Here is a 107,476-nt window from a genome sequence, read left to right on the forward strand (position 1 = left end):
ATCGTCAGCCTGCCGTTGCCGGCCAACGCCTTCGCCGAGTCGTTCCTGCGCATAGTACTTTCCGATCTTTCGGATGGCACTGCCTGGAATCCCTCGATATAATCCGCGACCACTGGGGCCTATAGCTCAGTTGGTTAGAGCAGAGGACTCATAATCCTTTGGTCCACGGTTCGAGTCCGTGTGGGCCCACCAGATACGACGAAGCCGCGCGAATGCGCGGCTTTTTTATGCGTATAAGAAAAGCCAGACCAATCCTACCGACCAATCAGATGCAGTAGTGTCGGGTGCATGACCTGCTCAATTCAGATGTGATCTAGAAATGAGCAAACTGAAAGCAACGAAGAGCGGCAAGGCCGGTAAACACAAAGATCAAGACATCTTTTCGACCGTGTTCCTGCGTAGTTTGCGTATGAAGGCGACTACCGACCCCAAGCGCTGCGGGAGCCCAATGGCGAGGTCTCAAACCCAATCCTCGTAGACAAGGTTATGCACACGGCCAAATTCGCGCACATTGTTTGTCACAAGGGTGCAGCCGATGGCGATTGCATGCCCCGCAATGGCGGTGTCATTAGGGCCAATAGGCGTCCCTGCGCGAGTCAAGGTCTCCATCACTTGAACGGTCGCATCGACCGCCCGCTGATCCCACGGCAGCACCGCATCCAGCCGCTTTATAAATTCGTCGACCAACATCTTGTGCTTGGGCGAGGCCTTCTTGCCGATCTGCCCATAGCGCATTTCTGCATAGGTGATGGCGGATACAACAATACGGTTTCCCCGTATGACCTCTGCAACCAGACGCTTGATCACCGCTTCCGGATGCTCGCGCATGATGAATGAGCAGATGCAGGTGTCGAGCATGTAGGTGGTCACTGGTTGAACCTGCCTTCATCACCGACCACTGAGACACGCTCTTGCAGAAAGTCCTCGTCAGCTTTCGGCAACTCGGAAAAAGAACCCCAGGATGGCCGGACAGGACGCAGTGTGATTACATCACCTTCGCGTGAAATCTCGAGCTCTCCGACGCCCTCGTAAGCCATGTCGGCAGGCAATCGAACGGCCTGGTTCTTGCCGTTTTTAAAAATAGAGACCGTGCGCATGGGTAGCACCTCCAGCATATGTTAAGCATAGGCAAAATATAGGCTTCTCTATTGATGCATTCAAGCCTCCCTCATCCCATCCTTTTTCTTTACCCTTTTCCCCACTCCGCCCATGTGATCGTACAACTCCATCAGCTATGATGACGGTTATTTTTCAACATGAATGACATAGGCATGACAGAGCAGCAGGTACAGGTGCGAGGCCGGCGCAAGCCGCGTAGCCTGGCCCAGGAACTGGTCGCGGTGCTGACCGAGCGGATTCGCAGCGGGCAATTGAAGCGCGGCGACAAGCTTCCCACCGAGTCGCAGATCATGGCCGAGGAAGGCGTGAGCCGGACGGTGGTACGAGAAGCCATCTCCCGCTTGCAGGCCTCCGGCCAGGTGGAAACCCGCCACGGCATCGGCACGTTCGTGCTCGACCAGCCCGCCGGCGGCAGCTTCCGCATCGACCCGGCCACCATCGTGACCCTGCGCGAGGTGTTGTCCGTGCTGGAGTTGCGTATCGCCCTGGAAGTGGAGTCGGCCGGCCTGGCCGCGCAACGGCGCAGTGACGAGGCCCTCACCGGCATGCGCGCGGCCCTGGACGAGCTGAATGAAGGCGTGTCCCATGCCTCCGATGCCGTGTCCGCGGATTTCCAGTTCCATCTGCAGATCGCCCAGGCCAGCGGCAATCACTACTTCGCCGACATCATCAATCACCTGGGCACCAGCATCATCCCGCGCACGCGGCTGAACTCGGCGCGCCTGGCCCATGATGACCAGCCTCACTACATGAGTCGGCTGAGCCACGAGCATGAGGCGATCTACGAGGCCATCGCCCGCCGCGACAGCGAAGGCGCGAAAATGGCCATGCGCATGCACCTGAGCAATAGCCGCGAGCGGCTGCGCCAGGCCCATGAAGACGCCGAACAGCAACAGAACCAGAGCGCCTGAAAATGAAAAGGCCCCGCAATCGCGGGGCCTTTTCATTTCAGCGGGATGATCAGGCGATCACGCCGTCATTCCACTGGCCATTGACCAGGCGACGCAGCCCCAGCGGGTTGCCATCACGCAGGGCTTCCGGCAGCAGTGACTGCGGGTAGTTCTGGTAGCACACCGGACGCAGGAAGCGGTCGATGGCCAAGGTGCCCACTGAAGTACCACGGGCATCGGAGGTCGCCGGGTACGGACCGCCGTGAACCATGGCGTCGCAGACTTCCACGCCGGTCGGGTAGCCGTTGATCAGGATGCGACCGACCTTCTCTTCCAGCAGCGGCACCAGCCAGGCGTAGGCTTCGAAATCTTCCGCCTCGCCGATCAGGGTGGCGGTCAGTTGGCCGCGCAGGCCCAGCAGCGCGCTGCGCAGTTGCTCGTTGCCGGCCACTTCAACAGCAACGGTGGTCGGACCGAAGACTTCTTCCTGCAGCAGCGGATCGGATTCCACCAGCAGGCTGGCGTCGGCCTTGAACAGCTGGGCACGCGCCTGGCTGCCTTCCTGCGGCTGGCCGGCGAGATGCTTGATGCCCGCATGCGCCTGCAGATGCTCCAGGCCGCCGACATAGCTGCGCAGGCCGCCGGCATTGAGCATGGTCTGCCCGGCCTGTTGGTCCAGGTGCCCGCCCAGTTCGCTGAGCAGTTTGCTGAATTCAGGCGATTGCAGGCCGATCACCAGGCCCGGGTTGGTGCAGAACTGACCGCAGCCCATGACCACCGAACCCGCCAGTTCACGGGCAATGGCTTCGCCACGCTTGGCCAGCGCGCCCGGCAGGATGATCACCGGGTTGATGCTCGACATCTCGGCGAACACCGGGATTGGCTGCGGACGCTCCGCCGCCATGCGGCACAGGGCGTCGCCACCTTTCAGCGAGCCGGTGAAGCCGACCGCCTGGATCGCCGGGTGCTTGACCAGCCACTCGCCGACGCCGCCACCGAAGACCATGTTGAACACGCCCTTCGGCATACCGGTGCGCTCGGCGGCACGCTGGATGGCGCAGCCAACCAGGTCGGCGGTGGCCATGTGGCCGCTGTGGGCCTTGAACACGACCGGGCAGCCGGCAGCCAGGGCCGCAGCGGTATCGCCACCGGCGGTGGAGAAGGCCAGCGGGAAGTTGCTTGCGCCGAATACTGCGACCGGACCGACGCCGATGCGCATTTGGCGGATGTCCACGCGCGGCAGCGGTTGACGCTCTGGCAGGGCCAGGTCGATGCGCGCACCGAGGAAGTCACCACGACGCAGGACCTGGGCGAACAGGCGCATCTGCCCGCTGGTACGACCGCGCTCACCCTGGATACGGGCAGCCGGCAATGCGGTTTCGCGGCAGACGATGGCGACGAAGGCGTCGTCCAGTTCATCCAGCTCGGCGGCGATGGCCTCGAGGAATTCGGCACGACGGGCCGGGGACAGTTGGCGGAATTCGGCGAAGGCGGCTGCGGCAGCCTGGGCAGCCTGGTCCACTTCGCTTTCGGTGGCCTGGGCGAAGCTGTACGGCAGGGCTTCGCCGGTGGTGGCGTCGAGGCTTTGCAGACGTTGCGAGCCGGCTGCGCTGCGCTGGCCGGCGATGAAGTTGTGGCCGAGGATCTCTGGCATTTCGGGGCTCCTGTGGACAAAGGGTGAGTCAGTGGGAGCTGTATTGCCTGGAACATGGCAATCGCTGGCAAGCCAGCTCCCACAGGGACTTGAGGTGCTCTTGAGTCAGGTGATCGGGGCTGGGTTGAACAGGGTGATGTCGTTGTGCAGCTTGTGCTGCTCGGCCCAGGTCTGCTTGCGGCCGCTGGCGACATCCAGGTAGTAGTGGAACAGCTCCCAGCCCAGCTCTTCGATGCTCGAACGGCCGGTAGCGATGCGCCCGGCGTCGATATCGATCAGGTCGGGCCAGCGCTGGGCCAGTTCGGTACGGGTGCAGACCTTGACCACCGGGGCCATGGCCAGGCCATACGGCGTGCCGCGACCGGTGGTGAACACGTGCAGGTTCATCCCGGCCGCCAGTTGCAGGGTGCCGCAGACGAAGTCGCTGGCCGGGGTGGCGCAGAAGATCAGGCCCTTGCGGTTGACCCGCTCGCCCGGCCCGACCACGCCCTGGATGGCGCCGCTGCCGGACTTGACGATGGAACCGAGGGACTTCTCGACGATGTTCGACAGCCCGCCCTTCTTGTTGCCCGGCGTGGTGTTGGCACTGCGGTCGGCTTCGCCGCTTTGCAGGTAGCGGTCGTACCAGTCCATCTCGCGCACCAGCGCGTCGGCGACTTCCGGGGTTTCGGCGCGGGAAGTGAGCATGTAGATGGCATCGCGCACCTCGGTGACTTCCGAGAACAGCACGGTGGCACCAGCCCGCACCAGCAGGTCGGCGGCATAGCCCAGGGCCGGGTTGGCGGTGATGCCGGAGAAGGCATCGCTACCGCCGCACTGCATGCCGAGGATCAGCTCGCTGGCCGGCACGGTTTCGCGCTGGCGCTGGTTCAGCTTGATCAGGCGCGCTTCGGCCAGGGCCATGATCTGCTCGATCATTTCCACGAAGCCGAGGCTGGCGTCCTGCAGGCGGTACAGCCAGGGCTCGCTGAGGTCCACCGACGGGTCGTTGTCGTGCATCACCTGACCGGCCTGAAGCTTCTCGCAGCCCAGGCTGATCACCAGTGCTTCACCGCCGAGGTTGGGGTTGCGCGCCAGGTTGCGCACGGTGCGGATCGGGATATAGGCGTCACGGGCGTTGATCGCCACGCCGCAGCCGTAGCTGTGGGTCAGGGCGACCACGTCGTCGACGTTGGGATACTTGGGCAGCAGTTCGTCGCGAATGCGCTTGACCGCGTGGTCGAGCACGCCGGTCACGCACTGCACGGTGGTGGTGATGCCGAGGATATTGCGCGTACCGACGGTGCCGTCGGCGTTGCGATAACCCTCGAAGGTGAAGCCGTCCAGCGGCGGCAGGGCCTCCGGCACCGCATCGCAGCGTGGCAGGCTGTCCAGCTCCGGCGCGGCCGGCATGGCCAGCTGGGTTTCCTTGACCCAACTGCCCTGGACCAGGTCTTCCAGGGCATAGCCGATGATCTGTCCATAGCGGCGCACGGGCTCGCCCTTGGCGATGGTCACTACCGCCACTTTGTGGCTCTGCGGTACGCCTTCGACCAGGGTCAAGCCATCGGCGAAGCGGGCACCCTCGCCCAGACCGCCGTCATTGACCACCACCACGACGTTATCGTCGTCGTGCAGGCGTACATAGCGAGGCGAGTCGGAAGTTTCGATCAACTGCATGATGGTGCCCTTCTTGTTATTTCCCAGGCTTTGTTCATCCGCGAACGCCCGGCCATAAGGCCGGGCGCTGCGTGACTTTCTTAGTTCGACGACTCGGCCAGTTTGCCCGATGGCGTCGTTGCTGCTTCATCCTTCGGGACATCGCGCAGCTCGATACGCTTGATCGGGCCGACGATCACCAGGTAGCTGAACACCGCCACCAGGGCGTTGGCGCCCACGTACACCAGGGCCCATTTGAACGAGCCGGTAGCGCTGATGATGTAGCCGATGATGATCGGCGTGGTGATCGAAGCGATGTTGCCGAAGGTGTTGAACATACCGCCCGACAGGCCGGCAATCTGCTTCGGCGAGGTGTCCGAGACCATCGCCCAGCCCAGCGCGCCGAGGCCTTTGCCGAAGAACGCCAGGGCCATGATACCGACCACCATCCACTCGGCATCCACGTAGTTGCAGATCACCATGGAGGTCGACAGCAGCAGGCCGATGACGATCGGCGCCTTGCGGGCGAAGGTCAGGGAGTTGCCGCGGCGCAGCAGATGGTCGGAGATCACCCCGCCCAGCACGCCACCGACGAAGCCGCAGATGGCCGGCAGGGAGGCGATGATGCCCGCCTTGAGGATCGACATGCCGCGCTCCTGCACCAGGTACACGGGGAACCAGGTGAGGAAGAAGTAGGTGATCGCGTTGATGCAGTACTGGCCGAGGTAGACGCCGAGCATCATGCGGCTGGACAGCAGCTGCTTGATGTAGCCCCACTTCGGACCGCTGGCGCCAGCTGCCTTGGGCTTGTCCATGTCGACCAGGCCACCGTTCTTCTCGATGTGCTCCAGTTCCTGGGCACCGATCATCGGGTGTTCCTTGGGGTTGTAGACGACCTTCAGCCAGATCCCGGCGAAGACGATACCCATGGCACCCATGACGATGAATACGTGCTCCCAGCCCCAGGCGTGGACGATCCAGCCCATCAGCGGGGCGAACAGCACGGTGGCGAAGTATTGCGCGGAGTTGAAGATCGCCGAGGCGGTACCGCGTTCGGCGGTCGGGAACCAGGCGGCGACGATGCGCGCGTTACCCGGGAACGACGGTGCTTCGGCGAAGCCCACCAGGAAGCGCAGCATGAACAGGGCGATGATCGCGTTGGCTACCGGCATGTAGCCGACGAAGCCTTGCAGCACGGTGAACAGCGACCAGGTGAAGATACTGAAGGCGTAGACCTTCTTGGAGCCGAAACGGTCGAGCAGCCAACCGCCAGGAATCTGTCCGAGCACATAGGCCCAGCCGAACGCCGAGAAGATATAACCGAGGGTGACAGCATCGATGCCGAGGTCCTTCTGCAGGCTCGAGCCGGCAATGGAGATGGTTGCACGGTCGGCGTAGTTGATCGTGGTCACCAGGAACAGCATGAACAGGATCAGGTAGCGGACGCGCGTCTTTTTAGTCGCTTGCATCGGAAGTACTCCCACTAATTATTCTTGTGCGGGCTCTTGAATTGTAAGCCGGAGAGGGGATTTCCCGCTCCGGTGTGCGGCGTTGGGCAGGCCGCGGGGTCAGGCTTATTGCGGACCCATCTTGTCCATCAGTGCAGCGAGCATCTCGACTTCTTCAGGGGTCAGGTCAGTCAGCGGGGTACGCACCGGACCTGCGTCGTAACCGGCGATCTTGGCGCCAGCCTTGACGATGCTGACGGCGTAGCCGGCCTTGCGGTTACGCAGTTCCAGATACGGCAGGAAGAAATCGTCGATCAGCTTGCCAACGGTGGCGTGGTCGTCACGGGCGATGGCGTTGTAGAAGTCCATCGCGGTCTTCGGCACGAAGTTGAACACGGCGGACGAGTAGACCGGCACGCCCAGGGCCTTGTAGGCGGCAGCATAAACCTCGGCGGTCGGCAGACCACCCAGGTAGCTGAAACGATCGCCCAGGCGGCGACGGATCGACACCATCAGCTCGATGTCGCCCAGGCCGTCCTTGTAACCGATCAGGTTCGGGCAACGCTCGGCCAGACGCTCCAGTTGCACGGCGTTCAGGCGGCAGACGTTGCGGTTGTAGACCACCACACCGATCTTCACCGATTTGCACACGGCTTCGACGTGGGCGGCAACGCCGTCCTGGCTGGCTTCGGTCAGGTAGTGCGGCAGCAGCAGCAGGCCCTTGGCGCCCAGGCGCTCGGCTTCCTGTGCGTATTCGATGGCCTGGCGGGTCGAGCCACCAACACCAGCGAGGATCGGCACGGTACGTTCGCAGGTGTCGACGGCAGTCTTGATCACCTGGCTGTATTCGCTGGCGGCCAGCGAGAAGAATTCACCGGTGCCGCCAGCAGCGAACAGGGCGGTGGCGCCGTACGGGGCGAGCCATTCCAGGCGTTTGATGTAACCGGCCTGATGGAAGTCGCCCTGGGCATTGAAGTCGGTGACAGGGAAAGACAGCAAGCCATGGGAGAGGACGGTGCGCAGTTCTTGTGGAGTCATTGTTGTAGGCATCCTGTGGCGCTTGGGTGATGAAGGTAAATGCTTCGAAGTGGATGTAGGTTATCGTACAAGTTGTACGATGACTAGCCCCTTCATAGGGGTAAATCAGCCGGTCGTCTGATCTCAATCGACCGTTTATCCCCTTTTCAGGGCAAAAAATACCCTCTCCAATCCCCGCCGCACTCAAGAAGGCCGCGGCTTTGCCGATAAACGGGCATCGTTATCGTACAACTATAAGAACTGCCCCCAAAAGGATCGCTGCCCATGAACCTGCGCCACCTGACCATCGCCCGCCGTGCCGGCCTGGGCTTCACCCTTATTTCCCTGCTGGTCGCCCTGCTTGGCGGCTTCGCCGTGGTGCAGATGCAGGCCATCCGCCAAAGCGAAGTGGCGGTCGAGACCAACTGGGTGCCGAGCCTGCGGGTGATCAGCGATACCCGCGAGATCATGCTGCGCATCCGCACCATCTCCCTGCGCATGGCCCTCGACCCGGACCCGGCCAACACCGCCACCTACCAGGGCCAGATGGACGTGCGCCTGAAGGACCTGGACAGCAAGCTGGCGGTGCTCGATGCCTTTATCGACACTCCGGAGGAAAAGGCCCTGGCCCAGGCCTTCCGCAGCAGCCTGGCGGAATACCGCAACGGCCTCGACCGCTCCTTCGAACTGGCCCGGCAGAAAGACCTCGCCGGCCTGAACAAGCTGCTGCTGGTGGACATGAAGCAGGTGGTGGAAAACTCGGGCAAGGCCCTGGCCGACTTCGGCGACCTCTATGGCAAGCAGATCGACGCCGAGGGCAAGGCCGCCGAAGCCCAGTACGACCGCTCGCTGCAGATCATCATCGTGTTCGTGGTGATCGCCGCCCTGGCCACCATCGCCCTGGCCCTGTGGCTGACCCGCGGCATCGTCCGTCCGCTGGAGCGCGCCGTGCGCACCGCCGAGCATGTCGCCGAGGGTGACCTGACCCAGCAGATCCACGTGGAGGGCAATGACGAAGTGACCCGCCTGCAGCGTGCCCTGCAACAGATGCAGGACAACCTGCGCTCGGCCATGCGCCATATCAGCGACTCCGCCACCCAGCTGGCCTCCGCCGCCACCGAACTGAACTCGGTCACCGAAGACAGCTACCGTGGCCTGCACCAACAGAATGCCGAAATCGAACAGGCCGCCACCGCCGTCAATGAGATGACCTCGGCGGTGGAAGAAGTGGCGCGCAATGCCGCCTCGACCTGCGACGCCTCCAGCCAGACCAGCGACTCCGCCCGCGCCGGGCAGACCCGGGTCATGGAAACCGTGCAATCGATCCAGACCCTGACCCACGATGTGCAAGGCACTGCCGGCCTGGTGCGCAACCTGGTGGACCAGTCCCAGGACATCGGCAAGGTCCTCGACGTGATCCGCGCCATCGCCGAGCAGACCAACCTGCTGGCCCTCAACGCCGCCATCGAGGCGGCCCGGGCCGGTGAGTCCGGGCGTGGCTTCGCCGTGGTCGCCGACGAGGTCCGCGCTCTCGCCCACCGCACCCAGCAATCCACCCTGGAAATCGATGGCATGGTCACCGCGATCCGCAGCGGTTCGTCCAAGGCCCTGGAGTCGATGCTCGGCAGTTGCGAGCGCGCCGAATCCACCCTGGAGATGGCCCGGGGTGCCGGCGACTCGCTGGTGCAGATCACCGACTCGGTCAGCCAGATCTCCGACCGCAACCTGGTCATCGCCAGCGCCGCCGAGGAGCAGGCCCAGGTGGCCCGCGAGGTGGACCGCAACATCGTCAATATCCGCGACCTGTCCAGCGAGTCGACCCAGGGCGCCAACCAGATCAGCGCGTCGAGCAACGAGCTGTCGCGGCTGGCCGAAGACCTCAACCAGGTCGTCGCGCGCTTCCGGATCTGATCAAATAGCCGTCCTCACTCCAGGGACGGCGAGCATGGACACCTTCACCCTGATGCGCTCCTTTCGGCGCATCGTCGAACTGGGCGGCCTGGGCAAGGCGGCGGAAGACCTCGATCTTTCCGCCGCCGGCCTGAGCAAGCAACTGCGCACGCTGGAAGACCACCTCGGCACCGTGCTGCTGCAACGCACCACCCGCCGCCAGAGCCTGACCGCCAGCGGTCAGGCCTATTACGAACGCTGCTGCGAGCTGCTCGACCAGCTCGACCAGCTGGAGCGCTCGGTGCACCAGGCAGCGCAGCGCATCAGCGGCAAGCTGCGGGTCAATGCGCCGCTGTCCTTCGCCTTGAGCACCCTGGCGCCGGTGCTGGCCGGGTTTCTCGAAGCACATCCCGGAGTGGAGCTGGACCTGGTGATGGAGGATCGCCTGGTCGAGGCGGTCAGCCAGGGCTTCGATGTTTCGATCCGTCTCGCACCGGGGCTGGCCGATTCTTCGCTGGTCGCCAAACGCCTGGGCTCGCTGCGCCAGGTTCTGTGCGCCGCTCCCGGCTATCTGCAACGGCACGGGCAGCCTGCCGGCCCCGACGATCTGAGCGGGCATGCGCAACTGCACTACAGCCTCAGCCAGCAAGCCGGCGCTGCGCCGGAGCAGGCCCCAAGGGTGACGGTCAACAACAGCCTGATGCTGCGCGAGCTGCTGATCGCCGGACTGGGCATCGGCTGGCTGCCCTCCTTCCTGGCCGATGCCCCATTGGCCGACGGGCGCCTGCTGCGGGTGTTCCCCGAGCAGCAGGACAGCGCCCGCCAGGTCTACGCCGTCTACCCCAGCAGCCGCCATTTGCTGCCACGGGTGCGGGCCTTCGTCGATTACCTGGCCGAGCACCTGCCCGCCGCCATGGGTAGCGATTATCAACCCTGAGCGAAATATCCCTGCACCGCCGGCACCTTAATCCGGCCGGGCATCGCCCCTAGACTGGCTGCACTTCGTCGGGCCCGACGCAGCCTCAACCCTTCCGCCCCGCCCTGTTGCCGTGGCCGCCGCTGGCGCGCCAGGGAACCGTCGCGTCGGGGCACTGGCGAAACAGGAACGACGCTCATGAACACCCCACTGCTTGCCACCCTGCTGGCCCTGGCCCTGACCAGTGCCGTCCATGCAAATGAGGCGCCGAAAGTCGGCACCAGCCCCTGGGGCCCGGACGACGAGATCGGCCGGCTCAACCTGATCACCGACAAATCCCGCACGGCGGTAATGGCGCGGGTCGACGCAACGAAAGTCTACGACCTCGCCACCGAGTACTACATCGGCATGCCCAGCTGGCAAGCCGCAGGCGATCCCCACTACCAGTTCTGGATGACCCACACCCCGCGCGGCACCGTGGTCGACGACCCGCTCGGCGTCGGTCACGAAATGAATGCCCTGCGCAGCTACACCGGCACTGCGTTCTCCATGTACGGCCACACCGGCACGCACATCGACGCGCTCAACCACTTCGGCATCGACGGCAAGATCTGGAACAACTTCAGCGCCGACGAGCACCTCGGCGACCGCGGCTGGCAAAAGACCGGCGTGGAAAAATTCCCGCCATTGGTCGCCCGTGGCGTGCTGATCGATGTCGCGGCTGCCAGGGGCGTGGACATGCTGCCGGACGATTACCGCATCACCCGCAGCGATCTGCAGGACGCCCTCAAGCGCCAGGGCACCGAGCTGCAGCGCGGCGATATCGTGCTCATCCGTACCGGCCGGATGAAGCTCTACGATCAGCCCCAGGCCTATATGCGCCAGTCACCGGGCATGGGCCTGGACGCCGCGCGCTACCTGGTGGAGGAAGGCAAGGCGATGATCCTCGGCGCCGACAATCTCAGCTTCGAGGCTTTCCCTTCGGAGGTCGCCGATGATTATGTACCGCTGCACACCTACCTGCTGGCGCAGAAAGGCGTGCCGATCATGGAACTGGTGGCGCTGGACGACCTGGCCCGGGACAAGGTCTACGAGTTCGCCTTTATCGGCGGTCCGCTGAAAATCCGGGGCGGCGACTCGGCGCCGCTGCGTCCACTGGCCATGCCACTGCGCTAGAGACGGGCGGCCCAGGCACCTGGCGTGGTGCCGTACTGACGCTGAAACAAGGCAATGAACGCCGACACCGAGTCATAGCCCAGCTCGTTGGCCACCGCGGTGACGCTGCCACCCTGCTCCAGCATCGGCAGCGCCGCCAGCAGGCGCAGGCGTTGGCGCCAGGTCTGGAAGGGCATCTGCGTCTGCGCCTGGAACAGCCGCGCCAGGGTCCGGCGCGAGGCACCGACCAGTTGCGCCCAGTCCTCGATGCTGCGGTTGTCTTCAGGGGTCATCTGCAAGGCATCGGTGATCCGCCGCAGGCGCGGGTCGCTGGGCAGCGGCAGGCTGAAGGGCGCCTCCGGCAACTCGCGGATCTCGTCCACCAGCACCTGCAGCAGCCGCGCCTGCGGGCTGTGCTCCGGATAGTCGTTGCCGAAGCTGCTGGCTTTGCCGATCAGCTCCCGCACCAACGGCGTGACCTGCACCACGCAGCACTCACGCCGGTAACCGTTGAGCACCGCATCGCTCAGGTACAGGCTGCGAAAGGCCAGGGTGCGCTCGCTGTACACCGTGTGGCGCAGGCCGGCGGGAATCCACATGCCGCATTGCGGCGGCAGGAGGAAATTGTGCTGCTCGGTCAGCACTTGCATGCTCCCGGCGCCCGCGTAGGTGAACTGCACCCAGTCATGGCTGTGCATGGCGATCCGGTACCCCGCCGGGATATCGAACATGCGCCCGTGCACCGGTCGCTCCAGTTGCTCCGGCACGGGCGGCACGAAGTCTTGTCCCGTCTGCTGCATTGATCGTCCCCTTTGCTCAAGTGAGCCACTGATGCCGATGTTAGCCTGCGCCGCGTCTGGTTGAACAACAGGAGTTTCATCAATGAGCACGCAGATCCAGCAAGGCCGCCTGAGCATCCCCGTCATCCGCCAGCGCAAGGGCGCCGGCAGCCTGGTGGCGCTGACCGCCTACAGCCTGCCGATGGCACGCTGGGTCGATGCCCATGCCGACGTGATCATCGTCGGCGACTCGGTGGGCATGGTGCTGTACGGCATGCCCAGTACCCTGGGCGTCACCCTCGAGATGATGATTGCCCACGGCCAGGCGGTGATGCGCGGCGCACAGCGCGCCTGCGTGGTGGTGGACCTGCCGTTCGGCAGCTATCAGGCCTCGCTGGAGCAGGCCTTCATGAATGCCGCGAAGGTGCTGCGCGAAACCGGCGCCCAGGGCGTCAAGCTGGAAGGCGGCGAGGAGATGGCCGGGACCGTGGCCTATCTGGTCAAGCGCGGGATTCCGGTGATGGCCCATGTCGGACTGATGCCACAGCAGGTGAATGCGCTGGGCGGGTTCAAGGCCCAGGGGCGGGACGAGCAGAGCGCGGCGCGGGTTCGCCGTGATGCCCTGGCGATGCAGGCGGCGGGGGCATTCTCTGTCGTTCTCGAAGGCATTGCCGAGCCGCTGGCCCGGGCGCTGAGCGAGGAGCTGGAGATTCCCACCATTGGTATCGGTGCTTCACCGGCTTGTGACGGCCAGGTGCTGGTGACCGAGGACTTGCTGGGGCTGTTCGGCGAATACCAGCCGCGCTTCGTCAAGCGTTACGCCGAGCTGGGCAGGGTGATCGACCAGGCGCTGGGCGAGTATGCCCGGGAGGTGCGTGGCGGGCAGTTCCCCGGGCTGGAGCACTGCTTCAAGGCGGCGGGTTGAGTACACTGGGGCGGTCTTCGCCTTGCCCTTGAGAAGCCCATGTCCGACAGCCGCACCCTCGCCCTCGACGAAATCGACCGCCAGTTGATCGCCGCCCTGCAGATCAACGCCCGCGAAAGCGTCGCTACCCTCGCCCGGCAACTGGGCATTGCCCGCACCACGGTGACCTCACGGATCGCCCGGCTGGAGAAGAGCAAGGTCATCAGTGGTTATGGCGTGCGGCTCGGGCAGCGGGTGATCGATGGCGGGTTGCAGGCCTATGTGGGTATTACCGTGCAGCCCCGGGCCGGGCGCGAGATCGTGCGGCGACTGAGTGCAATGGGGCAGGTGCAGCAGCTGTGTGCAGTGAGCGGGGAATTCGACTATGTGGCCTGGCTGAGAAGTGATTCGCCGGAGCAACTGGATCAGTTGCTGGACCAGATCGGCAGCCTGGAGGGGGTGGAGAAGACCACCACTTCCATCATTCTCAGCAGCAAGGTGGATCGGGGGCAGCCTGTTTGATCGGTGGTGCTCCCAATCGCTGGCAAGCCAGCTCCCACAGGGACCGTGTGCACCGCTGAACCTGTTGGCTGTCACTATGTAAAAAACCATGGTCATATCGACCAATAAACCCACAAAACGACAACACTCTGCATCTTAATAACGAACATCCACCTCCCTAAAATTGACCCCAGGCATTTCCTATACTCAGGCTCCCCAGCCCCCTGGCAGGTCACCTCCATGAACAAGAACAACCGCCACCCCGCCGACGGCAAGAAGCCCGTCACCATCTTCGGCCCCGACTTCCCCTTCGCCTTCGATGACTGGATCGAGCACCCCGCCGGCCTGGGCAGCATTCCCGCCGCCCGCCATGGCGAGGAAGTGGCGATCGTCGGTGCCGGGATCGCCGGCCTGGTGGCGGCCTACGAGCTGATGAAGCTGGGCCTCAAGCCGGTCGTCTACGAAGCCTCGAAGATGGGCGGCCGCCTGCGCTCGCAAGCCTTCGCCGGCACCGAGGGCATCGTCGCCGAGCTGGGCGGCATGCGCTTCCCGGTGTCCTCCACCGCCTTCTACCACTACGTCGACAAGCTCGGCCTGGAGACCAGGCCCTTCCCCAACCCGCTGACCCCGGCTTCCGGCAGCACGGTGATCGACCTCGAAGGCCAGACCCATTACGCGGAAAAACTCGCCGACCTGCCCGCCCTGTTCCAGGAAGTCGCCGATGCCTGGGCCGATGCCCTCGAGGACGGGGCACGCTTCGGTGATATCCAGCAGGCCATCCGCGACCGCGATGTACCGCGCCTGAAGGAACTGTGGAACACCCTGGTGCCGCTGTGGGACGACCGCACCTTCTACGACTTTGTCGCCACCTCGAAAGCCTTCGCCAAACTCAGCTTCCTGCACCGCGAAGTGTTCGGCCAGGTCGGCTTCGGCACCGGTGGCTGGGACTCGGACTTCCCCAACTCGATGCTGGAAATCTTCCGCGTGGTGATGACCAACTGCGACGACCACCAGCACCTGATCGTCGGCGGTGTCGAGCAAGTGCCGCTGGGCATCTGGAAACACGTACCACAGCGCTGCGCCCACTGGCCGGCCGGCACCAGCCTGGCCTCGCTGCACCGTGGCGCGCCGCGCCCCGGGGTCAAGCGCATCGCCCGCAACGAAGACGGCAGCCTGGCGGTCACCGACAACTGGGGCGACACGCGCCACTACGCCGCCGTGCTGACCACCTGCCAGAGCTGGCTGCTGACCACCCAGATCGAGTGCGAGGAATCGCTGTTCTCGCAGAAGATGTGGATGGCCCTGGACCGCACCCGCTACATGCAGTCGTCGAAGACCTTCGTCATGGTCGACCGGCCGTTCTGGAAGGACAAGGACCCGGAAACCGGCCGCGACCTGATGAGCATGACCCTCACCGACCGCCTGACCCGCGGCACCTACCTGTTCGACAACGGCGACGACAAGCCGGGGGTGATCTGCCTGTCGTACTCGTGGATGAGCGACGCCCTGAAGATGCTCCCGCACCCGGTGGAAAAGCGCGTCAAGCTGGCCCTCGACGCGCTGAAGAAGATCTACCCGAAGGTGGATATCGCCGGGCATATCATCGGCGACCCGATCACGGTGTCCTGGGAAGCCGACCCGTATTTCCTCGGCGCCTTCAAGGGCGCCCTGCCCGGCCACTACCGCTACAACCAGCGCATGTACGCGCACTTCATGCAGCAGGACATGCCCGCCGAACAGCGCGGCATGTTCATCGCCGGCGACGATGTGTCGTGGACCCCGGCCTGGGTCGAAGGCGCGGTACAGACCTCGCTGAACGCGGTTTGGGGCATCATGAACCACTTTGGCGGTCATACCCACGCCGACAACCCCGGCCCGGGCGATGTGTTCGACCAGATCGGCCCGATCGCCCTCGCCGACTGACAGGAGATTGCCCATGCGTATCGCCCTCTACCAGGGCTCGCCGCAGCCGCTGGATATCCGCGGCAACCTGGAGCGCCTGGAAGAGCAGGCGCAGTTCGCCGCCGTCCAGGGCGCCGGGCTGCTGGTCTGCCCGGAGATGTACCTTAGCGGCTACAACATTGGCCGCGAGGAAGTCCTGCGTCTGGCCGAGCCTGCGGACGGGCCGGCAGCCCGCGCCGTGGCCAGCATCGCCCGGGGCAATGGCATCGCCATCGTCTACGGCTACCCGGAGCGCGGCGAGGACGAGCGGATCTACAACAGCGTGCAGTTGATCGACGCCCGCGGTAACCGCCTCGCCAACTACCGCAAGACCCACCTGTTCGGCGAACTCGACCGGGCCATGTTCAGCCCCGGCGGCAACCACTTCCCGGTGGTGGAACTGAATGGCTGGAAGGTCGGCATGCTGATCTGCTACGACATCGAGTTCCCGGAAAACGCCCGGCGCCTGGCCTGCGACGGCGCCGAGCTGATCCTGGTGCCGACGGCGAACATGGAACCGTTCGACTTCATCTGCCAGGTCACGGTGCGCAGCCGCGCCCACGAGAACCAGTGCTACCTGGTCTATGCCAACTACTGCGGTGCCGAAGGCGAGATCGAGTATTGCGGGCACAGCAGCATCATCGGCCCGGACGGCAGCATCCTGGCCATGGGTGGACGCGACAAGGTCCTGCTCCTGGCGGATATCGACCTGCAGAAGGTCGCGAACGGTCGCGCCAGCACCCCGTATCTGCAGGACCTGCGCGCCGAGCTGCACAGCGCGCCACGGGACTGATTTATCCGCTAGCATGACGGCTTGCGCGTTTCGGAGCCGTCATGTCCAGCACTCTCCAGCACCTCGTCCTGAGCAACGGCCTGCGGGTCAGGCTGCGCCATGCGCCGCACCTGAAACGCGGCGCGGCGCTGCTGCGGGTCGAGGCCGGGAGCCATGACGCGCCGCTGGCTTATCCCGGGCTGGCGCACTTTCTTGAGCACCTGTTGTTTCTCGGCACCGAACGTTTTCCCGTGGAAGACGGATTGATGCGCTTCGTCCAGGGCCAGGGCGGGCAGATCAATGCGAGCACCCGCGAGCGGCATACCGATTTCTTTTTCGAAGTACCGCTGACGGCCATGGCCGGTGCGCTGGAGCGGCTCTGCGAGATGCTCGCGCAGCCCCTGCTGACGCTGGAACGCCAGGAAGCCGAGCGCGAAGTGATCCAGGCCGAGTGGGTGGCCTGGTCGGGCAATGCCGAGGCGCAGCGGCAGTACGCGCTGTTGCGCAGTGTGTCGGCGCACCATCCGTTGGCCGGGTTTCATGCGGGGAACCGGGCGTCGTTGCCGGTACATGACGAAGCCTTCCAGCAAGCGCTGGCAGGCTTCCATCAGGGCTTTTATCACGCCGGGCAGATGATCCTGACCCTGAGCGGACCGCAGCCGCTGGAAGTGCTGGCGCGCCAGTTCGGCGCGTTGTTCGCGGCGGGTTCGAAGGTACGGCAGGCCGCTGCGCCGCCACTGCTCGACGGGCCGCTGCAACCCCAGCAGATCGAAGGTCAGCTGGACCTGTTGCTCGCCCACGAAGATCTGCCCGACAACGCCTCTTTCGATTACCTCGCCACCTGGATCGCCGACAGCCGTCCCGGCGGTCTGGTGCATGAGCTGCGCGAGCGTGGCTGGCTGGAGGACTTCAGGTTCACGCCGCTTTATCAGTTCGCCGGGCAAGCGCTGCTGCAGGTGAACGCGAAGCTGACTGAAACGGCGGACAGGGGCGAAGCAGAACGCCTGGTCCGCGACTGGCTGGTGTTCTTCGGCAATGCCGATCACCGCGATCTGCTGCTGGAGTACGCGCGCCTGCAAGCCTGTCGCTCGCCCGGCGCGCTGGAACTGGCAAGGCGGGAAGATGGCCTGCCGCTGATCCCCGAATATCCAGGCGGCAGCCGCCACTCATGGAAACTGCCGGAAGCCGAGCCTCTGCTTGCTGCTGGGGTTCCCGATCTCGAAACGACAGCCGTGCCGACCGGCTTGATCGTCAGCCCTGTCCTTCCCGCATCGCGCAATTACGCGACGCTGTATCTGCGCTGGCCGACGGGCGATGCGCTCAAGCCCCTGATCGAACGCGCCAGCCGGGCGGGTGTGGAGCTCAGCGGGACCCATTGGCAGCTGCGCTGCGCCGGAGCCCCGGCGCCGGTGCTCGCGGTGATCGAGCAGGCCCTGGCGATCCTGGAAAACCCGCCGCCGGCCAGCCGCAGTCACGAGCCACCGTTGATCCCGATACGCCAACTGATGCAGCGACTGCCTCATGTCCTCGCCGCCGATGGCAAACCCGGTTGGAGCGCACTGGCGACAGGCTTCGACGCCCGCTCGCAGAATGCCCTGAACCACCTGCTCGGCCGTCTCCGGGACACGCCGCAAAAGCCCGTTCCTCCCCACCCCTTGCCTGCACAATGGCAACCGTTCGGCGAACCCGGCGACGAACACGCCCTGCTCCTGTTCGCCCCGGTCGCCGACGAAGCCTCGGGTCGCCTGCTCGCCCACCTGATCCAGGGCCCGTTCTACCAGCGCCTGCGCAGCGAACTGCAACTGGGCTACGCGGTGTTCAGCACCTTCCGTCAGATTCACGGCCATAGCGGCCTGATGTTCGGCGTGCAATCGCCTGGCGCCAGCCATGGGGAAATCCTCGGTCATCTGCGCGACTTCCTCGCCCGTCCCGTCCTGCTTGTCGAAGCGACCCGCGACGCCCTCGCCGCCCAGTTCCACGAGCCGGTCATGCCCAATGCGGACCTCACCGAGTGGCTCTGGCAAGCGCATCTGGCCGGCAATGACCACGCCGATCCGCAAGCACTCGCAGCGACAATCCAGCAACTCCAGCAGCCCGATATCGACCGCGTCCGGGCCGATCTGGCCAGCGAAAACCACTGGCTGATCCTCGCCAACGGTCCCGATCCGCGCTGATTCTTACCGTCCAGGTAAAACACCTTTCACGCTTAATTAACCATCCAGTACAAAATATCTTGTAGCATTGCGCCCATCCCGGTGACGTGAAACCTTCATTCCCGGGCATGGACTAAATGAGTAGCTGTCCCTCACCTGACCTATCCGGAAGGAGTAATCCCATGTGGACCAAACCTGCATACACTGACCTGCGTATCGGCTTTGAAGTGACCATGTACTTCGCGAATCGCTGAATCCTTTCGCAGTACGACGCCTCGGCCAGCCGGGGCGTTTTCATTTTCGGACGGGGCGGGAGCCAGCCATGTACATCCAGATTCTCGGATCCGCCGCCGGCGGCGGATTCCCGCAGTGGAACTGCAACTGCGCCAACTGCAAGGGCTACCGCGACGGCAGCCTGCGCGCCACGGCCCGCACCCAGTCGTCCATCGCCCTGTCCGACGACGGCGAACACTGGATCCTGTGCAACGCCTCGCCGGACATCCGCGCCCAACTGCAAGGCTTCGCCCCGATGCAACCGGCCCGGGCCCTGCGCGATACCGGCATCGACGCGATCATCCTGCTCGACAGCCAGATCGACCACACCACCGGCCTGCTCAGCCTGCGCGAAGGCTGCCCGCACCAGGTCTGGTGCACCGACATGGTCCACCAGGACCTGACCACCGGCTTCCCCCTGTTCAACATGCTCGAACACTGGAACGGCGGCCTGATCTGGAACCGCATCGAACTGGACACCAGCTTCACCATCGACGCCTGCCCCAACCTGCGCTTCAGCCCCTTCCCGCTGCGCAGCGCCGCGCCGCCCTACTCCCCGCACCGCTTCGACCCGCACCCGGGCGACAACCTCGGGCTGATGGTCGAGGACCTGCGCACCGGCGGCAAACTGTTCTACGCCCCCGGCCTGGGCAAGGTCGACGCCAGTCTGCTGCAACGCATGCACGACGCCGACGTGCTGCTGGTCGACGGCACCCTGTGGGACGACGATGAAATGCAGCGCCGCGGCGTCGGCACCCGCACCGGCACGGAGATGGGCCACCTGCCGCAGAACGGCCCCGGCGGCATGCTCGAAGTGCTCGAGGCCTTCCCCGAGCAGCGCAAGGTGCTTATCCACATCAACAACACCAACCCGATTCTCGACGAGGACTCGGCCGAACGTGCCGAGCTGGACCGCCGTGGCGTGGAAGTCGCCTTCGACGGCATGAGCCTCACCCTCTAGGAACTGCCGCCATGAGCCAACCGCTGTCCCCCGCCGAGTTCGAACAGGCGCTGCGCGCCAAGGGCGCCTACTACCACATCCACCACCCCTACCACGTGGCGATGTATGAAGGCCGCGCGACCCGCGAGCAGATCCAGGGCTGGGTCGCCAACCGGTTCTATTACCAGGTCAACATCCCGATGAAGGACGCGGCGATCCTCGCCAACTGCCCGGACCGGGAGGTGCGCCGCGAGTGGATCCAGCGCCTGCTCGACCACGACGGCGCCCCTGGCGAGGACGGCGGCATCGAGGCCTGGCTGCGCCTCGGCCAGGCGGTCGGCCTGGACCCGGACCAGTTGCGCAGCCAGGAACTGGTGCTGCCCGGCGTGCGCTTCGCCGTGGATGCCTACGTCAACTTCGCCCGCCGCGCCTGCTGGCAGGAAGCGGCCAGCAGTTCGCTGACCGAGCTGTTCGCCCCGCAGATCCACCAGTCGCGCCTGGACACCTGGCCGCAGCACTACCCATGGATCGACCCGGCCGGCTACACCTACTTCCGTACCCGCCTGAGCCAGGCGCGGCGGGATGTCGAGCACGGCCTGAGCATCACCCTGCAGCACTACACGACTGCGGAAGGCCAGCAGCGTATGCTGGAAATCCTGCAGTTCAAGCTGGACATCCTGTGGAGCATGCTCGACGCCATGAGCATGGCCTACGAACTCGATCGCCCGCCCTACCACAGCGTCACCAGCGAGCGGGTCTGGCACAAGGGGATCGCGCTATGAGCTTCGACCGTCACCTGACCCCGCGCTGGCGCCCCGGCTACCGCTTCCAGTACGAACCGGCGCAGAAGGCCCATGTCCTGCTCTACCCCGAGGGCATGATCAAGCTCAACGAGAGCGCGGCGTTGATCGGCGAACTGATCGACGGCGAGCGCGACGTGGCGGCGATCATCGCCCTGCTCGACGAAAAATTCCCTGGCGTGCCCGAGCTTCCCGAAGACATCGAGCAATTCATGGAGGTGGCCCGTGCCGAACACTGGATCATCCTTGAGTGAGCAACCCGGCCAGCCTGAAGTCGGCCTGCCGCTGTGGCTGCTGGCCGAGCTGACCTACCGCTGCCCGCTGCAATGCCCGTACTGTTCCAACCCGCTGGACTTCGCCGAGCAGGGCAAGGAACTGACGACCGAGCAGTGGTTCAAGGTGATGGCCGAAGCGCGGGAAATGGGCGCGGCGCAACTGGGCTTTTCCGGCGGCGAGCCGCTGGTGCGCCAGGACCTCGCCGAGCTGATCGGCGAAGGCCGGCGCCTGGGCTACTACACCAACCTGATCACCTCCGGCATCGGCCTCACCGAGGAAAAGATCGCCACGTTCAAAAAGGCCGGGCTGGACCATATACAGATCAGCTTCCAGGCCAGCGACGAGCAGGTGAACAACCTGCTGGCCGGCTCGAAGAAGGCCTTCGCGCAGAAGCTGGAGATGGCCAGGGCGGTGAAGGCCCACGGTTACCCGATGGTGCTCAACTTCGTCACCCACCGGCACAACATCGACCGCATCGACCGCATCATCGAGCTATGCATCGCCCTCGAAGCCGACTTCGTCGAGCTCGCCACCTGCCAGTTCTACGGCTGGGCGCACCTCAACCGCCTCGGCTTGCTGCCGACCCGGGCCCAACTGGAGCGCGCCGAGCGCATCACCAACGAATACCGCGAACGGCTCAAGGCCGAAGGCAACCCGTGCAAGCTCATCTTCGTCACCCCGGACTACTATGAAGAACGGCCCAAGGCCTGCATGAACGGCTGGGGCAGCGTGTTCCTCACGGTCACCCCGGACGGCACCGCCCTGCCCTGCCACGGCGCGCGGCAGTTGCCGGTGCAGTTCCCCAACGTGCGCGAACACAGCATGCAGCACATCTGGTACGACTCCTTCGGCTTCAACCGCTTCCGGGGGTACGACTGGATGCCCGAACCCTGCCGCTCCTGCGACGAAAAGGAGCGGGATTTCGGCGGCTGCCGCTGCCAGGCGTTCATGCTCACCGGCGATGCCAGCAAAGCCGATCCGGTCTGTGCCAAATCGGCGGACCACGGCCTCATTCTCGCCGCCAGGGAGGAGGCCGAGACCGCCACCCTGACCATCAAGGAGATGACTTTCCGCAATGAGCGCACCTCACGACTTATCGCCCGCGGCTGAGCGCTTCAGCGCCGACCAGGCCGTCGCGGCCGGCACCGACTTCGCCGAACTGAAGGCCGGCCGTCATGGCCTGTTCTGGAACGAATTCCGCCCCCGCGACGGCGCCTGCCGGATCTGGCACTGGCGCGACGGCCAGGCCCGCTGCCTGACGCCGGACGGCTTCAGTGCGCGCAGCCGGGTCTACGAATACGGCGGGCGTTCGTTCTGCCTGGGCGACGATGACGTGATCTTCGTCAACGAGGCGGACCAGCAACTCTATCGCCAGCCCCTGGACGGCGGGCAACCGGTCGCCATGACCCAGGGCGAGCGGCGCTATGGCGATCTGCTCTGGGCCGACGGTCGGGTGCTGGCCGTCGAGGAAAGCGGCACTGAACACCGGCTGGTGGCGATCGGCGACAGCGGGCGCGAGATCCTCGCCGAGGGCGCGGACTTCTATGCCTCGCCGACCCTGAGCGATGACGGCCAGCGCCTGGCCTGGATCGAATGGAGCCGGCCCGATCAGCCGTGGACTGCGACGCGCCTGTATCTGCGCGAAGGCGACGGTGAAACCCGTTGCGTCGCCGGAGACCAAGGCCCGGCGCAATCCCTGCAACAGCCGCGTTTCGACCGTGAAGGCCGGCTGTATTGCCTCTCCGACCTCAACGGTTTCTGGCAGCCCTGGGGCGAATCCGCGCAAGGCTGGCAGGCGCTGCCGAGCTGCGCCGCCGACCACGCTGCCGCGCCGTGGCAACTGGGCGCCAGCACCTGGCTGCCGCTGGACGACGGCTACCTCGCCACCTGGTTCGAACAGGGTTTCTCGCGCCTCGGTCTGCGCCAGCGCGACGGCGCGCTGACCGCGATCGACAGCGAATACAGCCGCTTGCGTTGCCTCGATCTGGATAACGACTTCATCTACGCCGTCGCTGCCTCGCCGGTGCACCCGGCAGCGGTGATCGCCATCGACCGTCGCGATCATTCAGTGCAGGTGCTGGCCGGTGGCGTGCAGCCCCTGCCGGCTGAGCGGGTCAGCAAGCCGCGCGGTTTCACCTACCCCAGTGGCGATGGCGAAGCTCATGGCTTCTTCTATCCGGCGATGAACGGCAAGAAGCCTGCGCCGCTGGTGGTGTTCGTCCATGGCGGGCCGACTTCGGCCTGTTACCCGGTGCTCGACCCGCGCATCCAGTACTGGGCCCAGCGCGGCTTTGCCGTGGCTGACCTCAACTATCGCGGCAGCAGCGGCTATGGCCGGGCCTATCGCCAGGCGCTGCACCTGCGCTGGGGCGAAGTGGATGTGGAGGATGCCTGCGCGGCGGTGTTGTACCTGGCAGGTGAAGGGCTGATCGATCCATACCAGGCGTTCATTCGTGGCGGCAGTGCCGGCGGCTATACCACGCTCTGCGCGCTGGCCTTCGAGGATGTGTTCCGTGGTGGCGCCAGCCTGTACGGCGTCAGCGACCCGCTGGCCCTGACCCGGACCACGCACAAGTTCGAAGGGGATTACCTGGACTGGCTGATCGGCGATCCGCAGCGGGATATCGAGCGTTATCGCGAGCGCACGCCGCTACTGCATGCCGGGAATATCCGCGTGCCGGTGATCTTCTTCCAGGGCGAGCTGGATGCGGTGGTGGTGCCGGAGCAGACGCGCTCGATGCTGAAGGCGTTGAAGGACAAGGGGATCGAGGCAGAAGGACATTTCTATCCGACCGAGCGGCATGGGTTCAGGACGGCGGCGAACCTGGCGCATGCGCTGGAGGAGGAATGGAAGTTCTACAGCAGGATTCTCGACCAGCCTTGAGGGCCCTATCGCTGGCAAGCCAGCTCCCACAGGTTCAGCGGTGCACGCGATCCCTGTGGGAGCTGGCTTGCCAGCGATGAGGCCCTGAAGGTCACCGCTTGGCGATGATGTACACCGCATGCACGATCCCCGGGATGTACCCCAGCAGGGTCAGCAGGATATTCAGCCAGAACGCCCCGCCAAAACCGACCTGCAGGAACACCCCCAGCGGAGGCAGGAGAATGGCGAAGATGATACGAATCAGGTCCATGGAAAGGCTCCCTAAGTGGTGTCCTCATTCTGACTCTGGCCCAAGCCCGACGGTTCCGCTTGTTTCCTCCACACAAAAAAACGCCCCGGACCAAAAACAACAGGCCCAGGGCGACGCGCAGGAACGCGAGACGGTTCTTTGAATTCGTTTACGAGCGGCGGCTGAGCTGCGCGGTATTCACCCGGGCAAAGGCGCGGGCCAGGCGCAGGAGCATTTCGTCGATATTGCCGTGGCTGACGGTCAGCGCTGGCGAGAAGCGCAGCACATTGGCTTGCGGCGCATTGAGCAACAGCCCTTCCTGGCGCGCCGCCCTGACCACTTCCGCCGCCAGCGGCTCATGCAGCTCCAGCCCCCAGAGCAGCCCCTGCCCGCGCACTTCGCCCAGGCCATAACGCCCAGCCAGCCGGCTCAGGCCATCGCGCAGATGACGCCCGGCCGCACCGACCTGATCGAGGAAACCGTGTTCCAGCACGGTTTCCAGCACCGCCAGCCCGGCAGCGCTCATCAAGGCATTGCCGTGATGGCTGCCTTCCAGCTCACCGGCCTCGGCGCAGCACGCCGTACCACGGGCCAGCAACGCCGCCACCGGCACTCCACCGCCCAGGCCCTTGCCGAGGGTGAGGATATCGGCGCGCACACCGTAGGTTTCCTCGGCCAGCAGCGCGCCGCAGCGGCCCATGCCGGTCTGCACCTCGTCGAGGATCAGCAGGATGCCCAGCTCGCGGCACAGGCGCTCGACACCCTTGAGGTAATGCCGGGTCGCCGGGATCACCCCGGCTTCGCCCTGGATCGGCTCGAGCATGATCGCCACGGTGCGCGAGTCCACCGCCGCATGCAGCGCGGCAAGGTCGTTGAACGGCACCTTGCTGAAGCCCGGCAGCCCCGGTTCACAGCGGTTGCACGGCAGCGGGTCGGACGCCGCCAGGGTGCCAAGGCTGCGCCCGTGGCTGCCCTGGCTGGCGGTGATGATGTGGTAGGCGCCATTGCGATGCAGTTGGCCCCACTTGCGCGCCAGCTTGATCGCGCCTTCGCAGGCTTCTGCGCCACTGTTGAGCAGGTAGGCCTGGTCGCTGCCGGTACTTTGGCAGAGCAGGTTGACCAGCTTCAGGTGACCGCTGTTGTGAAACCCGGCCCCGGAGTTGATCAGCGCCAAGGCTTGCCCACTCAGCGCCTGGACCAGCGCCTTCGGACTGTGCCCGAGGCTGTTGACCGCATTGCCCTGGGTGAAGTCGAGGTACGCGCGGCCGTCGCTGTCCCACAGCCAGGAACCCTGGCCCCGCACGAAGACCTGCTCGACCAGTTGCTTGCTCGGCATCAGGCACTCCCGCGACAGCGGATCGACGGCCTCGCTCGGCAGTGGCACCACCTCGACCACCGGGGCGGTCTGGCGGCGCAGATTGAACAGGTTCATGCACGCAACCCTTCCAGTGGCAGGCCGAGCAGGCGGGCGCTCCAGTCTTCGACACGACCGGTGCGCAAGCGCTTGATCGCGATATCGCGCCAGCGTGACGACAGGGCCGGACAATCCACCAGTTTCTTCAAGCCTGCATGCTCCAGGGGTTCACGGTAAAAAGCGTGCAGCGCCCAGTCGACGGTTAGCCCCGGGTAGCTGCGCTGTATCAGTTCGAAAGGCTCGTCGGCACAGACGAAGCCAGGTTTCAGGACCCGGTAGAACCAGCCGCAACGCCCGCTGTCCTGGGCTTCCTGCGGCAGGTCCGGAAGCCCCCAGCGATGGCTCAGGCGATAGCACGGCGAGCGCGGCTGGCTGATCTGCAACAGCGCGCCACCCCAGCGGAACAGGTCGCCGAGGCACACGTCGTGCTCATCGAGGCCATGGGTCGAGAGGTTTTCGCCGAACGCCGGCGCCTGCCAGGCGATCTGTGGATAACGTTTCCGCCACCAGGCGTAGTGCTCGGCCGGATAGTGGTGCAGGGCCCGCTCGGGGCCGGTGTGGAAACGTAGGTCGCCGTGTTCGTCGCTTCCCAGCCCCTGCGGCCATAACCAGAGCCGCCTTGCAACCTCTTCCTTGTCGATATCGGTCATGAGTCCATAACCGAGATTTTTAGCCTTGCCTATGTAAACGCCATCCACATGTACGCTGTTCATTGCGCCCTCTGGGCCTGTAAACCTTGTGAATACGGGCGTAGAGTAGGCTTCCGCCGGCCTTGCGGCCATTTCGTTTTTCGAGCATTTTCGATAAGTAAACCTTATGGATTTCCGCCAACTGCGATATTTCGTCGCGGTGTATGAAGAAGGCCATGTCGGCCGCGCCGCCGAACGCCTGTCGCTGTCCCAGCCGGCGCTGTCGCAGCAGATCCGCCAGCTCGAGCACAGCCTCGATGTCAGCCTGTTCGAACGGGGCAACAAGCGCCTGCTGCCGACCCTGGCCGCGCACACCCTGTACAACCACGCCCTGCCCCTGCTCGACGGCATGCAGCGCGCCCGCGACGCCCTGCGCAACTTCCGCGGCCAGGCCCTGCGCACCCTGGCCATCGGCGTGCTGCAAACGGTGCGCCCGAGCCTGGTGCCCCAGTTGCTCGACCGGGTGCGCAAGGCGCAGCCGCACCTGGTGGTGCAGATCTATGAACTGTCGGGGCTGGAGATCGAACGGCGCCTGCTCAACGGCAGCCTGGACATCGGCATCAGCTACCTGCCGCCGCGCCAGCCGGGGCTGCACGGGCTGCTGCTGTACGAGGACGAGCTGCAGGTGGTGATCCCGAAAACCCACCCGCTGCGCGAATTCAAGAAGGTCTCGCTGAAACAGGCGGCGGAATTGCCGATGATCCTCCTCGGCGAGGAATTCCAGGTGCGGCAGATCTGGCAGGGCCAGTTGGCCAACCTCGGGCGGCGCCCGCAGGTACAGGCCGAGATGAACAATATGGGCGGGATTCTCGACAGCCTGCCGCAGACCTCGCTGGCCACGGTGCTGCCGGGGCGGGCGCAGGAAGCTTCCGAAGACCAGGAGTTGCTGTGGAAGCCGCTGAGCGAGCCGCGGGTGCCGCTCAAGGTCGGCCTGGTGTTCCGCGATGCGCAGCGCCAGCAGGCGTCGGTGGAGTTGCTGCGGACCCTGCTGGAGGAAGAGATCGACCCGCGGCAGATGGGCCTTTCGCCGTTGGGGTGAGTCAGCTGCAAGCTTCAAGCTGCAAGTCATAAGAAAAAGCCGGACCGTGCGCGGCCTGCTCTTTCTTATGACTTGAAGCTTAGAGCTTAAAGCTTGGAAAAAAGAAAACCCCGCCGAAGCGAGGTTTTCCCAGACTGTTTCCCTTTGACTTCCCTTTCTTCCCACCGTCCCGGGCAGGCTTCCTTCGTTCCGTCCTTGTGATGTACTGTGCGCGTCCTGCGCTTCGTCCATGGAAAGAAGATTAACTTCGGATCCAATATGAGAGAAGACGCCAAACGTCACCACGTCATGTAAGCAAATGCTTACATGACGCAATTACCTCAGAACTGCTCGGCCTCCAGCAGGTACAGCGACTCGCTGCCAGCCTTGACCGAGGCGCACAGCGACTGCAGACGCGGCAGCAGGCGGGCGAAGTAGAAACGCGCGGTGCCCAGCTTGCTGGCGTAGAAGTCTTCCTCGCCCTGCTTGGCCAGCGCCGTGCGCGCCATCAGCGCCCACATGTAGGCGTAGGCCACATAGCCAAAGGCGTGCAGGTACTCGACCGACGCCGCGCCGATCTCGTTCGGGTTGCCCTTGGCCCGGTCCAGGACCCAGGCGGTCAGGGAATCCAGGTCGTCCAGCGCAGTATTCAGCGGTTTGACGAACTCGCCCAGCTCGCTGCCGGCGGTGGCAGTGAAATGGCGGATCTCGTCGGCGAACAGCTTGTAGAAGGCGCCGCCGCTGCCGACGATCTTGCGTCCCATCAGGTCCAGGGCCTGGATACCGTTGGTGCCTTCGTAGATCTGGGTGATGCGCACATCACGTACCAGTTGCTCCTGGCCCCACTCGCGGATGTAGCCGTGGCCGCCGAAGACCTGCTGGCCATGCACCGCCGTCTCCAGCCCGAGGTCGGTGAGAAAGGCCTTGGCCACCGGGGTCAGCAGGGCAACCAGGTCTTCCCCGCGCTTGCGGGTGGTGGCGTCTTCGCTGTACTTGGCGGTGTCCAGTTGCATGGCGACATAGGTGGAGAAGGCGCGACCGCCCTCGTTGAGGGCCTTCATGGTCAGCAGCATGCGGCGCACGTCCGGGTGGACGATGATCGGGTCGGCGACCTTGTCCTTGGCCTGCGGGCCGGTCGGGGAACGGCTCTGCAGGCGGTCACGGGCGTATTCGATGGCGTTCTGGTAGGAACGCTCGGCCGAGGCCAGGCCCTGGATGCCGACGCCCAGGCGCTCGTAGTTCATCATGGTGAACATCGCCGCCAGGCCCTTGTTCGGCTCGCCGACAATGTAGCCCACGGCTTCGTCGAAGTTCATCACGCAGGTGGCCGAGGCCTGGATGCCCATCTTGTGCTCGATCGAGCCGCAGGTGGCCGGGTTGCGTTCGCCCAGGCTGCCGTCGGCGTTGACCAGGAACTTCGGCACCAGGAACAGGGAAATGCCCTTCGGCCCGGCCGGCGCGTCCGGCAGCTTGGCCAGCACCAGGTGGATGATGTTCTCGGTGAGGTCGTGTTCGCCGCCGGTGATGAAGATCTTGGTCCCGCTGACCTTGTAGCTGCCGTCCGCCTGCGGCTCGGCGCGGGTGCGGATGATGCCCAGGTCGGTGCCGGCATGGGGCTCGGTCAGGCACATGGAGCCGGCCCAGACCCCGGCGTACATGTTCGGCAGGTACTTTTCCTTCAGCTCTTCGCTGGCGTGGGCGTTGATCGACAGGCAGGCGCCGGCGGTCAGCATCGGGTACAGGCCGAAGGCCAGGCTCGACGAGTTGACCATTTCCTCGACCTGGGCCGAGATCACCTTGGGCATGCCCATGCCGCCGTACACCGGGTCGCCACCGACGCCGACCCAGCCGCCTTCGGCGTAGGTGCGGTAGGCGTCGATGAAACCGGCCGGGGTGCGCACGTTGCCGTTGTCCCAGTGGCAGCCTTCTTCATCGGCGGCGCGGCTGAGCGGGGCGATGGTCTTGCTGGTGACCTTGCCGGCCTCTTCCAGCACGGCCAGGGCGGTGTCTTCGTCTACCGCGTCGGCCAGTCCGGGCAGGGCTGCCCACAGTTTCGAGACTTCGAACACTTCGTTGAGAACGAAGCGCATATCGCGCAGCGGCGCTTTGTAGTCAGCCATGGCAACCTCTCACACCTTGAGTCGTGGACAGTCCCGCAAGGGACCGGTACTAAGGTCTCGGAGTGTAACTGAACAACTTTTGCGACACATAGGGTCATCTAGAGACCGGCAAGTCAGTTTCGGTCACGCCACGCGCAATGCGCCTCGCCGCTCCTTCTGCCCATGGGCCATCACGCAGTTACGCCCCGCTCCCTTGGCCGCGTACAGCGCCTGGTCCGCGGCCTTGAGCACTTCCTCGGGGGTGCGGTGTTCGGGCTGGCGTTCGCAGACGCCGATACTCACGGTCACCGACACGCTTCCGCCCCCCGCCGTACCGCGACGCTGGCGACCTTGCTGGTCGTCCTGCGGGCGGTTCTCCTGGTTGCGCAGCTGGATAGCGTAGTTGGCAATCATCTCGCGCACCGCCTCGAGGTGCGGAATGCATTCTTCCAGGGTCTTGCCGGCGAACACCAGGCAGAACTCCTCGCCGCCGTAGCGGTAGGCGCGGCCGCCGCCGGTGACCTTGGACAGTTTGCTCGCCACCAGGCGCAGGACCTGGTCGCCGACGTCGTGGCCGTGGGTATCGTTGAATTTCTTGAAGTGGTCGACATCGGTCATCGCCAGCACGTAGTTGCGCCCCAGGCGCTGCATGCGCTCGTTCAGCGCGCGGCGGCCCGGCAGGCCGGTGAGTTCGTCGCGGAAGGCCATCTGGTAGGCCTCGTGGGAGACCGACGCGGCGATCATCAGCATCACCTGGCTGCACATGATGTTCAGGGTGAAGGGCAGGATGAAGGTCTGCGGCAGCATCCAGAAGATGCCGATCAAGCCGATGACCTGCGCCGCATGCAGCGGCCGCGGCTCGCGCAGGTATTGCACCACCAGCACCACGAAGGCCAGGAAGAACACCGGGTAGGACATCTGGATCAGGCTCATCCACTGGCCATGCAGCGACGGCCAGCGGATCTCCGCCAGCCAGCTCAGCAGGGCCTGCGGGTAGCTCTGCTCCAGGCCCAGGGCGACGCTGCCGACGGCGAGCAGCACGGCGAAGCGCGCAACCATGTCCTGGAACAGGTGGGTGCGTTCCTGCCAGGCACCGAACAGGGCGAACAGCATCGGCAGCAGCAGGCACACCAGGTGGAACACCACCGCCGCATCCTCGCGCACGCGGCCGTGGTCGCGGTAGAAGTCGGTCTGGGTGTCCAGCAGGTAGTAGGCGATGTACACGGTGATCATCAGGAACAGCTCGCGCTGACGCCGGTACACCGCACAGTAGGCGCCGCCCAGCAGCAGGACCAGGGTCGGCAGGACGTTGAACAGTGACGTGAAGAACACCGACAGGTCGCGGACATAGGCGGCCGCAAGCCCGGACAGCAGCAGGAAGGCCCCGGGGAGGAAATGACTCAGGCGTACAGCGGACAAACGAAACAAGAGAACTCTCCGATCCGGCAGATCGATAATGTCATTGTGCCTTCACTTTATCGGCAATGCACATGAATAGATAAATATTTGGCGTCAATTTATTTAACGGCAGCAAGGGGCTGGAGCTTGAAGCTCATTTGCTGGATCAAATTGGAGAGGTGTGTTGTCTGTAATGGCCTCATCGCTGGCAAGCCAGCTCCCACAGGGTCCGTGTGGGAGCTGGCTTGCCAGCGATGAGGCCCTGAAGGTTTTCACAAGACGAAAAAAAACGCCTGCCGGTGAAGGCAGGCGTTTTTCGTTGAAGCGGGTGAATCAGTACGACAGGCCGAAATGCTCTTCGTCCATCGCCATCAGGTTGTTCGCACCCGAGAGCATGGTCGCGACATGGGTACGGGTACGCGGCAGGATGCGCTGGAAGTAGAAGCGCGCAGTCTGCAACTTGGCGGTGTAGAAGGCTTCCTCGGTGGTGCCGGCAGCCAGCTTCTCGGCGGCCAGGCGGGCGATGTCGGCCCAGAAGTACGCCAGGCAGGCATAGCCGGAGTACATCAGGTAGTCCACCGAAGCGGCACCCACTTCCTCGCGGTCCTTCATGGCCGCCATACCGACCTTCATGGTCAGTTCGCCCCACTCCTTGTTCAGCGCAGCCAGTGGCTCGACGAATTCCTTGACGGCGTCGTTGCCTTCCTGGGCCTGGCAGAACTTGTGCACGATCTTGGTGAAGCCCTTCAGCGCCTCGCCCTGGGTCATCAGGACCTTGCGACCCAGCAGGTCGAGGGCCTGGATGCCGGTGGTGCCTTCGTACAGCATGGAGATGCGGCTATCGCGCACGTTCTGCTCCATGCCCCACTCGGCGATGAAGCCGTGGCCACCGTAGATCTGCACGCCGTGGTTGGCCGATTCGAAGCCGACTTCGGTCATGAACGCCTTGGCGATCGGGGTCATGAAGGCCAGCAGTGCGTCGGCCTTCTTCTTCTCTTCTTCGTCCTGGCTGTACTTGACGATGTCCACCTGCTTGGCGGTGAAGTAGACCATCGCGCGGTTACCCTCGGCGAAGGCCTTCATGGTCAGCAGCATGCGGCGCACGTCCGGGTGGACGATGATCGGGTCGGCTGCCTTGTCCGGTGCTTTCGGGCCGGTCAGGGAGCGCATTTGCAGACGGTCGCGGGCGTATTTCAGGCCACCCTGGAAACCGACTTCGGCGTGGGCCAGGCCTTGCAGCGCGGTCCCCAGGCGAGCGGTGTTCATGAAGGTGAACATGCAGTTCAGGCCTTTGTTGGCCGGGCCGATCAGGAAGCCGGTGGCGGCGTCGAAGTTCATCACGCAAGTGGCGTTGCCGTGGATGCCCATCTTGTGTTCCAGGGAACCACAGGTCACGGCGTTGCGCTCGCCCACGCCGCCTTCGGCGTTGGGCAGGAACTTCGGCACGATGAACAGGGAAATGCCCTTGGTACCAGCCGGTGCGTCCGGCAGGCGGGCCAGGACGATATGGACGATGTTGTCGGCCATGTCGTGTTCACCGGCCGAGATGAAGATCTTGGTGCCGGTGACTTTGTAGGAACCGTCGGCCTGAGGCTCGGCCTTGGTGCGCAGCATGCCCAGGTCGGTACCGCAGTGTGGCTCGGTCAGGCACATGGTGCCGGTCCATTCGCCGGTGACCAGCTTGCTCAGGTAGGTGTGCTGCTGCTCGGCGGTACCGTGGGCGGACAGGGTGTTCATCGCGCCATGGGACAGGCCCGGGTACATGCCCCAGGACCAGTTGGACTCGCCGACCATTTCGCTGATCGCCAGGCCCAGCGACTCAGGCAGACCCTGGCCGCCGTGCTCGACGTCATGGGCCAGGCTCGGCCAGCCGCCTTCGACGAACTGCTTGTAGGCTTCCTTGAAGCCGGTCGGGGTCTTCACGCCGGATTCGCTCCAGGTGCAGCCTTCCAGGTCACCAACGCGGTTCAGCGGGGCCAGTACCTGTTCACAGAACTTCGCGCCTTCTTCAAGAATGGCGTCGACCATGTCCGGCGTGGCGTCCTGGCAACCCGGCAGGCTTTGATAGTGCGCTTCATAGCCGAGCAGTTCATCACGGACGAAACGAATATCACGCAAGGGGGCTTTGTATTCAGGCATAGCGATGAACCTCTGCTGATGAACCTTGTTAGGAGAGAGACCACACCGACCAGCTCTAGGCGGCCTTCGGTCAAACAGTTGTTTGAAACATACGTTTACGCCTGTTGCTTGTCAACACCCCGCCCACGGCACTTTTGCCATCGTCCAGACGAACTACAAGCGTAGGAAAAGTCCTAGTAACGCGCAGCCGAACGCCCGGCACAACGGCCAAGGCGCTGATGAATAAAGGCTAGCGGGAAAAGATGAAGCCTGAGGCGTTGTGCCTCAGGCGTAGGTGTCGATCAGCGTGCCGAGCATTTCGTCCGATGCTTTGGCCACTTTGACACCGAGTTCGACCTGGTGCTTGCCCAAGGCCTGTTCGACGGTGGCGGTGGCCATGTCCATCTGCTGGCTGCGATCGACGGAACGCAGGCGCTCGGCCTGGAAGTCGCTGGATTGACTGGTGGCGGCGCGCTCTACGGTGTTGTTGGCGATCTGGCTGGCGGCCTGGTCGACCCGCTGCTGCCCGGCCTGAATGGCGCCCAGGCCGGCATAGAATGCGGAACTGCCCGAGATTTCCATTTCAAAACTCCAGTAAAGAGAGTGGCAATACAGTGGCTTATTGAAGCAGAGATGGGCAGAGATTGCCGTTGAAAAACACTAATGGGGTTGGGGGTTGCGATAGAGAGGAACTAGCAGACTGACACAAAACCCTGTGGGAGCTGGCTTGCCAGCGATGAGGCCAGCTTGAGCAATGATGCTGTCAGGCCTGGCCCAATCGCTGGCAAGCCAGCTCCCACAGGGTCCGTTGTCAATCCAGGAGATCGATCTGCAGATGCTCTGCCACCGCCTCCGCCGAAGCGATCTTCAGCTTCGGCACCCTCCCCAGGCACGGCGCCGGCAAGCGCTCGGCCAGGCTGGCCAGATTCTCCTCGAGCCGCGACGTGCGCGGATCGATGATGTTCGCTACCCACCCCGCCAGTTGCAGACCATCCCGGGCAATCGCCTCGGCACTGAGCAGCGCATGGTTGATACACCCCAAACGCACGCCCACCACCAGGATCACCGGCAGCTTCAGCGCCATCGCCAGGTCCGACAGGTTGGCCACGTGGGACAACGGTACGCGCCAGCCTCCGGCACCTTCGATCAAGGTGAAATCGGCTTGCTGCGCCAATACCTCGCGCATCGGTCCGAGCAGGCCCTGCACGCTCAACTCGACCCCGGCCTCCCGCGCCGCCAGATGCGGGGCGATGGCCGGTTCGAAGGCAAACGGATTGATCCGTTCATAAGGCAGCCTCAGCGTGCTCTGCGCCATCAGCGCCAGGGCGTCGCTGTTGCGCAGCCCCTTCGGCGTGACTTCGCACCCCGAAGCCACCGGTTTCGCGCCGAGGGTGCTCAACCCGGCGAGCTGCGCCGCCTGCAACAGGCCGGCGGCGATGGTGGTCTTGCCCACGTCGGTGTCGGTTCCGGCGATGAAGTAGGCCGCGCTCATCTCACTCCCCTTCTGTCAGCGGCTTGCGCAAGACCCCATAGACCACCTGGTAGGTGGCCGGCAGGCCCTGCGGCTGGCGAAACTGCTCGTAAGCCTGCAGCAGTCCTTGCATCCGCGCCCGTCCGGTCAGCCCGGCGGGACGCCCGGGGTTGAGGTTGTGCGCGCCCAGGGCCTTGAGCTCATGGGTCAGACTGCGCACATCAGGGTAGTGCAACACATGGGGTCGTGCATGCAGATCGAGTACTTCCAGACCGCTTTCTGCACATAACCGCTGGTAGTCCTCGAAGTGCCGGAAACGATTGACGTGCACCATGCCGTCCACCGCCTCCCAACTCGCCCGCAGTTCATGCAGGGTGCCGACGCACAGGCTGGAGAAGGCCAGCACGCCGCCGGGCTGCAGCACCCGCCGCGCTTCGGCCAGCACCGCACGGAAATTCGCGCACCACTGCACCGCGAGGCTGGAGAACATCAGGTCGGCGCACGCTGCGCGCAGCGGCAGGCGCTCGGCATCGCCGGCAACGTAATAGTCCGCGCCGCCGGCAGCGCGGGCATGGCGCAGCATGCCCTCGGCGATATCCACCGCCACGCCCAGCCCGTCCGCATACCGCCCTTGCAGTGCCCGGCTGAAATGCCCGGTGCCGCTGCCGAGATCGACCCAGCAACGCGGCGCCAGGCCCGGCGGCACCTGCTCCAGCAGATGCCCGCCCACCGCCCGCTGCAACTCGGCGACGCTGTCGTAGCTGGCGGCCGCACGGGAAAAGGACGCGGCCACCTGGCGCTTGTCGGGCAAGGCGCCGGGCAGGCCGGGTCGGGATAGATCAGTCATCGCCACTCTCATGCAGGAAGGTCTTGATATTGGCCGCCAGCTCTTGCGGGTATTCGAGGATGAACGCGTGGGAAGCGCCTTCGACCAAACCCACCTCGACATCCGGCAGCCATTCGCTCAGGGCCCGCGCCGCCTCGGCCGGAACCAGTTCATCGGCGCCGGCGAACAGGTGCAGTTGTGGCCCGGCATAACGTTGCAGGGCTGCACGGGTGTCCAGGCGCCCGAGCACTTCCAGACCTTTGACGAGCAGCACCGGGTCGGTATCCGGCACGCCGATGCCCAGTTGCCGCAACAGGCTGCGCGGCTCCTGCGCACCTTCGCTGCACAGCGACTTGAAGCGCTTGAGGGTCACCGCGGTATGACTGCGGCAGCCATCGACGAAGGTTTCGAAGGTGTCCGGCGGCATGCCGTCCGGCCAGTCGGGACGGGCGACGAAGCTGAGGTTGCTGGCGAAGGTCAGCAGCCCGCAGCAGTGATCGCCGCGGCGGGCCGCCAGTTCTGCGGCGAGCATGCCGCCTAGCGACCAGCCCCCGAGCCAGGTGTCCTTCGGCAGGCGCCGGTCCAGCTCGTCGAGCCAGGCTTGCGGGTCATCGCTGACCAGGTTGGGCAGGCTCGCCAGTTCAACCCTGAGTCCGGCGTCCTGTGCCCTGAGACTTGCCGCCAGCGGTTCCAGCGCGGCGCTGCCCAGGCCCCAGCCCGGCAGAAGGATCAGATGGTTACGCATCGACAGGCTCCAACAGCGGATAGCACTCGGCCAATGCATTCAACAATAGCTGGACCTGCGCAGCGCTGTGGGCGGCGGTCAGGGTCACCCGCAGGCGGGCGCTGCCGGCGGGCACGGTGGGCGGACGGATGGCGGTCACCAGCAGGCCGCGCTCGCGCAGCATGCGCGACAGTTGCATCGCCCGCCCGGCATCGCCGATGAGAATCGGCTGGATCGGCGTGAAGCTGTCCATCAGCTCCAGGCCGAGCGCCTCGGCGCCGCCGCGGAACTGGGCGATCAACGCGGCCAGGTGCTCGCGGCGCCAGTGTTCGTCGCGCAGCAGGCTCAGGCTCTTCAGGGTCGCGCAGGCCAGCGCCGGGGGCTGGCTGGTGGTGTAGATGTACGGGCGGGCGAACTGCACCAGGCTTTCGATCAGGTCCTCGCTGCCAGCTACAAAGGCGCCGGCGGTGCCGAAGGCCTTGCCCAGGGTACCGACCAGCACCGGCAGTTCTTCAAGGCTCAGGCCGAAGTGCTCGGCCACGCCACCGCCATGCCGGCCGAGGGTGCCGAAACCATGGGCGTCGTCGACCATCAGCCAGGCATCCTTGGCCCGGGCGCGGTTGACCAGCTCCGGCAGGTCGGCGATATCGCCGTCCATGCTGAACACGCCATCGGTGACCACCAGGGTATTGCCCTCGGCCTTGTCCAGGCGCTTGTCGAGGCTGTCGGCGTCGTTGTGCAGGTAGCGGTTGAAACGAGCGCCGCTGAGCAGGCCGGCATCCAGCAGCGAGGCATGGTTGAGGCGGTCCTGCAACACGGTATCGCCCTGCCCCACCAGCGCGGTGACCGCGCCGAGGTTGGCCATGTAGCCGGTGGTGAACAGCAGCGCCCGCGGGCGCCCGGTGAACTCGGCCAGGGCTTCTTCCAGCTCGTGATGCGGGGTGCTGTGACCCACCACAAGATGCGATGCACCACCACCCACGCCCCAGCGCTCGGCGCCGGCACGCCAGGCGGCGATCACCTCGGGATGATTGGCCAGGCCCAGGTAATCGTTGCTGCAGAAGGCCAGCAGCGGCTGCCCGTCCACCACCACCTGCGGGCCCTGCGGGCTCTGCAACAGCGGGCGCTGGCGGTGCAGGTCAGCGGCGCGCCTCTGTTCGAGACGCGCACGAAGATCGAAGCTCATGGCAACCTCAGGCGGACGCGGCGTCGTAGAACAGCTCGCTGCTCTTCTGCTCGATCAATGCCTGTTCGATGGCCGCCTGGTGCACTTCGTCGGCATGCTCTTCGCGGGCTTCCGGCTTGATGCCGAGGCGGGCGAACAGCTGCATGTCCTTGTCGGCCTGGGGGTTGGCGGTAGTCAGCAGCTTCTCGCCGTAGAAGATCGAGTTGGCCCCGGCCATGAAGGCCAGCGCCTGCATCTGCTCGTTCATCTGCTCGCGGCCGGCGGACAGACGCACGTGGGACTGCGGCATGAGGATCCGCGCTACCGCCAGCATGCGGATGAAGTCGAACGGATCGACGTCCTCGGCGTTTTCCAGCGGCGTGCCGGCGACCTTAACCAGCATGTTGATCGGCACCGATTCCGGGTGCTCGGGCAGGTTGGCCAGCTGGATCAGCAGGCCGGCGCGGTCGTCCAGCGACTCGCCCATGCCGAGGATGCCGCCGGAGCAGATCTTCATGCCCGCGTCACGCACATAGGCCAGGGTCTGCAGGCGCTCGCCGTAGGTGCGGGTGGTGATGATGCTGCCGTAGAACTCCGGCGAGGTGTCGAGGTTGTGGTTGTAGTAGTCCAGGCCCGCTTCGGCCAGGGCCTGGGTCTGCTCCTGGTCGAGGCGGCCGAGGGTCATGCAGGTTTCCAGGCCCATGGCCTTGACCCCTTTGACCATCTCCAGCACGTAGGGCATGTCCTTGGCCGACGGGTGCTTCCACGCCGCGCCCATGCAGAAACGGGTGGAGCCGATGGCCTTGGCCCGGGCGGCTTCCTCCAGGACCTTCTGCACTTCCATCAGTTTCTGCTTGTCCAGGCCGGTGTTGTAGTGACCGGACTGCGGACAATATTTGCAATCTTCCGGGCAGGCGCCGGTCTTGATCGACAGCAGGGTCGAGACCTGGACGCGGTTGGGGTCGAAATGCGCACGGTGCACAGTCTGCGCCTGGAACAGCAGGTCGTTGAACGGCTGCTGGAACAGGGCTTTGACTTCGGCCAGGGACCAGTCGTGACGAAGCGTTGCAGTTGTGCTGGCGCTCATGGGCGTTTCCTTGTTTAGGCTTGTACTGGCGCGGGGGTCGGATCGCCCGCCAGCGCATCACGGATAGCCCGCATAGTTAAGGAAGGCCAATGCGCTGTCAACCTTGCAAGAAAACACAAGTTTACATCTGCACAAATAATGATCAGAACTGTTTATTGTGCGATGAACCCGCCGAACAGGTCCATCCGATTTGCTCGTCCTGTGAAAGCGAACTGCCCTGGCTGGATGAACGTTGCCGGATCTGCGCCCTGCCCTTGCCGCTCGACGGCCTGCTCTGTGGCCAGTGCGCGCGGCAGCGCCCCGCCTTTCGTCGGGTCGAGGCGCCGTGGCACTACGGTTTTCCGCTGGACGCCCTGATCACCCGCTTCAAGCACCAGCGCCAATGGCCACTGGGCCGGCTGATGGCGCAGATGCTCGGCAACTGGCTGGCACACCGGTTCGCCGACGGGCTGCCGCGCCCGGCGCTGCTGCTGCCCGTGCCCATGGCCAGCCGGCGCTTGCGCCAGCGCGGCTACAACCAGGCGGCGATGCTCGCTGAATGGATCGCCGCGCAACTGGCGATCCCCTGCGACACCGAGCTGCTGACCCGCCCCCTCGACACCACCGCGCAACAGGAACTCGACGCCCGCGCACGCAAGCGCAACCTCAGGAATGCCTTCGCCCTCACCCGTCCCGAGGCCATCGAGGGCGTGCATGTGGCGCTGGTGGACGACGTGCTGACCACCGGCGCCACCGCCCAGGCCCTGGCCCGATTGCTGCGCGATACCGGCGCGGCGCGGGTGGATGTCTACTGCCTGGCGCGCACCCCGCGACCCGGCAGTGCTTGACTTGGCGCGGTGGGGCGGGCAATTTCCTGCCGATCATCGTCAGCTTTCGTACCGACCCCATGCCCTTGCCTACGCCCCTGTCCCAGCACATCGTCCGTCGTCCGCAACGCATCGCCCTGTTGCAGCACATTGATGAGCAAGGCTCCATCACCCGTGCCGCGAAAGCCGCGGGCATGAGCTACAAGGCCGCCTGGGATGCGATCGACGAACTCAACAACCTCGCCGCGCGGCCGCTGGTGGAACGAAGCACCGGCGGGCGTGGCGGTGGCGGCGCCCGTCTGTCGGATGAAGGCCGCCGGGTGCTGCGCCTTTACCAGCGCCTGCAGATCCTTCAGGCGCAGATCCTCGAAGAAGCCGAGGACAGCAGCGACCTCGACCTGCTCGGCCGCCTGATGCTGCGCACCAGCGCGCGCAATCAGCTGCACGGGCGGGTCAGCGCGATCCACCCGCAGGGGCGCAACGACACCATCGAACTGACCCTGGCCGGCGACCTGCGCATCGAAGCGCAGATCACCCACGACAGCACCCACCGCCTGGAACTGGAGCCCGGCACTGCCGTGGTCGCCCTGATCAAGGCCGGCTGGCTGGAGCTGGCGACCCGCGATGCCCCGGTGCCACAGGGGACCAACAGCCTGGAAGCGACGATCGATGAATGGCTGGACGATCCCCAGGGCTCCAGCGAGCTGCGCTTGAGCCTGGGCAGCGGGCAGATCCTGTGCGCCTTCGCCGAGCCGGAATGGCTGCGTAGCCATGACCTTGCCGTCGGAAGTGTCGTACAGGTTCGATTCCTTCCGACCTACGTTCTTCTCGGAACACCCGTCTGAAATCGGCCACAAAACTGTCATAGGGCCTGATTAAGGTGACTGCCACAAACCGCAGGAAGCCTGTCATGAACCTATTAGAAGAAAACCAGCCGACCGATCTCGAGCAGATTATCGGCCTGAGCCGTCGCCGTTTCATCGGTGCCGGCGCCTTGTGTGGAGCGGCGCTGTTTCTCGGTGGCAACCTGCTGAGCCGCAGCGTGCTGGCCGATAGCGTGAGTGCCGCTTCCGGCAGCCCGTTGCTCGGTTTCAGCGCAATTCCCTCGTCCACCGCCGATGGCATCAGCCTGCCGCCGGGCTACAAGGCCTCGGTGCTGATCAGCTGGGGCCAGCCCCTGCATGCCGACTCGCCGGCCTTCGACCCGTCCGGCAAGGGCACGGCCAAGGCCCAGGAAGTGCAGTTCGGCGACAACAACGACGGCATGAGCCTGTTCCCCTTCCCGGGTGACGAAAACCGCGCGCTCATGGCGATCAACAACGAATACACCAACTACCGCTACCTGTTCGACCACGGCGGCCAGCCGGCCAATGCCGAAGACGTGCACAAGGCCCAGGCCTCGGAAGGCGTGTCGGTGATCGAAGTGCAGCGCAAGAACGGCCAGTGGCAGTTCGTCCAGGGCTCCAAATACAACCGCCGCATCCACGGCAACACGCCGATCCGCCTGAGCGGCCCGGCGGCGGGTGATGCCTGGCTGCGTACCGCGGCCGACAACAGCGCGACCAAGGTCCTCGGCACCTTCCAGAACTGCGCCAACGGCAAGACCCCATGGGGCACCTACCTGACCTGCGAAGAGAACTTCACCGACTGCTTCGGCAGCAGCAATCCGCAGCAGGCCTTCGACGCCGGGCAGAAGCGCTACGGCGCCTCGGTGGCGGGCAAGGAAGTCGGCTGGCACCTGCATGACCCGCGTTTCGACCTGGCGAAGAACCCCAACGAACTGAACCGGCATGGCTGGGTAGTGGAGATCGACCCGTTCGATCCGAAGTCCACCCCGGTCAAGCGCACCGCCCTCGGCCGCTTCAAGCACGAGAACGCCGCCCTCGGCGAGACCCGTGACGGCCGCGCCGTGGTGTACATGGGCGACGACGAGCGTGGCGAGTTCATCTACAAGTTCATCAGCCGCGAGCGCATCGACCACAAGAACCCTACCGCCAACCGCAACCTGCTGGACCACGGCACCCTGTACGTGGCGCGCTTCGACGATGGCGACGGCAACCCGAACCATCCGAAAGGCAAGGGCCAGTGGCTGGAACTGACCCATGGCAAGAACGGCCTGAATGCGGCGGCCGGTTTCGCCAACCAGGCCCAGGTGCTGATCCACGCACGTCTCGCCGCGAGCCTGCTGAAGGCCACGCGCATGGACCGGCCGGAATGGATCGTGGTGAGCCCGAAGGACGGGCAGATCTATTGCACCCTGACCAACAACGTCAAGCGTGGTGAGGAAGGCCAGCCGGTGGGTGGGCCGAACCCGCGGGAGAAGAACGTCTACGGGCAGATCCTGCGCTGGCGCGAGACGGGTGATGATCATGGTTCGATGGAATTCGACTGGGACCTGTTCGTGGTCGCCGGCAATCCCGAGGTGCACCCGGGTGCAGCGAAAGGCGGCTCGGACAATGTCACCGCGCAGAACATGTTCAACAGCCCCGATGGTCTGGGCTTCGACCCGGATGGCCGGCTGTGGATCCTCACGGACGGCGACTACAGCAATGCCGGGGACTTCGCTGGCATGGGCAATAACCAGATGTTGTGCGCCGACCCGGCGACCGGGGAAATCCGCCGCTTCATGGTCGGTCCGGTGGCCTGCGAAGTGACCGGGATTGCCTTTGCTCCGGACCAGAAGACCTTGTTCGTGGGGATCCAGCACCCGGGTGAAACCGGCGGTTCGACCTTCCCTGAGCATTTGCCGAATGGCAAGCCGCGGTCGTCGGTGATGGCGATTACCCGCGAGGATGGCGGCATTATCGGCGCCTGACACACAAGGACCGGTTAACACAAAACCCTGTGGGAGCTGGCTTGCCAGCGATGAGGCCGGCATGAGCGATGAGGTTGCCCGATCTGGCCAAATCGCTGGCAAGCCAGCTCCCACAAGGTTCTGTGAAAGCCTTCAGAATTGGACCTCTCCAGGAAACACCCCCTGAGTTACCATGCCGGAATCGATGCGGCCTCTTTACGCCGCACAGCCGGAGTCGCGCATGTCCCACCCCTTCGATACCCTCACCCCCGATCTGGTCCTGGATGCCATCGAAAGCCAGGACCTGCTCAGCGATGCCCGGGTCCTGGCGCTGAACAGCTACGAGAACCGCGTCTACCAGGTCGGCATCGAAGACGCCGAACCGGTGATCGCCAAGTTCTACCGCCCCGACCGCTGGAGCGATGCCGCGATCCTCGAGGAACACGCCTTCACCGCCGAACTGGCCGACTGCGAAGTGCCGGTGGTCGCCCCGCTGCTGCACAACGGCAAGACCCTGTTCGAACACGCCGGCTTCCGCTTCGCCCTGTTCCCCCGGCGTGGCGGTCGAGCACCGGAGCCCGGCAATCTCGACCAGCTCTACCGCCTCGGCCAACTGCTCGGCCGCCTGCACGCCGTCGGCGCCAGCCGCCCGTTCGCCGAGCGCGAGAGCCTCGCTGTGGATAACTTCGGCCACGCTTCCCTGGCCACCCTGCTGGAAGGTGACTACGTCCCGAAAAGCCTGCTGCCCGCCTTCGAATCCGTGGCCCGCGACCTGCTCAAGCGCATCGAGGCGATCTACGCCCGCACTCCGCACAAGCAGATCCGCCTGCACGGCGATTGCCACCCCGGCAACCTGATGTGCCGCGACGAGGTGTTCCATATCGTCGACCTCGACGACTGCCGCATGGGCCCCGCCGTCCAGGACCTGTGGATGATGCTCGCCGGCAGCCGCGAGGAACGCCTCGGCCAGCTCGCCGAACTGATGGACGGCTACAACGAGTTCCACGATTTCGACCCGCGTGAACTGGCCCTGATCGAACCCCTGCGCGGCCTGCGCCTGCTGCACTACAGCGCCTGGCTGGCACGGCGCTGGGACGACCCGGCCTTCCCGCGCAGCTTCCCCTGGTTCGGCCAGGAGCGCTATTGGGGCGACCAGATCCTCGCACTGCGCGAACAATGCGCCGCGCTGGACGAAGAGCCTCTCAAATTGTTCTAAAAGCGGCACGACGTCTGTCTACAATAGCCGCGCATTTAGCTAGCTAAGCAAGGATCATCATGACTGCCGCCAACCCGCGCCGCGGGTACATTCTCGGCCTGACCGCCTATATCATCTGGGGCCTGTTCCCCATCTACTTCAAGCTGCTGCAAAGCGTCCCGGCGGTGGAGATCATCGTCCACCGGGTGCTCTGGTCAGCGCTGTTCGGCGCAGCGTTGCTGCTGGTGTGGAAACACCCCGGCTGGTGGCGTGAACTGCGTGACAACCCGCGGCGCCTGGCGATCCTCGCCCTGAGCGGCTCGCTGATCGCTTTCAACTGGCTGACCTACGTCTGGGCGGTGAACAACGGGCGCATGCTCGAAGCCAGCCTCGGCTACTACATCAACCCGTTGATCAACGTGCTGCTGGGCATGCTCCTGCTCGGCGAGCGCCTGCGCCGCCTGCAATGGATCGCGGTGGGGATGGCGGCACTGGGCGTGGCCCAGCAGGTCTGGCAAGTCGGCAGCCTGCCGTGGGTGTCGCTGGCCCTGGCGCTGAGCTTCGGCTTCTACGGGCTGATCCGCAAACAGGCGCCTGTAGCGGCCCTGCCCGGTCTTGTAGTGGAAACCTGGATGCTGGTGCCGATTGCCATCGGCTGGCTGCTGCTCAACCCCATGGCCAACAGCGCTCAACCCGAGTTCTACAGCACCAGCCAGGCCCTGTGGCTGATGGCGGCAGGCCCGGTGACCCTGGTGCCGCTGGTCAGCTTCAACGCCGCCGCGCGCCACCTGCCCTACACCACCCTGGGCTTCCTGCAGTACCTGGCGCCGACCCTGGTGCTGCTGCAGGCAGTGCTGCTGTTCGGCGAGCATCTGTCGAGCAGCACCCTGGTAGCGTTCATGTTCATCTGGGCCGGCCTGGCCCTGTACAGCGTCGATGCCTGGCTGACCCTGCGCAAACGCGCCTGATCATAAAATGATCAAACCGCTACAGGCCACGTAATCCGTGGCCTGTAGCAACCTCTCCCAAGGTTATCCACACCCTCATCCCCGTGCTTTGTGCACAAGACCCTGATTTCTGGCGATTTTTTGCTCAATATCCGGAGAGCCTTGATCCGCGCGGCCTGCACGGCTGAGCCCCCAGCTTATCCACAGGGCGATCCCCGTGAAACCGGGATAAGTGGATTGGGGATAACTACTCTTCAGGACGCAGTTCCAGATCGACCATCAGGTCGTCGGCCAGCTCTTCGAGACGGGCTTGCAGGTTGTCCAGCGACAGGGTCAGCGGCACCGCGAGCAAGGCATCGGCATGGAACAGCGGCTCGCTGCTCATCGGGGCCGGGCGCACATCGGTGCTCAAACGCTCGACATTGACCCCCTGCTCCGCCAATAGTCGAGTGATGTCGCGGACGATTCCCGGTCTATCATTGCCCACCAGGCTCATGGCAATCGGCTTCCACGAGCAGGACGGTTCGATCCCGCTTTCCGCGATCAGTACGCGGATGCCGCGCTCGCCCAAGGCCTGCAGGGCCTCGACCAGTTCATCATGGGACTCGGCCGGCACCGCGATACGCAGGATCCCGGCGAACTGCCCGGCCATCCGCGACATGCGGCTCTCCAGCCAGTTGCCGTTATGCTCGGCGATGGTTTGGGCGATACGCTCGACCTGGCCTGCCTTGTCGGCGGCAATGACGGTGAGGACAAGATGGTTCACGCGGACGACCCTCTGCTGGAATACCCGTGGAAACGCCCGTGGCAGCAGGACGTCGGGAAAGTATAGGCAAGGCGCGGCAACCTGCCGCAGGTCAACGGAAAAACGAATCGTGTACTGTTTTAAGATTTATCTGGAACAATCCACTCGTTTTTTGCGAACATATGCCCTCCCAGCGTGACCCTATGCGACCAAACGGTCGCAGAACGACGTATTTAGTCTGATTTTCACATGCGCAGCGCATCATGTAGTATGCCGCAGCGTGGACTACAAAACGTTCCGATCGATGTCTGCCAAGCGCCTGTGAAAATGCGCAACCGCCCACCGGCTTGTCTGGCGGGCCGCATCCAGTCGTCCGCAAGGGCCGCTTGTGGTGCCGTGTTTAGAGAAGCGCGCAAGGCATAAATAGAAAGCGATATAGCTGAGCAGAGTGAGGCAAGCAATGACTGAACACGTTCAAGTCGGTGGCCTTCAGGTCGCCAAAGTCCTGTTCGACTTCGTGAACAACGAAGCCATTCCCGGTACCGGCGTCAGCGCCGAGAAGTTCTGGGCAGGCGCGGAAAAGATCATCAACGACCTCGCTCCAAAGAACAAAGCCCTGCTGAGCAAACGCGACACCCTGCAAGCGCAGATCGATGCCTGGCACCAGGCGCGCAAAGGCCAGGCCCATGACGCCGCGGCCTACAAGACTTTCCTCCAGGAAATTGGTTACCTGCTGCCAGAAGCCGCGGATTTCCAGGTGTCCACCCAGAACGTCGATGAAGAAATCGCCGTGATGGCCGGCCCGCAACTGGTCGTTCCTGTGATGAACGCCCGCTTCGCCCTGAACGCCTCCAACGCCCGCTGGGGCTCGCTGTACGACGCGCTGTACGGCACCGATGCCATCAGCGAGGATGGCGGCGCCGAGAAGGGCAAGGGCTACAACAAGGTCCGTGGCGACCAGGTCATCGCCTTCGCCCGCGCCTTCCTCGACGAATCCGCACCACTGGCTGCCGGTTCCCACGTCGACGCCACCCGCTACAGCATCGACGGCGGCAAGCTGGTCGTCGCCCTCAAGGGCGGCAGCAACAGCGGCCTGCGTGACGACGCGCAGCTGATCGGCTTCCAGGGCCAGGCGTCCGAGCCGACCGGCATCCTGCTCAAGCACAACGACCTGCACTTCGAAATCCAGATCGACCCGACCACTCCAGTCGGCCAGACCGACGCCGCCGGCGTGAAGGACATCCTGGTCGAAGCTGCCCTGACCACCATCATGGACTGCGAAGACTCGGTCGCTGCCGTGGACGCCGACGACAAGGTCGTCGTCTACCGCAACTGGCTGGGCCTGATGAAGGGCGGCCTGGCGGAAAGCGTGAGCAAGAACGGCCAGACCTTCACCCGCACCATGAACCCGGACCGCGAGTACACCACGCCGGCCGGTGGCACCGTCACCCTGCATGGTCGTTCGTTGCTGTTCGTGCGCAACGTCGGTCACCTGATGACCATCGACGCGATCCTCGACAAGGACGGCAACGAAGTCCCCGAAGGCATCCTCGACGGCCTGGTCACCAACCTGGCGGCGATGCACAACCTCAACGGCAACACCACCCGCAAGAACACCCGCAAGGGTTCGGTGTACATCGTCAAGCCGAAGATGCACGGTCCGGAAGAAGCGGCGTTCACCAACGAGCTGTTCGGCCGTATCGAAGACATGCTCGGCCTGCCGCACAACACCCTGAAAGTCGGGATCATGGACGAGGAGCGCCGTACCACGGTCAACCTCAAGGCGTGCATCAAGGCGGCCAGCGAGCGCGTAGTGTTCATCAACACCGGCTTCCTCGACCGTACCGGCGACGAGATCCACACCTCCATGGAAGCCGGCGCGATGGTGCGCAAGGGTGCCATGAAGGCGCAGAAATGGATCGGTGCCTACGAGAACTCCAACGTCGATATCGGCCTGGCGACCGGTCTGCAAGGCCGCGCCCAGATCGGTAAAGGCATGTGGGCCATGCCGGACCTGATGGCCGATATGCTGGAACAGAAGATCGCCCATCCGCTGGCCGGTGCCAACACTGCGTGGGTCCCGTCGCCGACCGCCGCGGCCCTGCACGTGCTGCACTACCACAAGGTCAACGTGAAGGAGCGCCAGGCCGAACTGGCCAAGCGCGCCCCGGCTTCGGTGGACGACATCCTGACCATCCCGCTGGCGCCGGACACCAACTGGTCCGCCGACGAGATCCGCAACGAGCTGGACAACAATGCCCAGGGCATCCTTGGCTACGTGGTGCGCTGGATCGACCAGGGCGTGGGTTGCTCGAAGGTGCCGGACATCAACGATGTCGGCCTGATGGAAGACCGTGCCACCCTGCGTATCTCCGCCCAGCTGCTGGCCAACTGGCTGCGTCATGGCGTGGTGAGCGAGGCACAGATCCTGGAAAGCCTGAAGCGCATGGCGCCGGTGGTGGACAAGCAGAACGCCAACGACGCGCTGTATCGCCCGATGGCGCCGGACTTCGACAGCAACATCGCCTTCCAGGCGGCGGTCGAACTGGTGGTCGAAGGTGCCAAGCAACCGAACGGGTATACCGAGCCGGTGCTGCACCGTCGTCGTCGCGAGTACAAGGCGCGTAACGGCCTGTAAGTGATGGGCCGGCCAGACATCGATGGTGTCTGGTCTGGCCTCATCGCTGGAAAGCCAGCTCCCACAGGTTTAGCGGTGTTCGCGATCCCTGTGGGAGCTGGCTTGCCAGCGATAGGGCCCTCAACAGCAACACACTTCTATCAGCTGATCCCCAGCTCCCGCCGCACCAACTCCATCAATTTCCCCACCTCGATCGGCTTCAGCAGGAAATCCACCACACTCAGGTGCATGGCGGTAATCGCATCCTGCACGCCGGCATCGCCGGAAATGATGATGATCGGCAGCTCCGCCCGCTCCGACTCGCGCACCTTGCCAATCAGCTCCAGGCCATCGAACGGCCCCATCCGCAAATCCGTGATCAACAACCCGATACTCCGGTCGTGCAGGATCCTCTGCAAGGCCTCGCGCGCATCGGTCAGGGCAAAACTCTCGATCCCCTCGGCCTCGAGGTACTGCGCCAGCAGGTCGCTGGCGTCCTCATCGTCATCGACCACCAGCACTTTCTGCGGTCGCGCGGGCGGTGCGGTCAATTCCGCAAGCGCCTCGCGCTCGGCATCGCTCAATAAATCGTCGTGGTCAGGCATGGGCATCTCATTGTTTCGAGCACGCAAAGGCTCTGTAATCAAGTTCAGACCGCAATCAAAGCGCTTGCAACCTGCATTTCGTCGGCGCCCTAGACTTACGTCCAATGGGCACCTGCTGGCGGTCAGCCGACCATGGAAGCAATAACAACAATTCGGTTTCGCTACACGAGACCCCGAGACGGTGCCGCTGATGAGCAAAATGGACGCGTTCGACCAGGCCGGTAAAACCGCTGTCATGCAGAACATCCAGGGGACCATGCAGTTCCTGCAACGTTTCCCGCCGTTCAACCAGATGGAGAACGCCCACCTGGCGTACCTGGTGGAACAGTGCCAACTGCGCTTCCATGCCGCCGGCGAGAGCATCATCAAACCTGCCGACGGCCCCGTCGAGCACTTCTACATCGTCAAGCAGGGCCGCGTGGTCGGCGAGCGCACCCATGTGGTCAAGGGCGGCACCGAAACCACCTTCGAAATCACCCGCGGCGAATGCTTCCCGCTGGCCGCCCTGCTGGGCGAACGCGCCACCCGCACCGAACATATCGCCGGCGAAGACACCTTCTGCCTGCAGTTGAACAAAGCGGCATTCATCCGTCTGTTCGCCATTTCCGACGTGTTTCGAGATTTTTCCCTACGTGGGGTGAGCAGCCTGCTCGACCAGGTCAACCAGCAGGTCCAGCGCCGCGCCGTGGAGACCCTCGGCAACCAGTATTCGCTCAACACCCGCCTCGGCGAACTGGCCATGCGCCATCCGGTGGTCTGCACCCCGGCCACCAGCCTGCGCGAAGCGGTGCGGATGATGGACGAGACCCAGGTCGGCAGCATCGTGATCGTCGATGAACAGCGTTTCCCGGTGGGCATCTTCACCCTGCGCGACCTGCGCCAGGTGGTGGCCCGTGCCGAGACCGACTTCGACTCGGCAGTCTCCGGCCATATGACCGCCTCGCCCTTCTACCTCACGCCCCAGGCCAGCGCCTTCGATGCGGCCATCGCCATGACCGAGCGACATATCGCTCACGTCTGCCTGGTGGAGGACCGGCGCCTGTGTGGCGTGGTCTCCGAGCGCGACCTGTTTTCCCTGCAACGGGTCGACCTGGTCCACCTGGCCCGCACCATCCGCAGCGCACCGCGCCTGGAAAGCCTGGTGGGCCTGCGCGGCGAGATCGGCCAACTGGTGGAACGCATGCTCGCCCACGGCGCGTCCTCGACCCAGATCACCCATATCATCACCCTGCTCAACGACCACACCGTGTGCCGGGTGATCGAACTGGCCCTGGAAGAAAAGGGCGACCCGGGCGTGCCGTTTACCTGGCTGTGCTTCGGCAGCGAAGGCCGCCGCGAGCAGACCCTGCACACCGACCAGGACAACGGCATCCTCTTCGAGGCCAAGGATGCGGTGGAGGCCGCCGAGATCCGCGGCCGCCTGCTGCCCCTCGCCCAGTACATCAACCAGAACCTGGCGCAATGCGGCTTCAGCCTGTGCAAGGGCAATATCATGGCCGGCAACCCGGAGCTGTGCCTGTCGCGCAGCGAATGGGCGCGGCGCTTCTCGGCCTTTATCCGCGAGGCGACCCCGGAAAACCTGCTGGCCTCCAGCATCTACTTCGACCTGCGGGTGGTCTGGGGCGATGACCGCGGCTGCGAGCAACTGCGCCACGGCATCCTCGAACAGGTCGCCGACAACCGCCTGTTCCAGCGCATGATGGCCGACAACGCACTGCGCCAGAAACCACCGGTGGGGCGCTTCCGCGAGTTCGTCCTGACCCGCGCCGGCAACGACAAGGCCGCCACCCTCGACCTCAAGGTCCAGGGCCTGACGCCCTTCGTCGATGGCGCGCGCCTGCTGGCCCTGGCCAACGGCATCAGCGCCAACAACACCCTGGAGCGCCTGCGCCAGTTGGTGGAGAAGGAGGTGATCGACGCGCTGGACGGCGGCGCCTTCGAGGAGGCCTACCATTTCATCCAGCAGACCCGCATGCAGCAGCACCAGATCCAGACCCGGCAGAACCTGCCCTACTCCAACCGCGTCGACCCGGACGACCTCAACGACCTCGACCGGCGCATCCTGCGTGAATCCCTGCGTCAGGCCCAGCGCCTGCAAAGCAGCCTGGCCCTGCGGTATCAGTTATGAGCCTGTTTGCCTGGCTGCGTCCCAGCCAACCCACCCTCGAAGACGAGCAGCGCCAGCGCCTGGAGCGACTGGCCGCCGCCCCGGCCCTCGGCGACCTGAGTCTGCGCCAGCAGCGCTGGGTGGTGCTGGACCTGGAAACCAGTGGCCTCAACGTCAACCGCGACCAGGTGCTGTCGATCGGTGCCGTGGTGATCGAGGACGGCGCCATCGACTTTAGCCAGCAGTTCGAACGCACCCTGCACCGCCACGATCACAAGCTCGCCCCCAGTGTGCTGATCCACGGCCTGGCCCCCAGCGCCATCGCCGCTGGCTGTGATCCGGTGGAAGCGCTGCTGGACCTCATGGACTTTATCGGCGACAGCCCGCTGCTGGCCTTCCACGCCGGTTTCGACCAGCGCATGCTCGGCCGCGCGCTCAAGGACAGCCTCGGCTACAAGCTTCAGCACCCGTTCATGGACGTCGCCGAACTGGCGCTGCTGCTCAACCCCGACGTGGTGATGCGCGACGCCGGGCTCGACGACTGGGTCGCCCATTTCGGTCTGCAGGTCGAGGAGCGCCACAACGCCAGCGCCGATGCCCAGGTCACGGCCGAGATCGCCCTGATCCTGTTCAGCCAGGCCCGGCGCCAGCTACTCGACAGCCCGGCGCAGCTTGAACAACGCCTGCAAGGCTGGCGACGCAAGCGCCAGCAGCATCACGGCTTGTAATATCTTTCCCGGACTAACGACCGAGCAATCCGATGAGCGTTAATTGCACAGTGCCACAGGCTCTGACACAATCGCGAATAATTCTCGTTAGTTAACACTTTCTTTTTCCGGGGAACGCCTTGTCGTCCGTACCTAGCCCTCACAGCGAGCTGGTTGGCGCACTGTACCGCGACCATCGCAGCTGGCTGCTTGCCTGGCTGCGCCGCAACCTGGCCAGCAGCGAACGCGCCGAAGACCTGAGCCAGGACACCTTCGTGCGCCTGCTCGGCCGCGACGAGCTGCCGGCACCGCGTCAGCCGCGGGCGTTCCTCCTGGCCGTGGCCAAGGGCCTGCTGTTCGACCACTTCCGCCGCACCGCGCTGGAACAGGCCTACCTGGAAGAACTGCTGTTGATTCCGGAGGCCGAGCATCCCTCGCCGGAAGCCCTGCACCTGATCCTCGAAGACCTCAAGGCCATCGATCGCCTGCTCGGCAAGCTGTCGAGCAAGGCCCGCGCGGCCTTCCTGCACAACCGCCTGGATGGCATGAGCCACGCCGAGATCGCCGACAAGCTCGGCGTGTCGGTACCGCGGGTGCGCCAGTACCTGGCCCAGGGCCTGCGCCAGTGCTACATCGCCCTGTATGGCGAGCCGACATGACGCGGATGAACAACGCCCCCGTCTCGGCCGGGGTGCTCGATGCCGCGATCAACTGGCAATTGTGCTTCGACACGGGCAGTGGCAACGCCCAGGAACGCGCCGAGTTCGAGCGCTGGCACGCCGCGAGCGAAGAACACGCCCGTGCCTGGCGGCAACTGGGCATGCTCGACCAGCGCTTTGCCGCAGCCGCCGGGCCAGCACGCAAGGCCCTGCAGCAATCCCGCGTCAGTCTGCGCCAGCGTGTGCGCAAGCTCGGCGGCGGGCTGGCCAGCATCGTGGTGCTGGGTGGCCTGCTCAGTTGGGTCAATGTGCACCAGCCGCTGGGCTACTGGCTCGCCGACCAGCGCACCGGCACTGGGGAAACCCGCAGCCTGCGCCTGGACGACGGCACCCTGATCAGCCTCAACACCCATTCCGCAGTGGATATCCGCTTCAGTGCCAAGGAACGCCTGATCGTCCTGCATGACGGCGAGATCTCCATCGAGACCGGGCACAAGGACAACGACCAGCGACCGTTCGTGGTGGTCACCGACGACGGCCGCATGCGTGCGCTGGGCACGCGCTTCCTGGTGCGCCTGGAAGACAAGGGCACGCGCCTGAGCGTGCTGCAGTCGGCGGTGGCGGCCAAGCCGCAGGACAGCGGTGACGAGCAGGTGCTGCAGGAAGGCCAGCAGGTGTTGATGAGCCACGACCGCCTGGGCCGGATCGACAAGCTCGGGGTCGGCGCCGATGCCTGGACCCGCGGCATGCTGGTGGTGGACAACGTGCGGCTGGCGGAGCTGGTCGAGGAGTTGGGCCGCTATCGCCCAGGGTATCTGGGGGTTGCGCCGGAAGTGGCGGACCTGCGGATTACCGGGAGCTTCCCGTTGCATGACACCGACCTGGCGTTGAAGTCGCTGTTGCCGACCTTGCCGGTGCAGGTGCAGCAGCGTACCCAGTGGTGGGTGACCGTGGTGGCTCGCGCAGAGAAATAAGTATTGGCCCTACTGGCCTCATCGCTGGCAAGCCAGCTCCCACAGGGTCCTGCAGCGACTCGGACCCTGTGGGAGCTGGCTTGCCAGCGATAGGGCCCTCAAAAGCACCACCGGAATCTAAATCGAAAATATTTTCACTAACCCACTATCACTTTCGGAATCTCGTTCGGCATGGAGGCTACTTAGCACAAAAATTCCCGTCGAGGACCCGCATGACCCGCTCAATCAAAAGCCTCCTGCGCCCCAGCCTGCTGGCCGTGGCCATTGCCATCGCGACCCCGCTGGTCGCCGCCGAACAGACTTCGCGCACCTACAACCTGCCAGCAGCCCCGCTGGCCAGCACCCTGAACCAGATCGCCAGCCAGGCGGGTATCGCCCTGGCGCTGGATCCGGCGTTGGCGAGTGGCAAGACCTCGGCACCAGTGAAAGGCGAGTACAGCGGCGTGAGCGCGTTGCAGCAGGCCCTGCGTGGCACCGGCCTGCAACTGCAACAGAGCAGCGAAGGAACCTACACCCTGTCGGCGGTCGAAGAAGGCGTCCTGGCCCTGCCCAGCACCGATATCAATGCTACTGTCGCCAGCGTCGACGGCAGTGCTTCTGCCGGCTATCGCACCGAAAACGTGAAGAACGTCGGCGCGCTCGGCGGCATGAAACTGCAGGACACCCCCTACTCCATGAGCGTGGTGTCCCAGGAGTTCCTCAAGAACACCCAAACCACCAGCCTCGACGACGTCTTCAAGCGCAACCCCGCCACCCAGTTGTACGGCCCGCGTGCCGCCGGTTACGCCAGCGCCGTGGCGATCCGCGGTTTCAGCGGCTCGGGCAACATGAACATCGCCAATGACGGCCTGCGCTTCAGCAACGGCGCCGATGCCGGCAACTTCATCGAAGACACCGAGCAGCTGGAAATCATCACCGGCCTCACCGGCTTCCTCTACGGCCCGGGCACGCCGGGCGGCCTGGTCAACTACGTGCTCAAGCGCCCGACCTACGAGCGCTACAACAGCGTCACCCTGGGTAATGCCGGCGGCGAGAACTACTACCTGCACGGCGACTTCGGCGGCAAGATCGACGACGCCGGTGTCTTCGCCTATCGCCTCAACGTCCTGACCCAGGACGGCGAGACCGCGATCGACCTGCAAAAGCACCGTCGCCAGATGATCAGCGCGGCGCTGGACTGGAACGTCAACGACGACCTGCAGATCCAGTTCGATGCGTCCCACCGCAAGAACCAGGTACGCGGCCTGAGCAGCTACTGGTACGTGTTCCCGGGCGCCGAGAGGCCTGACGCCTCCTCGCTGAAGAACGACAAGCTGTACAGCCAGAAGTGGTCCTTCTCCGACAACGAGACCGACAAAGCCGGCGTTCGTGCCAACTGGCGCCTGAACGACACCTTCACCCTGCGCGCGGCCTTCGCCGCCCAGCAGTACACCGATGAATTCACCTACACCGGCCCGACCATCAACAGCACCGGCTTCTACAGCCAGCCAATCTATGCCTTCGCGCCGATCGAAAGCGAAGAGAAGTCCGGCTCGCTGTTCCTCGACTCGGTCTTCGCGACCGGCCCGCTGGGCCACAAGCTGACCCTGGGCTACCAGGGCAACACCACCCGGGTGAAGCAATATGAGGATCACATTCCTTACCCAGACTGGCAGTACCAATCTCCCGTGGGCACCCTGCCGCTGGACCAGCGGCCACAGGTCGACAAGCCTTCCTGGTCCATCGGACACGGTGACCAGCGCCTGGCCAACAGTGCGGAAACCAACAACTTCCTGATCGGCGACGTCATCACCTTCAACGAGCAGTGGTCGACCATCCTTGGCGTGACCCATACCCAGATCAAGAGCTACACCAACGAGTTCGTCTACGCCAAGGCCTTCGGCACGCCGGAGACCGAGACCAAGTACAACAAGAGCAAGACTTCGCCGAACATCTCGCTGATCTACAAGCCAGTCCCCTGGCTGACCACCTACGCCACCTATATCGAAGGCCTGCAGGCCGGCGGCGTGGCGCCGAGCGACGCGATCAACGCCGGCCAGGCACTGGCGCCGCAGATCAGCGAGCAGTACGAGATCGGTGCCAAGGCGACCGTGGGCGAGACCCTGTTCACCCTGGCGTTCTTCAATATCGACAAACCGAACAACTACAAGAACAGCGCCGGTCTCTATACCCAGGATGGCCGCCAGGAAAACAACGGCATGGAGTTCAGCGTGACCGGCAAGGTCGTGCCTGAGCTGACCGTGGTCGGCGGTATCACCCTGCTCGATCCGAAGGTCAAGAAAACCGCGATCACCGCCAACGAAGGCAATGCGCCGACCAACGTCGCCAAGCAACTGGCCAAGGTCTATGCCGAGTACGACGTGGACGCGATCCCGGGCTTTGCCCTGACCGGTGGCGCCTACTACACCGGCAAGCAGTACGCCGATGAAGCCAACCACGAAAGCCTGCCATCGTTCACCACCTTCGATGCCGGTGCGCGCTACAAGATGCATGTGTCGGACAACGACGTGACCTTCCGCGTCAACGTTGCCAACCTGGCGAACAAGGAATACTGGCTGAACAGCTTCTACCTGGGCGATCCACGGACCGTGCAGTTCTCGGCGCAGCTGGAGTTCTAAGTACACCCTCCGGGGCCGCTCTGCGGCCCTTCGCGGGCAAGCCACGCTCCTACAGAACCCCGCGATCCCCTGTAGGAGCGTGGCTTGCCCGCGAAGGCCTGCGCAGCAGGCCCAAAAAATCAAACAGGCAAAAGACCTGTCCGCGCTCATACACCGGTTAGCCAGACACCATGCAAGCCAAGACCATCCGCCGCTGGTCCACGATCCACACCTGGACCAGCCTCATCAGCACCCTGTTCCTGCTGCTGCTGGCAGTGACCGGGCTGCCCCTGATCTTCCACCACGAGATCGACCACCTGCTGGGCGATGCGCCCGAGCTGCAGGTGATGCCTGCCGACACGCCGAAGCTGGACCTCCAGCAGCTTGTCCTGAAGGCCGAGGCCCACCGCCCGGGCGAAGTCATGCAGTACTTCGGCTGGGACGAGGACGACAGCAACGGCGTGGTGGCGATCATGGCTGCCACCGCAGGCACCGAGCCGAACTCGTCGCACACCTTCATGCTCGACGCCCGTACCGGCGAGGCGGTGGAGATGCCGTCGGCCAACGGCGGCTTCATGATGCTCATGCTGCGCCTGCACGTGGACATGTTCGCCGGGTTGCCGGGCAAGCTGCTGCTGGCGTTCATGGGCGTGCTGTTCGTGGTGGCGATCATTTCCGGGGTGGTGCTCTATGCGCCGTTCATGCGCCGCCTGGACTTCGCCACGGTGCGCCACGGGAAATCCCGGCGCACGCGCTGGCTCGACCTGCACAACCTGATCGGCATCGTCACCCTGACCTGGGCGCTGGTGGTGGGGGTGACCGGGGTGATCAGCGCGCTGTCCGACCTGGTCATCGCCGCCTGGCGCAATGACAGCCTGACGGCGATGGTCGCACCGTATCGCGATGCACCGCCGCTGACCCAGCTGGCCCCGGTCAGCCGGGTGCTGGATATCGCGGCCGAGGCGGCGCCGGGGATGGAGCCGGACTTCATCGCCTTCCCTGGGACGCGCTTCTCCAGCGAGCACCACTATGCGGTGTTCATGAAGGGCAGCACGCACCTGACCTCGCACCTGCTGACGCCGGTGCTGATCGATGCCAGCAACCTGAAGGTCACTGCCGTCGGTGAGCGCCCTTGGTACATGGATGCCATGGGTCTCTCGGGACCGCTGCATTTCGGCGACTACGGTGGCCGGCCGATGCAGATCCTCTGGGCGGCGCTGGATGTGCTGACCATCGTCGTGCTGGGTAGCGGGTTGTATCTGTGGTGGGTACGCAGACGGACGGAGGCGGGCCGATGAACTGGAAAGTGTTCGGCATGCCGCTGCTGATCGGTGTGCTCGGGGCGGCGGGGCTGTTTGCCGCGCTGCTTGGGGATGGCTGGTGGGATGCGCTGTCCTGGGTCGGGCTGGGGTTGCCGGCGTGGTACGGGTTCAGGGGTTTCTTCAGGTAGATCTGTGGTGACCCCAATCGCTGGCAAGCCAGCTCCCACAGGGTCCGCGGTGCATGCGATCCCTGTGGGAGCTGGCTTGCCAGCGATGAGGCCCTAAAGAACACCAACAGTCCGCCCCCCGGGAACATTCCCCCAAAATCCCGATCCAACCCTCGTTTTCCCTGCCTTTCCCGGCTGACGAGGTCCCTCCCCATGAAACGCTTCGCCCTGGTCTCCCTCCTGGCCCTGGCCACCACCCCGGTATTCGCCTTCAACCTGAACGATGCAGCGAACGCCATCTCCACCATGCAAGGCCAGCAGAACAAGGCCCCGGTCCAGGCTCCCGAAGGCTCGGCCAACCTGCTCAACACCCTGGGCAGCGAATTGAAAATCACCCCCGAACAAGCCATCGGCGGCACCGGCGCCCTCATGGGCCTGGCGCGCAACCAGCTGAGCGGCAGCGACTACGAACAATTGACCAAGGCCGTCCCGGGCCTGGACATGCTCTCCGGCGACAACGCCCTCGGCGGGCTGGCGGGATTGGGTGATCTGCTCGGCAAGAGCGGCGAGAGCTCTGCCCTGAGCAATGCCCTGGGCGGCAATGTGAAGAACGGCACCGACCTGAACAACGCCTTCAGCGCCCTGGGCATGGATACCGGGATGATCGGCCAGTTCGCCCCGCTGATCCTTCAGTACCTCGGCCAGCAGGGCGTGGCCGGGTCGTTGTTGCAGAGCCTGTCCGGCATCTGGGGCAGCGGCACGGCAGCACCGCTGGCCCCTAAAGCGCATTCATCGGTTTAATTCGGCCCGCAGGCGCTCGATGCGCGCGTCCTTGTCGTGCCACAGCTGGTTGACCCAGGCCTGCACGGCCTGGCGCGTTGCCGGGTCGGTTTCGTAGTCACCGGCCCACAGCGCCGGGTCCAGCTCGCGCACTTCGATATCGACGATCACCCGCGGAATCGAACCACTGACCAGGTCCCAGAAACCCGGGGCCTTGTCGCCCGGGTAGACGATGGTCACGTCCAGCAGCGCATCCAGCTGTTCACCCAGCGCCGCCAGGACGAAGGCCACGCCGCCCGCCTTGGGCTTGAGCAGGTGCTGGTACGGCGACTGCTGCGCCGCGCGCTTGGCTTCGGTGAAGCGCGTGCCTTCCAGGTAGTTGACCACGGTCACCGACTGGCGCTTGAACAGCTCGCAGGCGGCCTTGGTGATTTCCAGGTCCTGGCCCTTGAGGTGCGGGTTCTTGTCGAGGAAGGCCTTGCTGTAGCGCTTCATGAACGGGTAATCCAGCGCCCACCAGGCCAGGCCCAGCAACGGCACCCAGATCAGCTCCTTCTTGAGGAAGAACTTGAAGAACGGGATCTTGCGGTTGAGCACCTGGATCAGCGCCGGGATATCCACCCAGGTCTGGTGGTTGCTGACCGCCAGATACGAGGTGTCGACACGCAGGTTGGCATTGCCGCGCACATTCCAGACCGTGGGAATGCACAGGGAGAAGATCAGCTTGTCGACCTCGGCCCAGGTCTCGGCGAACCACATGACCATCCACGAGGCGCGATCGCGGTTACGCCCGGACAAGACCAGCTTGAGCAAGGCGAAGACCATCAGCGGCCCGATGAAGAACAGGGTGTTGAGCAACAGCAACAGGGTGACGAAACTGCCGGTGAGCAGGCGACGCATAGGTCCACTCTTATTGTGGGAAAACAGTCGGCCATTTTAAGCAGCCGGCCGAGGAACACCAAACCTCACGGGCATACGGTCACAGACAAATGTTTCACATTGTGTTGTTTACTGTCTGTTGCCGAACCAGAAGCCCAACGGCAGTCTAAGCACTGTCCCGACTCCAGGAAGCTTTCCATTGAAACCACTACTTGCCCTGCTCGGCCTGCTGTCCCTGCCCGTGATGGCCGCCGAGCCCGATCTTTATGGCCGCTACGAGTACATCGGCGTCGCCGATATCGGCCAGACCTTCAAGGCCAAGATGGACACCGGCGCCCTCACTGCCTCGCTGTCGGCGAAGAACATCGAGCAGTTCACCCGTGACGGCGAGGACTGGGTGCGCTTCCGCCTGGCCACCAAGGACGCAGACAACAAGGTCTACGAGCACAAGATCGCGCGCATGAGCAAGATCAAGAACCGCGCCGACGAAGAGGACGAGGAAGGCGCCGACCTCGCCCACCGTCCGGTGATCGACCTGGAACTGTGCCTGGGCGACGTCAAGCGCACGGTCGAGGTCAACCTCACCGACCGCAGCAGCTTCAACTACCCGCTGCTGATCGGCGCCAAGGCCCTGCGCGAGTTCAATGCCGCCGTGAACCCGGCTCGCCGCTTCACTGCCGGCAAGCCCGGCTGCTGACCCGGAAGCTGCAAGCTTCAAGCGATAAGCGGCAAGCAAAGGCAGATCGCTTTACACTTGCAGCTTTCCACTTGCCGCTTGCAGCTGCCCAATGCCCCATATCCTCATCGTTGAAGACGAAGCCGCCATCGCCGACACCCTGGTCTTCGCCCTGCAAGGCGACGGTCACACCACCGAGTGGGTGAGCCTTGGCCAGCTCGCCCTGGAACGCCAGCGCCAGCAGCCGGCGGACCTGGTGATCCTGGATATCGGCCTGCCGGATATCAGCGGTTTCGAGACGTGCCGGCAGCTGCGGCGCTTCAGCGAGGTGCCGGTGATGTTCCTCAGCGCCCGCGACGGCGAGATCGACCGGGTGGTGGGCCTGGAGATCGGTGCCGACGACTACGTGGTCAAGCCGTTCAGCCCGCGTGAAGTCAGCGCCCGGGTGCGGGCCATCCTCAAGCGCATGGCGCCACAGGCCAGCGCACCGGCCCCGGCCAATACACCGTTCAATCTCGATACCCTGCGCATGCAGATCCATTACCGCGAGCAGTTGCTCAACCTGACCCGCCATGAATTCCGCCTGCTGCAATGCCTGCTGGAGCAACCGGAGCGGGTGTTCAGCCGCGAACAGTTGCTGGACGCGGTAGGCGTGGCCGCCGACGTCGGCTACGAACGGACCATCGACAGCCATATCAAGAGCCTGCGCGCCAAGCTGCGCGGGGTCGCCGCCGACGCCGAGCCGATCCAGACCCACCGTGGCCTGGGCTACAGCTACAACCCGGCACACGCCTGATGCGCCTGGGTATCCGCATCTTCCTGGTGTACTTCCTGTTCGTCGGGCTGACCGCGTATTTCGTCCTCAATACCGTGCGCGAGCAGGTCCGCCCGGCGGTGCGCCAGTCCACCGAGGAAACCCTGGTGGACACCGCCAACCTGCTGGCAGAGATCCTCCGCGACCAGGTCAAGGCCGGGACCCTCGGCCAGAGCGAGTTGCCGGAGCTGCTCAAGGCCTACGGCCAGCGCCGGCCCAATGCGGATATCTGGGGCTTGCCCAAGACCGAGGTCAATCACCGTATTTATGTCACCGACGCGAAAGGCATCGTCCTGCTCGACTCGACCGGCGAGGCGGTGGGCCAGGACTATTCGCGCTGGAACGACGTCTACCTGACCCTGCGCGGCCAATACGGCGCGCGCTCGACCCGTAGCGACCCCAACGACCCCGACTCCTCGGTGATGCACGTAGCGGCGCCGATCCGCGATGGCGAGACGCTGATCGGCGTGGTCACCGTGGCCAAGCCCAACCTGTCGCTCAAGCCCTATATCGACCGCTCGGAAAAGCGCCTGATCACCCTCGGCATCGGCCTGATCGTGCTCGGCCTGCTGGTGGGCGCGGCGCTGTCGTGGTGGCTGGCGCGCTCGCTGCGCCGCCTGACCCGCTATGCCCAGGCCGTCAGCGAGGGCGAGCGGGTCGCCCTGCCGCACTATCGCGGCGGCGAGCTGGCGATGCTCGCCGGCGCGGTGGAGCGCATGCGCACCCAACTGGAAGGCAAGGACTACGTCGAACGCTACGTCCACACCCTGACCCACGAGCTGAAAAGCCCGCTGGCGGCGATCCGTGGCGCCAGCGAGCTGTTGCAGGGGCCAATGTCGGAAGAACAACGCCAACGCTTCGCCGGCAATATCGAAAGCGAAAGCGCACGCATGCAGCAGTTGATCGAGCGCCTGCTGGGCCTGGCCCAGGTCGAGCAGCGCCAGGGCCTGGAAGACCAGCAGCAGGTCGCCATAGCGGCGATGGTCGATGAGCTGCTGATGGCCCGCGGCGCCCGTATCGAGAGCGCTGGTTTGCAGGTGCGCCAGCGTATCCCGGCCGTGGCGCGGCTCTATTGCGAGCCCTTCCTGATCCGCCAGGCCATCGGCAACCTGCTGGAAAACGCCCTCGACTTCACCCCGCCCGGGGGCCTGCTGGTGTTCGAGCTGGAGCAGGACGCGGAGCGCGTGGCCCTGAGCCTGTACAACCAGGGCGAAGCGATCCCCGACTATGCCCTGCCCCGCCTCAGCGAGCGCTTCTACTCCCTGCCGCGCCCGGCTACAGGGCGCAAGAGCACCGGCCTGGGCCTGAACTTCGTCGAGGAAGCGCTGCACCTGCATGGTGGTTCGCTGGAAATCGCCAACGTCGAGGATGGCGTGCGCGTGCGGCTGTGGCTGCCCGCCAGCCGTCTTGGCTGAATCTCTCCACACAAGCTCCATATACGCTCCCGAAAGCCTCCACACAGCACCCTCAGACTGAGCTCCTTCTCAAGCGGAGCCCTTTGCATGAACAAGTCACTGAGCCTGAAACTCGGCACCATCGCCTTGCTGGTGGTGGTGCTGCTGATCCCGCTGCTGATGATCAGCGGCCTGATCGATGAACGCCAATCCCTGCGCGACAGCGTGGTCGAGGACATCGCCCAGAGCTCCAGCCACGCCCAACAGATCAGCGGGCCGCTGCTGGTGGTGCCGTACAGCAAGTACGAGCGGGTGTGGAAGGTCCAGGACGGCAAGAGCTTCCAGGAAACCCAGATCGTCAAAAGCTACCTGGCGTTCCTGCCGGACAGCTTCGTCCTCGACGGCACCGCCAGCACCGAACTGCGCTCCCGGGGCATCTACGAGGCGCGGCTATTCCACGCCCAGAGCCGGATCAGCGGGCAGTTCAAGGTGCCGGCCAACTGGGGCATCACCAGCGACCTCGACGACTACCGCTTCGACACCCCGTTCATCGCCGTGGGCATCAGTGACATCCGCGGCATCCAGAACGGCCTGCAACTGCAGATCGACGGCCGTACCCTCGACTTCGCCGCCGGCAGCAAGCTCGACTGGCTGGGCGGTGGCGTGCATGCACTGATCGACAACCTCGACAGCAAGGCCGAGATGCGCCTGGACTATGCCTTCGACCTCAACCTGCAAGGCACCGGGCAACTGCATGTGCTGCCGGTGGGCCGCAGCAGCAGCGTGACCCTGGCCGCCAACTGGCCGCACCCGAGCTTTATCGGCAACTACCTGCCCAACAGCCGCGAGATCGATGCGACGGGCTTCAAGGCAAAATGGCAGACCTCGTTCTTCTCCACCAACCTGGAAGAGGCGCTGAACCGCTGCGTCAGCCTGCAGAACTGCAAGGGCTTCGAAAGCCGGGCATTTGGCGTGAGTTTCGTCGATCCGGTGGACCAGTACCTGAAGAGCGAGCGGGCGATCAAATATGCGCTGCTGTTCATTGCCCTGACCTTTGCCGGGTTCTTCCTCTTCGAGGTGCTGCGCAACCTCAGCGTGCACCCGATCCAGTACGCCCTGGTGGGCGCTGCCCTGGCGCTGTTCTACCTGTTGTTGCTGTCGCTGTCGGAGCACATCGGCTTTGGGTTGGCGTATCTGTTGTCGGCGGGCGGTTGCGTGCTGTTGATCGGGTTCTACCTGTGCAATGTGCTGCACAGCAGTGTGCGCGGGTTTGGTTTTGCCGGTGGTTTGGCGGTGCTGTATGCGCTGCTCTACGGGCTGTTGAGTGCCGAAGATTACGCGCTGCTGATGGGGGCACTGCTGCTGTTCGCGCTGCTCGGGGTGTTCATGATGCTGACGCGGCGGCTGGACTGGTACCGGGCCGGGCAGGTGCGGGTATGAGCGGGCTCAGGGAAGACCGGGAGTTTGGGGAGGGATTGATGAAGGGGATCAGAGTGTTGTGGAGAGCAGAGGTTTTTGTGGGGGCTTATAGTCAGTCATCGCTGGCAAGCCAGCTCCCACAGGTCCCGAGTACACCGCAGAACCCTGTGGGAGCTGGCTTGCCAGCGATAGGGCCCTCAAGTCAGGCCGGGACGGTAGCCTTCATCGAGGCCCGCTGACTGACCTCGGCATACCACCCCGCCAGCTTCGGCTGCCGCTCCCGCCAGCCGAAGTCCGGCATGCGCAGGTCGATATAGCCCAGCGCACAGGCCACACCGATCGAAGCCACATCGAACGCCGAGGCGATCTCGGCGTAGTGGTTGTCCTCCAGATCCGCCAGACCCCGGCGGATCTTCTCCGACTGTGCCTCGACCCACTGGTCCCAGCGCTTGTCTTCCGGCCGCAGGAAGGTTTCATAGCGGGTCAGCACCGCCGCATCCATGATCGCGTCAGCCAGCGACGCCAGGGTCAGCCGCCGCCAGCGCGCCGAACCCTCGCGGGGGATCAGCGGGTTGCCGACATGCTGCTGGTCGAGGAAATCGACGATGACCCGGCTGTCATGCAACACGCTGCCGTCTTCCAGGCGCAGGGCCGGGATCTTGCCCGACGGATTGCCCTGGTTGAGGTCGGCGTCCGGGCTGACCGGGGTGATATTGACCGGTTGCACCTTGACCCGATCCACCTGGCCGGTCTCGTGCAGCACCACCATCACCTTGCGCACGAACGGCGACAGCGGCGAATGGAACAGCGTCATGTTCGACATGGCAGCTCCTCAGTTGCCTTGCAGGCTCGGTGGCAGGCAGACACCGGTACCGCCGATGCCGCAATAGCCATCCGGATTCTTCGCCAGGTACTGCTGGTGATAGGCCTCGGCGAAGTACACGGTCGGCGCCTGTTCGATCTCGGTAGTGATCTCGCCGTAGCCGGCCTTGGTCAGTTCGTCCTGGTATTGCGCACGGCTGGCTTCGGCTTCTTCCAGTTGCTGCGGCGAGGTGCAGTAGATCACCGAGCGGTACTGGGTGCCGATGTCGTTGCCCTGGCGCATGCCCTGGGTCGGGTTGTGCAGTTCCCAGAACATCGACAGCAGTTCGCGGTAGCTGACCTTGTCCTTGTCGAACACCACCAGCACCACTTCGGTATGGCCGGTCAGGCCGGAGCAGACTTCTTCGTAGGTCGGGTTCGGGGTGAAGCCACCGGCATAGCCGACCACGGTGCTGACCACGCCTTCACGCTGCCAGAAGCGCCGCTCGGCGCCCCAGAAGCAGCCCAGGCCGAAGATGGCGAAGTCCACCGCGCTTTCGAAGAACGGGCCGAGCAGCGGGGTTTCAGTGAAGACGAAGTGTTTTTCCGGCAGGGCCATCGGCGTTTCACGGCCCGGCAGGGCCTGTTCCGCGGTAGGCAGGACGTTTTTATTCACGAGGATTTCCGAACGCAAGACCATGAACCCATTCCTCTTGTCAGGTAGGCGGGCAGCGCCGCAGCGCTGCCCTCACTGGGATAGACCGGTAGTGTGCCCGAGTGTTGCGCGGCTGTCAGGCCGTTGGTCCACGGGGATAACGGCGCAGCTTGTCGACCAGTTCGTCACCCGGGATCGGCTTGTCGAACAGGTAGCCCTGCCCCACGTCGCAGCGGTGCCGGCGCAGGAACGCCAGTTGCTCCGCCGTCTCGATGCCCTCGGCGACCACCTTGAGCTTGAGGTTGTGGGCCATGGCCACCACCGCCGAGGTGATCTCCATGTCGTCCTGGCTGTCGGGGATGTCGTTGATGAAGCTGCGGTCGATCTTGATGATGTCGATCGGGAATTTCTTCAGGTAGCTCAACGACGAGTAACCGGTGCCGAAGTCGTCCATGGCCAGGGTCAGGCCGAGCTGCTTGAGCTGGTCGAGCTGGCGCCGGGTGTCTTCGGTGGCTTCCAGCAGCAGGCCCTCGGTCAGTTCCAGCTCCAGCAGGTGCGGCGGCAGCGCCTCTTCCTGGAGGATATTGGCGATGGAGGCGACCAGGTCCGGGTCGGAGAACTGCTTGGGCGACAGGTTGATCGCCACCTGCAGGTTGCCCATGCCTTCGGCCGCCAGCTCCTGGCTCATGCGGCAGGCCTGGCGCGCCACCCATTTGCCGATGGGGATGATCAGGCCGGTTTCCTCGGCGACGCTGATGAACTGGTCCGGGCGGATCATGCCCTTTTCCGGATGGTTCCAGCGCAGCAGCGCTTCCAGGCCGAGCAGGCGCCCGGTGCGCAGGCACAGCTTGGGCTGGTAGAACACCTGCAGCTCGTTTTGCGCCAGGGCGCGGCGCAGGTTGTTCTCGACGAACAGCTTGTAGCTGGCCTCGGCGTTCAGCACCTCGGTGAACACCTGGACCTGATGCTTGCCGCTGGCCTTGGCCTTGTGCAGGGCGAGGCCGGCGTTCTTCATCAGGGTCTGCGGGTCGCTGCCATGCAGCGGCGCGCAGGCCAGGCCCACGGAGCCGGTGACGTTGATCAGCTGGTTGTCGACGAACATCGGTTTGTCGAGGGTGTTGAGCAACTGCTGGGCGGTCTGCTGGCCGCTTTCCATATCGGTGTTGTCCAGCAGCACGGCGAATTCGTTACTGGCGAAGCGCGCCAGGCTACCGCCCGGGCTGAGGCTGTTGCGCAGGCGCCGGGCCAGGCTGACCAGCAGCTTGTCGCCGGTCTGGTGGCCGAGGCTGTCGTTGATCCGCTTGAAGTTGTCGATATCCACCAGCAGCAGGCAGATCGGCGTATCGCTGTCGCGGGCGAAGCGCTCGTCGAGGTTGCGGATGAACGCCGTGCGATTGCCCAGGCCGGTCAGGTTGTCGGTGTAGGCCAGGCGCTCGATACGCTGCTGGGCCAGCTTGCTCTGGGTGATGTCCTCGTAGATGCCGATGTAGTGGGTCAGCTCGCGGTTGTCGCCGTACACCTTGGAAATCGACAGCTGGCCCCAGTAGGGCTCGAGGTTCTTGCGCCGGCTCTTGAATTCGCCCTGCCAGCTGTTGCCCATGGCCAGGCTGGACTCATCGAACAGCAGCTCGCTGAGGTTTTCCAGGGCCGACAGTTCCGATAGCCGATGGCCCTGGACCTCCTCCGAGCTGTACTGGGTGATCTCGGTGAAGCTCGGGTTGACGTATTCCACCACGCCGTCGCAATTGACCAGCAGGAAGGCGTTGGCGCTCTGCTCCACCGCCCGCTGGAACAGGTGCAGGGCACTGGTGGCGGCGCGGCGGTTGTGGTTGTTGATGACCTGGGCGAACTGGTCGGCCAGTTCGCCGGCAAAGGCGATCTCGTCGCTCTGCCAGGCCCGCGGGCTGCCGCCGTGTTCCAGGCAAAGTACGCCGACCACCTGGCCGTCGATACGGATACTGGCATCGAGCATGGCGATCACATCGCGCGGGCGCAGGCTCTCGGTGATGTCGCGGGTGCGCGGGTCATGGCTGGCGTTGTGCGCGTCGATGGCCCGGCTGGTGTGCAGGGCTTCAAGGTAATCCGGGAACAGGCCGGCATCGATCGGCTTGGGTGTGCGGTATTCGCGGGTTTCGCGGTAGAACGCGGAGATCGGCTCCAGGCGCTGGCCTTCCAGGTACCAGAGGCTCGCGCACTCGATCCTGTAGATATCGCAGGCGCTGCGGGTGATCAGCTCGGCGGCCTCCTGCAGGGAATTGCCGGCGCTGTAGCGATGCCGCGCCAGGTGCAGGATCAGCTCCTGCTGGGCGCGGACCCGTTCCAGGTGTTCGAGTTGTTCCTGCTGCGCCTGCTGGTTCAGCTTGAGGGCGATCTGCAGGCGGTTGTTGCGGGTCTCCAGGTCGTCGGCGCTGAGCTCGGGGCTGACGCCCTCCTGCTCGTCGAGGACCAGCAGGTAGCCGCGCAGCAACTGGCGGTTGTGCTGCTTGTAGGCTTCGCCCAGCTCCAGCAGGTACATGGGGCCGTGGCCGGTGTGCAGGGTGTAGCGGCTGACGTAATGGCTGCTATGGGCCAGTTGCGCCTGGATGCTGTCATGCAGTTTGTAGCGGGCCTCGGGCTCCATCAGGCTCGCGTAGGGCGAGCCGACCAGGGCGCAGAGTTCTACCGCCGGCAAGCCGAATTGACGTTCGCAGCCCGGATCGAGATAGAGCATGGCCCAGCTCGCTTCGTTCAGCCGCTCGAAGCGCAACATGCCGAGCCGCGAAGGCACCGGCAACTGCGTCACTACCTCGGCCGCCGGACGGCTGGCGGCATCGGTTTGGCTCTTCATGGAAAGCTCGCTCGAATAAGACTGATGGCACGGGCGTTGGCACTTTGCTATGCACGTTCGGGCAAGGTTGCATCATGCGTTGGAGGCTGACAAGCACCAAGGTTGGCGCGTGTTTGATCTATGTCGGCCTGGCGGGGGATTTCTTCAGTTCTGGAGGTGCAATACGTCCCCTGTGGGAGCTGGCTTGCCAGCGATAGCTATGGTGAATTCACTACAGCAATCGCTGGCAAGCCAGCTCCCACAGGGGACGGTGTCGGCTTTTAAAAGGCAAAAAAAAGCCCCGCCAAACGACGGGGTTGAGGTACGAGCGTGGCAGCTCGAAAAGGGTGCAAGCCTGTGTCCCCCGGCAGAGGGACACAGGCCGGACAGCAGTTACAGCAGCAAGGTGCGGATGTCGCCCAGCACGTCGCCCAGACGCTTGGTGAAGCGGGCAGCGGCGGCGCCGTTGATCACGCGGTGATCGTAGGACAGCGACAGCGGCAGCATCAGCTTCGGCTGGAAGGCTTTACCGTCCCAGACTGGCTGGATGGTGGCCTTGGAAACACCGAGGATCGCCACTTCCGGCGCGTTGACGATCGGCGTGAAGCCGGTGCCGCCAATGTGACCGAGGCTGGAGATGGTGAAGCAGGCACCCTGCATCTCGTCGGCCGAGAGCTTCTTGGTCCGGGCTTTTTCAGCCAGGGCCGCGGCTTCGGCAGCGAGTTGCAGCAGGCTCTTCTGATCGACGTTCTTGATCACCGGGACCAGCAGACCATCCGGGGTGTCCACGGCGAAACCGACGTTGACGTATTTCTTGCGGATGATCGCCTTGCCGCTCGGGGCCAGCGAACTGTTGAAGTCCGGCAGTTCCTTGAGCAGGTGGGCACAGGCTTTCAGCAGCAGTGGCAGCACGGTCAGCTTGACGCCGGCTTTCTCGGCGACGGCTTTCTGCGAGACGCGGAAGGCTTCCAGCTCGGTGATATCCGCCGAGTCGAATTGGGTCACGTGCGGCACGTTCAGCCAGCTGCGGTGCAGGTTGGCAGCACCGACCTGCATCAGGCGGGTCAGGGCTACTTCTTCCACTTCACCGAACTTGCTGAAGTCGACGGCCGGGATCGGCGGGATGCCCGCGCCACCGGTAGCGCCGCCAGCGGCAGGTGCTTCCTTGGCCTTCTGCATCATGGCCTTGACGTAGACCTGCACGTCTTCCTTCAGCACACGACCGTGCGGGCCGGTCGGCGACACGGCGCTCAGCTCGACGCCGAACTCGCGGGCCAGCTGACGCACGGCAGGGCCGGCGTGAACCTTGGCACCGCTTGGTGCAGGCGCAGCGGCCGGAGCGGCAGCAACTGGAGCCGGAGCAGCGGCGGCTGGTGCCGGGGCAGCAGCAGGTGCGGCAGCCGGCGCCGGTGCAGCAGCGGCAGGCGCTGGAGCAGCAGCAGGCGCGCTGCCTGCGACTTTCAGTTTCAGGATCAGGTCACCGGTGCCGACTTCGTCGTCCAGTTTCGCGATCACGGCTTCGACCACGCCAGCAGCAGGCGACGGGATCTCCATGGAAGCCTTGTCGGACTCCAGGGTGATCAGCGACTGGTCGGCTTCGACGGTGTCGCCGACCTTGACCAGCACTTCGATGATCTTGGCCTTGCCCGACGAACCGATATCCGGCACGTGGATGTCTTGCACGGCAGCAGCGGCCGGGGCAGCAGGTGCTGCCGCCGGAGCTGGCGCAGCGGCAGCCGGTGCGGCGGCAGGCGCGGCAGCGGCAGGAGCGGCGGCAGGTGCCTCGGGCGCCGCGGCAGCGGCACCCTCGACTTCCAGTTCCAGCAGTTCGTCGCCTTCTTTCAGGCGGTCGCCCAGCTTGACCTTCAGCGACTTGATCACGCCGGCCTTGGGAGCCGGGATCTCCATGGAGGCCTTGTCGGACTCCAGGGTCAGCAGGCTCTGGTCTGCTTCGATACGGTCACCGACCTTGACGAACAGCTCGATGATTTCACCTTCACCGCTGCCGATGTCAGGTACGCGAATGAGTTCGCTCACTTAAAAATACTCCTCAGCAGTCCAGTGGGTTGCGCTTGTCCGGGTCGATGCCGAACTTGACGATGGCGTCAGCCACCACCTTCGGTTCGATCTCGCCACGGTCAGCCAGGGCTTCCAGGGCAGCCAGCACCACGAAGTGACGGTCGACTTCGAAGAAGTGACGCAGCTTCTTGCGGCTGTCGCTGCGACCGAAGCCATCGGTACCCAGGACCTTGAACTCTTTGCTCGGTACCCACTGGCGAATCTGCTCGGCGAACAGCTTCATGTAGTCGGTGGAGGCGATGACCGGGCCCTTACGGCCAGCCAGGCACTCTTCGACGTAGGTGACCTGAGGTTTCTGACCCGGCTTCAGGCGGTTGCTGCGCTCTACGGCCAGGCCGTCGCGACGCAGTTCGTTGAAGCTGGTGACGGACCAGACGTCGGCGCCGACGTTGTACTCGTCGCGCAGGATCTTCGCCGCTTCGCGGACTTCGCGCAGGATGGTGCCCGAGCCCAGCAGTTGTACGTGATGCGCCGCGTCGCGGGTGTCTTCTTCGAGCAGGTACATGCCCTTGATGATGCCTTCCTCGGCGCCGGCCGGAATGGCTGGCTGGGTGTAGGCTTCGTTCATCACGGTGATGTAGTAGAAGACGTCCTGCTGCTCTTCGGTCATCTTCTTCATGCCGTCCTGGATGATCACCGCCAGCTCGTAGCCGTAGGTCGGATCATAGGTGCGGCAGTTCGGGATGGTCGCCGCCAGCATGTGGCTGTGACCGTCTTCGTGCTGCAGGCCTTCACCGTTCAGGGTGGTACGGCCGGCGGTACCGCCGATCAGGAAGCCGCGGGTACGGCTGTCGCCGGCCGCCCAGGCCAGGTCGCCGATACGCTGGAAGCCGAACATCGAGTAGAAGATGTAGAACGGCAGCATTGGCTGGTTGTGGTTCGAGTACGAAGTACCGGCCGCGATGAACGACGACATGGCGCCGGCTTCGTTGATGCCTTCCTCGAGGATCTGACCTTTCTTGTCCTCGCGGTAGAACATCACCTGGTCCTTGTCGACCGGCTCGTAGAGCTGGCCCACGGACGAGTAGATGCCCAGTTGGCGGAACATGCCTTCCATACCGAAGGTACGGGCTTCGTCCGGGATGATCGGCACGATGCGCTGGCCGATTTCCTTGTCCTTGACCAGTTGCGCGAGGATCCGCACGAAGGCCATGGTGGTGGAGATTTCGCGGTCGCCCGAGCCGTCCAGGATCGCCTTCAGGGTTTCCAGTGGCGGAGTCGGGATGCTGATCGACTTGACGCGACGCTGCGGTACGAAACCGCCCAGTGCGGCGCGACGCTCGGCCAGGTAACGGGCTTCGGCGCTGCCTTCTTCAGGTTTGAAGAACGGCAGGTTTTCCAGCTCTTCGTCCTTGACCGGGATGTCGAAGCGGTCACGGAAGTGACGCAGGCTGTCGACGTCGACCTTCTTGGTGTTGTGCGCGGTGTTCTTGGCTTCGCCAGCACCGGTGCCGTAGCCCTTGATGGTCTTGGCCAGGATGACGGTCGGCTGCTCTTTGTGGTTGACCGCCTGGTGGTAGGCCGCATAGACCTTGTACGGGTCGTGGCCGCCACGGTTGAGCTTCCAGATCTCGTCGTCGGACAGGTCGGCGACCATGGCCTTGAGTTCTGGAGTGTTGAAGAAGTGCTCACGGACGAACGCGCCGTCCTTGGCCTTGTAGTTCTGGTACTCGCCGTCGATGACTTCGTCCATGCGGCGCTGCAGGATACCGTCGGTGTCCTTGGCCAGCAGTGGGTCCCAGAAGCGGCCCCAGACGACCTTGTTGACGTTCCAGCCACCGCCACGGAACACGCCTTCGAGTTCCTGGATGATCTTGCCGTTGCCGCGAACCGGGCCGTCGAGGCGCTGCAGGTTGCAGTTGATGACGAAGATCAGGTTGTCCAGCTTCTCGCGGCCGGCCAGGGCGATCGCGCCCAGAGATTCCGGCTCGTCGCACTCGCCGTCGCCCATGAAGCACCAGACTTTCTGCTTGCCGGCAGGAATGTAGCCGCGGGCTTCCAGGTACTTCATGAAGCGCGCCTGGTAGATCGCCTGGATCGGGCCCAGACCCATGGAAACGGTCGGGAACTGCCAGAAATCAGGCATCAGCCATGGGTGCGGGTAGGACGACAGACCGTTGCCATCGACTTCCTGGCGGAAGTTGTTCATCTGGTCTTCGCTGATGCGGCCTTCCATGAAGGCGCGGGCGTAGACGCCTGGAGAAGCGTGGCCCTGGAAGAAGATCAGGTCGCCGCCATGCTCGTCGGTAGGCGCCTGGAAGAAGTAGTTGAAGCCGATGTCGTACAGGGTGGCGCTGGAAGCGAACGAGGAGATGTGGCCACCCAGGTCCGAATCCTTCAGGTTGGTGCGCATGACCATCGCCAGGGCGTTCCAGCGAACCAGCGAGCGAATGCGGCGTTCCATGAACAGGTCGCCAGGCATGCGTGCTTCGTGGGTTACCGGAATGGTGTTGCGGTACGGCGTGGTGATTGCGTACGGCAGCTGCGAACCACTACGGGTGGCCAGCTCGCCCATACGGGTCATCAGGTAGTGAGCGCGGTCTTCGCCTTCTTTGTCGAGGACCGACTCCAGGGCGTCCAGCCATTCCTGGGTTTCGACGGGATCGAGGTCTTGCATGGCTTGCTCCAGGGCGGAAAGGCTTCCAGAATCGGTTGCCTGAAGTTTGCGACTGGCCTTTTGGGCAGACGACATGAATTCTTGGATTACCGAGGGTGGTCTCGGCGGCGTGTAGTTTTACTACAAATCGATCCGCCTTTACACGCCTTCGACTGAAAAAAGCAGTAGTAAAACTACATCAGACCCATCGCAGCCGTGCTATCGGCTTGTGGGATAAAACGATACCGGTGATTAAAAACCGGTTGAGAAAAGGCTTGCCGTGATGTTTTCTGCCAAGAAATACGCAATTGCCGCTATTTTCAACTTTTGTACGACAGTCCAACCCGGGCCGCGCCTTGGCGCTGTAGCCACCGCCTGCTTTTTCCCGCCGATCAAGGATAGACCATGAGCCTGCCTTCGCTGGTCGCACTGCCAGATACTCTCCAACACCTGACCAGCAGCAACGAACAGTCGCTGCGCAGCGCCGTGGCCACCCATGACGGGCTGAGCCTGGACAGTTGGACCGCCGAACGCTGGGCCGGGTTCGCCCGGGTTGCCGCTGCGAGTGAATTCGTCCTCGAACAGAGCGTGCGCGATCCGGCCATGCTCCTCGGCCTGGTCGACAGCGGCGAGCTGGACCGCCGCTACGCCCCCGGCGAGCTGTGTGCGCAACTGGCCGCCGCCGCCCAGGCCGCGACCACCGAAGACGAACTGGCGCGCAACCTGCGCCGCCAGCGCACCCGCCATCAGGTACGGATCATCTGGCGCGACCTGACCCGCCAGGCCGACCTGGTGGAAACCTGCCGCGACCTTTCGGACATGGCCGACGCTGCCATCGACCAGGCCTACCAATGGCTGTACCCGCGCCATTGCCAGCAGTTCGGCACGCCGATCGGCAACCGCAGCGGCCTGCCGCAACAGATGGTGGTGCTGGGCATGGGCAAGCTTGGCGCGGTGGAGCTGAACCTTTCGTCGGATATCGACCTGATCTTCGCCTTCCCGGAAGGCGGCGAAACCGAAGGCGTGAAGCGCTCGCTGGACAACCAGGAGTTCTTCACCCGCCTCGGCCAGCGCCTGATCAAGGCCCTGGACCCGATCACGGTCGACGGCTTCGTGTTCCGCGTCGACATGCGCCTGCGCCCCTACGGCTCGTCCGGCGCCCTGACCCTGAGCTTCAACGCCCTGGAGCAGTACTACCAGGACCAGGGCCGCGACTGGGAACGCTACGCCATGATCAAGGCCCGGGTGGTCGCCGGTGACCAGGTGGCCGGCAGCCAGTTGCAGGAAATGCTCCGGCCCTTCGTCTACCGCCGCTACCTGGACTTCTCGGCGATCGAAGCGCTGCGCACCATGAAGCAGCTGATCCAGCAGGAAGTCCGGCGCAAGGGCATGTCGGAGAACATCAAGCTCGGCGCCGGCGGTATCCGCGAAGTGGAATTCATCGCCCAGGCCTTCCAGCTGATCCACGGCGGCCGCGACCTGAGCCTGCAACAGCGCCCGCTGCTCAAGGTGCTGGCGACCCTCGAAGGCCAGGGCTACCTGCCCGCTGCGGTGGTCGAGGAACTGCGCGAAGGCTATCTGTTCCTGCGCTACACCGAACACGCGATCCAGGCCATCGCCGACCGCCAGACCCAAATGCTCCCGGACGGCGACCTCGACCGTGCGCGTATCGCCTTCATGCTCGGCTTCCCCGACTGGGCGGCGTTCCACGCGCAATTGATGCACTGGCGCGGGCGGATCGACTGGCACTTCCGCCAGGTCATCTCCGACCCGGACGATGAAGACGGCGAAGGCGAAGTGGTGGTCGGCGGCGAATGGCTGCCACTCTGGGAAGAAGCCCAGGACGAGGAAGCTGCCTGTCGCCAGCTCGACGACGCCGGTTTCCGCGACGCCGCCCGGGCCCTGAAGTTGCTCGCCGGGCTGCGTTCCAGCCCCAACCTGCGTTCCATGCAACGCCTCAGCCGCGAACGCCTGGACTCCTTCATCCCGCGCCTGCTGGCCCAGGCCGTCGAGCACGACGACCCGGACCTGGTCCTGGAACGGGTGCTGCCTTTAGTAGAAGCTGTGGCCCGCCGCTCGGCCTACCTGGTGCTGCTCACGGAAAACCCTGGCGCCCTGCGCCGCCTGCTGACCCTGTGCGCCGCCAGCCCGTGGATCGCCGAGCAGATCGCCCGCTTCCCGCTGCTGCTCGACGAACTGCTCAACGAAGGCCGCCTGTTCAGCCCGCCCAAGGCGCCGGAACTGGCCGCCGAGCTGCGCGAGCGCCTGACCCGCATCCCCGAGGATGACCTCGAACAACAGATGGAGGCCCTGCGGCACTTCAAGCTGGCCCACAGCCTGCGGGTCGCCGCCTCGGAAATCGCCGGGCACCTGCCGCTGATGAAAGTCAGCGACTACCTGACCTGGCTGGCCGAAGCCATCCTCAACCAGGTACTGGCCCTGGCCTGGCGCCAGACCGTCGCCCGCCACGGCCGGCCGCAGCGCAGCGACGGCAGCCCGTGCGACCCGGGCTTCATCATCGTCGGCTACGGCAAGATGGGCGGCCTGGAGCTGGGCCACGGCTCGGACCTTGACCTGGTGTTCATCCACGACGGCGATCCCCAGGCCGAGACCGACGGCGCCAAGCCGATCGACAGCGCGCAGTTCTTCACCCGCCTGGGCCAGCGCATCATCCACCTGCTGACCACCCAGACCGCTTCCGGCCAGCTCTACGACGTGGACATGCGCCTGCGACCTTCCGGCGCATCGGGGCTGCTGGTCAGTTCGGTCGGCGCCTTCGAGCGCTACCAGCAAAACGAAGCCTGGACCTGGGAACATCAGGCCCTGGTCCGCGCCCGGGTGCTGGTGGGCTGCCCGCAGGTCGGCGCGGCCTTCGAGGACGTGCGTGCCCGGGTCCTGGGCAAGCAGCGCGACCTGGCCGGGCTGCGCACCGAAGTCAGCGAGATGCGCGCCAAGATGCGCGACAACCTCGGCACCAAATCCACCGCCGCCGGCACCGCCGCCAACGCCTACGACAGAGGCGTTCCCTTCGATATCAAGCAGGATGCCGGTGGTATCGTCGATATTGAATTTATGGTGCAATACGCCGCGCTCGCCTGGTCCCACAGCCATCCGGCGCTGCTGCGCTACACCGACAACATCCGCATCCTCGAAGGTCTCGAGGAAGCCGGGCTGGTTCCGGCCAGTGATGCGGTGCTGCTGCGCGAGGTGTACAAGGCGTTCCGCTCCGCCGCTCACCGCCAGGCCCTGCAAAAGCAGGCCGGGGTGATCGATGCCGGGCAGTTCGTCAGCGAACGCCAGGAAGTGCGGCGGATCTGGAGCGAACTGGGACTGAGCTGAAACGTGATCGGGACCCGGCGGCAGGAAGCCCGCCTACACTGAGCGTCGTGGACTGCTGTTGTCACCGAGCCTGAATATAAAGAAGGGAGGCCAGTGCTGTTGCAAGACAGGCTGCAGCCTCCCTGATCGTTTCTGGATAAAGCATGAGAATTTTGATAATCGGGCCCAGCTGGGTGGGCGACATGGTAATGGCGCAGACGCTGTTCCAGGTCCTGAAGCAGCGTCACGCCGATTGCGTGATCGACGTGCTGGCCCCCGAATGGAGCCGGCCGATCCTCGAACGCATGCCGGAGGTCCGCCAGGCCTTGAGCTTCCCGCTCGGCCACGGCGTGCTCGACCTGGCCACGCGGCGGCGCATCGGCAAATCCCTGGCCGGCCAGTACGACCAGGCGATCCTCCTGCCCAACTCGCTGAAATCGGCCCTGGTGCCGTTCTTCGCGAAAATCCCCAAGCGCACCGGCTGGCGTGGCGAATTCCGCTACGGCCTGCTCAACGACGTGCGCCGCCTGGATAAAGAGCGCTACCCGCTGATGATCGAGCGCTTCATGGCCCTCGCCTATCCCGCCGGCAGCGACCTGCCGCAGCCTTATCCACGCCCGAACCTGCAGATCGAAGCCGCCAGCCGCGAGGCCGCCCTGGCCAAGTTCGGCCTGGAGCTGGACCGCCCGGTCCTGGCCCTGTGCCCCGGCGCCGAGTTCGGCGAGGCAAAGAAATGGCCGGCCGAGCACTACGCCAAGGTCGCCGAGGCGAAGATCCGCGAAGGCTGGCAGGTCTGGCTGTTCGGCTCGAAGAACGACCACCCGGTCGGCGAACAGATCCGCGACCGCCTGATCCCGGGTTTCCGTGAAGAATCCTTCAACCTCGCCGGCGAAACCTCGCTGGCCGAGGCCATCGACCTGCTGTCCTGCGCCGATGCCGTGGTCTCCAACGACTCCGGACTGATGCATGTGGCCGCCGCCCTGAACCGTCCGCTGGTGGCGGTCTACGGCTCCACTTCGCCGGGCTTCACCCCGCCGCTGGCCGACCAGGTCGAAGTGGTGCGCCTGGGCCTGGAATGCAGCCCGTGCTTCGACCGCACCTGCCGCTACGGCCACTACAACTGCCTGCGCCAGCTCGAACCGGGCGCGGTCAACGACGCCCTGCAACGGCTGAACGGGCCGACGCTGGTCGATATCAGCCCAGAGGTCGACTAAGTGCGGGTTCTGCTGATCAAGACCACGTCCCTGGGCGACGTGATCCACGCCCTGCCGGCCCTGACCGACGCGGCCCACGCCATCCCCGGGATCAAGTTCGACTGGGTGGTGGAAGAAGGCTTCGCCGAGATTCCTACCTGGCACCCGGCGGTGGACCAGGTGATCCCGGTGGCCATCCGCCGCTGGCGCAAGAACCTCTGGCAGACCTTCAAGAACGGCGAATGGCGCCAGTTCAAGAAGCGCGTGCGCGAGCGCAAGTACGACCTGGTGATCGACGCCCAGGGCCTGGTCAAGAGCGCCTGGCTGACCCGCTACGTGAAGAAGACCCCGGTGGCCGGCCTCGACCGCTACTCGGCCCGCGAAGGCTTCTCCAGCCGTTTCTATGACCGCCGCCTGTCGGTCGCCAAGGGCCAGCACGCGGTGGAACGCATCCGCCAGCTGTTCGCCCTGGCCCTGGGCTACGACATTCCCGAGGGCATCGGCCACTACGGCCTGGACCGCAGCCGCCTTGAAGAAGTCGGCGTGGCCCCTTATGTAGTGTTCCTGCATGGCACCACCTGGGACACCAAGCACTGGCCCGAGCTGTACTGGCGCCAGCTGGCCGAACGCCTCGGCCGCGCCGGCCTGCATGTGTGCCTGCCGTGGGGCAACCCGACGGAAAAGGCCCGTGCCGAGCGCATTGCCCAGGGGCTGAAGAACGCCCGGGTGCTACCCAAACTCAACCTGGCCGGCGTGGCCAGGGTACTGGCTTCGGCCAAGGCCTGCGTCGCGGTGGATACCGGGCTCGGCCACCTGGCGGCAGCGCTGGACGTACCCACTCTCTCCCTGTTCGGCCCGACCAACCCGGGCCTGACCGGAGCCTATGGCGCGGTCCAGGTGCACATCGCCAGCGACTTTCCTTGCGCGCCCTGCCTGCGCAAGAAGTGCAATTACAAACCGAGCGTCGAGGAACTGCGCCGGTTCGATCTCAAACGTGAGTGGCCACTGTGCTTCACTCGCCTGAATCCCGAACGGGTAGCGCGCCAGTTGGGCGAGCTGCTGCGGGCCGAGGATGTTCGTTGATGCAACTGGCTTTCGTGCTCTACAAGTATTTCCCCTTCGGTGGCCTGCAGCGTGACTTCATGCGCATCGCCCTGGAGTGCCAGCGCCGCGGGCACCAGATCCGGGTCTACACGCTGATCTGGGAAGGCGACGTGCCGCCCGGCTTCGAGGTGCTGGTGGCGCCGGTCAAGGCGCTGTTCAACCATCGCCGCAATGAAAAACTCAGCGCCTGGATGGCAGCGGACCTGGCCAAGCGCCCGGTGGACCGCCTGATCGGCTTCAACAAGATGCCGGGTCTGGACGTCTACTACGCCGCCGACGGCTGCTTCGAAGACAAGGCCCAGACCCTGCGCGGCGGCCTGTACCGTCGCTGGGGCCGCTACCGGCACTTCGCCGAGTACGAGCGCGCGGTGTTCGACCGCGAGGCGAAGACCGAGATCCTGATGATCTCCGAAGTGCAGCAGCCGCTGTTCATCAAGCACTACGGCACCCAGGAAGAACGCTTCCACCTGCTGCCACCGGGCATCTCCCAGGACCGCCGCGCCCCGGCCAACGCTGCCGAGATCCGCGCCGAGTTCCGCCGCGAATTCAAGCTGGGCGACGACGACCTGCTGCTGGTACAGATCGGCTCCGGGTTCAAGACCAAGGGCACCGACCGCAGCCTCAAGGCCCTTGCCGCCCTGCCCTCGGCCCTGCGCAAGCGCACCCGGCTGATGGTCATCGGCCAGGACGATCCCAAGGTCTTCCAGTTGCAGGCCACCACCCTGGGCCTGGGTGACCAGGTGCAGTTCCTCAAGGGGCGCAGCGATATCCCGCGCTTCCTGCTGGGTGCCGACCTGCTGATCCACCCGGCCTACAACGAAAACACCGGTACCGTGCTGCTGGAGGCGCTGGTCGCTGGCCTGCCGGTACTGGTCACCGCGGTGTGCGGCTACGCCCACTACATCGCCGAGGCCGACAGCGGCCTGGTGCTGGACGAGCCCTTCGAGCAGGAACAGCTCAACCGCTACCTGCAACGCATGCTCGAAGATCCCGCCGCCCGCGCCAGCTGGGGCCAGAACGGCCTGGCCTTCGCCGAAACCGCCGATCTGTACAGCATGCCGGAGCATGCCGCCGACGTGATCCTCGGTCAGGAGCGCCCATGAAACTGATACTCAAGGAGCCGTTCAAGCGGCTCTGGGCCGGACGCGACCCCTTCGAAGGCGTCGAGGCCCTGCAGGGCGAGGTCTACCGCGAGCTGGAAGGCCGTCGCACACTGCGCACCGAAGTCGCCGGCGAAGGCTTCTTCGTCAAGATCCACCGTGGCATCGGCTGGGGCGAGATCTTCAAGAACCTGTTCAGCGCCAAGCTGCCGGTGCTCGGTGCCGGCCAGGAATGGACCGCCATCCAGCGCCTGCACGAGGTCGGCGTGCCGACCATGACCGCCGTGGCCTTCGGCGAGCGTGGCAGCAACCCGGCGACCCAGCATTCGTTCATCGTCACCGAGGAGCTGGCGCCGACCATCAGCCTGGAAGACTTCAGCCTCGACTGGGTCAAACAGCCGCCCGAACCACGCCTCAAGCGCGCGCTGATCGCCGAAGTGGCGAAGATGACCGGCGGCATGCACCGCGCCGGGGTTAACCACCGCGACTGCTATATCTGCCACTTTCTGCTGCACACCGACCGCCCGGTGACGGCGGACGATTTCCGCCTGTCGGTGATCGACCTGCACCGCGCCCAGACCCGTGACAAGATTTCCCGGCGCTGGCGCGACAAGGACCTGGCCGCCCTGTATTTCTCGGCGCTGGACATCGGCCTGACCCGGCGCGACAAGCTGCGCTTCCTGCGCGGCTACTTCCAGCAGCCACTGCGGCAGATCCTCGCCGAACACGCCAGCCTGCTGCGCTGGCTCGACGGCAAGGCGCAAAAGCTCTACGAGCGCAAGCAACGGTATGGGGACGCGCTCTGATGGCGGGTTGGACACTGGAGCCGAAATACGCGGCCCTGGCGGAGGATTTCGGCAGTATCGACGCGGTCTTCGCCCTCGAGGGCGAACGCCTGACCCGTGATCCGCTGAGCGAAGTGGTGCGCGTCGAGCGTGACGGCGTCAATTACTACGTCAAACGCTACACCGGCGCCGGCAAGCACCTGCGCCGCTACCTCGGGCGCCCGCGGATCAAGGCCGAATGGCAGAACCTCAAGCAGTTCGCCAAATGGCAGATCCCCACCGCCGAAGTGGTCGCCTGCGGCCTGGAGCGCAACGGCCTGAGCTTCGGCCGCGGTGCGATGATCACCCGCGAGCTGCCGCGCACCGAAGACCTCAACGTCATGGCCGAGCGCAACGACCCGCGCCTCCAGGACCGCCAATGGGTCGACAGCGTCAGCCGCCAACTGGCCCGGCACACCCGGGTCATGCATGACCACCACTTCACCCATAACGATCTGAAGTGGCGCAATCTCCTGGTGGACGACGCAGGCACGCTATTCTTCATCGATTGCCCGACCGGCGACTTCTGGTGGGGCTTCATGTTGCGTTACCGCATCACCAAGGACCTGGCGTGCCTGGACAAAGTGGCCAAGTATCACCTGTCGGCCACCCAGCGCCTGCGCTTCTACCTGCAATACCGCCAGCGCGAACGCCTTAACGCGTCGGACAAGAAGCGCATCCGCCATATCGTGAAGTTTTTCGAGGGACGTGAATGAGTGATTTTGTCGCCAGTGCCGATGTGGCGCTGCTCGAACGCCATGGTTTGAACGGCTTCGACCAGCTCTGGGCACTGCAACTGGACGCGGTGGACGAGCCCAACACCGGGCGCGGTGGCTGGAGCAGCGTGTTCCGCCTGGAGCTGGAGGGCAAGGGTTTCTACCTCAAGCGCCAAAGCGACTACCTGACCCACACCCTGCACGCCCCCTTCGGCGAGCCGACCTTCGCCCGCGAGTTCCGCAATATCAGCCGCTACCAGAAGCTGCATATCCCGGCCTTGCAGGCGGTGTACTACGGCGAGCGCAAGGTCGAGGGCCAGCGCCGCGCGATCCTCATGACCCGTGCCCTGGACGAGTGGAGCGACCTCGACCTGCTGCTCGGCCAGTGGCCGGAGCTTGACGATGGCCAGCGCCACGGCATCCTCCGTGCCTGCGGCCAGTTGGCCCGGACCCTGCACACGTCCGGTCAGGTGCATGGCTGCTTCTATCCCAAGCACATTTTCCTGCGCGAGCGCGGCGACGGCTGGCACGCGCAACTGATCGACCTGGAAAAGACCCGGCCGCTGTTGTTCGGCCAGCGTGACCGCCTCAAGGACCTGGAGCCGCTGCTGCGCCGCGCCCCGGTCTGGCAGGAGGCCGATGTGCGCCTGCTGCTGGCGGCCTACCTGGAACAACCGGCGGACAGCGCGCTGGTCAACACCTGGCTGGAACGCCTGGTGCGTCGTCGTCGCCACAAAGGATCCCGCTGATGCGCTTGTCTGAACTCAAGGATGCCGGCCGTACCCCGCAACTGCCCCTGAGCATCACCCTGGCCGATGCCGCCGGCAGTGCCGAGCTGCAACTGCTCAGCCTGCTGCGGGTGCTGCCGGGGCAGCGCTATGTCGGTGCCGGTGTCTGGCGCGGCAAGCCGGTGCTGGCCAAGCTGATGGTCGGTGGCAACGCCGCCCGGCACTTCCAGCGCGAACTGGCCGGGGTGCGCCTGCTGGCGGACAACGGCGTGACCACCCCGCTGCTGCTGGCCGACGGCCTGAAGGAAGGCGAAGGCGGCTGGCTGCTGTTCGAGTTCCTCGAAGGCTCGTGCAGCCTGGGTGCTGCCTGGGCCGAGGTCGAAGGCCAGGCGCCGCTCAGCGACGAGCAGAGCCTGATTCTCGGCGAAGCCCTGGCCGCCGTGGCCGGATTGCACGCCAAGGGCCTGTGGCAGGACGACCTGCACCTGGACAATCTGCTGCGGCACAACGGCCAACTGTTCGTCATCGACGGTGGCGGGATCAAGGCCGAAACCCCGGGTCAGCCGCTGTCGCGCCAGCAGGTGCTGCAGAACCTCGGTGTGCTCTTCGCCCAGTTGCCCAAGCGCCTGGAGCCCTTTATCGAGGAACTGCTGGTGCACTACCTGCTGGCCAACAGCGAGCATGCCCTGCCGCTGGAAGCCTTGCAGAAGCAGATCGACAAGGTGCGTCACTGGCGCCTGAAGGACTACCTGGACAAGGCCGGCCGCGACTGCACGCTGTTTGCCGTGGAGCGCGGTGCATCCGGCCTGCGCGCCATCCCGCGCACGGAAGTGGCGGCGATGCTGCCGGTGCTGGAGCAGGCCGATGCGCTGATCGACCAGGGTCACCTGTACAAGACCGGCGGCGCCGCCAGTGTGGCGCGGGTCGAGTGCCAGGGCCGGCCGCTGGTGATCAAGCGCTACAACATCAAGAACACCGCCCACTGGTTCAAGCGCTTCTGGCGCCCGAGCCGGGCCTGGCATTCGTGGATCGAAGGGCATCGCCTGGCGTTTCTCGGTTTTGCCACGCCGAAGCCGCTGGCGGTGCTGGAAACCCGCACTCTGGGGCTGCGGGGCAAGGCGTACCTGGTAACCGAGTTGCTGGAAGGGCCGGACCTGATGGCGGCCTTTGCGCCCTATGTCGAAAGCGGTGACGTGCCGGAAGAGCAACTGGCAGCGTTGCAGCACCTGCTGGCGCAACTGATCCACGAGCGCATCAGCCATGGTGACCTGAAGGCCTACAACCTGTTCTGGCAGGACGGGCAATGGGCGCTGATCGACCTGGATGCCATGAGCCAGCATGCGACCCAGCTGAGCTTTGCGCCGGCCTTTGCCAAGGACCGGGCGCGGTTGCTGCGGAACTGGCCGATGGAGAGTGCGTTGTACAAGCGGCTGGACGAGTGCCTGCCAAAACTCTCCGAGTGATCCTTCTGGGACCGCTTTGCGGTCCTTCGCGGGCAAGCCACGCTCCTACAGGAATACGCGGTCCTCTGTAGGAGCGTGGCTTGCCCGCGAAGGCCTGCAAAGCAGGCCCAAGAATCGAGAAAACGAAGAAGGGGCCAGACTTGGCCCCTTCTTCATTTCCGCTTACGCCGCACTGAACATCTTGTGCGGATCGATCACGAATTTCTTCGGCACACCGGCATCGAACTCGCCGTAGCCTTCCGGCGCCTGGTCCAGGCTGATCACCTGCACACCGACCACTTCGGCGATGTTGATGCGGTCCCACATGATCGCCTGCATCAGCGCGCGGTTGTACTTCATCACCGGGGTCTGGCCGGTGTGGAAGCTGTGGGACTTGGCCCAGCCCAGGCCGAAGCGGATGCTCAGGGCACCGATCTTCGCCGCGGCATCCACCGCACCCGGGTCCTCGGTCACGTACAGGCCCGGGATACCGATCTTGCCAGCCACGCGGGTGACCTGCATCAGCGAGTTGAGCACGGTCGCCGGCGCCTCGTGCTTGGCACCTTCGTGGCCGTGGCCACGAGCCTCGAAGCCAACGGCGTCGACCGCGCAATCCACTTCCGGCTCACCGAGGATGTCGATGATCTGCTCGTGCAGCGGCGTGTCCTTGGACAGGTCGACCACTTCAAAGCCCTGGGCCTTGGCATGGGCCAGGCGCGCCGGGTTGAGGTCACCGACGATGACGCAGGCCGCACCCAGCAGGCGCGCCGAGGCAGCGGCGGCCAGACCGACAGGGCCGGCACCGGCCACATACACGGTGCTGCCCGGGCCAACGCCGGCAGTGACCGCGCCGTGGTAACCGGTCGGCAGGATGTCGGACAGGCAGGTCAGGTCGCGGATCTTCTCCATGGCCTTGTCGCGGTCCGGCAGTTTCAGCAGGTTGAAGTCGGCGTACGGCACCAGCACGTATTCGGCCTGGCCACCGGTCCAGTCGCCCATGTCGACATAGCCGTAGGCGCCACCGGCACGGGCCGGGTTGACGGTCAGGCAGACGCCGGTGTGCATTTCCTTGCAGAAGCGGCAGCGGCCGCAGGCGACGTTGAAGGGTACGGAGACCAGGTCGCCGATCTTCAGGTGCTCGACGTCACTGCCCTTCTCGACCACCTGGCCGGTGATTTCATGACCCAGGACCAGGCCGACCTGGGCGGTGGTACGACCGCGCACCATGTGCTGGTCGGAGCCGCAGATGTTGGTGGAGACCACCTTGAGGATTACCCCGTGCTCGATCTTGCGACCGCGCGGGTCCTGCATCTTCGGATAATCGATCTTCTGTACTTCGACCTTTCCGGAGCCGAGATACACCACTCCACGATTGCCAGACATGCTTTTACCTCGCTTGATTTGTAGTTATGCAGCGTTGGTTGCAGCGCCACCGTCCATGGGCGGCATGTGTTACTGGAATGGGGGAATTGTGGGCCTGCCTGCCGTGATTGCAGTGACCAGATGCGACAGCCAGTTATCTACCGGCGGCAGGATTTTTGTCGGTTTCAGAAATGCAAATCGCTGGCAAGCCAGCTCCCACAGGTACCCCACCGTCCTTGAGGGCAGCGGTGAACCTGTGGGAGCTGGCTTGCCAGCGATGAGGCCAGTCAGAGCACTACAGTGCGATTGGCGTTAAGAAACACCCGGCGCTCAATGTGATACCCAACCGCCCGCGCCAGGGTCAGGCACTCGATGTCCCGCCCCTTGGCGATCAAATCCTCGGGATAGTGGCTGTGGTCCACCACCTCCACCCCCTGGGCGATGATCGGGCCTTCATCGAGGTCGTTGTTGATGTAGTGCGCCGTGGCGCCGACCATCTTCACGCCCTTGTTGTAGGCCTGGTGATACGGCTTGGCGCCCTTGAAGCCGGGCAGCAACGAGTGATGGATATTGATCGCCCAGCCGTCCAGCCGGCGGCACAGCTCGGGCGACAACACCTGCATGTAGCGGGCAAGGATCACCAGCTCGGCACCGGACTCCTCGATCACCTGCAGGACCTTACGCTCCTGCCCGGGCTTGTCGTGGGGGTCCAGCGGGAAGTGGTAATACGGAATATGGTGCCACTCGGCCAACGGCTTGAGGTCCGGGTGGTTGGAGACCACCGCCACCACATCCATGCCCAACTGGCCGATGCGCTGGCGATAAAGCAGGTCGTTGAGGCAGTGATCAGCCTTGGAGACCATGATCACCACCTTCGGCCGGTGGTTCGGCGCCGTCAGTTCGAAGTTCATGCCGAAGGCCTCGCCGCGCTCGGCAAGACCGGCGCGGAAGGCATGTTCATCGAAGTCCTCTGGCTGACGGAACTCGACGCGGATGAAGAAGCGCCCGGACAGCCGGTCATCGAACGAGTGGTGCTCGGTGACATAGCAACGCTGCTCGTAGAGGAAGCGGGTGACCGCGTCCACGGTACCGAGCAGGCTTGGGCAGTCGGCGGTGAGGATCCAGGTGTCCGGGGCACGGCTCATGCTGATACTCCTGCTCAGGCTTCGATGGCCAGGCCGTATTCGGCCGAGGCGTCCTGCAGCCACAGCCACCAGTAGTCGGAGAAGCTGCGGCGGATCAGCAGTTCCCAGGTTTCCTCGCCTGTGCGGCGGATCACCAGTTGCGACTTGGCGAACACGGTGCCGACGGCCTTGCCGACCGGGAAGTTGTTCGGGTGCACGTCGTAGCTGGTGGATTTCATCAGCACGTCACGCACGTTCGGACCGTCCAGCACCAGCAGGGTCTGCCCGCCGCTGACGTTGACCACCTGGATGTGCTGGCCTTGCAGGGCGTCGCGCAGGGCGTTCTCCACTGCGACTTCCTGGCCGCCAGGCACGATCAGCAGCCACTCGTCCGGGCCGAGCCATTGCAGGGACATGTCGCCGTTGGCGACCACGGTCAGGGCCACGGGCAGTTCCAGACCGATGGCCTTGAACACGCCGCTGGCGAAGGCCGGGTCGTGGCCGTCACCGCGAATGGTCAGGTGACCGAGGAATTTCTTTTCGCGCAGCGTCACACCCGGGTTCTTGCGGCCCTTGCCGACCAGGCTGGACAGGTCGGCGTGGTGCAGCGGCGATTCGGCCTTGGCGTCGGAGCCAGGGCGTTGTTCGTAGACGTTGATGGCGCTCATCTTTTTTATACCTGCCTTGAATTCTGTTGGACCTGTGTCGCTTTCGAGGGCCTCATCGCTGGCAAGCCAGCTCCCACAGGTACTGCATGCACCGGACCCTGTGGGAGCTGGCTTGCCAGCGATGAGGCCATCACAGCCCCCACAGGAACTCCGTCAAACGTTCTGCCGCTCACCCTTCGGATCGAAGAACACCGAAGAGCAGATCTCCGCCTCGATCACGCTGCCATCCGCCTGCGGCGAGTAGACACGCTCGCCCATGCGCTTGAGGCCGCCCTTGACCACACCCATGGCGAAGGAATAGCCCAGGGAGTTGGCGGCGTAGCTGGAGGTGACGTGGCCAACCATGTCCATCGGGATCGGCTGCTTCGGATCGAACACCAGTTGCGCACCTTCCGGCAGCCACTTGTTCGGGTCGACCGGCTTCAGGCCCACCAGTTGCTTGCGGTTGTCACGCACGCAGTCCTCGCGGTTCATGCCACGCAGGCCGATCCACGAGAACGGCTTGTTGCGGCCAACGCACCAGCTCATGTTGAGGTCGTCCGGGGTCATCGAGCCGTCGGTGTCCTGGCCGACGATGATGAAGCCCTTCTCCGCCCGCAGAACGTGCATGGTCTCGGTGCCATACGGGGTCAGGTTGTACTTCTTGCCAGCCTCGACGATCTTCTCCAGCACGCCCATGGCGTAGTTGGCCTGGATGTTCACTTCGTACGACAGCTCGCCGGTGAACGAGATGCGGAACACCCGCGCCGGCACGCCGCCGACCAGGCCTTCCTTCCAGCTCATGAACGGGAAGGCGTCCTTGTCCAGGTCGATGTCGCTGACCTCGGCGAGCAGCTTGCGGCTGTTCGGGCCGGACAGGGTCAGGGTCGCCCAGTGGTCGGTGACCGAGGTGAAGTACACCTTCAGGTCCGGCCATTCGGTCTGCTGGTAGATCTCCAGCCACTGCAGGACGCGGGCCGCGCCGCCGGTGGTGGTGGTCATGATGAAGTGGTTGTCGCCGACGCAGGCGGTCACGCCGTCGTCGAAGACCATGCCGTCTTCCTTGCACATCAGGCCGTAGCGGGCCTTGCCCACGTCGAGCTTGGTCCAGGCGTTGGTGTAGATGCGGTTGAGGAACTCCCGGGCATCCGGACCCTGGATGTCGATCTTGCCCAGGGTCGAGGCATCCAGCAGGCCCACGCTGTCGCGCACGGCCTTGCATTCACGGGCCACGGCTGCGTGGATGTCTTCACCACCGCGCGGGAAGTACCACGGACGTTTCCACTGGCCGACATCTTCGAACTCGGCGCCGTTCTTCACATGCCAGGCATGCAGGGCAGTGAAGCGCACCGGCTCGAACAGGTGGCCGCAGTGACGCCCGGCAACCGCGCCGAAGGTGATCGGCGTGTAGTTCGGGCGGAACATGGTGGTGCCCATTTCCGGAATGGTGATGCCCATGGAACGGGCAGCGATCGCCAGGCCGTTGATGTTGCCGAGCTTGCCCTGGTCGGTGCCGAAGCCCAGCGCGGTGTAGCGCTTGACGTGCTCGACCGACTCGAACCCTTCGCGGGTCGCCAGTTCGATGGCGGCGGCGGTGACGTCGTTCTGCTGGTCGACGAACTGCTTCGGCGCCCGGGCGGTGTTCTTGTCGTGAGGGACCTGGAACAGCGCGACGGTAGCTTCTTCATGACGTGCCAGGGTTTTCGGCACGGTCACGGCCGGGGCCTTGAAGCCGGCTTCGCTGGCTGCCAATGCGCCACCAGCAAAGCCGTCGGCGAGGGTGTCGCCGAGGGCAAAGACGCCGTTGATACCACCGACGCACACGCGTTTCTGCGGCGCATCGCCCGGCACGAAGCCGAGGATGTCTTCACGCCAGACCGGCTTGCCGCCCAGGTGCGAGGCCAGGTGGACCACCGGGCTGTAGCCGCCGGAGCTGCCGATCAGGTCGCAGTCCAGCCACTCGCCGGGGCTGGTGACCTTGTGTGCTTTCACGTCAATGGCAGCGACCCGGGCACCGGTCACGCGCTTGCTGCCACGGGACTCGACCACGGAACTGGAGGTGAGGATGCGGATGCCCTTGGCACGCGCTTCTTCCACCAGCGAACCGCGCGGGTTGTGGCGGGCGTCGGCGATGGCGACCACTTGCAGGCCGGCGTCGTGCCAGTCGAGGGCCACGCGATAGGCGTGGTCGTTGTTGGTCGACAGCACCAGCTTGCGGCCCGGGGCCACGCCGTAGCGGCGGATGTACACGTAGAGGGCACCGGCCAGCATGTTGCCCGGCACGTCGTTGTTGGCGTAGACCAGCGGACGCTCGTGGGCGCCGGTGGCCAGCACCACGCGCTTGGCGCGGACGCGGTGCATGCGCTGGCGGACCTGGCCGATCGGCGCGCGGTCACCGAGGTGGTCGGTCAGGCGCTCGTGAATGGTCAGGAAGTTGTGGTCGTGGTAGCCGTTGACCGTGGAACGCGACAGCAGGATGACTTCCGGCAGGCCCTTGAGTTCGTTGATCGCGGCGGAAACCCACTCGGCGGCCGGCTTGCCATCGAGGCTTTCGCGGCTGTCGAGCAGGCTGCCACCGAACTCTTCCTGTTCGTCGGCGAGGATCACCCGCGCACCGCTACGGCCGGCGGCCAGGGCGGCGGCGATACCGGCAGGGCCGGCGCCGACTACCAGCACGTCGCAGTGGTGGTTCATGTAGTCGTAGGTGTCAGGGTCGTTCTGCAGCGGCGCACGGCCAAGCCCGGCGGCCTTACGGATGTACTTCTCGTAGGTCATCCAGAACGACTGCGGGTACATGAACGTCTTGTAGTAGAAGCCCGGCGGCATCATCTTGCCGCCGACCTTGCCGATGATGCCCATGACGTCGTTGTTGACGCTCGGCCAGCCGTTGGTGCTGGTGGCGACCAGGCCGGCGTACAGCGCCTGCTGGGTGGCGCGCACGTTGGGGATCTGCGTGGCTTCGCTGGCGCCGATCTGCAGGATGGCGTTTGGCTCTTCGGCACCGGCGGCGATGATGCCGCGTGGGCGCGAGTACTTGAAGCTGCGCCCGACGATATCGACGCCGTTGGCCAGCAGCGCGGCGGCCAGGGTGTCACCGGCGTAGCCCTGGTAGGTCTGGCCGTTGAAGGTGAAGTTCAGGACCTTGCTGCGGTCGATGCGACCACCGCTGGAAAGACGATAAACCTGGCTCATACCTTTTCTCCCTGGCCGTTGGCGACCAACTGCGGGGCGCTGCTCTTGCCTGTGACCTGCGGCTTGGCGCCGATCTTGTAGGTTTCCAGGATCTCGTAGGTCACGGTGTCGCGGGTGGCGTTGAAGTACTGGCGGCAACCGGCGGCGTGGATCCACAGTTCGTGGTGCAGGCCGCGCGGGTTGTCGCGGAAGAACATGTAGTCGCCCCACTGCTCGTCGGTGCAGGTGTTCGGGTCCAGCGGACGCGGAATGTGCGCCTGGCCGGACGAGTGGAACTCTTCCTCGGACCGCAGTTCGCCGCAGTGTGGACAGAAGATGTGCAGCATGATGGTTTCTCCTGTTAGTGGGCGACGGCGGCTGCGCCGTGTTCGTCGATCAGGGCGCCGTTGTGGAAACGGTCGATGGAAAACGGTTTGGCCAGCGGGTGCATCTCGCCCTTCGCCAGGCTGGCGGCGAAGACGTTGCCCGAGCCCGGGGTGGCCTTGAAGCCGCCGGTACCCCAGCCGCAGTTGAAGAACATGTTCTTCACCGGGGTCTTGGAGATGATCGGGCAGGCGTCCGGGCTGGTGTCGACGATGCCGCCCCACTGGCGGTTCATGCGTACGCGGGAGAGGATCGGGAACATTTCCACGATGGCCTGCAGGGTGTGCTCGATCACCGGGTACGACCCGCGCTGGCCGTAGCCGACCCAGCCGTCGATACCGGCGCCGATCACCAGGTCGCCCTTGTCGGACTGGCTGATGTAGCCGTGCACGGCGTTGGACATGATCACGCTGTCGATGATCGGTTTGATCGGCTCGGACACCAGCGCCTGCAGCGGGTGGGATTCCAGCGGCAGGCGGAAGCCGGCGAGGCGCGCCATGTGCCCGGAGTTACCGGCGGTGACCACGCCGACACGCTTGGCGCCGATGAAGCCCTTGTTGGTTTCGACGCCGATCACGGTGTTGTTTTCCTTGCGGAAGCCGATCACCTCGGTCTGCTGGATCAGGTCGACGCCCAGGGCGTCGGCGGCACGGGCGAAGCCCCAGGCCACGGCATCGTGACGGGCCACGCCGCCGCGACGCTGCACGGTGGCGCCGATGATCGGGTAGCGGGTGTTCTTCGAGCAGTCCAGGTACGGGATTTCGTCCGCCACCTGTTTGGCGTTGAGCAGTTCGCCGTCCACGCCGTTGAGGCGGTTGGCGTTGACCCGGCGCTCGGAGTCACGCATGTCCTGCAGGGTGTGGCACAGGTTGTAGACGCCGCGCTGGGAGAACATCACGTTGTAGTTGATGTCCTGGGACAGGCCTTCCCACAGCTTCATGGCGTGTTCGTACAGGTGCGCCGATTCGTCCCACAGGTAGTTGGAACGCACGATGGTGGTGTTGCGCGCGGTGTTGCCGCCGCCCAGCCAGCCCTTCTCGATCACCGCGACGTTGGTGATGCCGTGTTCCTTGGCCAGGTAGTAGGCCGTGGCCAGGCCGTGGCCGCCACCGCCGACGATGACCACGTCGTAGACCTTCTTCGGCGTTGGCGTGCGCCACATGCGCTGCCAGTTCTCGTGGTGGCTGAGGGAGTGCTTGAAGAGGCCGAAGCCCGAATAGCGTTGCATAGTCTGTTGCTCCACTCAGCGGTAAACCGGGAAGTCCGCACACAGTGCCGACACGTTGCGCGCCACATCGGCTTCCACATCGGCGTCGCCGAGGTTGTCGAGGATGTCGCAGATCCAGCCGGCCAGGGCCACGCACTGGGCGACCTTGAAGCCGCGGGTGGTGACGGCCGGGGTGCCGATGCGCAGGCCCGAGGTCACGAAAGGCGACTGCGGGTCGTTCGGCACGGCGTTCTTGTTGACGGTGATGTGGGCACGGCCCAGGGCGGCGTCGGCATCCTTACCGGTCAGGCCCTGACGGATCAGGCTGACCAGGAACAGGTGGTTGTCGGTGCCGCCGGACACTACATCGTAGCCACGATCGATGAACACGCCAGCCATGGCCTGGGCGTTCTCGATGACTTGTTGCTGGTAGGCCTTGAAGCCAGGCTCCAGGGCTTCCTTGAAGCACACGGCCTTGGCCGCGATCACGTGCATCAGCGGGCCGCCTTGGGCGCCGGGGAAGACCGCGGCGTTGAGTTTCTTCTCGATCTCTTCGTTGGCCTTGGCCAGGATCAGGCCGCCACGCGGACCGCGCAGGGTCTTGTGGGTGGTGGTGGTGACCACGTCGGCATACGGCAGCGGGTTCGGGTACAGGCCGGCGGCGACCAGGCCGGCGACGTGGGCCATGTCGACGAACAGCAGGGCACCGACCTTGTCGGCGATCTGGCGGAAGCGCGGGAAGTCGAGGGTCTTGGAGTAGGCGGAGAAGCCGGCGACGATCATCTTCGGCTTGTGCTCGACGGCCAGGCGCTCGACTTCGTCGTAGTCGATCAGGCCGGTGTCGGTGTTGATGCCATATTGGACGGCGTTGTACAGCTTGCCGGAGGAAGACACCTTGGCGCCGTGGGTCAGGTGGCCGCCGTGGGCCAGGCTCATGCCCAGGATGGTGTCGCCGGCTTGCAGCAGGGCCAGGTAGACCGCGCCGTTGGCGGACGAACCGGAGTGTGGCTGGACGTTGGCGTAGTCGGCGCCGAACAGCTGCTTGGCGCGCTCGATGGCCAGGGCCTCGACTTTGTCCACATGCTCGCAGCCACCGTAGTAGCGCTTGCCCGGATAGCCTTCGGCGTACTTGTTGGTCAGGCCGCTGCCCTGGGCCTGCATCACGCGCTTGCTGGTGTAGTTCTCCGAGGCGATCAGTTCGATGTGATCTTCCTGACGTTGTTCTTCGGCGTTCATGGCCGCCAGCAGTGCATCGTCGTAACCCTGGATCTGGTCTTGCTTGCTGAACATCGCATTTCTCCCGGCAGCGGTGGGGCTCTTATTAAGTGGAACCCGTGTCATTGACGGGTGTCCTTTGCAGCGATGGTATGGCCGGGACGGCCCTGCCAGATGCCTGCGCACGCCACGCAAAGGTGCGTTTACGACATTGTTTTGTCTTGTTTGCGATAGTCGCTCTTTCGGGCCTCATCGCTGGCAAGCCAGCTCCCACAGGTGCTTTGTCATGCCCAGGTTCTGTGGCCAGCACAAAACCCTGTGGGAGCTGGCTTGCCAGCGATGAGGCCCCTGAAAACGACATCAAATCCAGGTTGTATAGGCAACCTCACAGGCCATGCTTTAGAGTGCTCCCCTGCCTTGCTAACAGGACCCGAGCCATGACAGAACAAAGCCAGCAATTCGCCAGCGACAACTACTCCGGCATCTGCCCGGAAGCCTGGGCCGCCATGGAAAAGGCCAACCAGGGTCACGAACGCGCCTACGGCGACGACCAGTGGACGGCTCGCGCCGCCGACCATTTCCGCCAGTTGTTCGAGACCGACTGCGAAGTGTTTTTCGCCTTCAACGGCACTGCGGCCAACTCCCTGGCCCTATCGTCCCTGTGCCAGAGCTACCACAGCGTGATCTGTTCCGAGACCGCCCACGTCGAGACCGACGAATGCGGCGCGCCGGAATTCTTCTCCAACGGCTCCAAGCTGCTGACTGCGCGCAGCGAGAACGGCAAGCTGACCCCGGCCTCGATCCGCGAAGTGGCGCTCAAGCGCCAGGACATCCACTACCCCAAGCCGCGGGTGGTAACCATCACCCAGGCCACCGAAGTCGGCAGCGTCTATCGCCCGGAAGAACTCAAGGCGATCAGCCAGACCTGCAAGGAACTGGGCCTTAACCTGCACATGGACGGCGCCCGCTTCAGCAACGCCTGCGCCTTCCTCGGCTGCACGCCGGCGGAGCTGACCTGGAAAGCCGGGATCGACGTGCTGTGCTTCGGCGGGACCAAGAACGGCATGGCGGTGGGTGAAGCGATCCTGTTCTTCAACCGCAAGCTGGCGGAAGACTTCGACTACCGCTGCAAGCAGGCCGGGCAACTGGCGTCGAAGATGCGCTTCCTGTCGGCGCCGTGGGTCGGCCTGCTGGAGAACGGCGCGTGGCTGCGTCATGGGCAGCATGCCAACCATTGCGCGCAGTTGCTGAGCGGGCTGGTGGCGGATGTGCCGGGGGTCGAGCTGATGTTCCCGGTGGAGGCCAACGGGGTGTTCCTGCAGATGCCGGAAGCGGCGCTGGAACAGTTGCGTAATAAAGGCTGGCGGTTCTATACCTTCATTGGCAGTGGCGGGGCGCGGTTCATGTGTTCCTGGGATACCGAGGAGGCTCGGGTCAGGGAGCTGGCGGCGGATATCCGCGCTGTGATGGGGGCCTGAGGGCCTCATCGCTGGCAACGCCAGCTCCCACAAGGTTCGGCGGTGTACGCGATACCTGTGGGAGCCGGCGTTGCCGGCGATGGGTCCAGCGCAGATCTAGAGCCGGAAACCTCCCATCTGCCTGGCCAGATCATCCGCCAACCGCTGCAACGCCTCGCAATCCTGCCGACACGCCTGCACCTCCGCCGCATTCTGCCGAGCCAGCTCGGAAATCCCCTGCACATTGCGGTTGATCTCCTCGGTCACCGCCGACTGCTCCTCGGTCGCCGTAGCCACCTGCAGGTTCATGTCGCTGATGCGCTCGACCTGCCCGGTAATGGTGGTCAGTGATTCGCCGGTCAACTGACTGGACTCCACCCCCGTCCCCGTCGCCGCCTGTCCGGCATGCATCGAATCCACCGCCGTACCCGTGCCCTGCTTCAGGCGCTGGATCATCTGCTGGATCTCACCGGTGGAAATCTGCGTGCGCTGCGCCAGGGTCCGTACTTCATCCGCGACCACGGCAAAGCCCCGGCCCATCTCCCCGGCCCGTGCCGCTTCGATCGCGGCGTTCAGCGCCAGCAGGTTGGTCTGCTCGGAAATGCTGCGGATCACCGCCAGCACCTTGTCGATCGAGGCCACTTCCTCGGCCAGTTGGCTGACCGCCTCGGCCGCCGTGCCGATCTCGCCGGACATGCCTTCGATATGGGCAATCGAGCGCTGTACCACGTTGCGTGCCTGCAAGGCTTCGTTGCGCGCGGTCTGCGAAGCATGCGCGGCTTCGCCCGCATTCTGGGCAATCTCCTGCACGGTCAGCCCCATCTGGTGCACGGCGGTAGCGACCATCTCGGTCATTTCCTGCTGTTGCGATGAGCGATCAGCGGTGCTGACCACCACATGGATCACCTGCCCCACCGCCTTGCGCAGTTGCTCGCTGGTGCGCAGCACTTCGCCGATCAGGTTGCGCTGGCTGTCGAGGAAGCGGTTGAAGCCCCGGGCCAGGTCGCCCAGTTCGTCGCGGCGGCCTTCATCGAGGCGGTGGCTGAGGTCGCCGCCGCCGTCACCGATAGCACTCAAGGCCGCAGTGACCTGGCGCAGCGGACGCACGATGCCCCGCGCCAGCAGCACCACCAGCAGCAACGACAGCAGGGCCACGGCGGCGCCGGTCAGGCTGGTCAGCCACACGGTTTCCTTCACCTGCGCATAGATCTGCGCTTCCGGCACTTCCGCCACCAGCCGCCAGTTGACGTCGCGCAGCGGCAGGCTCAGGGCCAGCCAGGTTTCGCCATCACGCTCGAAGCGCACATTCTCGAAGCCCTCGTGGTTGAGCAGGATGGTCTGCGCCGCCGCCTCGCCGATCTGCTCGGCCAGTTGCCGCTTGCCGCCGTGTTCAGTCTGCGGATGGACCTGGATCAGCCCATCGTTGCGCACCAGCATCACCCGCCCGCGCTCGCCGAAGCTGAAGTTGTGGATCAGTTCGGACATCTCGGTCATGCGCAGGCCCAGCCCGCCGACACCCACCAGCTTGCCGTCCTTCTCCACCCGGTAGTCGATGAACAGCGCCAGCTCGCCGGTGCTGGTGTCGGTATCGATGTTGAGCATGCGCGGGTCGCCGCTGTCGACGAAGCCGTAGAACCACTTGTCCACAGGGTTGCTGCGGCTGAGGGTACGATCCAGACCCTTCTCGTTGTAGTAGTGGTTGCTCAGGGTCGAGGCGTACACCGAGGTGAAGGCCTTGTTGTTCCTGCGCATGGTCTCCAGGTACTCGACCACCGCCGGAGCCTGGGCCGGGTCTTCGCCGGCGGCCAGCCAGTCGCGCAGCATGGGGTTGTAGGCGATATCGGCAGCGGCCACCAGCGGCCGCGTGAGCATGCGGTCGATGTCGTTACGAATCGCCTCAATGCTGGCCGGCAGCGCCGTGTCCACCAGGTAACGCTCGGTCAGGCGATTGACCGCCACGGAATAGATCCCGACCACGATCAGAATGCTCACCAGCAGGGCTGCGCCCATGCTTGCAATCAATTGCCATTGGATACTGCGCCGCCAGAAGTGCATGGGTGTCCCTCGAGGAAATAAAAACCTGTACTGCAAATGACAGGCCAATTGTATACAACAGAGGTATACGATATTTCCAGACGGGCACCCCAATATCCCTGACAAAAAGTAGGGTCGGTGAGAAAAAGTCGGGGATCACTCAGAACCTGTGGGAGCTGGCTTGCCAGCGATGAGGCCGGTACAGCCCCCACAAGCAGTGGGAAATCAGGCGTTTTCGATCGCCTGGGAAATTGCTTCGACCGTGGCGCTGACTTGCTCTTGATAACGGTCGAGGGTCTGCTGGTGCGCCTGCTGCAGCGCGATCTGCTGCGAACACAGGTTCAGGGCCGCGAGAACCAGCAATTTGTCGCCGATCAACGAAGGGTAGCTGCGCTTGGTGTCGGCCAGGGACGCCTTGAGCATCCGCACCGCTTCAGCCAGCACCTTCTCCTGACCCTCCGGGGCCTTGATCGAATAGTCGTTGCCCATGATCGAGACGACATTGATCGACTGCCCGGTCTCGTTCATGCGCTAACGGTACCGCTGGCACGCTCGATCAGGGCCTGGATACGGGCGTTGGTGGCACCGTATTTCTCTTCCTGTTCCATCAGGCTCAGTTGCAGGCTTTCGTTCTCGTCCTTGGCCTGGGCCAGTTCGTTGTCCAGTTGCGCATTGCGCTCGGCCAGTTGCTGATTCTTCTGCAGCAGTTCGCCGACCAGTTGTTCCAGTTGACTCAGGGTGTTGTCCAGCATGGTGACCATCTCCAGGGAGGGGTAAATCGGGGGCGCACACGATAAAGAAAACGTGCCCGACCCGCCAGAAATATCGGGGCCAGAGCCCCGCGCTGGTGCACATTGACCTGACATGGGTCACTCGGTTCCGCCCTTCGGTCGGAGAAAAGTCGATCAACGGCCCAGGATTTTGTCCGACAAACACTCAAGTCCGCCTGCCTATGACCGATAGGCAATGCAGCACTAATAACTTGCGCATGGATCGCGTTCCTTTCTGAGCCGGATACGACCCATGTCCCTACGCAATATGAATATCGCCCCGCGTGCACTGCTGGGGTTCGCCTTGATCGGTGCGCTGATGCTGGCCCTGGGCGTCTTCGCCCTGACCCAGATGAGCAAGATCCGTGATGCCGGCGAGTCCATCGAGCAGGTCACGGTGCCAAGCATCAAGGCCCTCGACCAGATCAACCTGCTGACCCTGCGCCTGCGTACCCTGTCCTACCGCCTGATGATCAATCGCGAGCCGGACGTGGTGCAGAACAGCTACACCCAGTTGAACGAGCGTAACGCGCAGATCGATGTGGCGCGCAAGGTCTACGAACCGCTGATCGCCGCCGATGAAGAACGGGCACTGTACAACCAGTTCGTCCAGGTCCTCGGCCAGTACCGCCAGCAGGAGGCGCGCCTGGTCCAGCTGTCCCAGGCCAATGACCTGCCGGCGATCCGCGAGATGATCAACCGTGACCTGCTGCAGACCATGGACCAGATCACCAGCGCCATGGACAAACTGGTCAAGATCAACACCGAGCAGACCCGCGACATCAACCTGGCCGCCGCCGACCAGTACTCCACCGCCTTTACCCTGGTCATCATCCTGCTGGTGGCGGCCACGGTGCTGACCTTCCTCTGCGCCATCGTCCTGACCCGCAGCATCGTCAAGCCGATGAACGAGGTGCTCGGTGTGGCCGAGCAGATCGCCAGCGGCAACCTGACCCACAGCATCCGCCCGGAAGGCAACGACGAAGCCACCCGCCTGCAACAGGCCATCGCCACCATGCAGGAGCAACTGCGCGACACCCTGCAGCAGATTTCCGGCTCCGCCACCCAGCTGGCTTCGGCTGCCGAGGAACTGAACAGCGTCACTGACGAAAGTGCCCGTGGCCTGCAGCAGCAGAACAACGAAATCCAGCAGGCGGCCACGGCGGTCACCGAGATGACCAGCGCGGTGGAAGAAGTCGCGCGCAACGCGGTCAGCACCTCCGAAGCCTCCGCAGAAGCAACCCGCTCGGCCACTGACGGCCGCGACCTGGTGCTGGAGACCGTCAGCGCCATCGAACGCATGAGCACCGATGTGCAGAGCACGTCCGTGCTGGTCGGCAACCTGGCCGAGCAGTCGCGGGATATCGGCAAGGTGCTGGACGTAATCCGTGGTCTGGCCGACCAGACCAACCTGCTGGCCCTCAACGCGGCGATCGAAGCGGCGCGGGCCGGCGAGGCCGGGCGTGGTTTCGCCGTGGTGGCGGATGAAGTGCGGGCCCTGGCGCACCGCACCCAGCAGTCCACTCAGGAAATCGAGCGCATGGTCAGCAGCATCCAGGGCGGCACGGAACAGGCGGTCAGTTCGATGCGCAACAGCACCGAGCGCGCCGAATCGACCCTGAATATCGCCCGGGGTGCCGGCAGTGCGCTGGATACCATCACCGGGGCGGTGGCGCAGATCAACGAACGCAACCTGGTGATCGCCAGCGCCGCCGAAGAGCAGGCCCAGGTCGCGCGGGAAGTGGACCGCAACCTGGTGAATATCAATGACCTGTCGGTGCAGTCGGCGACCGGTGCTCATCAGACCAGTGCGGCCAGTGCCGAGCTGTCGCGGCTGGCGGTGGACCTGAATAACCTGGTGGGGCGGTTCAGGGTCTGAGACCTGCTTCGTCTGTCAGGCCCCTATCGCTGGCAAGCCAGCTCCCACAGTGACCGCGTGCACCACCGGACCTGTGGGAGCTGGCTTTCCAGCGATGAGGCCATCAAAATCGACAGAGACACCAAGAATTCACCACACAATCCAGCATCCACACAGCCCCACCTACACCCCCACAAAACCAATTCCTACAAATCCTCGGAAAATCCCCAGGAAACCCCTGATTCCCCGGTAATCCCCCGCCTTTTCCCCTGCACGTTTTGAATCATTTCCCTCCGGTAAACCTCCCCGGCTTCCCCTACCCTCGCGCCCTCGAAACTCCCTTGAGGCCGCCATGTCCGCCCCGCCCCGCCAGAGCGCCGCGTTCTGGTTCACCAGCAACTTCCTGCCCGGTCCGCTTGCCATCGGCTTCGTCGGTCCGTTGCAAGGCCTAGGCTTCTGGCTATCACTGCTGGCGATCATCCCCGGCGTCTTGCTCGGCAGCCTGGTCGCCCGGCGCCAACGCGCGTTCCTCGGCACAGCCGTGTTGCTGCCCCTGGCCCTGATCCTGCACACGCTGCATCTGCAAATCCTCACGCGCATGGCCCTCCACCTGCTGCCCGGGTCGCCCGGTCACTGGCTGGCGCTGGCGTTGCTGCTGAGCGCGGTGCTGGCGCTGCTCGGTCCGCCCTTGCTGCATCGCGCCCAAGTGCTGCTGGCACCACTGCTGGCGCTGGTCCTGGGCCTGCTGGGTTTCGCCGCGCCGCTGTTGCTGGAGGCCGATACCGCGCCGCGTCAGGCGGACTTCTCCTGGTCGGCCTTCGTCGCCCTGGCGCTGCTCGCCGCACTCTGGCAAAGCCTCCTGCCCGCCCTGGTCAGCCAGGGGCCGGCGCACTACCTGGGCCTGAGCCTGCCGGCCCTCGGCCTGATGAGCCTCGGCGCGCTGATGGCTTCGGCCATTCCGGCGGTGGACACCGTGCTCAGCCTGCGCCTGCTGGGCGAGCGCTTCATCCCGGGGCTGGGCAACCTCACCCTGGCATTGCTGGCGCTGGCCATGCTCGGTTCGATGGCGACCCAGGGCCGTGCACTGTTCACCGCCCTCGCCACCCGGCCCAGAAAGACAAAGCCCGCGTGCTGCTGCTCGCGGGCTTCGTGATGTCGCTGCTGGTGACCTGGGTCCCGATGTACTGATCCTCAGTATTCGATGCGCACATCCCCTTTCGGCACGCTGCAGCAGGACAGGATGTAACCCTCGGCGACATCCTCGTCGGTGATCCCGCCGTTGTGCTCCATCTCCACCTCACCACCCAGCTTGAGCACCTTGCAGGTGCCGCAGATGCCCATGCCGCAGGCCTTGGGAATCATCAGGCCGACTTTCGCGGCGGCGGCATGAACCGTCTCGCCGGGAGCGATGCGGCTGCTCTTGCCGGTAGCGGTGAATTCCACCAGGTGCATGTCGCCGACGGTGATCTCTTCCGCCGCTTCCGCTGCCTGCTCGGCGTGCTCCACCGCATCGGCCTTGGCCTCTGGCGGGGTCGCGCCGAAGGATTCCTCGTGGTAGCGGCTCATGTCGTAGCCGGCGCCTTCGAGCAGGCGCTTGACCGCGGTCATGTACGGGGTCGGGCCGCAGCAGAAGATCTCGCGCTCCATGAAGTCCGGCGCCATCAGCTCCAGCAGCTTGTGGTTCAGGTAGCCGCGGTAGCCGGCCCAGGGCTCGCCGAGGCCATGCTTCTCGCAAATGATGTGCAGGCTGAAGTTGGGGATCCGCGAGGCCATGTGCTCCAGCTCGCGGTGGTAGATGATGTCCTTCGGCGAGCGGGCGCTGTGCACGAAGACCATGTCGACGTTGGCGTTGGTGTCGTAGAACCAGCGGGCCATGGACATCACCGGGGTGATGCCGACGCCGCCGCTCAGGTACAGCGCCTTCGGGCTGGGGAAGTCGATGGCGTTGAACAGCCCCACCGGCCCGTGCACCGCCAGTTCCTGGCCTTCGTGCAGGGTGTCGTGCAGGTAGTTGGAGACCTTGCCGCCCGGCACGCGCTTGATGGTCACCGAGAAGCTGTAGGGCACCGACGGCGAGCTGGAGATGGTGTACGAACGCATCACCGGCTGGCCTTCGATTTCCAGCTCCAGGGTGACGAACTGACCCGGCTTGAAGAAGAACATGATCGGCTGGTCGGCCATGAAGCAGAAGGTGCGCACGTCCCAGGTTTCCTGGATGACCTTGACGCAGCGCACGATATGGCGACCGTTGGCCCAGGTCTGGGTGGTTACCGGATTCAGAAAGGTATTGGACATTGTTATTCGCTCCACGGCCAACGGCGGCTTGATGGACACGATAATGCTCGGGGAACGACCGCCTCACTTACCCATTCACGACATCGGCGTGCTTATCGCGACCAGCCCCTGACGGCAAGGGCTGGGAGGTCGGAAACGGATTCGATCATGTCGCCCATGGATACGGTTCGTGTCGCCGGCAATCGCACACTCCGTCGCAAATGATCCCTGCACAAATGCCTTGCGACGCATAACAACGATTAGCCACTTTCGCCGGCCCCTTGAGGCCATGAGGACACGCACGATGGACGTCACCACCCTGAGCCTGGACGATCCGCTGGAACCAGCACGCAAGGCCACCGCCGAAATGCTGCAGACCCGCGAGCGCACCTATTCGCTGCCGCAACCCTTCTACACCGACGAGCGTCTGTTCCAGATCGACATGCAGGAGATCTTCCACAAGGAATGGCTGATCGCCGGCATGACCTGCGAGATCCCGGCCAAGGGCAACTTCCTCACCCTGGAAATCGGCAAGAACCCGATCATGGTGGTGCGCGGCGCCGAGGGCCAGGTGCATGCCTTCCACAACGTGTGCCGCCACCGCGGCTCGCGCCTGTGCACCAGCGACAAGGGCAAGGTGGCCAAGCTGGTCTGCCCGTACCACCAGTGGACCTACGAGCTGGACGGCCGCCTGCTGTTCGCCGGCACCGAGATGGGTGCCGACTTCGACATGAAGCAATACGGCCTGAAACCGGTGCACTGCAAGGTCGCCGGCGGCTACATCTTCATCAGCCTGGCGCAGAACCCGCCGGCCATCGACGAGTTCCTCGCCACCCTGGCGCACTACATGGAACCGTACGACATGGAGAACACCAAGGTGGCCGTGCAGACCACCCTGATGGAGAAGGCCAACTGGAAGCTGGTCCTGGAAAACAACCGCGAGTGCTACCACTGCAGCGGTTCGCACCCGGAGCTGCTCAACACCCTGCTGGAGTGGGACGACACCAACGACCCGCGCGCGACCCAGTCGTTCAAGGACCACGTCGCCGCCTCCGCCGCCGCCTGGGAAGCCGAGAAGATCCCGTACCTGCACAAGAGCCACGGCCTGCGTAACCGCATCGTGCGCATGCCACTGCTCAAGGGCACCGTGTCCATGACCATGGACGGCAAGCAGGCCTGCAACAAGCTGATGGGGCGGATCCAGAACCCCGACCTCGGCTCGATGCGCATCCTCCATCTGCCGCACTCGTGGAACCACTGCATGGGCGATCACATGATCGTCTTCACCGTCTGGCCGATCAGTGCCCAGGAAACCAAGGTCACCACCAAATGGCTGGTGCACAAGGACGCCGTGGAAGGCGTGGACTACGACCCGCAGCGCATGCGCGAAGTGTGGGACGCCACCAACGACCAGGACCGTCGCCTGGCCGAGGAAAACCAGCGTGGCATCAACTCCACCGCGTACCAGCCAGGCCCGTACTCGAAAACCTACGAGTTCGGCGTGGTCAACTTCATCGACTGGTACAGCCAGCGCGTGCTGAACAACCTGGGGGCGGAGCCGGCGCCTTATCTGAAGGATGTTTCGGTGTAACCAGGTCGCTCCGCGGCAAGCGCCGGGCCCAAGCGGGCCCGGCTCGGCTACTGCCGAATCGAGGACCGCGACTGCCGTGTCCATGCTCAGCATCCATACCGAGGTGTTGCATTGCTGGATGTCCCTGTAGGTGAATGTGTAGCCACCACGCTAATCCAGTCGTCGGCACAGCGAAACTGACAGAAATGCCAGGTCAGCGGTGCGCTGCATCCAGACTACGCATCAAGCCTCAATCTGCGCCGGCGTGGCAAAGGTTGCCGGGCAATCGCGTCAAAGCGATTATTCCTGTATCGCGCCAGCTGCATATCCCGCGGCGCATCAGGGGCTTGCCGCGGGAATTGCTGCGCGCGGATTTCCCGATCGGTCATCGGCAGCCAGCTCGGCCTGCGCTGTTCGGCCATCTGGATTTTTTTTCGTCCATGGACGAACTGGCCCAGGGTGCGCCAGTGGGGGGAAGTGAAGTTTTTCGATGGCGCGAGGCCCACCATCAGTTTGCCCCCGACCAGCGAAGCGATCGTGGTGTACATGCTGATTTCCGCAAGGTCCTTCACTGCGGATGCCTGCGGGTCGTTGATACTCAGCACGGTGACGGCGCCTCCGATGGCCGTTCCCAGCATTCCGACCACGACGGAAGCGCCATCCAGCCCGCCCAGGGGCCCGCTGAGCGCTGGCGCCATCGACGCCCACCGATCCAGCCGGGAGCCAAGGGGAGCCCGGCGGGCCAACGGAGGAAGGATGAAGGCCAGGAGGCCATAGGCGATGGATAAACCAACGATCGACAGGCTCGCCTTGTGGATAGCCTCGGCTTTTTGCCCAGTCGGATCCAGCTGGTTGACCGGGTCGCCCCGGCAATAGGCGTAGGGGTTCAAGCCTCCCGCGCCGAACGGGCTCAACCGGTCCGGGCAGTGAAAGCGCTTCAGCAACGGGCTATAGACACGGTGGCCATTGCCCAGGTGATACCACCCCTCGGCTTCCAGGTGGTGGCTGTTGAAGCCAGGTCTTGAGAAAGGCCTGTTCATCAATACTCGGTCGCGAAGAAGCGCGAGCTATGCTTGCGCTGCCCACGAATATTGCGGTTGATGTTCGGTAACTCTCCAATTACCGAACCTCGACTGCTGGTCGACGCAACGCTGACTATCGATCCCGAGCGCGGCGGACCCGACACATGCGAAGGAATGCTGGAAATCGGAGAAGCCGACTGCTCACGCAGCGGCGGCGTCGGTGACCGCTGAACCGGGTTGGCGGGAGGCGTGCTCGCGGGCGGCGTGACCGAGCGGAGCGGAACGGGTGTCGGGGGTGGGGAAACCGGCGGCACATACGTGACGTTCGACTCCCTGTACATCTTGTCACGCATCGCCTGAATGCGTTCGTTGAAGCGATCCTGCCGGTCCACCCTCCGCGCGAGCCAGACGCGCGTCGCGGCCGAGATGGTCGACAATGAGGTGCCTAGCCAGTTGAGGTACCTGCCCTCGGGATTGCCCAGCAGTTGCTCGACGGAACCATACATGCCGATCAGGGAACCACTGAAGCTGATATAGGTAGCCGTCAGCGGTGCGCGTTTTTGCATGGCTGGCGCCGTGCTACGCAGTGCGAAGGCCGCCAGGCTGAACAGCATCATGTTCAGCCCCAGCGACAGCAGGGGAGTGATCTTTTCTTCCCAGCGTCCGGTCGGATCCACGGCGTTCACCGGGTCACCGGAGCAGTAGGCATAGGGATTGAGCCCGCCACGCTCGAAGGGACTCCAGCGGTCCGGGCTGTGGAAACGCAACAGGGCCGGGTTGTAGGCGCGATAACCATTGCCTGGCAGATAGCACCCCCAAGGCTCGAGAGCCTGGCCGTTAAAGGCGACGCGGGTGACACCAGGCGCTGTTCGATCAGTCCGGACGGTGGGCAAAGTCGGCATGCTGAACCTCAAGCAGGTAGTCCCCTCGGGCCAACCTTACGCCTTGATCCGGCACGAGCACTACTGGCAGTTCTATCAGGTAGCCGGGGCGCCCGTTACAGCTGTGCGTTTTTTGAACAAACCCGACGAGCCCCCGCAGTTGCGAAGCAAAACCAGCTTGGCAAACATTTTATCCACAGCTCGACCCACAGCTATTGTGGGCAACCCCTGCAGTAACGCGCCATGGCTGCACGCCGGCTGCACAGAAATAAACTGATCATTTTTTGGTCACTTCGCTATAGGCCTTTGAAAACCTGACCTCCAGCGGTCAGCGAACACCTTATCCACAAATGGGCCAACAGACTTTGTGTGAAACTTTTCAGGTTGCGGCTTGCGCTGTGGATAAGCTCGCAAACCTTCGATTTTTCTGGGTTATAGGACAACCGATCGTAGTTTTCGGGTAAATTGGATATTTTTTGATCAGAAAAGATAACTCGTTGATTTTAATGATTTTATTTTTAAACCAAACAGTTTATCCACAGAGCAGCCAACAAGGATTGTGAGCAACTCCTTTCGCTCAAGCTCGATCTACAGCGCGCACAATCGGAATTGAGCTGTACGATTTATGACCAGAAGCACGAAAGCCTTGCAGAGCAAGGCTTCCAGAGGGTGACCAACATTTTATCCACAGAACCGCCAACAGACTTTGTGCACAACGCTCAGCGCAGCACACCTTCTTCCACCAGCAGTTTGAGAATCGCCTCTGCGCCCGCCTGTGGACTGACATCCTTGAGCACCTGGCCACCGCCACCACTGGCCTTGGCCGTAGCCGCCTTCATACGGTCGGCGCCGCTCTTCGCCTTGATCACCTTGAGCCGCTTGGGCCGAGGCTTGGCCGGTAGCAGCTCGGCGCTGTCGAACAGTTCGTCGTCGACGATTTCCACCTCGTGAGGCGCCAGCACACCACGCCGGGCCGGACCGAAAGCGCTCTGGCGAGGCTTCGGCGCAGCGTTATCCACAGAGGCGAGAAACGGCAGGCGCACTTTCAGCCGCCTGCGCTGCCCGCGTGGCAAGGCTTGCAGCACCCGCGCAGTGCCATTGTCGATGGATTCCACCTCGGCCAGCCCTACCACCAACGGCCAGCCCAGGCGTTCGGCCAGCAGGTACGGGAGCATCCCCGAGCCTTCGCCGGTTTCCGCCTGGCTGCCGGTCAGCACCAGTTGCGCTCCGGCATCACGCAGGTAATCACCGAGCGGTCCGAGCACATCGGCACCGGCCGGTTGTTCCAGTACCTCCAGTTTATCCAGGCCCATGCCCAGGTAGGCGCGCAAGGCTTCTTCCCGTGGGTCGCCGGCATGCAGCACCTGCAGGCTGTCGCCGGCCAGTTGCAGGCCCAGCTCGACGGCGCGGGCGTCCTGTTCGGCGCGGCGGCTGCGCCCCGAGGTGGGGTGGGCGCCGACCGATACCAGGCTGATGATCTTCGTGTTCATGAGGTTGCCCTGCCCTTATGCCGCGTCGCGCCGGGCGCCGTTGCGGAAGTTGTCCACAGCCTCGATCAAGGCCTGGAGGATCGCCGCGCTGTCGCCGATCACCGAGAGATCGGCACGCTTGATCATGTCGCAGCCCGGATCCATGTTGATCGCCACCACCTTGTCGCAGGCGCCGATGCCTTGCAGGTGCTGGATCGCCCCGGAGATACCCACGGCCACGTAGACCCGTGCGGTAACCCAGGTACCCGTCGCACCGACCTGGCGGTTGCGCGGCATGAAGCCGTCGTCCACCGCCACCCGCGAGGCGCCTTCGGTAGCGCCGAGGGCCACGGTGGCGCGGTGGAACAGTGCCCAGTCCTTGACCCCGTTGCCGCCGGAGACAATGAACTCGGCTTCGGCCATGGCAATGGCCGCCGGGTCCACGGCCACCGGGCCAAGGTCCTCGATGCGCGACAGGCTGCGCGCCACGCCTGTGGACAACTCCACCGGCAAGGCTTCGTGACGGGTTTCGCTGACCGGGTCGGCGCATTCGGCAGCCGCCAGGATCAGCCGTGGCAGATTGCGTACCAGGTCCTGCTGGCCGGCGCCGGCACGGCCGCTGGAGAGCCCGTCCTTGACCTGCCAGACCCGCGTCGCCGGGCGTTCGCCCAGGGCTGCGGCAAAGCGCCGGCCCAGTTCGCCACCACCGCTGCGGCTGTCCGGCAGCAACCAATGCCGGGGAGAAAACTGGTTATCCACAGCCCGCAGGCCCTGTACCCGTTGCTCCGGTGCATAACCCTGGAACTGTTCACCGTCGATGACCAGCAAGCGGTCGACGCCGTTGCCGGTGAAGTTGCTTTCCTTGTGCTCGCCGAACACCACGGCGAGTACCGCACCGTCGCTGCCGGCCAGGCTGTGGGCCAAGCCAAGCAGGTCGCGGTCGTGGCTGCTCAGGCGGCCGCCGACCATGTCCGGGGCCACGGCGATGTAGAACGCCGGCGCCGTGACCTGATGCAGCGGCAGCTGCACCTCGGCCGCCGCGCTGCGCTTGCCGCTGCCGCCGCCCTGCTGGGCGCCGCTGCGGTCGATGCGCTTGACGCCATTGGGGCCGATAAAGCCGACCGCATGGGGATTCTTGCGGATGACGCCATTGGGCCCCATCCAGCTGTCCTGCTTGACCTGCATGGCCGCGTGCAGCGGGTGCAGGCGGTTACGTGCGATCCATTCGGCGCGCGGGTCGCGGCGGATAATCTCGCTCATCAGTGCACCTCCGCAGGTTCACGTTTGCTCACTGCCGGTTTGCTCGGCGCGGCACTTTCCACCAAGGCGTCGGCCACCAGTTCGGCAAGGTCCTTGATCAGCGGACGGGGTTCGACCACGCCTTCGAGCATCGCCGTGCACTGTGGACAACCTACCGCCACCACCTCGGCGCCGGTCTCGCGGATGTCTTCCATGCGCATGTCGGGAATCCGCTGCTTGCCCGGGATGTCGGTAATCGGCGCACCGCCGCCACCACCGCAGCAACGGGAGCGGAAGCCGGAGCGTTCCATCTCCTTGACCTCGATGCCGAGGGCACGCAGCACCTGGCGCGGTGCCTCGTATTCGCCGTTGTAGCGGCCCAGGTAGCAGGGATCGTGATAGGTCACGCTGCCGCCCTTGTGGGCATCGAGGCTCAGCTTGCCGGCGTCCAGCAGTTCGGCGATGTAGGTGCTGTGGTGCTGCACCAGGTACTCGCCGCCGAAGGCGCCGTATTCGTTCTTCAGCACATGGAAGCTGTGCGGGTCGCAGGTGACGATGCGCTGGAAGCGGTACTTCGCGAGGGTCTGGATATTGCGCCTGGCCAGGGTCTGGAAGGTGGCTTCGTCACCCAGGCGCCGGGCCACGTCGCCGCTGTCGCGTTCTTCCAGGCCGAGCACGGCGAAGTCCACGCCCGAGGCCTTCAGCACCTTGACGAAGGCGCGCAGGGTGCGTTGATTGCGCATGTCGAAGGCACCGTCGCCGACCCAGAACAGCACTTCGGTGGACTTCACCTCCGAGAGCAGGCTGAGGTTCAGGTCTGCCGCCCAGTTCATCCGCCCGCCGGGATTGAAGCCGCCCGGGTTGTCGGTGGCGATCAGGTTGTCCAGGACTTCCGCGCCCTTGTTCGGCGTGGCGCCCTTTTCCAGGGTCAGGTGGCGGCGCATGTCGACGATGGCATCGACGTGCTCGATCATCATCGGGCACTCCTCGACGCAAGCCCGGCAGGTGGTGCAGGACCACAGGGTCTCGGCGTCCACCAGGCCGTTGACGATCGGCTGGTGCGGATGGCCGCCGTGCTCGCCGATCGGCTTGCCCGGGTACGGGCTGCCGGCAAACTGCGCGTCGGTGCCGCCGGCCAGGCCGATGACCATGTCCTGGATCAGCTTCTTCGGGTTCAGCGGCTGACCGGCGGCGAAGGCCGGGCACATGGCCTCGCACTTGCCGCACTGCACGCAGGCATCGAAGCCGAGCAACTGGTTCCAGGTGAAATCCTTGGGTTTTTCCACGCCCAGGGGGGCGCTGCGGTCTTCCAGGTCCAGCGGCTTGAGGCCGGTGGAACGGCCGCCGCCGAAGCGTTCGGCGCGGCGGTGCCAGGCCAGGTGCAGGGCACCGGCGAAGGCGTGTTTCATCGGGCCGCCCCAGGTCATGCCGAGGAACAGCTCGGACACGCCCCACAGCACGCCCAACCCCAGCAGGCCGACCAGCAACCAGCCGCCGAAGCCTTCGGGGAGGATGCCGGCCACTGGCAGGGTGGCGATGAAGAACGTGGTGGAGAACACCAGCAGGCTTTTCGGCAGGCGCATCCACGGGCCTTTCGACAGGCGCGACGGCGGGTCGAGGCGGCGCTTGAAGACGAACAGGGCGCCGCAGAACATCAGGACCGTGGCGGCCAGCAGGGCGTAGCCAAGGATCTTGCTGTGCAGCCCGAAGCCGTGGACAACGATGGCCAGGACGGCGGAGAGCACGAAGCCGCCGGCGGTGGCCACGTGGGTTTTCGACATGTACTTGTCGCGTTCCACCACATGGTGGAGATCGACCAGGTAGCGCCGCGGCATGGCCAGCAGGCCGGCCAGCAGGTTGACCGGCGAAGGCCGGCCCTGGCGCCACATCCGCACGCGCCGCACGGCGCCGAGCACGGCCAGGCCGAGGGCGGCGAACAGCAGGATGGGGAGGATAACGTTCAGCATGGGAAGCTCCCACAGGGTCCGTGCCGCTCTCTCGATCAAGGTCCGATCAGAAGTCCTTGCACAGGCGCAAGGCGTCGTAGATCGCCGCATGGGTATTGCGCTGCGCCACGCAGTCGCCGATGCGGTACAGC

90 protein-coding genes, 1 tRNA gene and 4 pseudogenes (1 of these 95 cut by a window edge) are annotated in these 107,476 nt (G+C 64.6%); 50 read left to right on the forward strand and 45 right to left on the reverse strand.

Annotated features, from left to right (window positions below):
• Positions 1–102 carry the final stretch of a bifunctional diguanylate cyclase/phosphodiesterase gene (locus PSEMO_RS02660; protein WP_075801614.1) on the forward strand. 3,642 nt of this gene lie to the left of the window's left edge, so only the last 102 of its 3,744 coding nucleotides appear in the window; its start codon lies beyond the left edge, outside the window; its stop codon occupies positions 100–102.
• Positions 103–115: 13 nt separating this feature from the next.
• Positions 116–192: transfer RNA gene (locus tag PSEMO_RS02665), tRNA-Ile, on the forward strand.
• A 267-nt stretch (positions 193–459) separates the two neighbouring features.
• Here the strand turns inward: PSEMO_RS02665 and PSEMO_RS02670 are convergent.
• Complete coding sequence (locus PSEMO_RS02670) at positions 460–870, reverse strand: type II toxin-antitoxin system VapC family toxin (RefSeq protein ID WP_075801615.1); 411 nt, start codon at positions 868–870, stop codon at positions 460–462.
• On the reverse strand, positions 867–1,097 hold the full coding sequence (gene vapB / locus PSEMO_RS02675) for a type II toxin-antitoxin system VapB family antitoxin (RefSeq protein WP_075801699.1): 231 nt from the start codon (positions 1,095–1,097) through the stop codon (positions 867–869). Before vapB ends, PSEMO_RS02670 begins: the two co-directional genes overlap by 4 nt.
• 174 nt (positions 1,098–1,271) lie before the next feature.
• Between vapB and PSEMO_RS02680 the strand changes: the two genes are divergently transcribed.
• On the forward strand, positions 1,272–2,030 hold the full coding sequence (locus PSEMO_RS02680) for a FadR/GntR family transcriptional regulator (RefSeq protein WP_075801616.1): 759 nt from the start codon (positions 1,272–1,274) through the stop codon (positions 2,028–2,030).
• 49 nt (positions 2,031–2,079) lie between these two features.
• On the opposite strand, the gene PSEMO_RS02685 is transcribed toward PSEMO_RS02680, so the two are convergent.
• The 4 genes from PSEMO_RS02685 to kdgD all read right to left on the reverse strand — a co-directional run bounded on the left by PSEMO_RS02685 (position 2,080) and on the right by kdgD (position 7,787).
• Entirely contained in the window at positions 2,080–3,663 is a 1,584-nt protein-coding gene (locus PSEMO_RS02685; protein WP_075801617.1) for an aldehyde dehydrogenase (NADP(+)), read from the reverse strand.
• Between the two features lie 105 nt (positions 3,664–3,768).
• Positions 3,769–5,322, reverse strand: coding sequence for a galactarate dehydratase (garD, locus tag PSEMO_RS02690; protein ID WP_075801618.1), 1,554 nt, complete (start codon positions 5,320–5,322; stop codon positions 3,769–3,771).
• A gap of 80 nt (positions 5,323–5,402) precedes the next feature.
• On the reverse strand, positions 5,403–6,770 hold the full coding sequence (locus PSEMO_RS02695) for an MFS transporter (RefSeq protein ID WP_075801619.1): 1,368 nt from the start codon (positions 6,768–6,770) through the stop codon (positions 5,403–5,405).
• A gap of 105 nt (positions 6,771–6,875) precedes the next feature.
• Complete coding sequence (gene kdgD, locus PSEMO_RS02700) at positions 6,876–7,787, reverse strand: 5-dehydro-4-deoxyglucarate dehydratase (protein WP_075801620.1); 912 nt, start codon at positions 7,785–7,787, stop codon at positions 6,876–6,878.
• 264 nt (positions 7,788–8,051) lie between these two features.
• On the opposite strand from kdgD, the pseudogene PSEMO_RS34135 reads away from it, so the two are divergent.
• The 4 genes and pseudogenes from PSEMO_RS34135 to PSEMO_RS02715 form a co-directional block, all read left to right on the forward strand.
• Positions 8,052–8,819: pseudogene (locus tag PSEMO_RS34135) on the forward strand (MCP four helix bundle domain-containing protein); the annotation flags it as partial.
• 18 nt (positions 8,820–8,837) lie between these two features.
• Positions 8,838–9,677, forward strand: coding sequence for a methyl-accepting chemotaxis protein (locus tag PSEMO_RS34140; RefSeq protein ID WP_372239093.1), 840 nt, complete (start codon positions 8,838–8,840; stop codon positions 9,675–9,677).
• Positions 9,678–9,711: 34 nt separating this feature from the next.
• Positions 9,712–10,593 carry a LysR family transcriptional regulator gene (locus PSEMO_RS02710; protein WP_075801622.1) on the forward strand — a complete coding sequence of 294 codons (882 nt, stop codon included), beginning with the start codon at positions 9,712–9,714 and terminating at the stop codon, positions 10,591–10,593.
• Between the two features lie 177 nt (positions 10,594–10,770).
• Complete coding sequence (locus PSEMO_RS02715; protein WP_075801623.1) at positions 10,771–11,748, forward strand: cyclase family protein; 978 nt, start codon at positions 10,771–10,773, stop codon at positions 11,746–11,748.
• Here PSEMO_RS02715 and PSEMO_RS02720 read toward each other — a convergent pair.
• Positions 11,745–12,527: an AraC family transcriptional regulator gene (locus PSEMO_RS02720; RefSeq protein WP_075801624.1), complete on the reverse strand. Its 783-nt coding sequence runs from the start codon at positions 12,525–12,527 to the stop codon at positions 11,745–11,747. The genes PSEMO_RS02715 and PSEMO_RS02720 overlap by 4 nt on opposite strands.
• A gap of 82 nt (positions 12,528–12,609) precedes the next feature.
• On the opposite strand from PSEMO_RS02720, the gene panB reads away from it, so the two are divergent.
• The 11 genes from panB to PSEMO_RS02775 all read left to right on the forward strand — a co-directional run bounded on the left by panB (position 12,610) and on the right by PSEMO_RS02775 (position 23,950).
• Positions 12,610–13,431 (forward strand): 3-methyl-2-oxobutanoate hydroxymethyltransferase, encoded by an 822-nt coding sequence (gene panB / locus PSEMO_RS02725; RefSeq protein WP_075801625.1) that lies wholly within the window; start codon positions 12,610–12,612, stop codon positions 13,429–13,431.
• Between the two features lie 39 nt (positions 13,432–13,470).
• Entirely contained in the window at positions 13,471–13,932 is a 462-nt protein-coding gene (locus PSEMO_RS02730) for an Lrp/AsnC family transcriptional regulator (protein ID WP_075801626.1), read from the forward strand.
• A 219-nt stretch (positions 13,933–14,151) separates the two neighbouring features.
• Positions 14,152–15,834: a flavin monoamine oxidase family protein gene (locus PSEMO_RS02735; protein ID WP_075801627.1), complete on the forward strand. Its 1,683-nt coding sequence runs from the start codon at positions 14,152–14,154 to the stop codon at positions 15,832–15,834.
• Positions 15,835–15,847: 13 nt separating this feature from the next.
• The gene (locus tag PSEMO_RS02740; protein ID WP_075801628.1) at positions 15,848–16,645 is read left to right on the forward strand and encodes a carbon-nitrogen hydrolase family protein; all 798 of its coding nucleotides are present in this window, start codon (positions 15,848–15,850) and stop codon (positions 16,643–16,645) included.
• A 41-nt stretch (positions 16,646–16,686) separates the two neighbouring features.
• A complete protein-coding gene (gene pqqF / locus PSEMO_RS02745; protein ID WP_075801629.1) occupies positions 16,687–18,798 on the forward strand; it encodes a pyrroloquinoline quinone biosynthesis protein PqqF in 2,112 nt (703 codons plus the stop codon).
• Between the two features lie 161 nt (positions 18,799–18,959).
• Positions 18,960–19,031, forward strand: a complete 72-nt coding sequence (pqqA, locus tag PSEMO_RS02750; protein ID WP_003243383.1) for a pyrroloquinoline quinone precursor peptide PqqA — start codon at positions 18,960–18,962, stop codon at positions 19,029–19,031.
• Between the two features lie 68 nt (positions 19,032–19,099).
• Positions 19,100–20,011, forward strand: a complete 912-nt coding sequence (gene pqqB, locus PSEMO_RS02755) for a pyrroloquinoline quinone biosynthesis protein PqqB (protein WP_075801630.1) — start codon at positions 19,100–19,102, stop codon at positions 20,009–20,011.
• 11 nt (positions 20,012–20,022) lie between these two features.
• On the forward strand, positions 20,023–20,772 hold the full coding sequence (gene pqqC, locus PSEMO_RS02760) for a pyrroloquinoline-quinone synthase PqqC (RefSeq protein WP_075801631.1): 750 nt from the start codon (positions 20,023–20,025) through the stop codon (positions 20,770–20,772).
• Complete coding sequence (pqqD, locus tag PSEMO_RS02765) at positions 20,769–21,044, forward strand: pyrroloquinoline quinone biosynthesis peptide chaperone PqqD (RefSeq protein ID WP_075801632.1); 276 nt, start codon at positions 20,769–20,771, stop codon at positions 21,042–21,044. Before pqqC ends, pqqD begins: the two co-directional genes overlap by 4 nt.
• On the forward strand, positions 21,016–22,176 hold the full coding sequence (gene pqqE, locus PSEMO_RS02770; protein WP_075801633.1) for a pyrroloquinoline quinone biosynthesis protein PqqE: 1,161 nt from the start codon (positions 21,016–21,018) through the stop codon (positions 22,174–22,176). Before pqqD ends, pqqE begins: the two co-directional genes overlap by 29 nt.
• On the forward strand, positions 22,142–23,950 hold the full coding sequence (locus tag PSEMO_RS02775; protein ID WP_075801634.1) for a S9 family peptidase: 1,809 nt from the start codon (positions 22,142–22,144) through the stop codon (positions 23,948–23,950). The genes pqqE and PSEMO_RS02775 overlap by 35 nt, the downstream gene beginning before the upstream one ends.
• 91 nt (positions 23,951–24,041) lie before the next feature.
• On the opposite strand, the gene PSEMO_RS02780 is transcribed toward PSEMO_RS02775, so the two are convergent.
• From PSEMO_RS02780 to PSEMO_RS02790, 3 genes are all read right to left on the reverse strand, one after another.
• Complete coding sequence (locus tag PSEMO_RS02780) at positions 24,042–24,200, reverse strand: YqaE/Pmp3 family membrane protein (protein ID WP_042123980.1); 159 nt, start codon at positions 24,198–24,200, stop codon at positions 24,042–24,044.
• Positions 24,201–24,348: 148 nt separating this feature from the next.
• Entirely contained in the window at positions 24,349–25,611 is a 1,263-nt protein-coding gene (locus PSEMO_RS02785) for an aspartate aminotransferase family protein (protein ID WP_075801635.1), read from the reverse strand.
• Complete coding sequence (locus PSEMO_RS02790; protein ID WP_075801636.1) at positions 25,608–26,306, reverse strand: MOSC domain-containing protein; 699 nt, start codon at positions 26,304–26,306, stop codon at positions 25,608–25,610. The genes PSEMO_RS02785 and PSEMO_RS02790 overlap by 4 nt, the downstream gene beginning before the upstream one ends.
• Positions 26,307–26,409: 103 nt before the next feature.
• On the opposite strand from PSEMO_RS02790, the gene PSEMO_RS02795 reads away from it, so the two are divergent.
• Positions 26,410–27,321 (forward strand): LysR family transcriptional regulator, encoded by a 912-nt coding sequence (locus PSEMO_RS02795; protein ID WP_075801637.1) that lies wholly within the window; start codon positions 26,410–26,412, stop codon positions 27,319–27,321.
• A gap of 320 nt (positions 27,322–27,641) precedes the next feature.
• Here the strand turns inward: PSEMO_RS02795 and PSEMO_RS02800 are convergent, their stop codons facing one another.
• The 9 genes from PSEMO_RS02800 to bioB all read right to left on the reverse strand — a co-directional run bounded on the left by PSEMO_RS02800 (position 27,642) and on the right by bioB (position 38,188).
• Entirely contained in the window at positions 27,642–29,420 is a 1,779-nt protein-coding gene (locus PSEMO_RS02800) for an acyl-CoA dehydrogenase C-terminal domain-containing protein (RefSeq protein WP_075801638.1), read from the reverse strand.
• Positions 29,421–29,543: 123 nt separating this feature from the next.
• Positions 29,544–30,827, reverse strand: a complete 1,284-nt coding sequence (locus tag PSEMO_RS02805) for a GGDEF domain-containing protein (protein WP_075801639.1) — start codon at positions 30,825–30,827, stop codon at positions 29,544–29,546.
• A gap of 303 nt (positions 30,828–31,130) precedes the next feature.
• Complete coding sequence (locus PSEMO_RS02810) at positions 31,131–32,936, reverse strand: phenylacyl-CoA dehydrogenase (protein ID WP_075801640.1); 1,806 nt, start codon at positions 32,934–32,936, stop codon at positions 31,131–31,133.
• Positions 32,937–33,200: 264 nt separating this feature from the next.
• Positions 33,201–33,497, reverse strand: coding sequence for a pyrroloquinoline quinone biosynthesis protein PqqE (locus tag PSEMO_RS02815; protein ID WP_075801641.1), 297 nt, complete (start codon positions 33,495–33,497; stop codon positions 33,201–33,203).
• A gap of 229 nt (positions 33,498–33,726) precedes the next feature.
• Positions 33,727–34,407: a dethiobiotin synthase gene (gene bioD / locus PSEMO_RS02820; protein ID WP_075801642.1), complete on the reverse strand. Its 681-nt coding sequence runs from the start codon at positions 34,405–34,407 to the stop codon at positions 33,727–33,729.
• Position 34,408: 1 nt separating this feature from the next.
• Positions 34,409–35,233, reverse strand: coding sequence for a malonyl-ACP O-methyltransferase BioC (gene bioC, locus PSEMO_RS02825; protein ID WP_075801643.1), 825 nt, complete (start codon positions 35,231–35,233; stop codon positions 34,409–34,411).
• Positions 35,226–35,957, reverse strand: coding sequence for an alpha/beta fold hydrolase (locus PSEMO_RS02830; protein ID WP_075801644.1), 732 nt, complete (start codon positions 35,955–35,957; stop codon positions 35,226–35,228). Before PSEMO_RS02830 ends, bioC begins: the two co-directional genes overlap by 8 nt.
• A complete protein-coding gene (gene bioF / locus PSEMO_RS02835; RefSeq protein WP_075801645.1) occupies positions 35,950–37,122 on the reverse strand; it encodes an 8-amino-7-oxononanoate synthase in 1,173 nt (390 codons plus the stop codon). Before bioF ends, PSEMO_RS02830 begins: the two co-directional genes overlap by 8 nt.
• A gap of 7 nt (positions 37,123–37,129) precedes the next feature.
• Positions 37,130–38,188, reverse strand: a complete 1,059-nt coding sequence (gene bioB / locus PSEMO_RS02840; RefSeq protein WP_075801646.1) for a biotin synthase BioB — start codon at positions 38,186–38,188, stop codon at positions 37,130–37,132.
• Between the two features lie 89 nt (positions 38,189–38,277).
• Between bioB and PSEMO_RS02845 the strand changes: the two genes are divergently transcribed.
• The 5 genes from PSEMO_RS02845 (at position 38,278) to rarD (ending at position 43,951) form a co-directional block, all read left to right on the forward strand.
• Entirely contained in the window at positions 38,278–39,015 is a 738-nt protein-coding gene (locus tag PSEMO_RS02845; RefSeq protein WP_075801647.1) for a ComF family protein, read from the forward strand.
• Positions 39,016–39,074: 59 nt separating this feature from the next.
• Positions 39,075–39,839 carry a TOBE-like domain-containing protein gene (locus PSEMO_RS02850; RefSeq protein ID WP_075801700.1) on the forward strand — a complete coding sequence of 255 codons (765 nt, stop codon included), beginning with the start codon at positions 39,075–39,077 and terminating at the stop codon, positions 39,837–39,839.
• A gap of 65 nt (positions 39,840–39,904) precedes the next feature.
• Positions 39,905–41,809, forward strand: coding sequence for a PhoX family protein (locus PSEMO_RS02855; protein WP_075801648.1), 1,905 nt, complete (start codon positions 39,905–39,907; stop codon positions 41,807–41,809).
• A gap of 220 nt (positions 41,810–42,029) precedes the next feature.
• Positions 42,030–43,004: a serine/threonine protein kinase gene (locus PSEMO_RS02860; RefSeq protein ID WP_075801649.1), complete on the forward strand. Its 975-nt coding sequence runs from the start codon at positions 42,030–42,032 to the stop codon at positions 43,002–43,004.
• Positions 43,005–43,063: 59 nt separating this feature from the next.
• A complete protein-coding gene (gene rarD, locus PSEMO_RS02865) occupies positions 43,064–43,951 on the forward strand; it encodes an EamA family transporter RarD (RefSeq protein ID WP_075801650.1) in 888 nt (295 codons plus the stop codon).
• A 226-nt stretch (positions 43,952–44,177) separates the two neighbouring features.
• Here rarD and PSEMO_RS02870 read toward each other — a convergent pair whose 3' ends face one another.
• The gene (locus tag PSEMO_RS02870; RefSeq protein WP_075801651.1) at positions 44,178–44,696 is read right to left on the reverse strand and encodes a glycine cleavage system protein R; all 519 of its coding nucleotides are present in this window, start codon (positions 44,694–44,696) and stop codon (positions 44,178–44,180) included.
• Between the two features lie 439 nt (positions 44,697–45,135).
• Between PSEMO_RS02870 and PSEMO_RS02875 the strand changes: the two genes are divergently transcribed.
• Entirely contained in the window at positions 45,136–47,313 is a 2,178-nt protein-coding gene (locus tag PSEMO_RS02875) for a malate synthase G (protein WP_075801652.1), read from the forward strand.
• A gap of 140 nt (positions 47,314–47,453) precedes the next feature.
• Here the strand turns inward: PSEMO_RS02875 and PSEMO_RS02880 are convergent, their stop codons facing one another.
• Entirely contained in the window at positions 47,454–47,897 is a 444-nt protein-coding gene (locus PSEMO_RS02880) for a response regulator (RefSeq protein ID WP_075801653.1), read from the reverse strand.
• Positions 47,898–48,087: 190 nt separating this feature from the next.
• On the opposite strand from PSEMO_RS02880, the gene PSEMO_RS02885 reads away from it, so the two are divergent.
• The 8 genes from PSEMO_RS02885 to PSEMO_RS02915 all read left to right on the forward strand — a co-directional run bounded on the left by PSEMO_RS02885 (position 48,088) and on the right by PSEMO_RS02915 (position 57,171).
• Positions 48,088–50,025: a DUF294 nucleotidyltransferase-like domain-containing protein gene (locus tag PSEMO_RS02885; RefSeq protein WP_075801654.1), complete on the forward strand. Its 1,938-nt coding sequence runs from the start codon at positions 48,088–48,090 to the stop codon at positions 50,023–50,025.
• The gene (locus PSEMO_RS02890) at positions 50,022–50,732 is read left to right on the forward strand and encodes a 3'-5' exonuclease (RefSeq protein ID WP_075801655.1); all 711 of its coding nucleotides are present in this window, start codon (positions 50,022–50,024) and stop codon (positions 50,730–50,732) included. The genes PSEMO_RS02885 and PSEMO_RS02890 overlap by 4 nt, the downstream gene beginning before the upstream one ends.
• 119 nt (positions 50,733–50,851) lie before the next feature.
• On the forward strand, positions 50,852–51,370 hold the full coding sequence (locus PSEMO_RS02895; protein WP_075801656.1) for an RNA polymerase sigma factor: 519 nt from the start codon (positions 50,852–50,854) through the stop codon (positions 51,368–51,370).
• Positions 51,367–52,344, forward strand: a complete 978-nt coding sequence (locus tag PSEMO_RS02900) for a FecR domain-containing protein (RefSeq protein ID WP_075801657.1) — start codon at positions 51,367–51,369, stop codon at positions 52,342–52,344. Before PSEMO_RS02895 ends, PSEMO_RS02900 begins: the two co-directional genes overlap by 4 nt.
• Before the next feature lie 212 nt (positions 52,345–52,556).
• Entirely contained in the window at positions 52,557–54,962 is a 2,406-nt protein-coding gene (locus tag PSEMO_RS02905; protein WP_075801658.1) for a TonB-dependent receptor, read from the forward strand.
• 170 nt (positions 54,963–55,132) lie between these two features.
• A complete protein-coding gene (locus PSEMO_RS02910; protein ID WP_075801659.1) occupies positions 55,133–56,239 on the forward strand; it encodes a PepSY-associated TM helix domain-containing protein in 1,107 nt (368 codons plus the stop codon).
• Positions 56,236–56,391, forward strand: a complete 156-nt coding sequence (locus PSEMO_RS33405) for a hypothetical protein (protein WP_178391956.1) — start codon at positions 56,236–56,238, stop codon at positions 56,389–56,391. Before PSEMO_RS02910 ends, PSEMO_RS33405 begins: the two co-directional genes overlap by 4 nt.
• 192 nt (positions 56,392–56,583) lie before the next feature.
• Positions 56,584–57,171: a DUF2780 domain-containing protein gene (locus tag PSEMO_RS02915; RefSeq protein ID WP_075801660.1), complete on the forward strand. Its 588-nt coding sequence runs from the start codon at positions 56,584–56,586 to the stop codon at positions 57,169–57,171.
• Here the strand turns inward: PSEMO_RS02915 and PSEMO_RS02920 are convergent.
• On the reverse strand, positions 57,160–58,050 hold the full coding sequence (locus PSEMO_RS02920) for an acyltransferase (RefSeq protein WP_075801661.1): 891 nt from the start codon (positions 58,048–58,050) through the stop codon (positions 57,160–57,162). The two genes, PSEMO_RS02915 and PSEMO_RS02920, sit on opposite strands and share 12 nt — an antisense overlap.
• A gap of 178 nt (positions 58,051–58,228) precedes the next feature.
• Here PSEMO_RS02920 and rloA2 point away from each other — a divergent pair, with 178 nt between their 5' ends.
• From rloA2 to creD, 4 genes are all read left to right on the forward strand, one after another.
• The gene (rloA2, locus tag PSEMO_RS02925; protein WP_075801662.1) at positions 58,229–58,726 is read left to right on the forward strand and encodes a retropepsin-like aspartic peptidase RloA2; all 498 of its coding nucleotides are present in this window, start codon (positions 58,229–58,231) and stop codon (positions 58,724–58,726) included.
• A gap of 91 nt (positions 58,727–58,817) precedes the next feature.
• Complete coding sequence (creB, locus tag PSEMO_RS02930; RefSeq protein WP_075801663.1) at positions 58,818–59,501, forward strand: two-component system response regulator CreB; 684 nt, start codon at positions 58,818–58,820, stop codon at positions 59,499–59,501.
• Positions 59,501–60,934 carry a two-component system sensor histidine kinase CreC gene (gene creC / locus PSEMO_RS02935; protein WP_075801664.1) on the forward strand — a complete coding sequence of 478 codons (1,434 nt, stop codon included), beginning with the start codon at positions 59,501–59,503 and terminating at the stop codon, positions 60,932–60,934. The genes creB and creC overlap by 1 nt, the downstream gene beginning before the upstream one ends.
• Positions 60,935–61,021: 87 nt before the next feature.
• A complete protein-coding gene (gene creD, locus PSEMO_RS02940) occupies positions 61,022–62,353 on the forward strand; it encodes a cell envelope integrity protein CreD (RefSeq protein WP_075801665.1) in 1,332 nt (443 codons plus the stop codon).
• Between the two features lie 181 nt (positions 62,354–62,534).
• Here the strand turns inward: creD and PSEMO_RS02945 are convergent, their stop codons facing one another.
• From PSEMO_RS02945 to aceE, 5 genes are all read right to left on the reverse strand, one after another.
• Positions 62,535–63,155, reverse strand: a complete 621-nt coding sequence (locus PSEMO_RS02945; RefSeq protein ID WP_075801666.1) for a glutathione S-transferase — start codon at positions 63,153–63,155, stop codon at positions 62,535–62,537.
• Between the two features lie 9 nt (positions 63,156–63,164).
• Entirely contained in the window at positions 63,165–63,833 is a 669-nt protein-coding gene (msrA, locus tag PSEMO_RS02950; protein WP_075801667.1) for a peptide-methionine (S)-S-oxide reductase MsrA, read from the reverse strand.
• 91 nt (positions 63,834–63,924) lie between these two features.
• Positions 63,925–66,615, reverse strand: coding sequence for a putative bifunctional diguanylate cyclase/phosphodiesterase (locus PSEMO_RS02955; RefSeq protein ID WP_075801668.1), 2,691 nt, complete (start codon positions 66,613–66,615; stop codon positions 63,925–63,927).
• A gap of 372 nt (positions 66,616–66,987) precedes the next feature.
• Positions 66,988–68,631 carry a dihydrolipoyllysine-residue acetyltransferase gene (gene aceF / locus PSEMO_RS02960; protein WP_075801669.1) on the reverse strand — a complete coding sequence of 548 codons (1,644 nt, stop codon included), beginning with the start codon at positions 68,629–68,631 and terminating at the stop codon, positions 66,988–66,990.
• A gap of 13 nt (positions 68,632–68,644) precedes the next feature.
• Positions 68,645–71,290 (reverse strand): pyruvate dehydrogenase (acetyl-transferring), homodimeric type, encoded by a 2,646-nt coding sequence (gene aceE, locus PSEMO_RS02965; RefSeq protein WP_075801670.1) that lies wholly within the window; start codon positions 71,288–71,290, stop codon positions 68,645–68,647.
• A gap of 384 nt (positions 71,291–71,674) precedes the next feature.
• On the opposite strand from aceE, the gene glnE reads away from it, so the two are divergent.
• The 8 genes from glnE (at position 71,675) to PSEMO_RS03005 (ending at position 81,715) form a co-directional block, all read left to right on the forward strand.
• Positions 71,675–74,608, forward strand: coding sequence for a bifunctional [glutamate--ammonia ligase]-adenylyl-L-tyrosine phosphorylase/[glutamate--ammonia-ligase] adenylyltransferase (glnE, locus tag PSEMO_RS02970; RefSeq protein WP_075801671.1), 2,934 nt, complete (start codon positions 71,675–71,677; stop codon positions 74,606–74,608).
• A gap of 143 nt (positions 74,609–74,751) precedes the next feature.
• Positions 74,752–75,801 carry a lipopolysaccharide heptosyltransferase II gene (gene waaF / locus PSEMO_RS02975; RefSeq protein WP_075801672.1) on the forward strand — a complete coding sequence of 350 codons (1,050 nt, stop codon included), beginning with the start codon at positions 74,752–74,754 and terminating at the stop codon, positions 75,799–75,801.
• Positions 75,802–76,863 (forward strand): lipopolysaccharide heptosyltransferase I, encoded by a 1,062-nt coding sequence (waaC, locus tag PSEMO_RS02980; RefSeq protein WP_075801673.1) that lies wholly within the window; start codon positions 75,802–75,804, stop codon positions 76,861–76,863.
• Positions 76,863–77,987 carry a glycosyltransferase family 4 protein gene (locus tag PSEMO_RS02985; protein WP_075801674.1) on the forward strand — a complete coding sequence of 375 codons (1,125 nt, stop codon included), beginning with the start codon at positions 76,863–76,865 and terminating at the stop codon, positions 77,985–77,987. Before waaC ends, PSEMO_RS02985 begins: the two co-directional genes overlap by 1 nt.
• Positions 77,984–78,790 carry a lipopolysaccharide core heptose(I) kinase RfaP gene (gene rfaP / locus PSEMO_RS02990; protein ID WP_075801675.1) on the forward strand — a complete coding sequence of 269 codons (807 nt, stop codon included), beginning with the start codon at positions 77,984–77,986 and terminating at the stop codon, positions 78,788–78,790. The genes PSEMO_RS02985 and rfaP overlap by 4 nt, the downstream gene beginning before the upstream one ends.
• Complete coding sequence (locus PSEMO_RS02995; protein WP_075801676.1) at positions 78,790–79,524, forward strand: lipopolysaccharide kinase InaA family protein; 735 nt, start codon at positions 78,790–78,792, stop codon at positions 79,522–79,524. The genes rfaP and PSEMO_RS02995 overlap by 1 nt, the downstream gene beginning before the upstream one ends.
• Positions 79,521–80,273: a lipopolysaccharide kinase InaA family protein gene (locus PSEMO_RS03000; protein ID WP_075801677.1), complete on the forward strand. Its 753-nt coding sequence runs from the start codon at positions 79,521–79,523 to the stop codon at positions 80,271–80,273. The genes PSEMO_RS02995 and PSEMO_RS03000 overlap by 4 nt, the downstream gene beginning before the upstream one ends.
• Entirely contained in the window at positions 80,273–81,715 is a 1,443-nt protein-coding gene (locus PSEMO_RS03005; RefSeq protein ID WP_075801678.1) for a lipopolysaccharide kinase InaA family protein, read from the forward strand. Before PSEMO_RS03000 ends, PSEMO_RS03005 begins: the two co-directional genes overlap by 1 nt.
• A gap of 162 nt (positions 81,716–81,877) precedes the next feature.
• On the opposite strand, the gene fdhA is transcribed toward PSEMO_RS03005, so the two are convergent.
• From fdhA to PSEMO_RS03040, 7 genes are all read right to left on the reverse strand, one after another.
• Positions 81,878–83,077, reverse strand: coding sequence for a formaldehyde dehydrogenase, glutathione-independent (gene fdhA, locus PSEMO_RS03010; RefSeq protein ID WP_075801679.1), 1,200 nt, complete (start codon positions 83,075–83,077; stop codon positions 81,878–81,880).
• Between the two features lie 266 nt (positions 83,078–83,343).
• Positions 83,344–84,201: a formyltetrahydrofolate deformylase gene (gene purU / locus PSEMO_RS03015; protein ID WP_075801680.1), complete on the reverse strand. Its 858-nt coding sequence runs from the start codon at positions 84,199–84,201 to the stop codon at positions 83,344–83,346.
• 14 nt (positions 84,202–84,215) lie between these two features.
• Positions 84,216–84,848 carry a sarcosine oxidase subunit gamma gene (locus PSEMO_RS03020; protein ID WP_075801681.1) on the reverse strand — a complete coding sequence of 211 codons (633 nt, stop codon included), beginning with the start codon at positions 84,846–84,848 and terminating at the stop codon, positions 84,216–84,218.
• Between the two features lie 153 nt (positions 84,849–85,001).
• Complete coding sequence (locus tag PSEMO_RS03025) at positions 85,002–88,019, reverse strand: sarcosine oxidase subunit alpha (protein ID WP_075801682.1); 3,018 nt, start codon at positions 88,017–88,019, stop codon at positions 85,002–85,004.
• A complete protein-coding gene (locus PSEMO_RS03030) occupies positions 88,016–88,345 on the reverse strand; it encodes a sarcosine oxidase subunit delta (RefSeq protein ID WP_075801683.1) in 330 nt (109 codons plus the stop codon). Before PSEMO_RS03030 ends, PSEMO_RS03025 begins: the two co-directional genes overlap by 4 nt.
• A gap of 14 nt (positions 88,346–88,359) precedes the next feature.
• Positions 88,360–89,610, reverse strand: a complete 1,251-nt coding sequence (locus tag PSEMO_RS03035) for a sarcosine oxidase subunit beta family protein (protein ID WP_075801684.1) — start codon at positions 89,608–89,610, stop codon at positions 88,360–88,362.
• A 15-nt stretch (positions 89,611–89,625) separates the two neighbouring features.
• Positions 89,626–90,879, reverse strand: coding sequence for a serine hydroxymethyltransferase (locus PSEMO_RS03040; protein WP_075801685.1), 1,254 nt, complete (start codon positions 90,877–90,879; stop codon positions 89,626–89,628).
• A gap of 362 nt (positions 90,880–91,241) precedes the next feature.
• Here PSEMO_RS03040 and PSEMO_RS03045 point away from each other — a divergent pair, with 362 nt between their 5' ends.
• Positions 91,242–92,282: a threonine aldolase family protein gene (locus tag PSEMO_RS03045; RefSeq protein ID WP_075801686.1), complete on the forward strand. Its 1,041-nt coding sequence runs from the start codon at positions 91,242–91,244 to the stop codon at positions 92,280–92,282.
• Between the two features lie 96 nt (positions 92,283–92,378).
• On the opposite strand, the gene PSEMO_RS34145 is transcribed toward PSEMO_RS03045, so the two are convergent.
• From PSEMO_RS34145 to PSEMO_RS03060, 4 genes and pseudogenes are all read right to left on the reverse strand, one after another.
• Positions 92,379–93,116, reverse strand: a complete 738-nt coding sequence (locus tag PSEMO_RS34145; protein ID WP_372239094.1) for a methyl-accepting chemotaxis protein — start codon at positions 93,114–93,116, stop codon at positions 92,379–92,381.
• 126 nt (positions 93,117–93,242) lie between these two features.
• Positions 93,243–94,316 (reverse strand): annotated as a pseudogene (locus PSEMO_RS34150) (cache domain-containing protein); the annotation flags it as partial.
• A gap of 204 nt (positions 94,317–94,520) precedes the next feature.
• Positions 94,521–94,823 carry a cell division protein ZapA gene (locus PSEMO_RS03055; RefSeq protein ID WP_075801688.1) on the reverse strand — a complete coding sequence of 101 codons (303 nt, stop codon included), beginning with the start codon at positions 94,821–94,823 and terminating at the stop codon, positions 94,521–94,523.
• Positions 94,820–95,047: a hypothetical protein gene (locus tag PSEMO_RS03060; RefSeq protein ID WP_075801689.1), complete on the reverse strand. Its 228-nt coding sequence runs from the start codon at positions 95,045–95,047 to the stop codon at positions 94,820–94,822. The genes PSEMO_RS03055 and PSEMO_RS03060 overlap by 4 nt, the downstream gene beginning before the upstream one ends.
• 337 nt (positions 95,048–95,384) lie before the next feature.
• Between PSEMO_RS03060 and PSEMO_RS34155 the strand changes: the two are divergent.
• The 3 genes and pseudogenes from PSEMO_RS34155 to PSEMO_RS03070 all read left to right on the forward strand — a co-directional run.
• A pseudogene (locus tag PSEMO_RS34155) lies at positions 95,385–95,813 on the forward strand (MCP four helix bundle domain-containing protein); the annotation flags it as partial.
• 36 nt (positions 95,814–95,849) lie between these two features.
• Positions 95,850–96,944, forward strand: a pseudogene (locus PSEMO_RS03065) (methyl-accepting chemotaxis protein); the annotation flags it as partial.
• Positions 96,945–97,275: 331 nt separating this feature from the next.
• Positions 97,276–98,076 (forward strand): hypothetical protein, encoded by an 801-nt coding sequence (locus tag PSEMO_RS03070; RefSeq protein ID WP_075801691.1) that lies wholly within the window; start codon positions 97,276–97,278, stop codon positions 98,074–98,076.
• A 38-nt stretch (positions 98,077–98,114) separates the two neighbouring features.
• Here PSEMO_RS03070 and gbcB read toward each other — a convergent pair whose 3' ends face one another.
• Positions 98,115–99,218 (reverse strand): glycine-betaine demethylase subunit GbcB, encoded by a 1,104-nt coding sequence (gene gbcB / locus PSEMO_RS03075; protein WP_075801692.1) that lies wholly within the window; start codon positions 99,216–99,218, stop codon positions 98,115–98,117.
• 283 nt (positions 99,219–99,501) lie between these two features.
• Between gbcB and gbcA the strand changes: the two genes are divergently transcribed.
• Positions 99,502–100,788 (forward strand): glycine-betaine demethylase subunit GbcA, encoded by a 1,287-nt coding sequence (gene gbcA, locus PSEMO_RS03080; RefSeq protein WP_075801693.1) that lies wholly within the window; start codon positions 99,502–99,504, stop codon positions 100,786–100,788.
• A gap of 215 nt (positions 100,789–101,003) precedes the next feature.
• On the opposite strand, the gene PSEMO_RS03085 is transcribed toward gbcA, so the two are convergent.
• The 6 genes from PSEMO_RS03085 to PSEMO_RS34160 all read right to left on the reverse strand — a co-directional run.
• Positions 101,004–101,807, reverse strand: coding sequence for an RHS repeat-associated core domain-containing protein (locus PSEMO_RS03085; protein WP_075801694.1), 804 nt, complete (start codon positions 101,805–101,807; stop codon positions 101,004–101,006).
• A complete protein-coding gene (locus PSEMO_RS03090) occupies positions 101,807–102,691 on the reverse strand; it encodes an RHS repeat-associated core domain-containing protein (protein WP_075801695.1) in 885 nt (294 codons plus the stop codon). Before PSEMO_RS03090 ends, PSEMO_RS03085 begins: the two co-directional genes overlap by 1 nt.
• A gap of 698 nt (positions 102,692–103,389) precedes the next feature.
• Positions 103,390–104,160, reverse strand: a complete 771-nt coding sequence (gene etfB / locus PSEMO_RS03095; RefSeq protein ID WP_075801696.1) for an electron transfer flavoprotein subunit beta — start codon at positions 104,158–104,160, stop codon at positions 103,390–103,392.
• Between the two features lie 15 nt (positions 104,161–104,175).
• Complete coding sequence (etfA, locus tag PSEMO_RS03100) at positions 104,176–105,399, reverse strand: electron transfer flavoprotein subunit alpha (RefSeq protein WP_075801697.1); 1,224 nt, start codon at positions 105,397–105,399, stop codon at positions 104,176–104,178.
• Entirely contained in the window at positions 105,399–107,345 is a 1,947-nt protein-coding gene (gene dgcB, locus PSEMO_RS03105) for a dimethylglycine demethylation protein DgcB (RefSeq protein ID WP_075801698.1), read from the reverse strand. The genes etfA and dgcB overlap by 1 nt, the downstream gene beginning before the upstream one ends.
• A 46-nt stretch (positions 107,346–107,391) precedes the next feature.
• Positions 107,392–107,476, reverse strand: an 85-nt coding sequence (locus PSEMO_RS34160; RefSeq protein WP_372239095.1) for a hypothetical protein, incomplete at its 5' end; no start/stop codon positions are given.

Origin of the sequence: Pseudomonas putida, from assembly GCF_001941965.1 — a bacterium.
In the GTDB taxonomy this organism is placed as follows: domain Bacteria; phylum Pseudomonadota; class Gammaproteobacteria; order Pseudomonadales; family Pseudomonadaceae; genus Aquipseudomonas; species Aquipseudomonas putida_L.

Coding starts and splice junctions, on each gene's coding strand:
- pqqB (WP_075801630.1), top strand. CDS start 19,100: ATGTACATCCAGATTCTCGGATCCGCCGCCGGCGGCGGATTCCCGCAG.
- rfaP (WP_075801675.1), top strand. CDS start 77,984: ATGAAACTGATACTCAAGGAGCCGTTCAAGCGGCTCTGGGCCGGACGC.
- bioF (WP_075801645.1), bottom strand. CDS start 37,122: ATGAGCTTCGATCTTCGTGCGCGTCTCGAACAGAGGCGCGCCGCTGAC.
- PSEMO_RS02985 (WP_075801674.1), top strand. CDS start 76,863: ATGCAACTGGCTTTCGTGCTCTACAAGTATTTCCCCTTCGGTGGCCTG.
- creD (WP_075801665.1), top strand. CDS start 61,022: ATGAACAAGTCACTGAGCCTGAAACTCGGCACCATCGCCTTGCTGGTG.
- PSEMO_RS02680 (WP_075801616.1), top strand. CDS start 1,272: ATGACAGAGCAGCAGGTACAGGTGCGAGGCCGGCGCAAGCCGCGTAGC.
- PSEMO_RS02920 (WP_075801661.1), bottom strand. CDS start 58,050: ATGCGTCGCCTGCTCACCGGCAGTTTCGTCACCCTGTTGCTGTTGCTC.
- creC (WP_075801664.1), top strand. CDS start 59,501: ATGCGCCTGGGTATCCGCATCTTCCTGGTGTACTTCCTGTTCGTCGGG.
- panB (WP_075801625.1), top strand. CDS start 12,610: ATGAGCACGCAGATCCAGCAAGGCCGCCTGAGCATCCCCGTCATCCGC.
- PSEMO_RS02860 (WP_075801649.1), top strand. CDS start 42,030: ATGTCCCACCCCTTCGATACCCTCACCCCCGATCTGGTCCTGGATGCC.
- PSEMO_RS03035 (WP_075801684.1), bottom strand. CDS start 89,610: ATGCAACGCTATTCGGGCTTCGGCCTCTTCAAGCACTCCCTCAGCCAC.
- PSEMO_RS02955 (WP_075801668.1), bottom strand. CDS start 66,615: ATGAAGAGCCAAACCGATGCCGCCAGCCGTCCGGCGGCCGAGGTAGTG.
- PSEMO_RS02845 (WP_075801647.1), top strand. CDS start 38,278: ATGCGCTGTCAACCTTGCAAGAAAACACAAGTTTACATCTGCACAAAT.
- PSEMO_RS03005 (WP_075801678.1), top strand. CDS start 80,273: ATGCGCTTGTCTGAACTCAAGGATGCCGGCCGTACCCCGCAACTGCCC.
- PSEMO_RS03045 (WP_075801686.1), top strand. CDS start 91,242: ATGACAGAACAAAGCCAGCAATTCGCCAGCGACAACTACTCCGGCATC.
- PSEMO_RS03085 (WP_075801694.1), bottom strand. CDS start 101,807: ATGAACAGGCCTTTCTCAAGACCTGGCTTCAACAGCCACCACCTGGAA.
- fdhA (WP_075801679.1), bottom strand. CDS start 83,077: ATGTCTGGCAATCGTGGAGTGGTGTATCTCGGCTCCGGAAAGGTCGAA.
- PSEMO_RS02800 (WP_075801638.1), bottom strand. CDS start 29,420: ATGGCTGACTACAAAGCGCCGCTGCGCGATATGCGCTTCGTTCTCAAC.
- PSEMO_RS02875 (WP_075801652.1), top strand. CDS start 45,136: ATGACTGAACACGTTCAAGTCGGTGGCCTTCAGGTCGCCAAAGTCCTG.
- etfA (WP_075801697.1), bottom strand. CDS start 105,399: ATGAGCGAGATTATCCGCCGCGACCCGCGCGCCGAATGGATCGCACGT.
- gbcA (WP_075801693.1), top strand. CDS start 99,502: ATGGACGTCACCACCCTGAGCCTGGACGATCCGCTGGAACCAGCACGC.
- PSEMO_RS33405 (WP_178391956.1), top strand. CDS start 56,236: ATGAACTGGAAAGTGTTCGGCATGCCGCTGCTGATCGGTGTGCTCGGG.
- PSEMO_RS34140 (WP_372239093.1), top strand. CDS start 8,838: ATGCGCCATATCAGCGACTCCGCCACCCAGCTGGCCTCCGCCGCCACC.
- PSEMO_RS02780 (WP_042123980.1), bottom strand. CDS start 24,200: ATGGACCTGATTCGTATCATCTTCGCCATTCTCCTGCCTCCGCTGGGG.
- PSEMO_RS02900 (WP_075801657.1), top strand. CDS start 51,367: ATGACGCGGATGAACAACGCCCCCGTCTCGGCCGGGGTGCTCGATGCC.
- PSEMO_RS02695 (WP_075801619.1), bottom strand. CDS start 6,770: ATGCAAGCGACTAAAAAGACGCGCGTCCGCTACCTGATCCTGTTCATG.
- PSEMO_RS02850 (WP_075801700.1), top strand. CDS start 39,075: ATGCCCTTGCCTACGCCCCTGTCCCAGCACATCGTCCGTCGTCCGCAA.
- bioD (WP_075801642.1), bottom strand. CDS start 34,407: ATGAGCGCGGCCTACTTCATCGCCGGAACCGACACCGACGTGGGCAAG.
- PSEMO_RS03055 (WP_075801688.1), bottom strand. CDS start 94,823: ATGAACGAGACCGGGCAGTCGATCAATGTCGTCTCGATCATGGGCAAC.
- PSEMO_RS02815 (WP_075801641.1), bottom strand. CDS start 33,497: ATGGAAATCTCGGGCAGTTCCGCATTCTATGCCGGCCTGGGCGCCATT.
- PSEMO_RS02685 (WP_075801617.1), bottom strand. CDS start 3,663: ATGCCAGAGATCCTCGGCCACAACTTCATCGCCGGCCAGCGCAGCGCA.
- PSEMO_RS34145 (WP_372239094.1), bottom strand. CDS start 93,116: ATGACCGAGATGGTCGCTACCGCCGTGCACCAGATGGGGCTGACCGTG.
- PSEMO_RS03030 (WP_075801683.1), bottom strand. CDS start 88,345: ATGCTGCACATCTTCTGTCCACACTGCGGCGAACTGCGGTCCGAGGAA.
- aceE (WP_075801670.1), bottom strand. CDS start 71,290: ATGCAAGACCTCGATCCCGTCGAAACCCAGGAATGGCTGGACGCCCTG.
- PSEMO_RS02915 (WP_075801660.1), top strand. CDS start 56,584: ATGAAACGCTTCGCCCTGGTCTCCCTCCTGGCCCTGGCCACCACCCCG.
- PSEMO_RS03090 (WP_075801695.1), bottom strand. CDS start 102,691: ATGCCGACTTTGCCCACCGTCCGGACTGATCGAACAGCGCCTGGTGTC.
- dgcB (WP_075801698.1), bottom strand. CDS start 107,345: ATGCTGAACGTTATCCTCCCCATCCTGCTGTTCGCCGCCCTCGGCCTG.
- bioB (WP_075801646.1), bottom strand. CDS start 38,188: ATGAGCGCCAGCACAACTGCAACGCTTCGTCACGACTGGTCCCTGGCC.
- waaF (WP_075801672.1), top strand. CDS start 74,752: ATGAGAATTTTGATAATCGGGCCCAGCTGGGTGGGCGACATGGTAATG.
- PSEMO_RS02730 (WP_075801626.1), top strand. CDS start 13,471: ATGTCCGACAGCCGCACCCTCGCCCTCGACGAAATCGACCGCCAGTTG.
- PSEMO_RS03060 (WP_075801689.1), bottom strand. CDS start 95,047: ATGCTGGACAACACCCTGAGTCAACTGGAACAACTGGTCGGCGAACTG.
- PSEMO_RS02905 (WP_075801658.1), top strand. CDS start 52,557: ATGACCCGCTCAATCAAAAGCCTCCTGCGCCCCAGCCTGCTGGCCGTG.
- bioC (WP_075801643.1), bottom strand. CDS start 35,233: ATGACTGATCTATCCCGACCCGGCCTGCCCGGCGCCTTGCCCGACAAG.
- garD (WP_075801618.1), bottom strand. CDS start 5,322: ATGCAGTTGATCGAAACTTCCGACTCGCCTCGCTATGTACGCCTGCAC.
- PSEMO_RS02785 (WP_075801635.1), bottom strand. CDS start 25,611: ATGAACCTGTTCAATCTGCGCCGCCAGACCGCCCCGGTGGTCGAGGTG.
- pqqC (WP_075801631.1), top strand. CDS start 20,023: ATGAGCCAACCGCTGTCCCCCGCCGAGTTCGAACAGGCGCTGCGCGCC.
- msrA (WP_075801667.1), bottom strand. CDS start 63,833: ATGGTCTTGCGTTCGGAAATCCTCGTGAATAAAAACGTCCTGCCTACC.
- PSEMO_RS03040 (WP_075801685.1), bottom strand. CDS start 90,879: ATGTTCAGCAAGCAAGACCAGATCCAGGGTTACGACGATGCACTGCTG.
- PSEMO_RS02910 (WP_075801659.1), top strand. CDS start 55,133: ATGCAAGCCAAGACCATCCGCCGCTGGTCCACGATCCACACCTGGACC.
- PSEMO_RS02710 (WP_075801622.1), top strand. CDS start 9,712: ATGGACACCTTCACCCTGATGCGCTCCTTTCGGCGCATCGTCGAACTG.
- PSEMO_RS03070 (WP_075801691.1), top strand. CDS start 97,276: ATGTCCGCCCCGCCCCGCCAGAGCGCCGCGTTCTGGTTCACCAGCAAC.
- PSEMO_RS02885 (WP_075801654.1), top strand. CDS start 48,088: ATGAGCAAAATGGACGCGTTCGACCAGGCCGGTAAAACCGCTGTCATG.
- PSEMO_RS02890 (WP_075801655.1), top strand. CDS start 50,022: ATGAGCCTGTTTGCCTGGCTGCGTCCCAGCCAACCCACCCTCGAAGAC.
- PSEMO_RS03000 (WP_075801677.1), top strand. CDS start 79,521: ATGAGTGATTTTGTCGCCAGTGCCGATGTGGCGCTGCTCGAACGCCAT.
- PSEMO_RS02855 (WP_075801648.1), top strand. CDS start 39,905: ATGAACCTATTAGAAGAAAACCAGCCGACCGATCTCGAGCAGATTATC.
- PSEMO_RS02795 (WP_075801637.1), top strand. CDS start 26,410: ATGGATTTCCGCCAACTGCGATATTTCGTCGCGGTGTATGAAGAAGGC.
- PSEMO_RS02790 (WP_075801636.1), bottom strand. CDS start 26,306: ATGAACAGCGTACATGTGGATGGCGTTTACATAGGCAAGGCTAAAAAT.
- rarD (WP_075801650.1), top strand. CDS start 43,064: ATGACTGCCGCCAACCCGCGCCGCGGGTACATTCTCGGCCTGACCGCC.
- glnE (WP_075801671.1), top strand. CDS start 71,675: ATGAGCCTGCCTTCGCTGGTCGCACTGCCAGATACTCTCCAACACCTG.
- kdgD (WP_075801620.1), bottom strand. CDS start 7,787: ATGACTCCACAAGAACTGCGCACCGTCCTCTCCCATGGCTTGCTGTCT.
- PSEMO_RS02715 (WP_075801623.1), top strand. CDS start 10,771: ATGAACACCCCACTGCTTGCCACCCTGCTGGCCCTGGCCCTGACCAGT.
- PSEMO_RS02775 (WP_075801634.1), top strand. CDS start 22,142: ATGAGCGCACCTCACGACTTATCGCCCGCGGCTGAGCGCTTCAGCGCC.
- PSEMO_RS02995 (WP_075801676.1), top strand. CDS start 78,790: ATGGCGGGTTGGACACTGGAGCCGAAATACGCGGCCCTGGCGGAGGAT.
- PSEMO_RS02810 (WP_075801640.1), bottom strand. CDS start 32,936: ATGCCTGAATACAAAGCCCCCTTGCGTGATATTCGTTTCGTCCGTGAT.
- PSEMO_RS02945 (WP_075801666.1), bottom strand. CDS start 63,155: ATGTCGAACATGACGCTGTTCCATTCGCCGCTGTCGCCGTTCGTGCGC.
- purU (WP_075801680.1), bottom strand. CDS start 84,201: ATGAGCCGTGCCCCGGACACCTGGATCCTCACCGCCGACTGCCCAAGC.
- PSEMO_RS02735 (WP_075801627.1), top strand. CDS start 14,152: ATGAACAAGAACAACCGCCACCCCGCCGACGGCAAGAAGCCCGTCACC.
- etfB (WP_075801696.1), bottom strand. CDS start 104,160: ATGAACACGAAGATCATCAGCCTGGTATCGGTCGGCGCCCACCCCACC.
- gbcB (WP_075801692.1), bottom strand. CDS start 99,218: ATGTCCAATACCTTTCTGAATCCGGTAACCACCCAGACCTGGGCCAAC.
- PSEMO_RS02830 (WP_075801644.1), bottom strand. CDS start 35,957: ATGCGTAACCATCTGATCCTTCTGCCGGGCTGGGGCCTGGGCAGCGCC.
- pqqD (WP_075801632.1), top strand. CDS start 20,769: ATGAGCTTCGACCGTCACCTGACCCCGCGCTGGCGCCCCGGCTACCGC.
- PSEMO_RS02740 (WP_075801628.1), top strand. CDS start 15,848: ATGCGTATCGCCCTCTACCAGGGCTCGCCGCAGCCGCTGGATATCCGC.
- PSEMO_RS02720 (WP_075801624.1), bottom strand. CDS start 12,527: ATGCAGCAGACGGGACAAGACTTCGTGCCGCCCGTGCCGGAGCAACTG.
- PSEMO_RS02880 (WP_075801653.1), bottom strand. CDS start 47,897: ATGCCTGACCACGACGATTTATTGAGCGATGCCGAGCGCGAGGCGCTT.
- PSEMO_RS03020 (WP_075801681.1), bottom strand. CDS start 84,848: ATGAGCGCCATCAACGTCTACGAACAACGCCCTGGCTCCGACGCCAAG.
- vapB (WP_075801699.1), bottom strand. CDS start 1,097: ATGCGCACGGTCTCTATTTTTAAAAACGGCAAGAACCAGGCCGTTCGA.
- creB (WP_075801663.1), top strand. CDS start 58,818: ATGCCCCATATCCTCATCGTTGAAGACGAAGCCGCCATCGCCGACACC.
- PSEMO_RS03025 (WP_075801682.1), bottom strand. CDS start 88,019: ATGAGCCAGGTTTATCGTCTTTCCAGCGGTGGTCGCATCGACCGCAGC.
- pqqF (WP_075801629.1), top strand. CDS start 16,687: ATGTCCAGCACTCTCCAGCACCTCGTCCTGAGCAACGGCCTGCGGGTC.